The 104,488-nt window shown below is 31.0% G+C and carries 117 protein-coding genes, 8 tRNA genes, 3 rRNA genes, 3 pseudogenes and 1 riboswitch; of the genes and pseudogenes, 90 read left to right on the top strand and 41 right to left on the bottom strand.

Annotated elements, in window-relative coordinates; genetic code table 11:
• The first annotated feature begins 530 nt into the window (after positions 1-530).
• From AJ885_RS05250 to rrf, 5 genes are all read left to right on the top strand, one after another.
• Positions 531-2,043 (top strand): 16S ribosomal RNA (locus AJ885_RS05250).
• A gap of 102 nt (positions 2,044-2,145) precedes the next feature.
• Positions 2,146-2,221: transfer RNA gene (locus AJ885_RS05245), tRNA-Ala, on the top strand.
• An 8-nt stretch (positions 2,222-2,229) separates the two neighbouring features.
• Positions 2,230-2,306, top strand: a tRNA-Ile gene (locus AJ885_RS05240).
• 725 nt (positions 2,307-3,031) lie between these two features.
• Positions 3,032-6,091 (top strand): 23S ribosomal RNA (locus tag AJ885_RS05235).
• Positions 6,092-6,365: 274 nt separating this feature from the next.
• Positions 6,366-6,482, top strand: a 5S ribosomal RNA gene (gene rrf, locus AJ885_RS05230).
• Together the 16S, 23S and 5S rRNA genes with 2 tRNA genes alongside form the textbook arrangement of a ribosomal RNA operon.
• A gap of 180 nt (positions 6,483-6,662) precedes the next feature.
• Here rrf and murD read toward each other — a convergent pair.
• A complete protein-coding gene (gene murD, locus AJ885_RS05225; RefSeq protein WP_070280859.1) occupies positions 6,663-7,871 on the bottom strand; it encodes a UDP-N-acetylmuramoyl-L-alanine--D-glutamate ligase in 1,209 nt (402 codons plus the stop codon).
• Positions 7,871-8,932 (bottom strand): phospho-N-acetylmuramoyl-pentapeptide-transferase, encoded by a 1,062-nt coding sequence (mraY, locus tag AJ885_RS05220; protein WP_002859004.1) that lies wholly within the window; start codon positions 8,930-8,932, stop codon positions 7,871-7,873. The genes murD and mraY overlap by 1 nt, the downstream gene beginning before the upstream one ends.
• 79 nt (positions 8,933-9,011) lie before the next feature.
• Here mraY and gpmI point away from each other — a divergent pair, with 79 nt between their 5' ends.
• The 7 genes from gpmI to sdhE all read left to right on the top strand — a co-directional run bounded on the left by gpmI (position 9,012) and on the right by sdhE (position 15,720).
• Positions 9,012-10,490: a 2,3-bisphosphoglycerate-independent phosphoglycerate mutase gene (gene gpmI, locus AJ885_RS05215; RefSeq protein WP_070280857.1), complete on the top strand. Its 1,479-nt coding sequence runs from the start codon at positions 9,012-9,014 to the stop codon at positions 10,488-10,490.
• Positions 10,474-10,572, top strand: coding sequence for a hypothetical protein (locus tag AJ885_RS10895; RefSeq protein WP_002869268.1), 99 nt, complete (start codon positions 10,474-10,476; stop codon positions 10,570-10,572). The genes gpmI and AJ885_RS10895 overlap by 17 nt, the downstream gene beginning before the upstream one ends.
• Positions 10,562-11,305: a 3-oxoacyl-ACP reductase FabG gene (gene fabG, locus AJ885_RS05205; protein WP_002861187.1), complete on the top strand. Its 744-nt coding sequence runs from the start codon at positions 10,562-10,564 to the stop codon at positions 11,303-11,305. The genes AJ885_RS10895 and fabG overlap by 11 nt, the downstream gene beginning before the upstream one ends.
• Before the next feature lie 6 nt (positions 11,306-11,311).
• Positions 11,312-11,722 (top strand): pyridoxamine 5'-phosphate oxidase family protein, encoded by a 411-nt coding sequence (locus AJ885_RS05200; protein WP_079728974.1) that lies wholly within the window; start codon positions 11,312-11,314, stop codon positions 11,720-11,722.
• Between the two features lie 339 nt (positions 11,723-12,061).
• Positions 12,062-13,897: an 8-methylmenaquinol:fumarate reductase flavoprotein subunit gene (sdhA, locus tag AJ885_RS05195; RefSeq protein ID WP_053872495.1), complete on the top strand. Its 1,836-nt coding sequence runs from the start codon at positions 12,062-12,064 to the stop codon at positions 13,895-13,897.
• Positions 13,894-14,859, top strand: coding sequence for an 8-methylmenaquinol:fumarate reductase iron-sulfur subunit (gene sdhB / locus AJ885_RS05190; protein WP_004305991.1), 966 nt, complete (start codon positions 13,894-13,896; stop codon positions 14,857-14,859). The genes sdhA and sdhB overlap by 4 nt, the downstream gene beginning before the upstream one ends.
• Positions 14,860-14,862: 3 nt before the next feature.
• Positions 14,863-15,720, top strand: a complete 858-nt coding sequence (gene sdhE, locus AJ885_RS05185; RefSeq protein WP_002933084.1) for an 8-methylmenaquinol:fumarate reductase membrane anchor subunit — start codon at positions 14,863-14,865, stop codon at positions 15,718-15,720.
• Between the two features lie 23 nt (positions 15,721-15,743).
• Here the strand turns inward: sdhE and tenA are convergent, their stop codons facing one another.
• Positions 15,744-16,409, bottom strand: coding sequence for a thiaminase II (gene tenA, locus AJ885_RS05180; RefSeq protein ID WP_004305994.1), 666 nt, complete (start codon positions 16,407-16,409; stop codon positions 15,744-15,746).
• A gap of 112 nt (positions 16,410-16,521) precedes the next feature.
• Here tenA and acpP point away from each other — a divergent pair, with 112 nt between their 5' ends.
• The 5 genes from acpP (at position 16,522) to AJ885_RS05155 (ending at position 21,821) form a co-directional block, all read left to right on the top strand.
• A complete protein-coding gene (acpP, locus tag AJ885_RS05175; protein WP_002854831.1) occupies positions 16,522-16,755 on the top strand; it encodes an acyl carrier protein in 234 nt (77 codons plus the stop codon).
• Between the two features lie 25 nt (positions 16,756-16,780).
• A complete protein-coding gene (locus AJ885_RS05170) occupies positions 16,781-17,995 on the top strand; it encodes a beta-ketoacyl-ACP synthase II (RefSeq protein ID WP_044778827.1) in 1,215 nt (404 codons plus the stop codon).
• Between the two features lies 1 nt (position 17,996).
• Positions 17,997-18,935 (top strand): acetyl-CoA carboxylase carboxyltransferase subunit alpha, encoded by a 939-nt coding sequence (locus tag AJ885_RS05165; protein ID WP_044261650.1) that lies wholly within the window; start codon positions 17,997-17,999, stop codon positions 18,933-18,935.
• A 135-nt stretch (positions 18,936-19,070) separates the two neighbouring features.
• Positions 19,071-21,143 carry a TonB-dependent receptor domain-containing protein gene (locus AJ885_RS05160; RefSeq protein WP_053872261.1) on the top strand — a complete coding sequence of 691 codons (2,073 nt, stop codon included), beginning with the start codon at positions 19,071-19,073 and terminating at the stop codon, positions 21,141-21,143.
• Positions 21,144-21,224: 81 nt separating this feature from the next.
• Positions 21,225-21,821, top strand: coding sequence for an NUDIX domain-containing protein (locus AJ885_RS05155; protein ID WP_002920998.1), 597 nt, complete (start codon positions 21,225-21,227; stop codon positions 21,819-21,821).
• 30 nt (positions 21,822-21,851) lie between these two features.
• Here the strand turns inward: AJ885_RS05155 and AJ885_RS10970 are convergent, their stop codons facing one another.
• The 4 genes and pseudogenes from AJ885_RS10970 to rpmB all read right to left on the bottom strand — a co-directional run bounded on the left by AJ885_RS10970 (position 21,852) and on the right by rpmB (position 23,553).
• Positions 21,852-22,286 (bottom strand): CZB domain-containing protein, encoded by a 435-nt coding sequence (locus tag AJ885_RS10970; RefSeq protein ID WP_370651196.1) that lies wholly within the window; start codon positions 22,284-22,286, stop codon positions 21,852-21,854.
• A 3-nt stretch (positions 22,287-22,289) separates the two neighbouring features.
• Positions 22,290-22,538 (bottom strand): annotated as a pseudogene (locus AJ885_RS10965) (methyl-accepting chemotaxis protein); the annotation flags it as partial.
• A gap of 420 nt (positions 22,539-22,958) precedes the next feature.
• Positions 22,959-23,174, bottom strand: coding sequence for a YdcH family protein (locus AJ885_RS05145; protein ID WP_070210020.1), 216 nt, complete (start codon positions 23,172-23,174; stop codon positions 22,959-22,961).
• 184 nt (positions 23,175-23,358) lie between these two features.
• Entirely contained in the window at positions 23,359-23,553 is a 195-nt protein-coding gene (rpmB, locus tag AJ885_RS05140) for a 50S ribosomal protein L28 (protein ID WP_002854974.1), read from the bottom strand.
• A gap of 139 nt (positions 23,554-23,692) precedes the next feature.
• On the opposite strand from rpmB, the gene rpe reads away from it, so the two are divergent.
• The 3 genes from rpe to thiC all read left to right on the top strand — a co-directional run bounded on the left by rpe (position 23,693) and on the right by thiC (position 26,573).
• Positions 23,693-24,340, top strand: coding sequence for a ribulose-phosphate 3-epimerase (gene rpe / locus AJ885_RS05135; protein WP_002857466.1), 648 nt, complete (start codon positions 23,693-23,695; stop codon positions 24,338-24,340).
• Entirely contained in the window at positions 24,337-25,098 is a 762-nt protein-coding gene (locus AJ885_RS05130) for a 3'-5' exonuclease (protein ID WP_002938030.1), read from the top strand. The genes rpe and AJ885_RS05130 overlap by 4 nt, the downstream gene beginning before the upstream one ends.
• 21 nt (positions 25,099-25,119) lie before the next feature.
• Positions 25,120-25,224: riboswitch (TPP riboswitch) on the top strand.
• 56 nt (positions 25,225-25,280) lie between these two features.
• Positions 25,281-26,573 carry a phosphomethylpyrimidine synthase ThiC gene (gene thiC, locus AJ885_RS05125; protein ID WP_070210021.1) on the top strand — a complete coding sequence of 431 codons (1,293 nt, stop codon included), beginning with the start codon at positions 25,281-25,283 and terminating at the stop codon, positions 26,571-26,573.
• On the opposite strand, the gene AJ885_RS05120 is transcribed toward thiC, so the two are convergent.
• Genes AJ885_RS05120 through AJ885_RS05095 form a run of 6 tightly spaced genes read right to left on the bottom strand, consistent with a single transcriptional unit; the run spans position 26,565 to position 30,711 of the window.
• Positions 26,565-27,083: a hypothetical protein gene (locus AJ885_RS05120; RefSeq protein WP_002868197.1), complete on the bottom strand. Its 519-nt coding sequence runs from the start codon at positions 27,081-27,083 to the stop codon at positions 26,565-26,567. The two genes, thiC and AJ885_RS05120, sit on opposite strands and share 9 nt — an antisense overlap.
• Positions 27,073-27,600 carry a hypothetical protein gene (locus tag AJ885_RS05115; protein ID WP_002858498.1) on the bottom strand — a complete coding sequence of 176 codons (528 nt, stop codon included), beginning with the start codon at positions 27,598-27,600 and terminating at the stop codon, positions 27,073-27,075. The genes AJ885_RS05120 and AJ885_RS05115 overlap by 11 nt, the downstream gene beginning before the upstream one ends.
• Positions 27,597-28,556, bottom strand: a complete 960-nt coding sequence (locus AJ885_RS05110; RefSeq protein ID WP_070210022.1) for a clan AA aspartic protease — start codon at positions 28,554-28,556, stop codon at positions 27,597-27,599. Before AJ885_RS05110 ends, AJ885_RS05115 begins: the two co-directional genes overlap by 4 nt.
• A 1-nt stretch (position 28,557) precedes the next feature.
• Positions 28,558-29,187: a lysophospholipid acyltransferase family protein gene (locus tag AJ885_RS05105; RefSeq protein ID WP_002891782.1), complete on the bottom strand. Its 630-nt coding sequence runs from the start codon at positions 29,185-29,187 to the stop codon at positions 28,558-28,560.
• Positions 29,171-30,472, bottom strand: a complete 1,302-nt coding sequence (miaB, locus tag AJ885_RS05100; protein ID WP_070280855.1) for a tRNA (N6-isopentenyl adenosine(37)-C2)-methylthiotransferase MiaB — start codon at positions 30,470-30,472, stop codon at positions 29,171-29,173. The genes AJ885_RS05105 and miaB overlap by 17 nt, the downstream gene beginning before the upstream one ends.
• A complete protein-coding gene (locus AJ885_RS05095; protein WP_002851103.1) occupies positions 30,469-30,711 on the bottom strand; it encodes an HP0268 family nuclease in 243 nt (80 codons plus the stop codon). Before AJ885_RS05095 ends, miaB begins: the two co-directional genes overlap by 4 nt.
• A gap of 126 nt (positions 30,712-30,837) precedes the next feature.
• Here AJ885_RS05095 and nusA point away from each other — a divergent pair, with 126 nt between their 5' ends.
• On the top strand, positions 30,838-31,926 hold the full coding sequence (nusA, locus tag AJ885_RS05090) for a transcription termination factor NusA (protein WP_052795745.1): 1,089 nt from the start codon (positions 30,838-30,840) through the stop codon (positions 31,924-31,926).
• Between the two features lie 15 nt (positions 31,927-31,941).
• Here nusA and AJ885_RS05085 read toward each other — a convergent pair whose 3' ends face one another.
• Positions 31,942-33,129: an MFS transporter gene (locus tag AJ885_RS05085; protein WP_002861201.1), complete on the bottom strand. Its 1,188-nt coding sequence runs from the start codon at positions 33,127-33,129 to the stop codon at positions 31,942-31,944.
• Positions 33,130-33,203: 74 nt separating this feature from the next.
• Between AJ885_RS05085 and AJ885_RS05080 the strand changes: the two genes are divergently transcribed.
• Genes AJ885_RS05080 through recG form a run of 3 tightly spaced genes read left to right on the top strand, consistent with a single transcriptional unit; the run spans position 33,204 to position 37,283 of the window.
• Complete coding sequence (locus AJ885_RS05080) at positions 33,204-34,250, top strand: dehypoxanthine futalosine cyclase (RefSeq protein ID WP_002861202.1); 1,047 nt, start codon at positions 33,204-33,206, stop codon at positions 34,248-34,250.
• Positions 34,250-35,470 carry a M16 family metallopeptidase gene (locus AJ885_RS05075; RefSeq protein ID WP_070210023.1) on the top strand — a complete coding sequence of 407 codons (1,221 nt, stop codon included), beginning with the start codon at positions 34,250-34,252 and terminating at the stop codon, positions 35,468-35,470. The genes AJ885_RS05080 and AJ885_RS05075 overlap by 1 nt, the downstream gene beginning before the upstream one ends.
• Positions 35,460-37,283 carry an ATP-dependent DNA helicase RecG gene (gene recG / locus AJ885_RS05070; RefSeq protein ID WP_070210024.1) on the top strand — a complete coding sequence of 608 codons (1,824 nt, stop codon included), beginning with the start codon at positions 35,460-35,462 and terminating at the stop codon, positions 37,281-37,283. Before AJ885_RS05075 ends, recG begins: the two co-directional genes overlap by 11 nt.
• Here recG and ctb read toward each other — a convergent pair.
• On the bottom strand, positions 37,280-37,663 hold the full coding sequence (gene ctb, locus AJ885_RS05065; protein WP_002858471.1) for a truncated hemoglobin Ctb: 384 nt from the start codon (positions 37,661-37,663) through the stop codon (positions 37,280-37,282). The genes recG and ctb overlap by 4 nt on opposite strands.
• 94 nt (positions 37,664-37,757) lie before the next feature.
• Here ctb and nssR point away from each other — a divergent pair, with 94 nt between their 5' ends.
• The 24 genes and pseudogenes from nssR to AJ885_RS04945 all read left to right on the top strand — a co-directional run bounded on the left by nssR (position 37,758) and on the right by AJ885_RS04945 (position 59,007).
• On the top strand, positions 37,758-38,354 hold the full coding sequence (nssR, locus tag AJ885_RS05060) for a nitrosative stress-sensitive transcriptional regulator NssR (RefSeq protein ID WP_053872345.1): 597 nt from the start codon (positions 37,758-37,760) through the stop codon (positions 38,352-38,354).
• A 15-nt stretch (positions 38,355-38,369) separates the two neighbouring features.
• Positions 38,370-39,071 (top strand): amino acid ABC transporter permease, encoded by a 702-nt coding sequence (locus AJ885_RS05055; protein WP_002871192.1) that lies wholly within the window; start codon positions 38,370-38,372, stop codon positions 39,069-39,071.
• Positions 39,064-39,720, top strand: coding sequence for an amino acid ABC transporter permease (locus AJ885_RS05050; protein WP_053872861.1), 657 nt, complete (start codon positions 39,064-39,066; stop codon positions 39,718-39,720). Before AJ885_RS05055 ends, AJ885_RS05050 begins: the two co-directional genes overlap by 8 nt.
• A gap of 1 nt (position 39,721) precedes the next feature.
• Positions 39,722-40,482 (top strand): annotated as a pseudogene (locus AJ885_RS05045) (amino acid ABC transporter ATP-binding protein).
• A gap of 91 nt (positions 40,483-40,573) precedes the next feature.
• A tRNA-Thr gene (locus AJ885_RS05040) sits at positions 40,574-40,649 on the top strand.
• A 49-nt stretch (positions 40,650-40,698) separates the two neighbouring features.
• Positions 40,699-40,784 (top strand) — tRNA-Tyr (locus AJ885_RS05035).
• 6 nt (positions 40,785-40,790) lie between these two features.
• A tRNA-Gly gene (locus AJ885_RS05030) sits at positions 40,791-40,867 on the top strand.
• Between the two features lie 104 nt (positions 40,868-40,971).
• Positions 40,972-41,046 (top strand) — tRNA-Thr (locus AJ885_RS05025).
• A 68-nt stretch (positions 41,047-41,114) separates the two neighbouring features.
• Positions 41,115-42,314: an elongation factor Tu gene (tuf, locus tag AJ885_RS05020; RefSeq protein ID WP_002855271.1), complete on the top strand. Its 1,200-nt coding sequence runs from the start codon at positions 41,115-41,117 to the stop codon at positions 42,312-42,314.
• A gap of 52 nt (positions 42,315-42,366) precedes the next feature.
• Positions 42,367-42,525: a 50S ribosomal protein L33 gene (rpmG, locus tag AJ885_RS05015; protein WP_002793551.1), complete on the top strand. Its 159-nt coding sequence runs from the start codon at positions 42,367-42,369 to the stop codon at positions 42,523-42,525.
• Between the two features lie 12 nt (positions 42,526-42,537).
• Positions 42,538-42,613: transfer RNA gene (locus AJ885_RS05010), tRNA-Trp, on the top strand.
• An 18-nt stretch (positions 42,614-42,631) separates the two neighbouring features.
• Positions 42,632-42,811 carry a preprotein translocase subunit SecE gene (gene secE, locus AJ885_RS05005; protein WP_002854985.1) on the top strand — a complete coding sequence of 60 codons (180 nt, stop codon included), beginning with the start codon at positions 42,632-42,634 and terminating at the stop codon, positions 42,809-42,811.
• Positions 42,812-42,820: 9 nt separating this feature from the next.
• Entirely contained in the window at positions 42,821-43,354 is a 534-nt protein-coding gene (nusG, locus tag AJ885_RS05000; RefSeq protein WP_002851098.1) for a transcription termination/antitermination protein NusG, read from the top strand.
• A gap of 25 nt (positions 43,355-43,379) precedes the next feature.
• Positions 43,380-43,805, top strand: coding sequence for a 50S ribosomal protein L11 (rplK, locus tag AJ885_RS04995; RefSeq protein WP_070210025.1), 426 nt, complete (start codon positions 43,380-43,382; stop codon positions 43,803-43,805).
• Positions 43,806-43,859: 54 nt separating this feature from the next.
• The gene (gene rplA / locus AJ885_RS04990) at positions 43,860-44,561 is read left to right on the top strand and encodes a 50S ribosomal protein L1 (RefSeq protein ID WP_002854928.1); all 702 of its coding nucleotides are present in this window, start codon (positions 43,860-43,862) and stop codon (positions 44,559-44,561) included.
• A 151-nt stretch (positions 44,562-44,712) separates the two neighbouring features.
• Positions 44,713-45,192 carry a 50S ribosomal protein L10 gene (gene rplJ, locus AJ885_RS04985; protein ID WP_002866976.1) on the top strand — a complete coding sequence of 160 codons (480 nt, stop codon included), beginning with the start codon at positions 44,713-44,715 and terminating at the stop codon, positions 45,190-45,192.
• A 20-nt stretch (positions 45,193-45,212) separates the two neighbouring features.
• The gene (gene rplL, locus AJ885_RS04980) at positions 45,213-45,590 is read left to right on the top strand and encodes a 50S ribosomal protein L7/L12 (RefSeq protein ID WP_002854820.1); all 378 of its coding nucleotides are present in this window, start codon (positions 45,213-45,215) and stop codon (positions 45,588-45,590) included.
• 109 nt (positions 45,591-45,699) lie between these two features.
• Positions 45,700-49,836, top strand: a complete 4,137-nt coding sequence (rpoB, locus tag AJ885_RS04975) for a DNA-directed RNA polymerase subunit beta (RefSeq protein ID WP_072223748.1) — start codon at positions 45,700-45,702, stop codon at positions 49,834-49,836.
• On the top strand, positions 49,829-54,382 hold the full coding sequence (gene rpoC, locus AJ885_RS04970) for a DNA-directed RNA polymerase subunit beta' (RefSeq protein WP_002891814.1): 4,554 nt from the start codon (positions 49,829-49,831) through the stop codon (positions 54,380-54,382). Before rpoB ends, rpoC begins: the two co-directional genes overlap by 8 nt.
• A gap of 121 nt (positions 54,383-54,503) precedes the next feature.
• A complete protein-coding gene (gene rpsL / locus AJ885_RS04965) occupies positions 54,504-54,890 on the top strand; it encodes a 30S ribosomal protein S12 (protein ID WP_002782934.1) in 387 nt (128 codons plus the stop codon).
• A gap of 69 nt (positions 54,891-54,959) precedes the next feature.
• Positions 54,960-55,430: a 30S ribosomal protein S7 gene (rpsG, locus tag AJ885_RS04960; RefSeq protein ID WP_002779471.1), complete on the top strand. Its 471-nt coding sequence runs from the start codon at positions 54,960-54,962 to the stop codon at positions 55,428-55,430.
• A gap of 12 nt (positions 55,431-55,442) precedes the next feature.
• Positions 55,443-57,518, top strand: a complete 2,076-nt coding sequence (fusA, locus tag AJ885_RS04955; protein WP_053872511.1) for an elongation factor G — start codon at positions 55,443-55,445, stop codon at positions 57,516-57,518.
• 28 nt (positions 57,519-57,546) lie between these two features.
• Positions 57,547-57,623: transfer RNA gene (locus AJ885_RS04950), tRNA-Arg, on the top strand.
• Positions 57,624-57,804: 181 nt separating this feature from the next.
• Positions 57,805-59,007 carry a tyrosine-type recombinase/integrase gene (locus tag AJ885_RS04945; RefSeq protein ID WP_044778815.1) on the top strand — a complete coding sequence of 401 codons (1,203 nt, stop codon included), beginning with the start codon at positions 57,805-57,807 and terminating at the stop codon, positions 59,005-59,007.
• Here the strand turns inward: AJ885_RS04945 and AJ885_RS04940 are convergent.
• From AJ885_RS04940 to AJ885_RS04875, 14 genes are all read right to left on the bottom strand, one after another.
• The gene (locus tag AJ885_RS04940; RefSeq protein WP_002864902.1) at positions 59,004-59,174 is read right to left on the bottom strand and encodes a helix-turn-helix transcriptional regulator; all 171 of its coding nucleotides are present in this window, start codon (positions 59,172-59,174) and stop codon (positions 59,004-59,006) included. The two genes, AJ885_RS04945 and AJ885_RS04940, sit on opposite strands and share 4 nt — an antisense overlap.
• The gene (locus AJ885_RS04935; RefSeq protein WP_070280853.1) at positions 59,167-59,709 is read right to left on the bottom strand and encodes a pentapeptide repeat-containing protein; all 543 of its coding nucleotides are present in this window, start codon (positions 59,707-59,709) and stop codon (positions 59,167-59,169) included. The genes AJ885_RS04940 and AJ885_RS04935 overlap by 8 nt, the downstream gene beginning before the upstream one ends.
• A gap of 1 nt (position 59,710) precedes the next feature.
• Positions 59,711-60,388: an antA/AntB antirepressor family protein gene (locus tag AJ885_RS04930; protein ID WP_070280851.1), complete on the bottom strand. Its 678-nt coding sequence runs from the start codon at positions 60,386-60,388 to the stop codon at positions 59,711-59,713.
• A gap of 143 nt (positions 60,389-60,531) precedes the next feature.
• Entirely contained in the window at positions 60,532-61,161 is a 630-nt protein-coding gene (locus AJ885_RS10660; RefSeq protein WP_079860278.1) for a hypothetical protein, read from the bottom strand.
• 10 nt (positions 61,162-61,171) lie between these two features.
• Positions 61,172-62,011 carry a hypothetical protein gene (locus tag AJ885_RS04920; RefSeq protein ID WP_002861640.1) on the bottom strand — a complete coding sequence of 280 codons (840 nt, stop codon included), beginning with the start codon at positions 62,009-62,011 and terminating at the stop codon, positions 61,172-61,174.
• 53 nt (positions 62,012-62,064) lie between these two features.
• The gene (locus tag AJ885_RS04915; protein WP_052819867.1) at positions 62,065-62,817 is read right to left on the bottom strand and encodes a DNA-methyltransferase; all 753 of its coding nucleotides are present in this window, start codon (positions 62,815-62,817) and stop codon (positions 62,065-62,067) included.
• A 2-nt stretch (positions 62,818-62,819) separates the two neighbouring features.
• Positions 62,820-63,155 carry a hypothetical protein gene (locus AJ885_RS04910; protein WP_070280850.1) on the bottom strand — a complete coding sequence of 112 codons (336 nt, stop codon included), beginning with the start codon at positions 63,153-63,155 and terminating at the stop codon, positions 62,820-62,822.
• Positions 63,156-63,157: 2 nt separating this feature from the next.
• Positions 63,158-63,598 carry a YopX family protein gene (locus tag AJ885_RS04905; protein WP_002801610.1) on the bottom strand — a complete coding sequence of 147 codons (441 nt, stop codon included), beginning with the start codon at positions 63,596-63,598 and terminating at the stop codon, positions 63,158-63,160.
• Positions 63,579-63,857: a hypothetical protein gene (locus AJ885_RS04900; protein WP_002874351.1), complete on the bottom strand. Its 279-nt coding sequence runs from the start codon at positions 63,855-63,857 to the stop codon at positions 63,579-63,581. Before AJ885_RS04900 ends, AJ885_RS04905 begins: the two co-directional genes overlap by 20 nt.
• A complete protein-coding gene (locus AJ885_RS04895; protein WP_052773603.1) occupies positions 63,838-64,536 on the bottom strand; it encodes a hypothetical protein in 699 nt (232 codons plus the stop codon). The genes AJ885_RS04900 and AJ885_RS04895 overlap by 20 nt, the downstream gene beginning before the upstream one ends.
• Positions 64,536-65,273, bottom strand: coding sequence for a hypothetical protein (locus AJ885_RS04890; protein WP_002873576.1), 738 nt, complete (start codon positions 65,271-65,273; stop codon positions 64,536-64,538). Before AJ885_RS04890 ends, AJ885_RS04895 begins: the two co-directional genes overlap by 1 nt.
• 1 nt (position 65,274) lies before the next feature.
• Positions 65,275-66,129: a lambda-exonuclease family protein gene (locus AJ885_RS04885; protein WP_070280848.1), complete on the bottom strand. Its 855-nt coding sequence runs from the start codon at positions 66,127-66,129 to the stop codon at positions 65,275-65,277.
• Positions 66,119-66,862, bottom strand: a complete 744-nt coding sequence (locus AJ885_RS04880; RefSeq protein WP_070280846.1) for a phage regulatory protein/antirepressor Ant — start codon at positions 66,860-66,862, stop codon at positions 66,119-66,121. The genes AJ885_RS04885 and AJ885_RS04880 overlap by 11 nt, the downstream gene beginning before the upstream one ends.
• Positions 66,859-67,041, bottom strand: a complete 183-nt coding sequence (locus AJ885_RS04875) for a hypothetical protein (protein ID WP_002900944.1) — start codon at positions 67,039-67,041, stop codon at positions 66,859-66,861. The genes AJ885_RS04880 and AJ885_RS04875 overlap by 4 nt, the downstream gene beginning before the upstream one ends.
• A gap of 145 nt (positions 67,042-67,186) precedes the next feature.
• Here AJ885_RS04875 and AJ885_RS04870 point away from each other — a divergent pair, with 145 nt between their 5' ends.
• Positions 67,187-67,396 carry a hypothetical protein gene (locus tag AJ885_RS04870; RefSeq protein WP_002861647.1) on the top strand — a complete coding sequence of 70 codons (210 nt, stop codon included), beginning with the start codon at positions 67,187-67,189 and terminating at the stop codon, positions 67,394-67,396.
• Here AJ885_RS04870 and AJ885_RS10480 read toward each other — a convergent pair.
• The 5 genes from AJ885_RS10480 to AJ885_RS04855 all read right to left on the bottom strand — a co-directional run bounded on the left by AJ885_RS10480 (position 67,372) and on the right by AJ885_RS04855 (position 69,210).
• Entirely contained in the window at positions 67,372-67,530 is a 159-nt protein-coding gene (locus tag AJ885_RS10480; RefSeq protein WP_002900946.1) for a hypothetical protein, read from the bottom strand. The two genes, AJ885_RS04870 and AJ885_RS10480, sit on opposite strands and share 25 nt — an antisense overlap.
• Positions 67,527-67,781 carry a hypothetical protein gene (locus AJ885_RS04865; RefSeq protein ID WP_002795984.1) on the bottom strand — a complete coding sequence of 85 codons (255 nt, stop codon included), beginning with the start codon at positions 67,779-67,781 and terminating at the stop codon, positions 67,527-67,529. The genes AJ885_RS10480 and AJ885_RS04865 overlap by 4 nt, the downstream gene beginning before the upstream one ends.
• Positions 67,772-68,041 carry a hypothetical protein gene (locus tag AJ885_RS04860; protein ID WP_070280844.1) on the bottom strand — a complete coding sequence of 90 codons (270 nt, stop codon included), beginning with the start codon at positions 68,039-68,041 and terminating at the stop codon, positions 67,772-67,774. The genes AJ885_RS04865 and AJ885_RS04860 overlap by 10 nt, the downstream gene beginning before the upstream one ends.
• A gap of 229 nt (positions 68,042-68,270) precedes the next feature.
• A complete protein-coding gene (locus tag AJ885_RS10475; RefSeq protein WP_002786775.1) occupies positions 68,271-68,441 on the bottom strand; it encodes a hypothetical protein in 171 nt (56 codons plus the stop codon).
• 496 nt (positions 68,442-68,937) lie between these two features.
• Complete coding sequence (locus tag AJ885_RS04855; RefSeq protein WP_070280842.1) at positions 68,938-69,210, bottom strand: hypothetical protein; 273 nt, start codon at positions 69,208-69,210, stop codon at positions 68,938-68,940.
• 51 nt (positions 69,211-69,261) lie between these two features.
• On the opposite strand from AJ885_RS04855, the gene AJ885_RS10470 reads away from it, so the two are divergent.
• Complete coding sequence (locus AJ885_RS10470; protein ID WP_002881938.1) at positions 69,262-69,402, top strand: hypothetical protein; 141 nt, start codon at positions 69,262-69,264, stop codon at positions 69,400-69,402.
• On the opposite strand, the gene AJ885_RS04850 is transcribed toward AJ885_RS10470, so the two are convergent.
• Positions 69,392-69,583 (bottom strand): hypothetical protein, encoded by a 192-nt coding sequence (locus AJ885_RS04850; RefSeq protein ID WP_070275116.1) that lies wholly within the window; start codon positions 69,581-69,583, stop codon positions 69,392-69,394. The two genes, AJ885_RS10470 and AJ885_RS04850, sit on opposite strands and share 11 nt — an antisense overlap.
• Positions 69,584-69,763: 180 nt before the next feature.
• Here AJ885_RS04850 and AJ885_RS04845 point away from each other — a divergent pair, with 180 nt between their 5' ends.
• Complete coding sequence (locus AJ885_RS04845) at positions 69,764-70,534, top strand: SEL1-like repeat protein (protein WP_070280840.1); 771 nt, start codon at positions 69,764-69,766, stop codon at positions 70,532-70,534.
• A gap of 53 nt (positions 70,535-70,587) precedes the next feature.
• Here AJ885_RS04845 and AJ885_RS04840 read toward each other — a convergent pair whose 3' ends face one another.
• The 3 genes from AJ885_RS04840 to AJ885_RS04830 form a co-directional block, all read right to left on the bottom strand.
• Positions 70,588-70,929: a hypothetical protein gene (locus AJ885_RS04840; protein WP_038401091.1), complete on the bottom strand. Its 342-nt coding sequence runs from the start codon at positions 70,927-70,929 to the stop codon at positions 70,588-70,590.
• Positions 70,911-71,504: a hypothetical protein gene (locus AJ885_RS04835; protein ID WP_070280838.1), complete on the bottom strand. Its 594-nt coding sequence runs from the start codon at positions 71,502-71,504 to the stop codon at positions 70,911-70,913. The genes AJ885_RS04840 and AJ885_RS04835 overlap by 19 nt, the downstream gene beginning before the upstream one ends.
• A 111-nt stretch (positions 71,505-71,615) precedes the next feature.
• Positions 71,616-72,347, bottom strand: coding sequence for a helix-turn-helix transcriptional regulator (locus AJ885_RS04830; protein ID WP_070280836.1), 732 nt, complete (start codon positions 72,345-72,347; stop codon positions 71,616-71,618).
• 140 nt (positions 72,348-72,487) lie between these two features.
• Between AJ885_RS04830 and AJ885_RS04825 the strand changes: the two genes are divergently transcribed.
• Together AJ885_RS04825 and AJ885_RS04820 are read left to right on the top strand one after the other, a co-directional pair.
• The gene (locus AJ885_RS04825) at positions 72,488-72,703 is read left to right on the top strand and encodes a hypothetical protein (protein ID WP_002795974.1); all 216 of its coding nucleotides are present in this window, start codon (positions 72,488-72,490) and stop codon (positions 72,701-72,703) included.
• A complete protein-coding gene (locus AJ885_RS04820; RefSeq protein WP_002784000.1) occupies positions 72,690-72,878 on the top strand; it encodes a hypothetical protein in 189 nt (62 codons plus the stop codon). The genes AJ885_RS04825 and AJ885_RS04820 overlap by 14 nt, the downstream gene beginning before the upstream one ends.
• Here the strand turns inward: AJ885_RS04820 and AJ885_RS10465 are convergent.
• Together AJ885_RS10465 and AJ885_RS10140 are read right to left on the bottom strand one after the other, a co-directional pair.
• Positions 72,875-73,024: a hypothetical protein gene (locus AJ885_RS10465; RefSeq protein ID WP_002785586.1), complete on the bottom strand. Its 150-nt coding sequence runs from the start codon at positions 73,022-73,024 to the stop codon at positions 72,875-72,877. The two genes, AJ885_RS04820 and AJ885_RS10465, sit on opposite strands and share 4 nt — an antisense overlap.
• A gap of 135 nt (positions 73,025-73,159) precedes the next feature.
• A complete protein-coding gene (locus tag AJ885_RS10140; RefSeq protein WP_002784008.1) occupies positions 73,160-73,525 on the bottom strand; it encodes a hypothetical protein in 366 nt (121 codons plus the stop codon).
• Between the two features lie 42 nt (positions 73,526-73,567).
• Between AJ885_RS10140 and AJ885_RS04810 the strand changes: the two genes are divergently transcribed.
• The 14 genes from AJ885_RS04810 to AJ885_RS04745 all read left to right on the top strand — a co-directional run bounded on the left by AJ885_RS04810 (position 73,568) and on the right by AJ885_RS04745 (position 86,625).
• Positions 73,568-74,569: a hypothetical protein gene (locus tag AJ885_RS04810; RefSeq protein WP_070280834.1), complete on the top strand. Its 1,002-nt coding sequence runs from the start codon at positions 73,568-73,570 to the stop codon at positions 74,567-74,569.
• A gap of 10 nt (positions 74,570-74,579) precedes the next feature.
• Positions 74,580-75,230 carry a hypothetical protein gene (locus AJ885_RS04805; protein ID WP_070210050.1) on the top strand — a complete coding sequence of 217 codons (651 nt, stop codon included), beginning with the start codon at positions 74,580-74,582 and terminating at the stop codon, positions 75,228-75,230.
• 17 nt (positions 75,231-75,247) lie between these two features.
• On the top strand, positions 75,248-75,628 hold the full coding sequence (locus AJ885_RS04800; protein WP_002788333.1) for a hypothetical protein: 381 nt from the start codon (positions 75,248-75,250) through the stop codon (positions 75,626-75,628).
• On the top strand, positions 75,628-76,014 hold the full coding sequence (locus AJ885_RS04795) for a terminase small subunit (protein WP_002861661.1): 387 nt from the start codon (positions 75,628-75,630) through the stop codon (positions 76,012-76,014). The genes AJ885_RS04800 and AJ885_RS04795 overlap by 1 nt, the downstream gene beginning before the upstream one ends.
• Positions 76,011-77,303: a terminase gene (locus tag AJ885_RS04790; protein ID WP_002873346.1), complete on the top strand. Its 1,293-nt coding sequence runs from the start codon at positions 76,011-76,013 to the stop codon at positions 77,301-77,303. The genes AJ885_RS04795 and AJ885_RS04790 overlap by 4 nt, the downstream gene beginning before the upstream one ends.
• Positions 77,293-77,565: a hypothetical protein gene (locus AJ885_RS04785; protein ID WP_002781524.1), complete on the top strand. Its 273-nt coding sequence runs from the start codon at positions 77,293-77,295 to the stop codon at positions 77,563-77,565. Before AJ885_RS04790 ends, AJ885_RS04785 begins: the two co-directional genes overlap by 11 nt.
• The gene (locus AJ885_RS04780) at positions 77,546-79,084 is read left to right on the top strand and encodes a hypothetical protein (RefSeq protein ID WP_002826750.1); all 1,539 of its coding nucleotides are present in this window, start codon (positions 77,546-77,548) and stop codon (positions 79,082-79,084) included. Before AJ885_RS04785 ends, AJ885_RS04780 begins: the two co-directional genes overlap by 20 nt.
• Positions 79,077-79,280 (top strand): hypothetical protein, encoded by a 204-nt coding sequence (locus AJ885_RS04775; RefSeq protein ID WP_000931940.1) that lies wholly within the window; start codon positions 79,077-79,079, stop codon positions 79,278-79,280. Before AJ885_RS04780 ends, AJ885_RS04775 begins: the two co-directional genes overlap by 8 nt.
• Positions 79,270-79,917 (top strand): hypothetical protein, encoded by a 648-nt coding sequence (locus AJ885_RS04770; protein WP_070280832.1) that lies wholly within the window; start codon positions 79,270-79,272, stop codon positions 79,915-79,917. The genes AJ885_RS04775 and AJ885_RS04770 overlap by 11 nt, the downstream gene beginning before the upstream one ends.
• A 10-nt stretch (positions 79,918-79,927) precedes the next feature.
• Positions 79,928-80,308: a hypothetical protein gene (locus tag AJ885_RS04765; protein WP_070280830.1), complete on the top strand. Its 381-nt coding sequence runs from the start codon at positions 79,928-79,930 to the stop codon at positions 80,306-80,308.
• A 259-nt stretch (positions 80,309-80,567) separates the two neighbouring features.
• Complete coding sequence (locus tag AJ885_RS10655) at positions 80,568-81,611, top strand: hypothetical protein (RefSeq protein ID WP_070280827.1); 1,044 nt, start codon at positions 80,568-80,570, stop codon at positions 81,609-81,611.
• Positions 81,612-81,623: 12 nt separating this feature from the next.
• Positions 81,624-85,445 (top strand): PBECR2 nuclease fold domain-containing protein, encoded by a 3,822-nt coding sequence (locus AJ885_RS04755; RefSeq protein WP_070280826.1) that lies wholly within the window; start codon positions 81,624-81,626, stop codon positions 85,443-85,445.
• Positions 85,446-85,934: 489 nt separating this feature from the next.
• On the top strand, positions 85,935-86,162 hold the full coding sequence (locus tag AJ885_RS04750; RefSeq protein ID WP_002865775.1) for a hypothetical protein: 228 nt from the start codon (positions 85,935-85,937) through the stop codon (positions 86,160-86,162).
• Positions 86,155-86,625 carry a hypothetical protein gene (locus AJ885_RS04745; protein ID WP_002865774.1) on the top strand — a complete coding sequence of 157 codons (471 nt, stop codon included), beginning with the start codon at positions 86,155-86,157 and terminating at the stop codon, positions 86,623-86,625. The genes AJ885_RS04750 and AJ885_RS04745 overlap by 8 nt, the downstream gene beginning before the upstream one ends.
• A 227-nt stretch (positions 86,626-86,852) precedes the next feature.
• Here the strand turns inward: AJ885_RS04745 and AJ885_RS04740 are convergent, their stop codons facing one another.
• A complete protein-coding gene (locus AJ885_RS04740) occupies positions 86,853-87,644 on the bottom strand; it encodes a hypothetical protein (RefSeq protein ID WP_002924533.1) in 792 nt (263 codons plus the stop codon).
• 149 nt (positions 87,645-87,793) lie between these two features.
• Here AJ885_RS04740 and AJ885_RS04735 point away from each other — a divergent pair, with 149 nt between their 5' ends.
• The 23 genes and pseudogenes from AJ885_RS04735 (at position 87,794) to AJ885_RS10650 (ending at position 104,422) form a co-directional block, all read left to right on the top strand.
• Positions 87,794-88,462, top strand: a complete 669-nt coding sequence (locus AJ885_RS04735) for a Rha family transcriptional regulator (RefSeq protein WP_002865349.1) — start codon at positions 87,794-87,796, stop codon at positions 88,460-88,462.
• Between the two features lie 77 nt (positions 88,463-88,539).
• Entirely contained in the window at positions 88,540-89,574 is a 1,035-nt protein-coding gene (locus AJ885_RS04730; protein WP_002875076.1) for a DUF5309 family protein, read from the top strand.
• Entirely contained in the window at positions 89,574-89,978 is a 405-nt protein-coding gene (locus tag AJ885_RS04725) for a hypothetical protein (protein ID WP_002875078.1), read from the top strand. The genes AJ885_RS04730 and AJ885_RS04725 overlap by 1 nt, the downstream gene beginning before the upstream one ends.
• The gene (locus tag AJ885_RS04720; protein ID WP_002874379.1) at positions 89,959-90,153 is read left to right on the top strand and encodes a hypothetical protein; all 195 of its coding nucleotides are present in this window, start codon (positions 89,959-89,961) and stop codon (positions 90,151-90,153) included. The genes AJ885_RS04725 and AJ885_RS04720 overlap by 20 nt, the downstream gene beginning before the upstream one ends.
• A 2-nt stretch (positions 90,154-90,155) precedes the next feature.
• Complete coding sequence (locus tag AJ885_RS04715) at positions 90,156-91,817, top strand: hypothetical protein (RefSeq protein ID WP_070280823.1); 1,662 nt, start codon at positions 90,156-90,158, stop codon at positions 91,815-91,817.
• Positions 91,818-91,820: 3 nt separating this feature from the next.
• Positions 91,821-92,915, top strand: coding sequence for a hypothetical protein (locus AJ885_RS04710; RefSeq protein WP_070280821.1), 1,095 nt, complete (start codon positions 91,821-91,823; stop codon positions 92,913-92,915).
• Between the two features lies 1 nt (position 92,916).
• On the top strand, positions 92,917-93,366 hold the full coding sequence (locus tag AJ885_RS04705) for a hypothetical protein (RefSeq protein WP_070280819.1): 450 nt from the start codon (positions 92,917-92,919) through the stop codon (positions 93,364-93,366).
• 12 nt (positions 93,367-93,378) lie between these two features.
• A complete protein-coding gene (locus AJ885_RS04700) occupies positions 93,379-94,014 on the top strand; it encodes a DUF4376 domain-containing protein (protein WP_070280817.1) in 636 nt (211 codons plus the stop codon).
• A gap of 1 nt (position 94,015) precedes the next feature.
• Positions 94,016-94,513, top strand: a complete 498-nt coding sequence (locus tag AJ885_RS04695; RefSeq protein ID WP_070280816.1) for a hypothetical protein — start codon at positions 94,016-94,018, stop codon at positions 94,511-94,513.
• Entirely contained in the window at positions 94,494-94,868 is a 375-nt protein-coding gene (locus AJ885_RS04690) for a DUF1353 domain-containing protein (RefSeq protein WP_039625782.1), read from the top strand. Before AJ885_RS04695 ends, AJ885_RS04690 begins: the two co-directional genes overlap by 20 nt.
• On the top strand, positions 94,865-95,326 hold the full coding sequence (locus AJ885_RS04685; RefSeq protein WP_070280815.1) for a DUF5675 family protein: 462 nt from the start codon (positions 94,865-94,867) through the stop codon (positions 95,324-95,326). The genes AJ885_RS04690 and AJ885_RS04685 overlap by 4 nt, the downstream gene beginning before the upstream one ends.
• Positions 95,323-95,751, top strand: a complete 429-nt coding sequence (locus AJ885_RS04680; RefSeq protein ID WP_306428649.1) for a hypothetical protein — start codon at positions 95,323-95,325, stop codon at positions 95,749-95,751. The genes AJ885_RS04685 and AJ885_RS04680 overlap by 4 nt, the downstream gene beginning before the upstream one ends.
• Complete coding sequence (locus tag AJ885_RS10135) at positions 95,669-95,866, top strand: hypothetical protein (RefSeq protein ID WP_002796174.1); 198 nt, start codon at positions 95,669-95,671, stop codon at positions 95,864-95,866. Before AJ885_RS04680 ends, AJ885_RS10135 begins: the two co-directional genes overlap by 83 nt.
• Positions 95,859-96,350: a hypothetical protein gene (locus tag AJ885_RS04675; protein ID WP_002861686.1), complete on the top strand. Its 492-nt coding sequence runs from the start codon at positions 95,859-95,861 to the stop codon at positions 96,348-96,350. Before AJ885_RS10135 ends, AJ885_RS04675 begins: the two co-directional genes overlap by 8 nt.
• The gene (locus tag AJ885_RS04670; protein ID WP_070280813.1) at positions 96,350-98,074 is read left to right on the top strand and encodes a hypothetical protein; all 1,725 of its coding nucleotides are present in this window, start codon (positions 96,350-96,352) and stop codon (positions 98,072-98,074) included. Before AJ885_RS04675 ends, AJ885_RS04670 begins: the two co-directional genes overlap by 1 nt.
• A 116-nt stretch (positions 98,075-98,190) precedes the next feature.
• Positions 98,191-98,340 (top strand): hypothetical protein, encoded by a 150-nt coding sequence (locus AJ885_RS04665; protein ID WP_002857548.1) that lies wholly within the window; start codon positions 98,191-98,193, stop codon positions 98,338-98,340.
• A gap of 5 nt (positions 98,341-98,345) precedes the next feature.
• A complete protein-coding gene (locus tag AJ885_RS04660) occupies positions 98,346-99,047 on the top strand; it encodes a tRNA1(Val) (adenine(37)-N6)-methyltransferase (protein WP_002861225.1) in 702 nt (233 codons plus the stop codon).
• Positions 99,037-99,411 (top strand): YkgJ family cysteine cluster protein, encoded by a 375-nt coding sequence (locus AJ885_RS04655; RefSeq protein WP_002881237.1) that lies wholly within the window; start codon positions 99,037-99,039, stop codon positions 99,409-99,411. The genes AJ885_RS04660 and AJ885_RS04655 overlap by 11 nt, the downstream gene beginning before the upstream one ends.
• Positions 99,384-100,661: a tetratricopeptide repeat protein gene (locus AJ885_RS04650; RefSeq protein ID WP_070209756.1), complete on the top strand. Its 1,278-nt coding sequence runs from the start codon at positions 99,384-99,386 to the stop codon at positions 100,659-100,661. Before AJ885_RS04655 ends, AJ885_RS04650 begins: the two co-directional genes overlap by 28 nt.
• Entirely contained in the window at positions 100,658-101,434 is a 777-nt protein-coding gene (gene trpC / locus AJ885_RS04645) for an indole-3-glycerol phosphate synthase TrpC (RefSeq protein WP_070209757.1), read from the top strand. Before AJ885_RS04650 ends, trpC begins: the two co-directional genes overlap by 4 nt.
• 9 nt (positions 101,435-101,443) lie before the next feature.
• Positions 101,444-101,929, top strand: coding sequence for an HIT family protein (locus AJ885_RS04640; protein WP_002861229.1), 486 nt, complete (start codon positions 101,444-101,446; stop codon positions 101,927-101,929).
• Entirely contained in the window at positions 101,919-102,917 is a 999-nt protein-coding gene (gene mnmH / locus AJ885_RS04635; protein ID WP_002861230.1) for a tRNA 2-selenouridine(34) synthase MnmH, read from the top strand. The genes AJ885_RS04640 and mnmH overlap by 11 nt, the downstream gene beginning before the upstream one ends.
• Before the next feature lie 337 nt (positions 102,918-103,254).
• Positions 103,255-104,422 (top strand): annotated as a pseudogene (locus AJ885_RS10650) (ammonium transporter).
• Positions 104,423-104,488: the final 66 nt, after the last annotated feature.

Here is a 104,488-nt window from a genome sequence, read left to right as displayed (position 1 = left end):
TAAAATATAGCCCCCATTTTTTAACCCACCAAATACTTATATAAATACTTACACAAATATTTATATTATTTAATCCTTTATTTAATCCCCTTTTAAGTTTAATTGGTTATACTTTCATTTCCTTTTTTGAAAAAAAGGACTTAAAATCTTTTAAATTATAAAGTTTCACTAACTGAGTAGATTTTATAAATTAACTTTATTTTAGATTTTTTAAGTTTTTAAATTATTTGAGTTTTTAACTTTCTTAATTTTTTAATTTAAAACTAAAAAGCTTTTTTATAAATCTTGTTTTTAATTTAAAAACTTTTCTTTTAAAAATGATTTTTTGTTTTGTTCTTTTAACTTAGTATTGTTATTCAAATCTTATTAGTCAATCTTTGAAATCTAAATAAGTGATCGATTGAGCCAGAAAGATTTAGGCATAAGTAATTATGTAAAATCTATTCAATCTAATTTAAAAAGATTAAAAGCTTTTCTTTTGATCTTTTATAACTTTTTCTTTGAAGAAAAAGATTAAACTATCTATAATTTTTATGGAGAGTTTGATCCTGGCTCAGAGTGAACGCTGGCGGCGTGCCTAATACATGCAAGTCGAACGATGAAGCTTCTAGCTTGCTAGAAGTGGATTAGTGGCGCACGGGTGAGTAAGGTATAGTTAATCTGCCCTACACAAGAGGACAACAGTTGGAAACGACTGCTAATACTCTATACTCCTGCTTAACACAAGTTGAGTAGGGAAAGTTTTTCGGTGTAGGATGAGACTATATAGTATCAGCTAGTTGGTAAGGTAATGGCTTACCAAGGCTATGACGCTTAACTGGTCTGAGAGGATGATCAGTCACACTGGAACTGAGACACGGTCCAGACTCCTACGGGAGGCAGCAGTAGGGAATATTGCGCAATGGGGGAAACCCTGACGCAGCAACGCCGCGTGGAGGATGACACTTTTCGGAGCGTAAACTCCTTTTCTTAGGGAAGAATTCTGACGGTACCTAAGGAATAAGCACCGGCTAACTCCGTGCCAGCAGCCGCGGTAATACGGAGGGTGCAAGCGTTACTCGGAATCACTGGGCGTAAAGGGCGCGTAGGCGGATTATCAAGTCTCTTGTGAAATCTAATGGCTTAACCATTAAACTGCTTGGGAAACTGATAGTCTAGAGTGAGGGAGAGGCAGATGGAATTGGTGGTGTAGGGGTAAAATCCGTAGATATCACCAAGAATACCCATTGCGAAGGCGATCTGCTGGAACTCAACTGACGCTAAGGCGCGAAAGCGTGGGGAGCAAACAGGATTAGATACCCTGGTAGTCCACGCCCTAAACGATGTACACTAGTTGTTGGGATGCTAGTCATCTCAGTAATGCAGCTAACGCATTAAGTGTACCGCCTGGGGAGTACGGTCGCAAGATTAAAACTCAAAGGAATAGACGGGGACCCGCACAAGCGGTGGAGCATGTGGTTTAATTCGAAGATACGCGAAGAACCTTACCTGGGCTTGATATCCTAAGAACCTTATAGAGATATGAGGGTGCTAGCTTGCTAGAACTTAGAGACAGGTGCTGCACGGCTGTCGTCAGCTCGTGTCGTGAGATGTTGGGTTAAGTCCCGCAACGAGCGCAACCCACGTATTTAGTTGCTAACGGTTCGGCCGAGCACTCTAAATAGACTGCCTTCGTAAGGAGGAGGAAGGTGTGGACGACGTCAAGTCATCATGGCCCTTATGCCCAGGGCGACACACGTGCTACAATGGCATATACAATGAGACGCAATACCGCGAGGTGGAGCAAATCTATAAAATATGTCCCAGTTCGGATTGTTCTCTGCAACTCGAGAGCATGAAGCCGGAATCGCTAGTAATCGTAGATCAGCCATGCTACGGTGAATACGTTCCCGGGTCTTGTACTCACCGCCCGTCACACCATGGGAGTTGATTTCACTCGAAGCCGGAATACTAAACTAGTTACTGTCCACAGTGGAATCAGCGACTGGGGTGAAGTCGTAACAAGGTAACCGTAGGAGAACCTGCGGTTGGATCACCTCCTTTCTAGAGTACAAAGTAATAAGTCTCACAACTATTACTTCAATATATAAACTCAATTGATTCTTGTTTAGATTTCAAAGATTGATGATAAAGCTAATTGTTTATGGGGAATTAGCTCAGCTGGGAGAGCGCCTGCTTTGCACGCAGGAGGTCAGCGGTTCGATCCCGCTATTCTCCACCATTTATTAAGGGCCTATAGCTCAGCTGGTTAGAGTGCACCCCTGATAAGGGTGAGGTCACAAGTTCAAGTCTTGTTAGGCCCACCATAAAAAAGATTTGAATAAAGAAGCTTTAAAATCTAAAGCAAGTATATAAAGTAGATTAAATATAAAATATAAACTCTAAATACTTAGATTTATTTTTATCTTTAGCTATAAAAGAATATACTTTAGATAGATATAAATAACATATACATTATGTATTTATATTTATAATGATTATATTAATATATATACTTCCTTTAGGTTTTAAACCTAATGTTCTTTTTAATTATCATTGTTAAGAGTCACAAGCAAGTTTTAATAAAAACAATTTTACAGGACTTGTTAAAGGATAAAACCTATTTATCTTTTCTTTAGTTTAACTTAACTTTTAGCTGTCTTTATTTCTATGAATAAAGAGAATATTAGATTTAAGGATTATAAATTAAAGACAAGTTTCAAACTCACAGCTTAGTTAAGACTAAATCATTTAGTTTTATATTAAGTGTTTGAATGCTTTCCGTCTTAAGATAAAGAAGTCTTATCATAAAAACTTTAACAAGGAAGTGATGCGTTTTAGAATCAATAAAAAAGGTAGAAGTTAGGTTATATCTAACTTTTATGCAAATTGTTTTTTTAGCGATTAAGAATTGAAGCTTTATCTACATTAATTTTTTAATGAATGTTTAGTTTATTTCGTTTTAAGCCTAATATCTTTTAGGTTGGCGGGGTAGGCCTTTAGCTTTGGTTCTTTAGGATGAGCTTTGCTCATCTGCTAAAAGAACATCAAAAGGTAAGCTACTAAGAGCGAATGGTGGATGCCTTGACTGGTAAAGGCGATGAAGGACGTACTAGACTGCGATAAGCTACGGGGAGTTGTCAAGAAGCTTTGATCCGTAGATTTCCGAATGGGGCAACCCAATGTATAGAGATATACATTACCTATATAGGAGCGAACGAGGGGAATTGAAACATCTTAGTACCCTCAGGAAAAGAAATCAATAGAGATTGCGTCAGTAGCGGCGAGCGAAAGCGCAAGAGGGCAAACCCAGTGCTTGCACTGGGGGTTGTAGGACTGCAATGTGCAAGAGCTGAGTTTAGCAGAACATTCTGGAAAGTATAGCCATAGAGGGTGATAGTCCCGTATGCGAAAAACAAAGCTTAGCTAGCAGTATCCTGAGTAGGGCGGGACACGAGGAATCCTGTCTGAATCCGGGTCGACCACGATCCAACCCTAAATACTAATACCAGATCGATAGTGCACAAGTACCGTGAGGGAAAGGTGAAAAGAACTGAGGTGATCAGAGTGAAATAGAACCTGAAACCATTTGCTTACAATCATTCAGAGCACTATGTAGCAATACAGTGTGATGGACTGCCTTTTGCATAATGAGCCTGCGAGTTGTGGTGTCTGGCAAGGTTAAGCAAACGCGAAGCCGTAGCGAAAGCGAGTCTGAATAGGGCGCTTAGTCAGATGCTGCAGACCCGAAACGAAGTGATCTATCCATGAGCAAGTTGAAGCTAGTGTAAGAACTAGTGGAGGACTGAACCCATAGGCGTTGAAAAGCCCCGGGATGACTTGTGGATAGGGGTGAAAGGCCAATCAAACTTCGTGATAGCTGGTTCTCTCCGAAATATATTTAGGTATAGCGTTGTGTCGTAATATAAGGGGGTAGAGCACTGAATGGGCTAGGGCATACACCAATGTACCAAACCCTATCAAACTCCGAATACCTTATATGTAATCACAGCAGTCAGGCGGCGAGTGATAAAATCCGTCGTCAAGAGGGAAACAACCCAGACTACCAGCTAAGGTCCCTAAATCTTACTTAAGTGGAAAACGATGTGAAGTTACTTAAACAACCAGGAGGTTGGCTTAGAAGCAGCCATCCTTTAAAGAAAGCGTAATAGCTCACTGGTCTAGTGATTTTGCGCGGAAAATATAACGGGGCTAAAGTAAGTACCGAAGCTGTAGACTTGCACACAACTTAGATTATTTAAGTTTAGAATATAAAAAAACTAAGTTATATGTTTTAAGTTATATTTTTACTGATTTTTATAGAGTAAAGATAGAAATAAAGCTTAGTAAAATCAGTAAAAATATTCTTGGTTTAAAGTTTAAGTAGTTTAAGTTGTGTGCAAGTGGTAGGAGAGCGTTCTATTTGCGTCGAAGGTATACCGGTAAGGAGTGCTGGAGCGAATAGAAGTGAGCATGCAGGCATGAGTAGCGATAATTAATGTGAGAATCATTAACGCCGTAAACCCAAGGTTTCCTACGCGATGCTCGTCATCGTAGGGTTAGTCGGGTCCTAAGTCGAGTCCGAAAGGGGTAGACGATGGCAAATTGGTTAATATTCCAATACCAACATTAGTGTGCGATGGAAGGACGCTTAGGGCTAAGGGGGCTAGCGGATGGAAGTGCTAGTCTAAGGTCGTAGGAGGTTATACAGGCAAATCCGTATAACAATACTCCGAGAACTGAAAGGCTTTTTGAAGTCTTCGGATGGATAGAAGAACCCCTGATGCCGTCGAGCCAAGAAAAGTTTCTAAGTTTAGCTAATGTTGCCCGTACCGTAAACCGACACAGGTGGGTGGGATGAGTATTCTAAGGCGCGTGGAAGAACTCTCTTTAAGGAACTCTGCAAAATAGCACCGTATCTTCGGTATAAGGTGTGGTTAGCTTTGTATTAGGATTTACTCCGAAAGCAAGGAAACTTACAACAAAGAGTCCCTCCCGACTGTTTACCAAAAACACAGCACTCTGCTAACTCGTAAGAGGATGTATAGGGTGTGACGCCTGCCCGGTGCTCGAAGGTTAATTGATGGGGTTAGCATTAGCGAAGCTCTTGATCGAAGCCCGAGTAAACGGCGGCCGTAACTATAACGGTCCTAAGGTAGCGAAATTCCTTGTCGGTTAAATACCGACCTGCATGAATGGCGTAACGAGATGGGAGCTGTCTCAAAGAGGGATCCAGTGAAATTGTAGTGGAGGTGAAAATTCCTCCTACCCGCGGCAAGACGGAAAGACCCCGTGGACCTTTACTACAGCTTGACACTGCTACTTGGATAAGAATGTGCAGGATAGGTGGGAGGCTTTGAGTATATGACGCCAGTTGTATATGAGCCGTTGTTGAGATACCACTCTTTCTTATTTGGGTAGCTAACCAGCTTGAGTTATCCTCAAGTGGGACAATGTCTGGTGGGTAGTTTGACTGGGGCGGTCGCCTCCCAAATAATAACGGAGGCTTACAAAGGTTGGCTCAGAACGGTTGGAAATCGTTCGTAGAGTATAAAGGTATAAGCCAGCTTAACTGCAAGACATACAAGTCAAGCAGAGACGAAAGTCGGTCTTAGTGATCCGGTGGTTCTGTGTGGAAGGGCCATCGCTCAAAGGATAAAAGGTACCCCGGGGATAACAGGCTGATCTCCCCCAAGAGCTCACATCGACGGGGAGGTTTGGCACCTCGATGTCGGCTCATCGCATCCTGGGGCTGGAGCAGGTCCCAAGGGTATGGCTGTTCGCCATTTAAAGCGGTACGCGAGCTGGGTTCAGAACGTCGTGAGACAGTTCGGTCCCTATCTGCCGTGGGCGTAAGAAGATTGAAGAGATTTGACCCTAGTACGAGAGGACCGGGTTGAACAAACCACTGGTGTAGCTGTTGTTCTGCCAAGAGCATCGCAGCGTAGCTAAGTTTGGAAAGGATAAACGCTGAAAGCATCTAAGCGTGAAGCCAACTCTAAGATGAATCTTCTCTAAGCTCTCTAGAAGACTACTAGTTTGATAGGCTGGGTGTGTAATGGATGAAAGTCCTTTAGCTGACCAGTACTAATAGAGCGTTTGGCTTATCTTTAATAAAGCATCACTTCCTTGTTAAGGTTTTTAAGAAAGCTTTGAATATAGATAATATTTAGAGTTTAGTAGAAATCTTTCAAGTAAAGTTTGTATTAGAACTTGCTCTTAACATTGTTTTTTAAGTATTCTATATAAAAACTTATCAAAGATAAAAGATAAGTAAAGAAGAAAGAAAAACAAAAGAAGAAAGAGAATAAAGAAAAAAGTAAAGAAATAAAAGATTAATCTTTATTTTTTAAATTCAATCTTTCAAAGAATATTTAAATAACAATGTCCGTGATTATACAGATGTGGAAACGCCTTGCTCCATCCCGAACCAAGAAGCTAAGCACATCGTGGGTGATGATACTACGCCTTACTGGCAGGGGGAAAGTAGCTCATTGCGGACTTGTTAAATGTCTTCATTGCTTACTTTATATATAAATCCTATGTTTATTTTTATTGTTGTTTTAGATGATGCTTAGAATTGTGTTTAAAAAAGAGTTTGTTGCTGTTTAGGGTTTTTAAGAGAATAGGGTGTTTTTAGGAGTTTGGAAAGTTTAATATATTTGTATGGATTGTATAATAAATTAAATTTTATTCACACATTCTTTAAAGACTTTTCCACGCTCTACGTAAGAGTTGAACTGATCTAAACTTGCACAAGCGGGACTTAAAAGAGCCACTTCATTGTCTTTTAAGTGATTTGAAATTTCATTTACAGCTTTAGATAAAACTTCACATTTATAGGCTTTCAAATTCGCTTTTTTTGCATAATCAAGCATTTTTTCGGTACTAATACCTATAGCATAGAGTTCTATATCAAATCCTTTCATAAAATCAAATAAATTGCTAAGATCTACACCCTTATCATCTCCCCCTATGATGAGATGAATTTTTTTATCTTTATAGCGACTAAGTGCAGCCATTACCGCACTTTCATTTGTAGCTTTAGTGTCATTTACCCAAAGCCTATTTTGACTGTCTTTAAGCTCTTCGAGTTTATTTTTTTCCATTACAAAGCTATTTAAAAGCTCATAGCTTAAAGTATCAAGTAGAATTTTTTCTATAGCTAAAGCCATGATAGCATCGAGTAAAAAAGGACTTTTAAAGGAAATTTTTTCCGTATCAATGCCAAATTTAACAGCTAGATCTTTTTCATCTTCATAGCTTATTTTATGAGCTTTTGTTGGAGTATTTGCATAAATTTTAGGCAGTATTGCTACATCACATTCATTCATTCTTTTTAAAACGCTTAGCTTATCTTGAACATAATTATCAAAACTTCCATGCCAAGAAAGATGATCAGGACTTATAGGTAAAAGTGCATAAATTTCAGGTTTAGCTTTATGAGTGTAGTGTAGGGTGAAAGATGAAGTTTCAAGTATCCAAAGTTTTGCATAAGGATCAAGCTCTGCTAAAGGAGTTCCAACATTTCCACCCATAACAGCACTAATGTGTGATAATAAATGTGTAGCCATTTGAGTGGTAGTAGTTTTGCCATTGGTTCCGCTTATCCAAACGGATTTTGGCATGATATCATAAAAAAAGTCATATTCGCTTTGTAAATTTTTTGCTTTTTGAATGAGTTTGTGCTTTGGTGGAAAACCTGGACTAGGAATTTCAATATCGCTTAAATTATCATCAAAATCATTAGGATTTAAAAGTAAATTTCCTAGTGTATCTTTTTTTGTTTCTGTAAAATGATCATCATAGATATCAAAAGGCCCAAATTTATCTACCAAATTTTCAGCAATAGCACGTGTGGTTTTTCCGTATCCAAAAAGTGAAATTTTCATTATCTTAGCTTTATTGATGCAAGTGCAAGTAAATTTGAAAGTAGGGCTATCATCCAAAAACGCACTATAATTTTATTTTCTACCCAGCCAACTTTTTCAAAATGATGATGAATAGGTGCCATTTTAAAGACTCTTTTATTAAAAATTTTAAAACTTCCAACTTGTAAAATTACAGAAACAGTTTCAAGAACAAAAACAAAACCTATGAGTAAAAGTAAAATTTCATTTTTGCTAATGATAGCTAAAAATCCTATGAATCCACCTAAAGCTAAACTTCCGCTATCCCCCATAAAAACCTGCGCAGGATAACAGTTGTACCATAAAAATCCCATTAAAGCACCGATTAATGCAGCGCAAATAATCACCACTTCACCAAGTCCTTGAATTTTTGGCAAAAGTAAATATTCACTATAATTTAAATTTCCGCTCAAATATAAGAATATCCCTAAAGTGGATAAAGAAAAAATACTTGGAACTGTAGCTAAGCCATCAAGTCCATCGGTTAAATTTACAGCATTAGAGCTAGAAATTAAAACCAAAATCCAAAAAGCAATGGCAAAAATTTCCATATCAAAAAGAGGGTGTTTATAAAAAGGTATAAAAAGTTCCGTGCTAAGCTCTGAACTAAAATATAAAGGTAAGATGCAAATAAGTCCAGCGATGATTTGTGCTAAAAGCTTCATTCTTGGACTAAGTCCTGAATGATTATCTTTTTTTAGAACTTTGCCTAAATCATCTATGAGACCTATCAAACAAAAAAGTATCAAACAAAGTAAAGCACTTATAGCAAAAATATTATCAAATTTGATACAAAATAAACTTGCAATTACTGCAGAACTGATGAAAATAAGCCCACCCATGGTTGGAGTATGGCATTTGGTTTTATGAGTTTCTGGGGCGTATTCGTAAATAGGTTGACTAGCATTTTTAGCTTTTGCCCAAGTAATAAATTTAGGCATTAAAAATAAAGACAAACATAAAGCGATAAAAAATGCAAATCCTGCACGCACACTAATATAAGTAAAAAAAGCATAATGACTTAAATCTGAAAGATAATACAAAACCTAGCCTTCTTTTTGGTTTTTAAAAGTTTAATTTTAGTAAAATCTAACCAAAAAAATTCTTATAAAAGAGAGAAAAATGAAGCAAAAATGCGTTTTAATTATTACAGATGGAATAGGGTATAATAAGAATAGTAAGTTTAATGCTTTTGAAGCAGCTAAAAAACCAAGTTATGAAAAGCTTTTTAAGGAAGTCCCAAATTCTTTACTAAAAACGAGTGGTTTAGCTGTAGGTTTGCCAGAAGGGCAGATGGGAAATAGTGAAGTAGGGCATATGTGTATAGGAAGTGGGCGTGTTATTTATCAAAATTTAGTGCGTATTAATAAAACCATTGAAAACAAAGAACTTGAAAAAAATGAGAATTTACAAAAACTTTTAGCAAAATGTAAAAGAGTGCATATTATAGGGCTTTATAGCGATGGCGGGGTGCATTCTATGGATACGCATTTTAAAGCCATGCTTGAAATTTGTGCGAAAAATGGCAATGAAGTTTTTGCTCACGCAATCACTGATGGGCGTGATGTAAGTCCAAAAAGTGGCTTAAACTTCATAAAAGATTTAAAAGAATTTTGTGAAAATTTAGGCGTGCATTTTGCTACGCTTTGTGGGCGTTTTTATGCTATGGATAGAGATAAGCGTTGGGATAGGGTGAAAGAATATTATGAGTGCTTGTTAGGTAAGGCTTATAAAGTGCCAAATTTATTAGAATACCTACAAAAATCTTACGATGAAAATATTACTGATGAGTTTATTAAAGCAGCTCAAAATGAGAATTACAAGGGCATGAGAGAAGAAGATGGCATTATCTTTATCAACTTTAGAAATGATAGAATGAAACAACTTGTTGAAGTGTTAAATTCCAAGGATTTTAAAGAGTTTGAACGCGAAAAAATCTTTGAAAATTTACTTACTATGAGTGTTTATGATGATAAATTTAAACTCCCTGTGCTTTTTGAAAAAGAAAAAATTGAAAATACTTTAGCTCAAGTGATTTCTAAAGCAGGGCTTAGTCAGCTTCATACCGCAGAAACCGAAAAATATGCCCATGTAACTTTCTTTTTTAATGGCGGAAAAGAAGAGCTTTTAGAAAATGAAACAAGGGTTTTAATCCCAAGTCCTAAGGTAAAAACTTATGATGAAAAACCCCAAATGAGCGCTTTTGAAGTGTGTGATGCAGTGAAAAAAGGTATAGAAAAGGGCGAAGACTTTATAGTGGTAAATTTTGCAAATGGAGATATGGTTGGACATACAGGCGATTTTAATGCTGCTATAAAGGCTGTTGAAGCGGTGGATACTTGTTTGGGCGAGATTGTAGAATGTGCAAAAAAGCATGATTATGCTTTTATCATTACAAGTGATCATGGAAATTGCGAGGCTATGCAAGATGAAAAAGGAAATTTGCTTACCAATCACACTATTTTTGATGTTTTTGTTTTTGTGCAAGCAAAGGGAGTTTCAAAGATTAAAGATAATATGGGGCTTAGTAATATCGCTGCAAGCGTGCTTAAAATTTTAGACTTAGAAATTCCAAAAGAAATGAATGAGGCTTTATTTTAGTTTGTTTGCCTTTTTTATAAGAAATTTGTTAAGATTGCAATTTTTAAAATTAAACTTATTAAGGATAGATAATGAAATTTAGTGGAAAAAATGTTTTAATTACCGGAGCAAGTAAGGGAATAGGTGCTTCTATTGCAAAAACTTTGGCAGGTTTTGGGCTTAAAGTTTGGATCAATTATCGTTCAAAACCTGAACTTGCGGATGCTTTAAAAGATGAAATTATTGCAAGTGGTGGTGTTGCTGCTGTGATTAAATTTGATGCAAGTAAAGAAGATGAGTTTGAAAACGGTGTAAAAACCATAGTGGAGAGCGATGGAGAACTAAGTTATCTTGTAAATAATGCAGGCATTACAAATGATAAACTTGCTTTAAGAATGAAATTAGAGGACTTTAGTGGCGTTGTGGATACGAATTTAAGCTCAGCTTTTTTAGGTTGTAGAGAAGCTTTAAAAACCATGAGTAAAAAACGTTTTGGTGCTGTTGTAAATATCGCTTCTATTGTCGGAGAAATGGGCAATGCTGGACAAGTAAATTATTCTGCTAGTAAAGGTGGAATGATAGCTATGACTAAATCTTTTGCTAAAGAAGGAGCAAGTAGAAATTTACGCTTTAACTGTGTAACTCCAGGTTTCATAAAAAGCGATATGACTGAAGTTTTAAGTGATGAAATCAAACAAGCTTATCAAGATAATATTCCTTTAAAACGCTTTGCAGAACCTGAAGAAGTGGCTAATTGTGTAGCGTTTTTACTCAGTGATTATGCCTCTTATGTGACAGGCGATGTGCTTAAGATCAATGGTGGTTTATATATGTAAGGAAAAATGATGGATTTAAAAGAAATAGCACAATTTTTAGATGATAATGTACCGGCATTTTTAGCCACTTTAGGAACTTGTGGAAATCCTAGAGTGCGTCCTATACAAAGTCCATTGCTTGTGGGAGATAAAATTTATTTTTGCACAGCAAACACAAAAGGACTTTTTAAGCATATAAAAAATTATAATGGTATTGAATTTTGTTCTTGTGCAAAAGATGGGACTTTTTTAAGACTTAGGGCTAATGCGGTTTTTGAATCAAATTTAGAAGTTAAAAAAATGATGTTTGAAAAATATCCTTATCTTGTAAATCTTTATGAAACTCCGCAAAATCCAAAATTTGAAGTTTTTTATCTCGAACATTTAAGCGCTAGAATGCAATTTATGAATGGAGAATTTAAGCTTTTTAAGGCTTAATGATTTGATAATTTTATTAACTATATATTAATTAAGATAAATATTATCTTAATTAATATTAACTTTTTGTTATTTTTTTAAGGTATAATCATTCCGTTTAATTTGCAAGGAATAGATTATGATATATTGCAAAAACTTTTTAATATTTATTTTATTATATTCATCTATCTTCTTTGATTACTTATCTTATGCTTTTTTATATTTACTAAATTATAAATTTGTTTTTAATCCATTTTATATTGAAAGGAGAGTTTGTTTTTGGATTTTTGGCATGCGGTTATGTAAGATTGACTTACATTAAAAAATTATTATTAATTTTTTTTAAATAAGGAGAATGATATGGGTGAATTTTCTAGAAGAGATTTTATAAAAACAGCCTGTATTAGTGTAGGAGCTTTAGCTGCAAGTTCAAGTGGAGTTTATGCCTTAGATGATTCATCTAAGATGGATAAAGATACAAATTTACCTTCTTGCGATGTTTTGGTAATTGGATCAGGTGGAGCAGGTTTGCGTGCTGCAACCGCAGTGAGAAAAGAAAATCCAAAATTAAGCGTTGTAGTAGCTACAAAGATGATGCCATCGCGTAACGCAACTTGTATGGCAGAGGGTGGAATTAATGGAGTTACTGATTTTTCTAATGGAGATTCCTATAAATTACATGCTTATGATACTATTAAAGGCGGAGCTTATTTGGTAGATCAAGATGCGGCTTTAAAATTTTGTGAATTAGCTGGAAAGGCTATTTTTAATATGGATTTTATAGGAACCTTGTTTTCAAGAAATGAGCAAGGTGGAGTAGCTCAGCGTTTAATGGGAGGAGCTTCTAAGAAACGCTGTAATTATTCTGCAGATAAAACAGGTCATATTTTAATGCATTCTTGTTTAGATGATGCTATTAGTAGTGGTGTGAAATTTTTAATGGATCATGAACTTTTGGATATAGGTGTTGTGGATGGAAAATGCGAGGGTGTCGTTTTAAGAGATATACAAAGCGGTGGAATTTATCCTGTATTATGCAAAGCTTTGGTGATTGCTACAGGGGGATACACAAGGATATTTTATAATAGAACTTCAACTCCTTTTATTGCCACAGGAGATGGCGTGGCAGCTGCTCTTAGAGCAGGACTTGGTTTTGAAGATCCTGAGATGATACAATTTCACCCAACAGGAGTTGCAAATGGTGGAACTCTTATTACAGAAGCGGCACGCGGTGAAGGGGGATATCTTTTAAATAATCGTGGTGAGCGTTTTATGAAAAATTACCATGAAAAAATGGAGCTTGCACCGCGAGATGTGGTTGCGCGTGCTATAGAAACAGAAATTCGCGAAGGTAGAGGTTATGGCGAGGGACTTGGAGCTTATGTTTTGTGCGATGTACGCCACTTAGGAAAAGAAAAAATTTTAAAAGATTTACCAAAAATTCGTCATACTGCAATGCTTTTTGAGAATATTGATTTAGTGGATACTCCTGTACCTATCCGTCCAACGGCGCATTATTCTATGGGTGGAATTGAAGTGGCTAAATTTGAAGATATGAGTACTAAAATTGCTGGAATTTATGTAGGTGGAGAAGCTTCTTGTATTTCTATACATGGAGCTAATAGACTAGGGGGAAATTCTTTAGCCGATGCAGTTGTAACGGGGCATTTAGCAGGCATTGGTGCGACAAATTATGCCAAAGATGCAAGTTTTGGAAAAGGGGCAAAAACTCATGAACTTGCGCAAAAATGGCAGGCTAGATTTAAAGAAATTACAAATAATGGCGGAAATGGTCAAGAAATGTATGAATTGCGAGAAGAGCTAGGAAGTCAAAATTGGGATAATATGGGGATTTTTAGAACTCAAGAAAAACTCGATCTTCTAGCAAAAAATTTAGAAGATATACAAGCAAGATATGAAAAAATTCGTATTCCAAATCCTAATGAAGTGATGAATACTGCTTTTACAGATTATGTAGAGCTTGGTAATTTGATTTTACTTTCTCGCTGTGCTTGTTTAGCAGCTAGAAATAGACTTGAAAGCCGTGGAGCTCATACTAGAGAAGATTATCCAAAGCGAGATGATAAAAATTTCTTAAAACATAGCATTGTAAATTTAGAAAATGATGAATTAAAACTTAGTTATAAAGATGTCGTGGTAACTGAGTTTTCACTTGATGGAAGGAGAGTACAATGAAAATCATCATAGATCGTTTTAATGGCAAGGAAAAATATGAACAAAGTTATGATATTGATGATAAGGATATACAAGGAAAAACTCTGCTCTCTCTTTTGCTTTTTATTAAAAAAACAAAAGATATTACTTTAAATTTTACCGCCTCTTGTCAATCTGCAATTTGTGGGGCTTGTGCAGTGTGTGTGAATGGGCATTCTTATCTTGCTTGTGATACTAAGATGCAAGATTTGTTAAAAGAATATGATAATCCTTCAAGTATACGCATTTCTCCGCTTGGAAATTTTAGAGTAATTTCTGATTTAATTGTGGATTGGGAGCCTTCTATAGAAAATTTAAGAAAAATTCGTCCTGCCATGGTGGCAAAAAATGAATTTTCAGCGGAAAAGGGCTGTAAACAAAGTCAAGAAGAATTTGATCGTATTAGCAAGCAATGGGATTGTATTTTATGTGGTAGCTGTGCCTCAGAGTGTAATAAATTAGAAGCAGATAGTAGCGATTATATGCAACCTTTTGTTTTTACTCATGCTTGGCGTGCAGCGGCAGACTCTCGAGGTAAGGATCCTATGTTGCATGTAAAACCTAGTGTAATGAATGGACTTTGGCTTTGTGTTCATTGTCAAGAGTGCGCTGATCGTTGTCCAAAGGGTATAAGTTCAGTAAGTGATATAGCAAATTTAAGAGTGATGGCGATTAAAAAAGGTTTAAATGAAGGCTTAGGGCCTGATCATGCTGAAGCTTTTTATAAAGATTTAGTTGAAGGTTCAGGACGCTTGAATGAAATTTATCTTGCTTTGCGTTCTGAGGGTGTTATAGGTTCTATGGGCAAAACAGATATAGCTTTTAAACTTATGCGTGCAGGAAAAATGAATCCTATGCATGTTTTTGGCGAGGATGAAATAGAAGGACATAAAGATTTGGTTAAAATGATAAAGGCGGCACAAGAAGCTGCTGTTAAGGAGTAAAATATGCAAAAAGAATACGCTTTTTTTCCAGGTTGTGTTTTATCTCAAGCTGCAAAAGAATCTAAAATTTCACTTGAAGCTATTGCACCTATTTTGGGTTGGAAGTTGAATGAAATTAAGGGGTGGAGTTGTTGCGGGGCTTCTCAAGCGCAGTGCGTTGATCCTATTGCGACTTTGGTGGCTAATGCAAGAAATATTGCTTTAGCAGAAGAGATGAAAATGCCAATGCTTACAACTTGTAGTACTTGTATGCTAACTTTAACTAAAGCAAAAAATACTCTTGATAAGGGTGCAAAAGAACGCATCAATACTTTTTTAGCACAAGGTGGAATGAAATATCAAGGTTCAACGCCTATTACAAGTCTTTTGTGGGAGCTTTATGAGGATTTGGATAATTTAAAAAGCAAGGTAAAAAAGCCGCTTTCAAATTTAAAAGTAGCTTTATTTTATGGTTGTCATAGTTTAAGACCTGAAGATACTTTCGGTAAAAAAGAAAGTTCAACCAATCCAAAAAGTTTTGAAAGTGTAGTAGAAGTTTTAGGGGCTAAAATAGTTCCTTTTGAAAAACGCCTTGATTGTTGTGGTTTTCATGCTTCTTATCCTGCAGAAAAATCTGTGAAAAAAATGTCTAGTCAAATTGTTAATAATGCAAGTGAAAATCAAGCTGATTGTGTTGTAACACCTTGTCCACTTTGTCAAATGCAGCTTGATATCTATCAAGAAAGATTTCAAGATTATACTAATTCTAAAGCAAGATTGCCTATTATTCATTTATCACAATTAGTAGGACTTGCATTAGGACTTTCTAAAGAAATGGTTGGTTTAGATTATAATATTATTGATGCAAGTAAAATTGCATAAAAACATGGGCAAAAAGCCCATGTTTAAAGATTTAATTCCATTCTTAAAGAATGTTCCCAAAAAGCCACTTCCAAGCGTGTTGCAGTATGAAAAATTTCGCTGAGTTTTTGGAATTTTTGTGCACTAACACTTGAAGTATAAGAATTAACAAAATCTTCAAATTCTTTAGCTTCATTTTGAAAATTTTCACTTCCATAGGTCAAAATCCATTCCTTGTAAGGATGATCTTTTAAATTTTCATTTTTTAAACGATTTATAATTTCAGCACCTATTTTTGCATAGCCTATAGCGCAAGCACTAAGAGCAACTAACATATCTAAAAAATCTCCATTTTCACCTACGCTTAACATATAACGCGAATAGGCTATATTGACTAAACTTTCATCTTTTGTATCGAGTTCATCTGCATTAATGCCAAGAGATAAAATTGCACGATGAAGTTCCATTTCTCCTTCAACTATATAATTTTGAAATTTCATAGCAAAACGAAGTTCTTTTGCAGTATTTGAGTTAAGTGCTAATCTTGCATAACATTTTGCGTAATTAAGCAAATAAATATAATCTTGCTTGAGATAAAAAAGAAAATTTTCTTGCTTTAGGCTTTTATCTTCTAATTTTTTAACAAAATCATGATGTAGATAAGCATCCCAAATTTTTTGATTTTCTTTGATTAAATTAGAGAAAAGCATCGTTTTTCCTTTATGTTTTAATATTTTATTTTCAAGTATAATGAAAAACTATAAATATTTTAAGCTTTTTATAGTAAAATACGCTTTATTTTAATTTTTTGAAGGAGAACAAATGGCAACATTTGATGATGTAAAAGCAGTAGTAGTAGAGCAATTAAGCATTGATGCAGATGCAGTTAAAATGGAATCAAAAATTATTGAAGATTTAGGTGCTGATTCTTTAGATGTTGTAGAGCTTATTATGGCTTTAGAAGAAAAATTTGAAGTAGAAATTCCAGATAGTGATGCTGAAAAATTAATTAAAATTGAAGATGTTGTAAATTATATTGATAATCTAAAAAAATAATTTTTTTCTTGCAAGGAGCTTATTCTTGAAAAGAGTTGTAGTTACAGGTATTGGTATGATCAATGCCCTTGGTTTAGATAAGGAAAGTTCGTTTAAGGCAATTTGCAATGGAGAAAGTGGGGTAAACAAAATTACTCTTTTTGATACTACAGATTTTCCTGTTCAAATTGCAGCTGAAGTTAAGAATTTTGATCCATTAGAGGTTGTTGATGGCAAAGAAGTAAAAAAGATTGACCGTTTCATACAGCTTGGAATTAAAGCAGCAAGAGAAGCAATGCAGGATGCTGGATTTAGCGAAGAATTAGACAAAGAAGAATTTGGTATTGTTTCGGCTGCTGGTATCGGAGGTTTGCCTAACATAGAAAAAAATTCCATTATTTGTTCCGAGCGAGGTCCGCGTAAAATTTCCCCTTTTTTCATACCTTCAGCACTTGTAAATATGTTAGGAGGTTTGATTTCTATAGAGCATGGACTTAAAGGGCCAAATATTTCTTGTGTTACAGCTTGTGCAGCAGGAACCCATGCTATAGGAGAAGCTTACAAAAGTATAGCTTTAGGAAATGCCAAAAAAATGTTAGTTATAGGTGCAGAAGCCGCTATTTGTCCTGTGGGTATAGGTGGTTTTGCTTCAATGAAAGCTTTATCAACCAGAAATGAAGATCCACAGCATGCTTCAAGACCATTTGACAAAGAAAGAGATGGTTTTGTTATGGGAGAAGGTGCTGGAGCTTTAGTTTTTGAGGAATATGAAGAGGCTAAAAAACGTGGTGCTACGATTTATGCTGAATTAATTGGATTTGGAGAAAGTGCAGATGCACATCATATTACTTCACCAACTTTAGATGGACCTTTAAGAGCTATGAAAAAAGCTTTAAATATGGCAGGGAATCCAAAGGTAGATTATATCAATGCACATGGAACTTCAACTCCTGTAAATGATAAAAATGAAACAGCAGCAATTAAAGAGCTTTTTGGTAATAATATCCCACTTGTAAGTTCCACAAAAGGACAAACAGGTCATTGCTTAGGCGCTGCAGGTGCAATTGAAGCAGTTATCAGTGTTATGGCTTTAAGAGATGGGGTAGTTCCACCTACAATCAATCAGCTTGTAAAAGATGAGGAATGTGATCTTGATTATGTTCCAAATATATCAAGAAAATCAGATTTAAAAGTGGCAATGAGTAATTCTTTTGGTTTTGGTGGCACAAATGGCTGTGTTGTATTTAAAAAAGTAGATTAATATGGCTTCTTATTTAGATTTTGAAAAAAATATTCAGCAAATTGATGAGGATATTATCAACGCTCAGATTAAAGGAGATACTGAAGCTGTATCGATTTTAAAGAAAAATCTTGAAAAAGAAATTTCTAAAACTTATAAAAATTTAAGCGATTTTCAACGTTTGCAATTAGCACGCCATCCAGATCGTCCTTACGCTCTTGATTATATTGAACTTATTTTAAACGATGCTCACGAAATACATGGTGACCGTGCTTTTAGAGATGATCCTGCTATTGTTTGTTTTATGGGTTATTTAGGAGAGAAAAAAATAATTGTAATTGGCGAGCAAAAAGGGCGTGGAACAAAAGATAAAATCGCTAGAAATTTTGGTATGCCACATCCTGAAGGTTATCGTAAAGCTTTAAGGGTAGCAAGACTTGCAGAGAAGTTCCAAATTCCTATCTTATTTTTAATAGATACTCCGGGTGCTTATCCTGGTGTAGGTGCTGAAGAAAGAGGGCAAAGTGAAGCTATCGCTAGAAATTTATATGAATTAAGTGATTTGAAAATACCGACCATTGCTATAGTTATTGGAGAAGGCGGTAGCGGTGGGGCGCTAGCTATAGGGGTTGCAGATAGACTTGCAATGATGAAAAATTCTGTTTTTTCAGTAATTTCTCCTGAAGGTTGTGCTGCAATACTTTGGAATGATCCTGCAAAAAGTGAAGCTGCAACCAAGGCTATGAAGGTAACGGCTGATGATTTAAAATCTCAAGGTTTAATTGATGATGTTATAGATGAGCCTACAAATGGTGCACATCGTAATAAAGAAGCTGCAGCAGTAGCTATTGCTGATTATGTAAAAAAATCTCTAAATGAACTTGAAAATATTGATACGCGAGAACTTTCTGCAAATCGTATGCAGAAAATTTTAAAGCTTGGAGCCTACCAAGAGGCTTAAGCTTTTACTTCACTTTTTTTAAATAATTTTATTATCTATAATTATTATCAAAATTAAGTTAATTAAAAGTATTCTTTTTTTATACTTCAAAAATGATTTTAAATATCAAAATAATTATTTTTTAAAGGAATTAATTTGACTCAAATCAAAAATATAAAATTTAAAAAAAGTTTACTGTGTTTTTTAATTTTATCTGGAGCTTTGTTAAAAGCAGAAGAAAAATATCAACTTAATGATGTTGTGGTTAGTGCTAGTGGTTTTGAACAAGATTTGGTTGATGCGCCTGCTAGTATTTCTATCATTACAAAAGAAGAGCTTGAAAAAAAGCCAATTAAGGATATAGGGGAGGCTATAGGAGATATTCCAGGTGTAGATGTGACTATGAATAAAACAGGCACTTATGATTTTAGCATACGAGGTTTTGGTAGTTCTTATACTCTAGTTTTAATTGATGGAAAACGTCAAAGTGTTGCAAATGGGTTTTATGATAATGGTTTTAGTGGCAGTGAATCAGGATATCTACCACCTTTGTCTATGATAGAGCGTATTGAGGTTATACGTGGTCCAGCTTCTACACTTTATGGCAGTGATGCTGTAGGCGGTGTGATAAATATTATCACTAAGAAAAATCCTGATAAGACTGAGGCAAATATAGAATTTAACACTCTTTTGCAACAGCACTCTAATCACTATGGCAATGCTGGGGGATTTAACGCTTATGTGGCAACTCCTTTGATTGAAGATGCATTATCAATTTCTGTAAGGTTGAAGTATTATGATAAGGCAGCTTCTGATTTAAAATGGCCTACACCGGTTTGGAATAGTAGTCAACAAAGACCTGATAATTATCAAATTGCTAGCCATAGTCCAGGTGCTTTTACTAGTTTAGGTTTTGGTTCTAGGCTTAATTGGACAGTAGATGATAAAAATAATATATATTTTGATATAGAACGATATATTAATGAAATTTCAGTGAATTCTACAAGTAGTAGGGCTATTAAAAGTGAAAGACAACTTTTTAAGGATAATATTGTTTTAAATCATGATGGTAACTATGATTTTGGTTCAACTAACTCATATTTACAATATGGTAGCACTAAGGATAAGGAGCTACATAGCCAAATTTGGGTAGGAGAAGGTAAGGTTGTTTTACCTTGGAATTTAGGTCAGTACGGTAATTTAGTAAATACCTTTGGTGCAAGGATTGATTATGAGATGTTAAAAAATGATCAAGCAAGCGCAGGTAGTCAAATAAGAGGTAAAAATCTTGATCAAACCACGGTTGCGCTTTATGGGGAAAATGAGTATTTTATAACAGATGATTTGATTTTTACTACAGGTTTGCGTTATATTTATAGCGATTTGTTTGATTCTGAATTTACGCCTAGGGTTTATTTGGTTTATCACTTAAATGATAATATAGCCTTGAAAGGAGGTGTTTCAAAAGGCTATAAAACTCCTGCTGCCAAGCAGTTGACAAATGGATATTATAATTATGCCAATAATAATGCTTATTTTGGAAACCCTAACTTAAAACCAGAAGAAAGTATAAATTATGAATTGGGTGTTGATTTTAGGGTATTTGATTTTGCACATTATTCTATTACAGGATTTATTACTGATTTTACAAATCAAATCAGTAGTGAAGATTTAACAGGCTCATTAAATGGTATTAATTGCGATAATAATACTGTTTGTACTCGTCCTATTAATCTTGGAAAAACACAGACTAAAGGTATAGAATTTGCATTTAATACTAAAACTTACAATGGTTTTAGCCTAAATTCAAGTTATACTTTTATGGATAATCGCTACAAAGATGGTCAAAAAAATTGGTTTGGCGGTGATAGAATAGAAAATTTACCAAGACATATAGCAATGTTAAAATTAAACTATGAGCGAGGTAAATTTAGTTCCTATATAAAAACACGAGCAAGACTTGATACTATAGCTAAAGCAAAAGGTGGCGGTAATGGTAGTTTGCCATGGCAAAAATATAAGCCTTTTTATATAGTGGATTTAGGGATAAATTATAAAATTAATAAGCAATCTAGCTTAAGTTTTGCAGTGCAAAATCTTTTTGATAAAAATTTCTTCGATCCTCAAGTTACTAAATGGGATGGGGCTAATCCTGCTGGATATGCAAATCGTTATCAAGACTATACAGAAGGAAGGAGTTTTTGGTTGAGTTATAAATATGATTTTTAATTTTTTAAGGCTTTAATCACCTTTATATTTTCAAAAAAGCAAAAATAAAGTACAATGTGAAAAATAAATAAAGGTTTTATTATGGCGTTTAAAAATTTAAAAGAACTTTCTTTTGAAAAATCAAATTATATTAAGCCTAAGAGATTTGCTTATGAAAGTAATGGTAAGTTTTGTACTTGGGATTTTATAGAATCTAAAGATAGTGTTTCAGTGCTTTTATATCATAAAGAATTAGAAAGTTTTATTTTTGTACGCCAATTTCGTATACCACTTTGGTATCATCAAATGCATGATAAAGATTATGTAAAAGATGATAATATGGGCTATACTATAGAGCTTTGTTCTGGGCTTGTGGATAAAAAATTATCTTTAGAGGAAATAGCAAAAGAAGAATGTATAGAAGAACTAGGATATGCTCCTAAAAATTTAGAAAAAATAGGAGATTTTTATACAGGGTTTGGTTCAGGTGTAAGCAAGCAAAGCTTTTATTTCGCAGAAGTTGATGAAAAAGATAAAATTTCTTCTGGAGGTGGAGTTGATGATGAAGAGATTGAAGCTGTTTATGTTAAGGTGCAGGATTTTGAAAAAAAATGTAAAAATATGATAAGAACGCCTTTGCTTGATTTTGCTTATATGTGGTTTTTAAAGGAGAAGTGGGGAAAATTAAAGATTATTTAGGTTAAACCTTAAAAAGGTTCAACCTAGGATTTAATGATCTGACTCATCAAGCATTTCTTTAAATACATTGAAAAGATCAAGCGATGCATTTTCAGCAACTTCGCATTTATTAATTATGCTGTGTTGAGTAATATCTTTGCTAATATCTTCTGTATTTGCTATTGTTATAGCATTATTCATATTTTCATGAACTTTTTCATGTGGCTCGTTAATTTTTAAGAAGCTTTTATTTTGCCCAAATCTTTCTTTTCCTGTGCTAGCAAGCCATTTTCCTAAGCGACAAGATGTATGATCGGCTAATTGCTTTCCTGATTTGGAAAAAATTTCTTTATAACCATTTAATTTAAAAGCTATATGATCTAGTTTTGCTAAAGATACGAAAGCTTCTGAAGCGATACCAACTGCATTTGAATTAGTAGAATGCGCTTCATTTACTAAGTGGGTAAATTTTTCGGAAAAACTCATAATATGAGCATTAGAATCTATAGAAATTTTTTCAACTTGCTCACTTTGAGTATACATTTCATTTGCATTTTGCTTTAGAAGGTTGATATTCATTTCAACTTCTGTGGTTGCTTTTTGTGTTTTTTCAGCTAGTTTTCTTACTTCATCGGCAACAACAGCAAAACCACGCCCATGTTCACCTGCGCGTGCAGCTTCTATGGCAGCGTTAAGAGCTAAAAGATTGGTTTGATCGGAAACATCTTTAATTAGATTAATTACATTAGTAATTTCATCTACACTTCTATGCAATGTTCCTGCAACATCTCTTGTTTTATTGGCTGATTCTGTAATATCCCCTAAGGAAGCATTGATAGAATTAGCAATATGGTTAAGTTCATCCATTTCAGCAAGAGAAGTTTTAGAATAACTAGAGATAACTTCTGCTTTATTTACATTTTCTAACATGTCGCCTTGCACAATAGTGATATTTTTTAATACCCCAGTTAATAAAACATTTAAAAGATCTGTTTTAAGTTTAGATTCCAAAGCCGCTTGTTCTAATGATGCAATTTTATTTTTTAATTCTAAATTTTCCGATTGAAATTTTTCAATTTTATGTGTAAGATTTTTATTTTCTTCTTCAAGTTTTTGAAGATCAGAATGGTTTATTTTACTTCCAAACATTGTTTTGCCTTATTTTTTATAATTTGCTAGATATTGGCTAAGTTCATCTTTTACATGAAGCTTTTCTTTTTTTAAGGTTGAAATTTCCATGCTGCTAAGAGAAGTTCTACCTTCTTCTGCATCTTTAATCATGTCATCAAGTTTATTATGACGATCAAATAGTTTATCAAAATGAGCATCTTTACCTTTTAGCTCTGACATTAATTCTCTATATTCATGTAGCATAAACTCTCCTTGTATTAGTGAAATTTAAAATTCATTTAACAAGGTATTTTACACTATTAAAAGATATTTTTGGCTTAAAAAATAATAAAATTAATAATAATTTTTAAATGTGTGTTATATAAGTGATTTATTAAAGTTTATTTTTAAATTGGAAATTTTAAAATTGAGGAATAAATCCTCAAAATTATTTAGAATTTTGTTTTTTTAGAGTTCTTAGAGTAGAAGCTGCAATTCTCATTTTTCTCGTGGTGCCATCTTCTAAAGTTACACGAACTGTTCTGAGATTAGGTAAAAAGCGTCTTTTTGTTTTATTGTTAGCATGGCTGACATTATTACCCACCATTGGACCCTTGCCTGTGATTTGACATACTCTTGCCATTTTCTTGTCCTTATGAAAATTTTTAAATGAAGATTCTATCAAAATTAAGCTTAAAATATTCCATAATTTATAGTTTTTTTAATATATAAGTCGATAAAATATTATTTATCACATTTATATATAGTTTAAGGTTTTGATCATGTATGTAGCTCCAAGTTTATTGTCTGCAAATTTTTTGAAATTAGAAGAAGAAGTTAAAGCTATTGAAGCTGCAGGTGCGGATCTTTTACATATTGATGTAATGGATGGACACTTTGTTCCAAATTTGACTTTTGGACCTTGCGTGATCGAAAAAATTTCAACTATTAGTAAGTTGCCATTAGATGTGCATTTGATGGTTAAAGATGTAAGTAAATTTATAGATCTTTTTATCCCTTTGAAACCAAAATTTATTTCTTTTCATATAGAAAGCGAAGTTCATCCTATAAGACTTTGTGAATATATAAGAAGTCAAGGAATCCATCCTGCTATTGTTTTAAATCCACACACTTCTATTGATTCTATTAAACACATGCTAGAATTTGTAGATATGGTACTTTTAATGAGTGTTAATCCTGGATTTGGTGGACAAAAATTTTTACCTTTGGTACATGAAAAAATCAAAGAATTGCGCCAAATGATTGATAAAAAAAATGCTAAAGTTTTTATAGAGGTTGATGGTGGTGTTAATGGTTTAAATGCTAGCGATTTAGAGGAATCCGGAGCTGATATTTTGGTGGCTGGAAGTTATATTTTTTCTTCTAATGATTATAAAACTGCAATTTCATCTTTAAAGCTTGAATTTTGAGTTTACAGCAAATTGATCAGATTATTTCTATATTAAACAAGCAAAGCAAGCCTTATGATTGGGTGATGCAAGAGTTTGCCAAAGTTGAAGAATTAAAAAATTTTGATTTAGATTTGGAAACTTTTGAGCTTTTGGGTTTGGGCTTAACTTTGAATAAAGATAATATTTTTATCCTTAAAACACGCACAACAAAAATTAAAGATGAAATTTTTTGCATAGTAGATATAGAAAGTACTGGCGGCGTAAGTAAGGGGGAAATTTTAGAAATTGGAGCAGTAAAAATTCAAAATTCTAAAGAAATTGGACGCTTTCAAAGTTTTGTTAAAGTAAAAGAAATTCCAGAAAATATAACCGAACTTACGGGTATTACTTATGAGATGGTGGAAAATGCTCCAAGTTTAGCAAAGGTTTTAAGTGATTTTAGGCTTTTTTTAAAAGACAGTATTTTTGTAGCGCATAATGTGCGTTTTGATTATAGTTTTATTTCTAAGGCTTTAAATGAGTGTGGTTTTGGCATTTTGCTTAATCGTCGTATTTGCACTATAGAATTTGCACAATGTTGTATAGAAAGTCCAAAATATAAACTAGAGGTTTTGAAAGAATTTCTGGGCGTGGAAAATACGCATCATAGGGCCTTAGATGATGCTTTAGCAGCTGCTGAAATTTTTAAATATTGCCTTGGAAAACTTCCTTATCATATAAAAACTACAGAAGAACTTATAAATTTTACAAAGACTGCACGCATAAAGCAAAAATAAATATTTAAAGTGTATAATTAAAACATAAATGACGGGAGCTTGTGTAACAGGCTGAGAGTAAGCTAAAAGCTTAGACCGAACCGGATCTGGATAATGCCAGCGTCGGGAAGATTTATAAATTTCAATACTTTAAAAATTTATACTCACCCTTCATTTATCCAAATTTTTTAAAGGATAAATTTATGAAAACTCAAATGAATTATGCCAAACAAGGTGTTTTTACTAAAGAAATGCAGATTGTTGCACAAAAAGAAAATTTAAGTAAAGATTTTTTGCTTGAAAATATTGCTTGCGGTAAAATTATTATCCCTGCAAATATTAATCATAAAAGTCTTGATCCAAATGGTATAGGTTTTGGACTGCGTACTAAGGTTAATGTAAATTTAGGAGTTTCAAATGATTGCGTTGATTATAGCGAGGAAATGAAAAAAGTAGAGCTCGCTCATAAATTTGATATAGAAGCGATTATGGACTTAAGCAATTATGGCAAAACAAGTCGTTTTAGAGACGAGCTTGTTAATGTTTCAAAAGCTATGATAGGAACAGTTCCTGTATATGATGCGGTAGGATTTTTAGAAAAAGATTTAAAACAAATTGGTGCTAAAGACTTTTTAGATGTTGTATATCATCATGCTAAAAGTGGGGTTGATTTTATGACAATTCATGCAGGTATTAATTCTCGCGCAGCGCATATTTTTAAACAAAGTAAAAGACTTACAAATATAGTTTCAAGAGGAGGCTCTGTGCTTTATGCTTGGATGATGATGAAGGATGCTGAAAATCCTTTTTTTGAGTATTATGATGATTTGCTTGACATTTGTTTAAAATACGATGTAACTTTATCTTTGGGCGATGCTTTGCGTCCTGGCTCTACTCACGATGCAAGTGATGGGGCGCAAATTTCAGAGCTTATAGAATTATCGCTTCTTACCCAAAGGGCTTGGGATGTTGGGGTTCAAGTAATGATAGAAGGTCCAGGGCATATGGCTATTAATGAAATAGAGGCAAATATGCAATTAGAAAAGCGTTTATGCAAAGGAGCGCCTTTTTATGTCTTAGGACCTTTGGTAACAGATATTGGCGCAGGGTATGATCATATTAGTGGTGCTATTGGAGGAGCTGTGGCTGCAGCTAGCGGTGCTGATATGCTGTGCTATGTAACACCTGCTGAACACTTAAGACTTCCAAATTTAGAAGATGTTAGAGAGGGTATAGTTGCGACTAAAATTGCAGCTCATGCAGGAGATATAGCTAAACTTCCAAAAGAAAGATCAAGAGATAATGAGATGAGTAAGGCTAGACAAGAGATAGATTGGGAGAAAATGTTTAAACTTGCTATTGATGGAGAAAAGGCCAAAAAAATGTTTAATGAGCGTCGCCCTGATGATTTAAACTCATGTTCCATGTGTGGAAAAATGTGTGCAATGAATACTATGAATCAAATTTTAAAAGGCGAGGATGTGAGTTTAGCTTGAATAAACTTTGAGAGTAAGATCTATAGAGATACCTTGCTCTCCTGCTTTAAGATTAAGTGGATAATCAAGCTTGATTAAGTTATTATAGTTTTTTAGAGCATCAATAAAATCATAAAGTCTTCTAGGATTGTTCATTGTCGCTTTAATGGCTAAGCGGTTTTTTAGATATTTTTCTTGTTTTTCGGGCTTAGTTTCTTGAATTTTTACGTTTTGAAAATATTTTTGTAAAAAAATATCAAAATTTCCTATATTAAAATTTTGCTCAAATTGCTCTAAACTTTTGTTGTTTTCGCTTCTTAGAGTTGATATTTTATCTTCACTAAAGTCAAATTTTGATTTAGCGGCTTTTAAGATAGCAAGTTGTGAGTTTTCTCTAAGATTTGCTTGTTTGTAGTTTTTTAATGTCGGTAAAAGTAAAAATAAGATCAAGGCTGTGCAAACGCTTATAAAACTTAACGCGCAAATGATAAGCTTTAATAAATCAATTTCTTCTAGACTTTTATCTTTCATCTGCAACTCCTGGAATTTGTTTACTAATACTAACAAAACGATACCACCCATTATCTAAGCGATAATAGGTTGTATAGCTTTGATCAAAGATGCTTTTTAAAGGGGTTTCTAAAAGTAGAGTAAACATTTCTCTTGTAGGAGTGACTCCGATAAGTTTTAAGGAATATTCGTCTTGTTCAACACTTTCAAGAGTAATATTATCAGTTTTTACAATAATATCAAATAGATTTCTTAAGCTTTCTTTAACAATTTGATTTTGAGTGTTAAAATTTTTCGCTATTTGGCTTTGATCAAATAAAATTTCATAAAGCATTTCATTTTGCTTAGTTTGATTTTGAAGCACTATAACTTGTTGTTTTTCATCATCGATAGAGCTATTGATTAATGCAATTTTTATTGTATATGTAAAATATACTAGCAAGATAAATAATATACTAAAACCAAAAAGTCCTAGCCAAATTTTATCAAAGAGTGTGAAAATAGGTTTTTTTCTTGGCTGTATGAAGCTATAAGTCATTTAAGCTCCTTTCGCATCAACTCTATCATAAGATCTAAGGTGTTGATTTGTTTCGTTTTTATCTCTAAAAAAGTTTCACTTTCTAAAAAATCAATAGCACTTATGTTAATATCTGATTCGCTATATAATAAAATACCATTGATAAATACCCCAGCATATTTATCATCATTATAAAATTTTTCAATGCTCGTAATAATATAACGACAAAGTTCCATATCATTGCTAAATTGATTTAATTCATCAAGATTAAAATTATCATTATTATCCAAAGTTTCAAGATTATTTTCTTGATCAAGTAGATCAAATTTATTATTTAAGGCTTTATTGAAGTTATCTAAGGTAACTTCAGTATCATCGTTGTTGTTTTCAATTTCTTGATTATCTTCTGATGGAAGTTCAAGCTCTAAACCTAATTCTTGCTCAAATATTTTAAAATCACCGTATAAAATAGTATTGCCTTTAGCAACAATAATTGCCAAAAGATGTCCTTGTTTAAATCCATAAAGTAAAATTTGATCATCAGGCTGTTTTTCTTTTTGTGTATTGTAGTAAAGAAGGGCAAAAGGGGAATATAAAAAATCTAAACCTCTATATTCTTCAAAAAGCTCGCTATAATATTCCACATGTTCGGTAGCCGTATAAACAAGGGCATTATTAAATAAAATATGCTGTAAGCTGATTTTTCCTATATTAAAGTGCTCACAATCTTGAATATTTGTACTAGGTATTAATCCTTGTTCTTTGGCGTCTAAAAATAAAGCAGTGTGGTAAAATAAGAAATGCTTGCTTAAATTTTTTATGTATTCTAATAAATTTTCACTTTTATCAAAAGTTTTTTCATTGCTACTGATTAGTTTATTTCCTCTGTAAATAGAAGCTTTTACAATATTTTTTTTATCTTCTAAAATAATACTAATAAAAAGTTGTGGAAATATTTTTTTAAGTAAAAATAACATTTCATTCCTTAAATTGATCAGCTAAGCTAATTTTATCAAATTGTTCCATTAGAAATTCTTTAGCTTTTTCTTTATCTAAAGATAAAATATCCAAAGGTTCACTTAGACTATAAGTAATCTTACTAAAAGGTTTTGGCAAGATCATCTTATCCCAACTTTTAAATTCCCAAAAACGATTTGCTTCATAGTTTAAAATTCTTATCTTTAGTTCTTTTTTTTGAGCCAAAATGATAGAACCATCTGAAATACTATGATAAGGCCCACGTGGACCATCAGGCGTGATAACTATATCGTCATTTTGTTCTAAAACTTTAAATGCAGCTCTAAGTGCACTGCTAGCACCCCTTGAAGTGCTTCCTCTTACAGTATCAAGACCGAAAAGCTTGATGATTTTTGCAATTTGTTCTCCATCTTTATGGTGGGAGATCATGACATAGGCTTTTTTATTTTTTTGTCTATAATGTCTAAACGCAAAAGGCATGAGTGCTAATTTTCCATGCCAAAAAAGTATCACACTAGCTTTACGGTCAACTTTTTCACCTTTATAGTGCTTTTTACAGCTTAAAAAAATAAGCCATTGCAAGATGAAAATTATATATGTTAAGCAATGGATTTTAAACGATTTCCCCATATAAAACCATACGCTTTGCATTAGTGATTTTTACTTCTTTAAATTGCCCTAAAAGTTCTTCGCTACCTTCAACTTGAACTAAAAAATTATTATCTGTTCTTCCAGCAATGCTATTGCCTGCTCTTAATTCTTCAAATAAAACTTTAAAAGTTTTATTTTCTTGTTTTTTTACAATTTCATCTAAAATTTCACTATGACGATTTTGTAAGGTGCTAAGTCTTCTTGAAGCTGTTTCTTCATCGATTTGATTAGGCATGGTTGCGGCTTTTGTTAAAGGGCGTTTGGAGTATTTAAAAGAAAAAATTTGTTCAAAACGCACTTTTTCCAAAACATCCATAGTTTCTTCAAAATCTTTTTCACTTTCCCCTGGAAAAGCTACAATAATGTCTGTAGAAATGCTAACATTTGGACAAAGTTCTCTAAGTTTTAAGGCTCTATTTAAATACCATTCTTTAGTATAGCCACGCTTCATAGCTTTTAAAATTTCACTTGAGCCGCTTTGTAAAGGCATGTGCATGGATTTGCAAACTTTTGGATTATTGGCAAAAACTTCTAAAAATTTATCATCCATATGCAAAGGATGTGGACTTGTAAAGCGAATGCGTTCCAAGCCTTCTATAGTGCTAAGTTCTTCTAAAAGATCTGAAAAGTCTATTTTTTTATGTTCGTTTCTAAATCTTTTGCCGTAGTTATTGACATTTTGTCCTAGCAAGAAAATCTCTTTAGCGCCTTTTTCAACGGCTTTTTGAGCTTCTTTATAGATAATATTAAAAGGCATGGAAATTTCATCTCCTCTAGTATGTGGCACTATACAATAAGTGCAGTGTTTATCACAACCTATGGAGATATTAATATAGGATTTATAAATACTATTTCTAAAATCTGCAAAAGCAAATTCACTTTCATCATAGTCTATGTCCACCCCCATAAATTTTGGAGTTTTTATAGCTTGAGTGATTTTGGAAATATTTCTTGCCCCTAGAACAAAATCCACATAAGGAGCACGTTTGAAAATTTCATTTCCCAAATGTGATGCAGTGCATCCACAAACTCCTATTTTAGCACCTTCTTTTTTAACTTTTTCAAAGCCACCCACTTCTGAGAAAAGTTTATGCACAGGTTTTTCACGCACTGAACAGGTATTGATAAGAATAAGATCTGCTTCTTTGATATCTTCTGTTAGTACGTAATTTTCTTTTTGTGTTAATTCTGCGATCATATGCTCAGAATCTCTAACATTCATCGCACAACCTAAAGTTTGGATAAAAAGTTTTTTAGCACTCAAAGAATATGTACCTCATACATAAAATCATTATCATCAAGTCCGTATTTTACGGTTCTATGATAAATGCTTACTCCTTTTTTTTCAAAATGATTTACAAGGGCAATGAGTTGTTTGTGTGTATTATCTTTATCAAAATAAAAAAACTTTTGTCCTTCTTTTTCTATAGCCTCTTCGATTTTTTCTAGGCTAATATTTTTAGGTTTTTCATTAATCAAAGTTCTTGCCAATTTTAATTCCATAGCTAAATCCTTAAGAATTTTCATTTTAATCTATAATTTTAGCAAATTTTACTTTTAATTAAACTTATTAAGGATATAATTTTTATCTACATTTTTAAATTTCCCACAAAAAAGGTTTTATAAAATATGGAAAAGATAGCAGATATTATCGAATCTATTGCTAATGAAAAAAATTTAAACTTAGAGAATGTAAGAGAAAAGGTAGCTACCGCTTTAATCAATACTGCAAAAAGAATTTATGGACAAGAATATGAGTTTTTTGTGGATCCTAAAAATTTAAATCTTTATCAAAAAATTACCATAGTAGCAGACAATGACGAGAGATTGCAAAATAAAAGTGAGAGTTTTATCGCGTTAAGTAAGGCAAAATCAGAAGCTCCAGATGTTGAAATAGGAGATGAATTAACCTATGAATGTTCTTTGGAAAATTTAGGAAGAACTGCGGTAAATACCTTGCATAAAGAACTTGAATATCATATACAAAAATTATTAGAACAAACTATTTTTGAAAAATATAAAAACAAAGTAGGGCAAATGGTTTTTGGTACAGTTGTTAGAGTGGATAATGAAGAAAATACTTTTATTGAAATAGATGAATTAAGAGCTTTTTTACCGAGAAAAAATCGCATTAAAGGGGAAAAGTTTAAAATAGGCGATGTGGTAAAAGCTGTGATACGCCGTGTTTATACAGATAAGGGTATTAAAATCGAGCTTAGTCGTACAAGTCCTAAATTTTTAGAATGTTTACTTGAAGCTGAGGTTCCAGAAATCAAAGATGGTTATGTCAATATTATAGGATGTGCTAGAATTCCAGGTGAAAGAGCAAAAATCATTCTTCAGGCTAATGGAGCAAATATCGATCCTGTAGGTGCTACAGTAGGTGTTAAAGGTGTAAGAATTAATGCAGTAAGCAAAGAGCTTCATAATGAAAATATTGATTGTATAGAATTTGCAAATGAGAGTGAAATTTTAATTTCTCGTGCCTTAGCTCCTGCTATTGTAAATTCTGTAAAAATTGAAGATAAAAAAGCTATTGTAAGTTTAAATAGCGAACAAAAAAGTAAAGCTATAGGAAAAAATGGTATTAATATTCGCCTTGCTTCTATGTTAAGTGGTTATGAAATAGAGCTCAATGAATTAAGCTCATCGCAGCTAAATAATGCCATCAGCAATGAAGAAGCAATGAAAAATCTTCAAGATTTATTTAAAATTTAAAATATTTGTGAATTTTCACAAATATTTTTTATAAAACCACTTCCAATAAAATGCCGCAAAGATAAAAATCATACCCAATAAACCTGTAATCAGTTCTAAACTCAAGCCTATTTCAAATAAAAAGCCCATAAGCATTGAAATAATAGCGCTAAAACTAAGATAAATCATATCTGTATAAGCGATCACTCTACCATGATATTCTTTGTCAGCATTTTTTTGTATCATGGTGTAGGTATAAGCCCAAAGTGCTGAGGTAAAAAAACCTGCACCAATTAAACCTAAAAAAGAAATATAAAAATTAAATTGAGTTAAAGCCCAAAGTATAATACCTAAGCCTTGCCCAAGATACATGTAAAATAAATTTTTATCATTAATAAATTTGCTTAAAACCATAGGTCCTATAGCTAAAGAACAAGCACGTACTGCATTTAAAAACCCTATTACTAAAGCAGCGGATAAAACTTCTTTGTATTGATGTTGTGCTAAAAGCGTAACCAAGGTTTCATAAGCAGTTAAACCTATAAAAGCATGAAGCAAGATAAGATGAAAAATTATCTTATTGTTTAAAACATAGAAAAATCCTTCTTTTATCATGGTAAAAAAGCGATTTTGTGTTTTTTGATGAAAATCAGGAATACTTAATCTTACTAAAAAAGAAATGCCTATGAGTATAAGCACACAGTCAAATAAAAAAGCGGTTTTAACTCCTAGAAAATAAATAAAAATTCCCGCACTTGCCATACCTGCTGTATAAGAAATCGCCCAAATGACACTGTGCATTTCATTAGCGAGTTTAAGTTCTTGAGGGGTTAAAATTTTAGCCAATAAACTCATTTCAGCTTGAAAATAAATCGAAGCAACGCAAAGTCTTATGAAGATTAAAATAAACAAAAGCCAAAGCATGCTAAGACTTGTGACAAAAATAAGACAAAAAATAGAAATTAATTCTATGCTAATCATACTGAGTAAAAGTTTTTTAGGTTTATTTTTCTCTACTATGACGCCATTAATAGGAGCAAGCAAAACTCCAGGTAAAAAAGCAAGCATAGCACTTGTAGCTGTTGCCCAAGTAGGAGCATTAAGCTCGACTAAAAGGGTAAAAACTCCAGTTTGAGAAAACCATGCTCCAAAATATACTATAAACTGAACCGAAGCTAATATTCTGATATTTTTATTATTTTTTAATAGTTCAATGTAATTCATAAGCGAAACTATAGCATAATTTATATTTTAAATGCTATAATTATTTTAATTATGTAAAAAAACAAGGAAAAATTTTGAAAAGACTGGATAAAAAAGAAGCTTTAGATTTATTATATCATGCGAGTTTAACGGAACTTGGAGAAATGGCTTATAAAAGAAAATTAGAACTTCATCCTGAAAAAATCACCACTTTTGTTGTAGATAGAAATATTAATTATACCAATGTTTGTTGTATTGATTGTTCTTTTTGCGCTTTTTATCGCCATCATAAAGAAGATGATGCTTATATTTTAAGCTTTGAAGAGATAGGCAAAAAGATAGAAGAGCTTGAAGCTATCGGGGGTACACAAATTCTTTTTCAAGGCGGGGTGCACCCAAAATTAAAAATAGAATGGTATGAAGAATTAGTTTCTTGGATAAAAGAACATTATCCAAATATCACTGTGCATGGTTTTTCAGCAGTTGAGATCGCTTATATTGCAAAAGCATCTAAAATTTCAATCACTGAAGTGTTAAAAAGATTACAAGCTAAGGGTTTATTTTCTATACCAGGAGCGGGAGCTGAGGTGCTAAGCGATAGGGTGCGTGATATTATCGCACCAAATAAATGTGATACAGCTACTTGGTTAGAAGTACATCGCCAAGCTCATAAAATCGGCATGAAAAGTACAGCTACCATGATGTTTGGAACGGTTGAAAATGATGAAGAAATCATCGATCATTTTGAGCATTTGAGAAAATTACAAGATGAAACAGGTGGTTTTAGAGCTTTTATTTTATGGAGCTTTCAAAGTGATAATACTGCTTTAATCCAAAAACATCCAGAGATTATGAAACAAAGTTCTAACAAGTATTTAAGACTTTTAGCTTTAGCAAGACTTTATTTAGATAATTTTAAAAATTTACAAAGTTCTTGGGTAACTCAAGGCTCGCTTATAGGTCAACTTGCTTTAAAATTTGGGGCTAATGATTTAGGCTCAACCATGATGGAAGAAAATGTAGTAAGCGCTGCAGGAGCAAGTTATAGAATGAATCAAGATGAGATGATAAGGCTGATTAGAAGTTTAGGCGAAAATCCAGCTAAACGCAATACCGCTTATGAAATTTTAGAAAGGTTTTAATGCAGTATTTAGAGAGTAGGGGTGTTAAAATCCCTTTTATTTTTGAAAAAAATTCCGATTTTCCTATTGTTGTTTTAAAGCTTGTTTTTAGAAATTGCGCTAGAAGTTATGATGAAATAGCAGGCTTAGCTAAGATGTTTTCACGTATTTTAAATGAAGGCGTGGATGATAAATTTTTTAAGGATTTAGAATTTAGAGCGATAAATTTAGAGGCAAGTAGTGGTTTTGAAAGCTTGGAAATCAATCTTTCTTGCTTGAAAGAAAATTTTGATTTTGCTTTAAAGAGTTTAGAAAAATTGCTTTTAAAACCAAGAATGGAAGAAAAAATTTTGCAAAAATTAAAAATCAATGCCTTAGGTGAACTTGCGAGTAAAAATAGTGATTTTGATTATTTAGCAAAAAATTTACTCAATGCTCAAATTTTTAAATGTAAAGAATTTCAAAGTCCAAACGATGGAGATGAAAAAAGTATAGAAACTTTGTCTTTAAAAGATCTGAAAAATTTTTATAAAAATTTTATCCATCTTAGTGATTTGGTTGTGATTTTAGGAGGAGATTTAGAAGAAAAACAAGCCAAGGAAGATCTTTTAAAACTCTTATCAAAACTTCAAATAGGTAAGAAAAATACTCCAAAAAAATATGAGTTAAGTAAAAACATCAAAGATGAAATTTTGCTACGCCCAGAAAGTGAACAAGCTTATATTTATTTTGCTACGCCTTTTTTTGCCGATTTTAAAGATAAGGATTTATATCTTGCAAAAATTGCATTATTTGTTCTAGGGCAAGGAGGATTTGGTTCAAGGATTATGGAAGAAATTCGTGTTAAAAGAGGTCTTGCATACTCAGCTTATGCTATGCTTGATATGAATATATCTTTTTCTAGAGTTTTTGGATATTTACAAACTAAAAATGAAAGCGCTAAAGAAGCTAAAAAAATCGTAAAAGAGCTTTTTGAAGATTTTATAAAAAATGGTATTACTCAAAACGAACTTGATCAAGCTAAAAATTTTCTCATAGGATCAACTCCTTTGCGTTATGAAAGCTTAAGCAAGCGTTTATCTATGTCTTTTAACGAATTTTATCAAGGTTTAAAATTAGGATATTATAAAGAAGAGTTAAAACTTATGGAAAAGGTTAAACTTGAAACCATAAATGCTTATATTAAAAAACATCAAGAGCTTTTAAATATAAGTTTTGCAAGCATACAAAATGAAAATTAAAGAAAGTGATTATGAATTTTTTAAAAAATTAAAAATTAGAAGTGCTATTGATTTAGCGCTTCTTTTACCTAAAAAAATTGAAAATTTAAATCCAAGTAAAAATCCTAAAGAAAATGAAATTTGTACCCAAAAAATCACTATAAAAAGCGTTAGTTCAAGAAAAAATCAACTTTTTGGTTTGGGTTTTTGTGAAGAATGGCAAGAAAATATCTCTTTTGTGTTTTTTCATCCTAGAGCTTGGCATTTTGGGATTTGTAAGGTAGGAAAAGAGCTTATTTTTAATGCTAAACTCTCACGTTTTAATCACACTTGGCAATTTAACAATCCTAAAATTTTAACTTCTTTTGAGGGTTTTAGTCCAAAGTATCAAATTTTAGGCTTAAAAGATACAAAAATTGCTGCTTTTATACATAAATATCTTAACTATGAAAATTTAAAAGAAAGTGGCATAGAGGATAAATATATACATTTTCTTTTAAATTTACATGCCTATGATGAAAAAAGTTTTTTTATGTTTGAAAATTTGCAAAATTTTAGCAAAGATTTAAAATATATAGAAATATATAATTTTTTAAAGCGTTTAAAAGCTAAAAAAACACATTTTAAAGCTCATCAAATCAATGTTTTTAATATAGCCAATTGGCTTAAAGATTTGCCTTTTTCTCTTACTAAAGATCAGCTTAATGCCTTAAAAGATATAGAAAAAGATTTGCATTCAAAAGAAGCTAAAAGGCGTGTGATTATGGGTGATGTAGGGTGTGGTAAAACCTTGGTTTTGCTTGGTGCGGCTTTGATGGTTTATCCTAAGCAGGCTATTTTAATGGCACCTACTAGTATTTTAGCGTATCAGCTTTATGAAGAGGCTAGGAAATTTTTACCTGATTTTATGAATATTTTGTTTATTAAAGGGGGTAAAAAAGAAAAAGATTTAGAACAAAATATCCAAAAAGCAAATCTTATCATAGGCACTCATGCTTTAATTCATTTAGAAAGTCATAATGCCGTACTTGTAATGATAGATGAACAACATCGTTTTGGGTCAGCTCAGCGTGAAAAAATTCATTCTTTAAATAAGCAAGAATTTACCCCTCATTTTATACAGTTTTCGGCTACGCCTATTCCAAGAACTTTAAGCATGATACAATCTGAACTTTTAAATTTTAGTTTTATTAAGCAAATGCCTTTTAAGAAGGATATTGCAACTTATTGTATACAAAATGAAGGTTTTTCTAAGCTTAGCGAGAAGATCAAGGAAGAAATTGCTAAAAATCATCAAATTATCATTATTTATCCCTTAGTGAGTGCTAGTGATAATATTCCTTATCTTTCTTTGGAGCAGGCTAGGGAGTATTGGCAGAGTCATTATGAAAAAGTTTTTGTAACTCATGGAAAAGATAAACAAAAAGATGAAATTTTAGAGCGTTTTAGGGATGAGGGAAATATTTTATTAAGCACTACAGTGGTGGAAGTGGGCATTTCTTTGCCAAGATTGAGTATGATAGTGATTGTGGGAGCGGAACGTTTAGGACTTGCTACCTTGCATCAACTTCGTGGTCGTGTAGGTCGTGTAGGGCTTAAAAGCACTTGTTATCTTTATACTAAACTTAAAGAAATTCCAAGTCGTTTAAAAGAATTTGCTAGCACTTTAGATGGGTTTAAAATAGCAGAGCTTGATCTTAAAAATCGTTTGAGTGGAGATTTGCTCGATGGTTTTATGCAGCATGGAAATGAGTTTAAATTTTTTGATTTTTCTAAGGATGAGGAGATTTTAGAAAAGGTGAAAAAAGATTTGGCAAAAAAATTGCCAAATTAATGTCCACCGTACTTATAAAGCATATTTTGAAAATGTGAGGCTATCATTTGTGCACGCTGTAAAATGACATTTTTCATTTCCTCATTATAAACTATATTTAAACTTTCTTCAAAAAGTTTTAGCCAAATTTCAAAAAACTCTTGAGGAAAAGGAGGTAGATCTAAGTGCTTTTTTAAGGGTTGCCCATTATAATCACCTTCGCCTAGAAGCATACCTGCCCAAAAATTTCCTATTTTTGCTTTATGTTCTTTCCATTCTTCATCGCTTGTTCCAATAGCATTGTTAAAAATAGGACCTAAATCTTTATCTTTTCTAACTTTTTCATAAAATATTTCCATGAGTTTTGCTATGCTTTCTTGATTAATTGTTTCAAATTTCATATAAGCCTTTCTTAAATGTTAATTTTATGGCGTTAATATAGCAAAAATAAGATAAATTAAATTTAACATAAGTTAAGAATGGAAAATGTATATAATGAAAGATTATTTAGAACTTTTATCTAGTGTAGGAAAATTAAAAAAATTTCAAAAAAATAGTATTTTATTTTATGAAGGCGAAGAGGCTAAAAAATTTTTTATTTTAATCAAGGGAAAAATACGCATTTATAAAAGTACAGCAAGTGATAAAGAAATTACTTTGCATTATTTTAATCCTCCAAATTTTATAGCAGAAATGCCTGCTTTTAAAAAATTAAATTATCCTGCTAATGCTATATTTGAGGAAGATGGAGAAATTTTGGAAATTGATTTTATTAATTTTCAAAATTTATGCAGTGAAAATAAAGAATTCAATTTTTTACTTATCAGTTCACTTTTTGATAAAATTAAAATTTTAGAAAAGAAATTATCTCAAAATGCATTAGATTTAAGGACGAGATTATTAAAGTATCTTTTGGAAAATGAAAAAAAATTAGATACAATTTCACAAAAACAAATTGCAATTGATTTAAATGTTAGAGCACAATCTTTATCTCGAGTGTTAAAAGAACTTAAAATTTCAGAACTTATTGATACAAAAAAAGGTAGAATTGAAATTTTAAATAAAGATATGATCATGAAAGAACTTTGGTAAAATTTAAGGTAGAGAATGGATTTTGATTTTATATTAGCTCAAGCTCCTGCTTTTTTAACGGCTGCTTGGCTTACGATAAAACTAAGCTTTTTTGGAATTATTTTTTCTTTGATAATAGGCTTGTTTTGTATTTTAATGAGTTATTTTAAAATAAAAATTTTAGAAAATATTTGCAAGCTTTATATAGAGTTTTCAAGAAATACGCCTTTATTAATTCAACTTTTTTTCTTATATTATGCTTTACCTAAATTTAATATACATTTAGAACAAATTCCACCGCTTAGTGTGATTTGTTTAAGCGTAGAAGAAACTTTAAGACCTTCTTTTGCTTGTGCTATAGTAGGACTTAGTTTTTTAGGGGGTTCTTATATGGCTGAGAGTTTAAGGGCGGGATTTGAAGCCATAAGAAAACAGCAGTTTGAAGCCGGACTTTCTTTGGGTTTTTCAAAATTTGGAAATTTGCGTTATGTGATTTTGCCGCAAGCTTTAGCTATTTCTATGCCAAGTATTAGTGCTAATATTATATTTTTAATCAAAGAAACTTCAGTGGTTAGTATTATTGCCTTGCCAGATTTGGTGAATTTAATGAAGAGTTTAAATTCCTTAACCTATAAGACAGATGAGCTATTGTTTTTGTTGTTTATGGGATATTTGTGCATTATTTTGCCTTTGTCTTTTATTTTGCTAAAGTTTGAAAAAAGGTTGATTCATGCTTGAACTTTTAAATACCGATACGCTTTTAAGACTCTGGCAAGGGCTTTTTGTCACTCTTGAAATTTCATTTATCAGCATTATTATTACTTCGATAGGTGGGTTGTTTTTGGGAATTTTAATGAGTTTTAAAAATACCTATATCTATGCTTTTTGTCGTTTAGGTTTAGAATTTGTGCGTGTTATGCCACTTTTGGTATGGCTTTTTGTGGTGTATTTTGGTTTTCCTAGATGGTTTGAGTGGGATTTGAGTTCTGTAAGTGCAGCTATTATTGTCTTTAGCATTTGGGGTTGTTTTGAGATGATGGATTTAGTGCGTGTTTCCTTGCAGAGTATTCCAAAACATCAGTATGAAAGTGCATCATCTTTAGGTTTAAATACGGTGCAAAGTTTTGTTTATATTATTATTCCACAAGCTATGCGTCGTTTAACTCCTATGAGCATGAATTTACTTACTCGCATGATTAAAAGTACAACCTTTGCTTATTTAATCGGTGCGGTAGAGCTTGTAAAAGTAGGGCAACAAATTATAGAATTTCATAATAGAAATGATTTTGCACCTTTTATTATTTATGGTTTGATTTTTTTTATCTTTTTTATACTTTGTTATCCCATCACTTTATATTCAAGAAAATTAGAGAAAAAATGGAGCTAAAATGAGCATACTAAAAATAGAAAATTTACAAAAGTATTATGGTTCGCATCACGCCTTAAAAGATATTAATTTAGAAGTTAAGGCTAAAGAAGTTGTGGTGATTTTAGGTCCTAGCGGATGTGGAAAATCTACGCTTTTGCGTTGTATTAATGGGCTTGAAGAGATTGCAAGTGGTAATATTTATATTGATAATGAGAAAATAGATAAAGATTTTAAAGAATGGCCAAGAATGCGTCAAAAAGTTGGTATGGTTTTTCAATCTTATGAGCTTTTTGAGCATTTAAGTGTTGAAGAAAATATACTTTTAGGGCCTATGAAAGTGCAAAAAAGAAAGAAAGATGAGGTTTTAAAAGAGGCTAAAATTTGGCTTGAAAAGGTGGGGCTTTTGCATAAAATTCATGCTTATCCAAGAGAACTTAGCGGAGGACAAAAGCAAAGAATTGCCATAGTAAGAAGTTTATGTATGAATCCTGAGTTAATGCTTTTTGATGAGGTTACAGCAGCGTTGGATCCTGAGATTGTTAGAGAAGTTTTAGAAGTGATGTTAAATCTTGCAAAAGAGGGTATGACTATGCTTATTGTTACTCATGAAATGGGTTTTGCTAAAGCTGTAGCAGATAAAATTATTTTTATGGATGAAGGAAAAATCATCGAAGAAAATGATCCTAAAAGTTTTTTTGAAAATCCAAAAAGCGAAAGAGCAAAGAAATTTTTAAATTTGTTTGATTATCATAAATAGATAAAAATAATATTGGTTTATGATAATAAACTTTACAAGACTAAAATTTTATAGAAAAACTAAAAAAGTCTTGACAAAAATTTTTTTTTGAGTTATAATCTCACTTTTATTTTTGCTGGTTTAGCTCAGTTGGTAGAGCAGCTGCCTTGTAAGCAGCAGGTCGGGGGTTCAAGTCCCTTAACCAGCTCCATTTATTTTAGCAGTGTTTGACCAGAATATTGAAAAAGCAATATTTTTATGGTGAGTTACTCAAGTGGCCAACGAGGGCAGACTGTAAATCTGCTGGCTTTCGCCTTCCGTGGTTCGAATCCACGACTCACCACCATGCTTTGCGGGAGTAGCTCAGTTGGCTAGAGCATCAGCCTTCCAAGCTGAGGGTCGCGGGTTCGAGTCCCGTTTCCCGCTCCAACAATTTAAAAGAACTGGGAGCTGTATTTTAAAACCTTTAACTTACAGTATATATCCCATTTAAGAGTTTTTGTTGTCTGTTATTGTGTATAATTTTTCTGAGCGCTCGTATGGCTCAGAGGTAGAGCACTCCCTTGGTAAGGGAGAGGTCGCGGGTTCAATTCCCGCTATGAGCTCCATGAATTGAAAAAATTATATAGATATAAGACTTGCTTTGCTCAATTTATTTTTTATACGGAGGAAAAAAATGGCTAAAGAAAAATTTTCACGTAATAAGCCACACGTAAATATTGGTACTATTGGTCACGTTGACCATGGTAAAACTACTTTAACAGCTGCTATTTCTGCTGTTCTTTCTAGAAGAGGTTTAGCAGAGCTTAAAGATTATGATAATATCGATAATGCTCCAGAAGAAAAAGAGCGTGGTATTACTATTGCTACTTCTCATATTGAATATGAAACAGACAATCGTCACTATGCACACGTTGACTGCCCAGGTCACGCAGATTATGTTAAAAACATGATTACAGGTGCTGCACAAATGGATGGAGCGATCTTGGTTGTTTCTGCTGCAGATGGCCCTATGCCACAAACTAGAGAACATATTCTTCTTTCTCGTCAAGTAGGCGTTCCATATATTGTTGTTTTTATGAATAAAGCAGATATGGTTGATGATGCTGAACTTTTAGAGTTAGTTGAAATGGAAATTAGAGAATTATTAAGCTCTTATGATTTCCCAGGCGATGATACACCTATTATTTCTGGTTCTGCTTTAAAAGCTCTTGAAGAAGCTAAAGCTGGACAAGATGGTGAATGGTCGGCAAAAATTATGGATCTTATGGCTGCAGTTGATAGTTATATTCCAACTCCAACTCGTGATACTGAAAAAGACTTCTTGATGCCAATTGAAGACGTTTTCTCAATTTCAGGTCGTGGTACTGTTGTTACAGGTAGAATTGAAAAAGGTGTTGTAAAAGTAGGTGATACTATCGAAATCGTTGGTATTAAAGATACTCAAACAACAACTGTAACAGGTGTTGAAATGTTCAGAAAAGAAATGGATCAAGGGGAAGCAGGAGATAACGTAGGTGTTCTTCTTCGTGGTACTAAAAAAGAAGAAGTTATCCGTGGTATGGTTCTTGCTAAACCAAAATCAATTACTCCACACACTGACTTCGAAGCTGAAGTTTATATCTTAAATAAAGATGAAGGTGGTAGACATACTCCATTCTTTAACAACTATAGACCACAGTTTTATGTAAGAACAACTGATGTTACAGGTTCGATTAAATTAGCTGATGGTGTTGAAATGGTTATGCCAGGTGAAAATGTGAGAATTACTGTAAGCTTGATCGCTCCAGTAGCACTTGAAGAAGGAACTCGTTTTGCTATTCGTGAAGGTGGTAAAACTGTTGGTTCAGGTGTTGTTTCTAAAATTATTAAATAATTTAATAAAGCCAAGTTAAAAGCTTGGCTTTAATTTTTTAAGGAAAATTGAAATGAGAATTAAAGTTGGTTTAAAGTGTGAAGAATGTGGTGATATTAATTATAGCACCTATAAAAATAGTAAAAATACTACTGAAAAATTAGAATTAAAAAAATATTGCCCAAGATTAAAAAAACATACACTTCACAAAGAAGTTAAGCTAAAAAGTTAAGCTTGCGCCCTTAGGGCAATAGCTCCAACGGTAGAGCGCCGGATTCCAAATCCGATGGTTGGGGGTTCGAATCCCTCTTGCCCTGCCATAATTAAGGTTTAAATAAATGGAAAAATTAATAACTTATTTTAAATTATCAAAAGCCGAATTAAGGAAAGTAATTTTTCCTTTAAAAGAACAGGTAAGAAATGCCTATATTACAGTTTTTGTGGTTGTTGCGGTGATTTCTTTGTTTTTGGCGTTAGTGGATTGGCTTATGTCCTCTATTGTTTCTGCGATCGTATAAGGAGAGTAAATGAGTACTCATAAATGGTATGCAATTCAAACTTATGCTGGCAGTGAAATGGCAGTTAAAAGAGCCATTGAAAATTTAGTAAAAGATAACGGAATTGAAGAACAACTTAAAGAAATTGTTGTTCCAACTGAAGATGTTATTGAATTTAAGAATGGAAAAGAAAAGATTAGCGAAAGAAGTTTGTATTCAGGATACGTTTTTGCACTTCTTGATTTAAATACAGAGCTTTGGCATCGCATTCAATCTCTTCCAAAGGTTGGTCGTTTTATTGGAGAATCTAAAAAGCCAACCCCTTTAACAGAAAAAGATATTAATTTGATTTTGGAAAAAGTTCACAATCGTGCAGCGCCTAAACCAAAGATTTCTTTTGAAGAAGGGGAAAATGTGAGAATCACAGAAGGGCCATTTGCAAACTTTACTGCAATTGTAGAAGAGTATGATATGGTTCGTGGTTTATTAAAATTAAATGTTTCTATTTTTGGACGTTCAACTCCAGTGGAGATCTTATATTCTCAAGTTGAGAAAATAATTTAATTTATATCAAGTAAGGAGATTTGTTATGGCTAAAAAAGTCGTAGGCGAAATTAAATTGCAAATTGCTGCCACAAAAGCAAACCCATCACCACCTGTTGGTCCTGCTTTGGGTCAGCAAGGTGTTAATATTATGGAGTTTTGTAAGGCTTTTAATGAAAGAACAAAAGATATGGCAGGTTTTAATATCCCTGTTGTTATCACTGTTTATGCAGATAAAAGTTTTACTTTTATTACAAAACAACCGCCAGCTACGGATTTGATCAAAAAAGCAGCTGGAATTTCTAAAGGTACGGATAATCCACTTAAAAATAAGGTGGGTAAGTTAACTCGTGCTCAAGTTTTAGAAATAGTAGATAAGAAAATTGCAGATTTAAATACTAAAGATAGAGATCAAGCTGTTAAAATTATTGCAGGTTCAGCTCGTTCTATGGGTGTTGAAATCGTAGATTAATCCTTTCACCGCCAAGGTAAAAGGCGGTAGCACTTTAAAATGCGGAGAAAATAAATGGCTAAGATAGCAAAAAGATTAAAAGAATTATCACAAAAAATTGATTCAAATAAAGAGTATGCTTTAAGCGATGCAATTGATACAATAAAGACTTTAAAGTCTGCTAAATTTGATGAGACTGTAGAAATTGCTTTAAAACTTAATGTTGATCCAAGACATGCAGATCAAATGGTAAGAGGATCTGTTGTTTTACCTGCTGGAACGGGTAAAAAAGTTCGTGTTGCTGTAATTGCAAAAGACGCAAAAGCTGATGAAGCGAAAAATGCTGGTGCAGATATTGTGGGTAGCGATGATTTAGTAGAAGAAATTCAAAAAGGTAATATGAATTTTGATGTTTTGATTGCTACTCCAAATTTAATGGGACTTGTTGGTAAAGTTGGTAGAATTTTAGGGCCAAAAGGTTTAATGCCAAATCCTAAAACCGGAACAGTTACTATGGATGTTGCTCAAGCAGTTAATAATGCAAAAAGTGGTCAGGTAAATTTCCGTGTTGATAAGCAAGGAAATATCCATGCAGGTCTTGGTAAAGTAAGTTTTTCCAAAGAACAATTATGGGACAATGTTAGCACTTTTGTAAAGGCAATTAACAAACACAAACCTGCCGCAGCTAAAGGTAGATATATTAAAAATGCGGCTTTATCTTTGACAATGAGCCCTTCTGTAAAGCTTGAAACACAAGAATTGCTTGATATGAAATAAGAGTTGCTTTTTTGCAACTCTTTTGTTTTAAAATAAACATTTGAAAAAATTTTTGATTTTTTGAGATGTTTATTTTAGATTGAAGATAGTCGAGGCATAAGCTTAATTGGATTTCCACTCTACTTGAAATCTCAATCGGAAAGGAGAAAATGTGACTAGAAGCGAAAAAGTTGAGATTATTGCTAAACTTGAAGAAGGTTTTAAAGCTAGTGAAGCTATTGTAGTTTGTAATTACAGAGGTCTTAGCACAAAAAAACTAGAAGAGCTTAGAAATAATGCAAGAGAAAACAATGTAAAAGTTCAAATTGTTAAAAATACTTTGGCTAACATTGCTCTTAACAATTCCGGTAAAACAGGTCTAGTTCTTAAAGATACAAATATTTATCTTTGGGGCGAAGATCAGCTAAGTGTTTCAAAAGTAGCTGCTAAATTTGAAGAAAATAACGATAAATTTGAAATCAAAACAGCTTATATTGAAGGCGAAGTTGCAGATGTTGCTAAGGTTAAAGCTCTTGCTAAAATGCCTTCACGCAATGAGTTGCTTGCTATGCTTTTGCAAGTTTGGAATGCGCCAATTACCAATTTCACAATAGGTTTAAATGCGCTTAAAAATAAAAAAGAATCTGAATAAATTAAATAAAAGGATAAAAAATGGCAATTTCTAAAGAAGATGTATTAGAATATATTTCAAATTTAAGTGTTCTTGAGTTATCAGAACTTGTAAAAGAATTTGAAGAAAAATTTGGTGTGTCTGCTGCTCCTGTAATGGTAGCTGGTGGTGCTGCAGCTGGTGGTGCTGCAGCTGCTGCTGAAGAAAAAACTGAATTTGATATCGTTTTAACTGATGGCGGTGCTAAAAAGATTGAAGTTATTAAAATCGTTCGTGCTCTTACAGGCCTTGGTCTTAAAGAAGCAAAAGATGCAGTTGAGCAAACTCCTTCAACTCTAAAAGAGGGTGTGGCTAAAGCTGAAGCTGAGGAAGCTAAAAAACAACTTGAAGAAGCTGGTGCTAAAGTAGAACTTAAGTAATTTTAAGCTTTAAAGTTTAGAAGAAGATTTGCCAAGGCAAGTCTTCTTTTTTTATTTTTACCTAATTTTTAGGTCTTCTTTTTTAAATTTACAAAATTTACCATGAGGTATGTGCGATATGTTAGATAATAAATTAGGAAATCGTTTAAGAGTAGACTTCTCAAACATTTCAAAACAAATAGAAATCCCAAATCTTCTACAATTACAAAAAAAGAGTTTTGATTATTTTTTAAATCTTGATAATGGTGAAAGTGGTATAGAAAAAGTTTTTAAATCAATTTTTCCTATTCATGATCCGCAAAATAGATTGAGTCTTGAATATGTTAGTAGTGAAATAGGCAAGCCAAAATATACCATTCGCGAATGCATGGAAAGAGGTTTGACTTATTCTGTAAATTTAAAAATGAAAATCCGTCTTACTCTGCATGAAAAAGATGAAAAAACAGGGGAAAAAGTTGGCGTAAAAGATATTAAAGAACAAGAAATTTATATCCGCGAAATTCCTTTAATGACAGATCGTGTATCTTTTATCATTAATGGGGTTGAGAGGGTGGTTGTAAATCAATTACATAGAAGCCCTGGTGTTATTTTTAAAGAAGAAGAAAGCTCAACGGTTGCAAATAAGCTTGTTTATACAGCACAAATTATTCCTGATCGTGGTTCGTGGCTTTATTTTGAATACGATGCCAAAGATGTTTTGTATGTAAGAATCAACAAGCGTAGAAAAGTTCCTGTAACTATGCTTTTTAGAGCTTTAGGGTATAAAAAACAAGATATTATTAAGTTGTTTTATCCTATTCAGACTATACATGTGAAAAAAGATAAATTTTTAACAGAATTTAATCCAAATGATTTTATGGATAGAATAGAATATGATATTAAAGATGAAAAAGGAAAAATCGTTCATCAAGCTGGAAAAAGACTTACAAAGAAAAAAGCAGAACAGCTTATTAAAGACGGTTTAAAATGGATAGAATATCCTGTAGAAATTTTACTTAATCGTTATTTAGCAAATCCTATTATTGATAAAGAAAGTGGAGAGGTTTTATTTGATTCTTTAACTTTGTTAGATGAGAGTAAGCTTGCTAAGATTAAAGAGCAAAAAAGTTTTGATATAGCAAATGATTTGGCTAATGGCGTTGATGCAGCGATTATTAACTCCTTTGCTCAAGATGGAGAAACTCTAAAACTTCTTAAACAAAGTGAAAATATTGATGATGAAAATGATTTAGCTGCGATTAGAATTTACAAAGTTATGCGCCCAGGTGAACCTGTGGTAAAAGATGCAGCGAAGGCTTTTGTAAATGATTTATTTTTCAATCCTGAAAGATACGATCTTACCAAGGTGGGTCGTATGAAAATGAACCATAAGTTAGGTCTTGAAGTGCCTGAGTATGTTACTGTTTTGACTAATGAAGATATTATTAAAACTGCAAAATATTTAATTAAAGTAAAAAATGGTAAAGGACATATTGATGATAGAGATCATTTAGGAAATCGTCGTATCCGTTCTATAGGTGAACTTTTAGCCAATGAGCTTCATTTAGGTCTTGCAAAAATGCAAAAGGCGATCAGAGATAAATTTACTTCTTTAAATGCGGATCTTGATAAAGTAATGCCTTATGATTTAATCAATCCTAAAATGATTACTACAACTATCATTGAATTTTTTACAGGAGGTCAGCTTTCGCAATTTATGGATCAAACCAACCCTTTAAGTGAGGTTACTCATAAGCGTCGTTTGTCAGCGCTTGGTGAAGGTGGGCTTGTAAAAGAAAGAGCAGGTTTTGAAGTGCGTGATGTTCACGCGACACATTATGGTAGAATTTGTCCAGTTGAAACACCTGAAGGTCAAAATATTGGTTTGATTAACACTCTTTCTACTTATGCAAAAGTAAATGAACTTGGCTTTGTTGAAGCACCATATAGAAAAGTTGTAAATGGTAAAGTGACTAATGAAGTTGTTTATCTTACAGCAACACAAGAAGAAGGCTTATTTATCGCACCAGCTTCAACTAAGGTTGATGCTAAAGGCAATATAGTAGAAGAATTTGTTGAGGCTAGACAAGATGGTGAAACTATACTTGCAAGACGCGAAGAAGTGCAATTAATCGATCTTTGCTCAGGTATGGTTGTTGGGGTTGCGGCTTCTTTGATTCCGTTTTTAGAGCACGATGATGCAAACAGAGCACTAATGGGTTCAAACATGCAACGTCAAGCTGTGCCACTTCTTACTGCTTCAGCTCCGATAGTAGGAACAGGTATGGAACAAATTATTGCGCGTGATGCTTGGGAAGCTGTTAAAGCAAAGCGTGGCGGTGTGGTTGAGAAAGTGGATAATAAAAGTATTTTCATTTTAGGTGAAGATGATAAAGGTCCATTTATTGACCATTATACTATGGAGAAAAATTTAAGAACCAATCAAAATACAAATTATATTCAACATCCTATTGTTAAAAAAGGTGATATAGTAAAAGCAGGACAAATTATCGCAGATGGTCCTTCTATGGATCAAGGCGAACTTGCTATAGGTAAAAATGCTTTAATCGCTTTTATGCCTTGGAATGGTTATAACTATGAGGATGCTATAGTTGTAAGTGAGAGAATTATTCGTGAAGATACCTTTACAAGCGTGCACATTTATGAAAAAGAAATTGAAGCAAGAGAACTAAAAGACGGCATAGAAGAAATTACCAAAGATATCCCAAATGTAAAAGAAGAAGATGTTGCACATCTTGATGAGAGCGGTATTGCAAAAATTGGTACCCATATCAAACCAGGTATGATTTTGGTGGGTAAGGTTTCTCCAAAAGGTGAGGTTAAACCAACTCCTGAAGAAAGACTTTTAAGAGCTATTTTTGGGGAAAAAGCAGGACATGTTGTGAATAAATCACTTTATGCAACCGCTTCTTTAGAGGGTGTTGTTGTGGATGTTAAAATTTTCACTAAAAAAGGCTATGAAAAAGATGATCGCGCAATAAAATCTTATGATAAAGAAAAAATGGCTTTAGAAAAAGAACATCATGATAGACTTTTGATGATGGATAGAGAAGAAATGCTTCGTGTTTGTGCTCTTCTTTCCAAAGCCCCTTTAAATAGTGATCAAAAAATTGGAGATAAAAATTATAAAAAAGGACAAACTGCAGATATTAGCGAACTTGAAAAAATCAATCGTTTTACTTTAACAACTTTGATTAAAGCTTATTCTAAAGAGATTCAAAAAGAATACGATGATTTAAAAAATCATTTCCAAAATGAGAAGAAAAAATTAAAAGCAGAACACGATGAAAAGCTTGAAATTTTAGAAAAAGATGATATTTTACCAAGTGGGGTAATTAAGCTTGTTAAAGTTTATATTGCTACAAAGAGAAAGCTTAAAGTCGGTGATAAAATGGCAGGACGCCACGGAAACAAAGGTATAGTTTCAACTATAGTTCCTGAAGTGGATATGCCTTATTTACCAAATGGCAAAAGCGTGGATATTGCGCTTAATCCACTTGGCGTTCCAAGTCGTATGAATATAGGCCAAATTTTAGAAAGCCATTTGGGTTTAATTGGACTTAGACTCGGAGATCAGATTCAAGAAATTTTTGACAGAAAGCAAAAAGATTTTCTTAAAGAATTAAGAGCAAAAATGCTTGAAATTTGTTCTATTCCAAGACTTGCAAGCGAAAAAGAATTTATTAAAAGCTTAAGCAATGAAGAGCTTTTAAACTATGCTAGAGACTGGAGTAAAGGAGTTAAATTTGCTACTCCTGTTTTTGAAGGTGTAAATATAGAAGAATTTAGCAAGCTTTTTGAAATGGCCAAGATAGATATGGACGGCAAAACAGAACTTTATGATGGACGCACGGGTGAGAAAATCGCAGAGCGTGTTCATGTAGGATGTATGTATATGCTAAAACTCCACCACTTAGTTGATGAGAAAGTTCACGCAAGAAGTACAGGACCTTACAGCTTAGTTACCCAACAACCTGTGGGTGGTAAAGCACTCTTTGGGGGACAAAGATTTGGAGAAATGGAAGTTTGGGCACTTGAAGCTTATGGAGCGGCTCATACTTTAAGAGAAATGTTAACCATAAAATCAGATGATGTAGAAGGTAGATTTAGTGCTTATAAAGCATTGACAAAAGGTGAAAATGTTCCAGCAACAGGAATTCCTGAAACATTTTTTGTATTAACCAATGAGCTTAAATCTCTTGCTTTAGATGTTGAGATTTTTGATAAGGATGAAGATAATGAGTAAATTTAAAGTAATAGAAATCAAAGAAGATGCAAGACCTAGAGATTTTGAAGCGTTTCAACTAAGACTTGCAAGTCCTGAAAAAATCAAATCATGGTCTTATGGAGAAGTAAAAAAACCAGAAACTATCAATTATAGAACCTTAAAGCCTGAAAGAGATGGGCTTTTTTGTGCAAAGATTTTTGGACCTATAAGAGATTATGAGTGTCTTTGTGGTAAATACAAAAAAATGCGTTTTAAAGGCGTTAAGTGTGAAAAATGTGGTGTTGAAGTAGCAAATTCAAAAGTGCGTCGTTCTAGAATGGGGCATATTGAGCTTGTAACTCCTGTGGCTCATATTTGGTATGTTAATTCTCTTCCAAGCCGTATAGGGACGCTTTTGGGTGTTAAGATGAAAGATCTTGAGCGCGTGCTTTATTATGAAGCTTATATCGTTGAAAACCCAGGAGATGCTTTCTATGATAATGAAAGTACTAAAAAAGTGGAATATTGCGATGTTTTAAACGAGGAGCAATATCAAAATTTAATGCAACGCTATGAAAATAGTGGCTTTAAAGCAAGAATGGGTGGAGAAGTTGTTCGTGATTTACTTGCAAATTTAGATCTTGTAGCGCTTTTAAATCAGCTTAAAGAAGAAATGGCGGCTACAAATTCAGAGGCTAAGAAAAAAACCATCATTAAACGCTTAAAAGTTGTAGAAAATTTCTTAAATTCAAATTTAAACGCCAATACCGATAGCGATGAAGCCGTACCAAATCGTCCTGAATGGATGATGATTACAAATCTTCCAGTTTTACCGCCAGATTTGCGTCCTTTAGTGGCTTTAGATGGTGGGAAATTTGCAGTTTCTGATGTGAATGACTTATATCGTCGTGTTATTAATAGAAATACACGTCTTAAAAAACTTATGGAACTTGATGCACCTGAAATCATTATAAGAAATGAAAAAAGAATGCTCCAAGAGGCTGTTGATGCACTTTTTGACAACGGTCGTCGTGCTAATGCTGTAAAAGGAGCAAATAAACGCCCATTAAAATCTTTAAGTGAAATTATTAAAGGCAAACAAGGACGTTTTAGACAAAACCTACTAGGTAAGAGGGTTGATTTTTCAGGTCGTAGCGTTATTGTTGTAGGTCCAAAACTTAGAATGGATCAATGCGGTTTACCTAAAAAAATGGCTTTAGAGCTTTTTAAGCCACATCTTTTAGCTAAGCTTGAAGAAAAAGGTTATGCAACCACAGTAAAACAAGCTAAAAAAATGATAGAAAACAAAACTAATGAAGTTTGGGAATGTTTAGAAGAGGTGGTAAAAGGGCATCCTGTTATGTTAAACCGTGCGCCTACTTTGCATAAACTTTCTATCCAAGCTTTTCATCCTGTTTTAGTGGAAGGTAAGGCTATACAACTTCATCCTTTGGTTTGTGCAGCATTTAACGCGGACTTTGACGGGGATCAAATGGCAGTGCATGTACCGCTTTCTCAAGAGGCCATTGCAGAATGCAAAGTGCTTATGCTTTCATCAATGAATATTCTTTTGCCGGCAAGCGGTAAGTCTGTAACCGTTCCATCTCAAGATATGGTTTTAGGGATTTATTATCTTTCACTAGAAAAAGCTGGTGCTAAAGGTTCGCATAAAATTTGTACAGGTATTGATGAAGTGATGATGGCGCTTGAAAGCAAGTGTTTGGATATTCATGCGAGTATACAAACTATGGTAGATGGTAGAAAGATTACCACTACAGCAGGAAGATTGATTATTAAATCCATTTTACCTGATTTTGTGCCTGAAAATAGTTGGAATAAAGTCTTAAAGAAAAAAGACATTGCCGCGCTTGTGGATTATGTTTATAAACAAGGTGGTTTAGAGATTACAGCAAGTTTCTTGGATAGACTTAAAAATTTAGGTTTTGAGTATGCAACTAAAGCAGGTATTTCAATTTCGATTGCAGATATTATTGTTCCTAATGACAAGCAAAAAGCTATCGATGAAGCAAAAAAACAAGTAAGAGAAATTCAAAATTCTTATAATCTTGGTTTGATTACTTCAGGGGAAAGATACAATAAAATCATTGATATTTGGAAAAGTACAAATAATGTCCTTTCAAAAGAGATGATGAAGCTTGTAGAAAAAGATAAAGAAGGTTTTAACTCTATTTATATGATGGCAGATTCTGGTGCTAGGGGTAGTGCGGCTCAAATTTCTCAGCTTGCTGCGATGAGAGGACTTATGACTAAACCTGATGGTTCTATTATCGAAACTCCTATTATTTCGAATTTCCGTGAAGGGCTAAATGTTCTTGAATACTTTATTTCAACTCACGGTGCTAGAAAAGGTCTTGCAGATACCGCTCTTAAAACAGCAAATGCGGGTTATTTGACAAGAAAACTTATCGATGTTGCACAAAATGTAAAAATTACTATTGAAGATTGTGGAACGCATGAAGGTGTTGAAATCAATGAAATTACCGCAGATAGTTCTATTATAGAAACTTTAGAAGAAAGAATTTTAGGCAGGGTTTTAGCTGAAGATGTGATCGATCCTATTACAAATTCTGTGCTTTTTGCAGAAGGTACTTTAATGGATGAGGAAAAAGCAAAAATTCTTGGAGAAAGCGGTATAAAAAGTGTCAATATCCGCACTCCTATTACTTGCAAAGCTAAAAAAGGAATTTGTGCAAAATGTTATGGTATCAATCTTGGCGAAGGTAAATTAGTAAAACCAGGTGAAGCAGTAGGAATTATTTCCGCTCAATCTATCGGCGAGCCAGGGACGCAGCTAACTCTAAGAACTTTCCACAGCGGGGGGACTGCAAGTACGGATTTACAAGATAGACAAGTAAGCGCACAAAAAGAAGGTTTTATAAGATTTTATAATCTTAAAACTTATAAAAATAAAGAAGGTAAAAATATCGTAGCAAATCGTAGAAATGCGGCGATTTTACTTGTGGAGCCAAAAATCAAAACTCCATTTAAAGGTGTGATTAATATAGAAAATATTCATGAAGATGTGATTGTTTCTATTAAAGATAAAAAACAAGAAGTAAAATACATACTAAGAAAATACGATCTTGCTAAACCAAATGAATTAGCAGGCGTAAGTGGTAGTATAGATGGAAAACTTTATTTGCCATATCAAAGTGGTATGCAAGTAGAAGAAAATGAAAGTATCGTGGAAGTGATTAAAGAGGGTTGGAACGTTCCTAATCGTATTCCTTTTGCGAGTGAAATTTTAGTAGAAGATGGCGAGCCCGTGGTACAAAATATCAAAGCAGGAGAAAAGGGAACGCTTAAATTTTATATCCTTAAAGGCGATGGTTTAGATAGAGTAAAAAATGTTAAAAAAGGCGATATTGTTAAAGAAAAAGGATTCTTTGTGGTGATTGCTGATGAAAATGATAGAGAAGCAAAAAGACACTATATCCCAAGAGAATCTAAGATAGAATTTAATGATAGTGAAAAAATCGATGATGCAAATACCATCATTGCAAGTGCTCCTAAAAAAGAAAGAAAAGTGATTGCAGAATGGGATGCTTATAATAATACTATCATTGCAGAAATTGATGGTGTTATAAGCTTTGAGGATATTGAAGCAGGTTATAGTGCTGATGAGCAAATTGATGAAGCTACAGGTAAGCGTTCTTTAGTGATTAATGAGTATTTGCCAAGCGGAGTTAGACCAACTTTGGTAATTGCAGGAAAAGGTGATAAGGCTGTGCGTTATCAGCTTGAACCAAAAACCGTTATTTTTGTTCATGATGGTGATAAAATCGCTCAAGCAGATATTTTAGCAAAAACTCCAAAAGCTGCAGCTAAATCAAAAGATATTACAGGAGGTCTTCCAAGAGTTTCTGAACTTTTTGAAGCAAGAAAACCAAAAAATGCGGCTGTGATTGCAGAAATTGATGGTGTTGTTCGTTTTGATAAACCTTTGCGTTCTAAAGAAAGAATTATTATCCAAGCAGAAGATGGTACAAGTGCTGAGTATTTAATAGATAAATCAAAACACATTCAAGTAAGAGATGGCGAGTTTATCCATGCAGGTGAAAAACTTACAGATGGAGTTGTTTCAAGTCATGATGTGCTTAAAATTTTAGGTGAAAAAGCCTTGCATTATTATTTGATTTCTGAAATTCAACAAGTTTATCGCGGACAAGGTGTTGTGATTTCTGATAAACATATAGAAGTTATCGTTTCTCAAATGCTAAGACAAGTAAAAGTTGTAGATAGTGGACATACGAAATTTATCGAGGGTGATTTGGTTTCAAGACGTAAATTCCGTGAAGAAAACGAAAGAATCATTAGAATGGGTGGAGAACCTGCTATTGCTGAGCCTGTGCTTTTAGGTGTAACAAGAGCAGCGATTGGAAGTGATAGTGTGATTTCTGCAGCTTCATTCCAAGAAACTACTAAAGTTCTAACCGAAGCAAGTATAGCGGGTAAATTTGACTACTTAGAAGATTTAAAAGAAAATGTTATTCTAGGTAGAATGATACCTGTTGGAACAGGGCTTTATGGTGAACAAAATTTAAAACTTAAAGAACAAGAATAACTTTTTATCAATAGCCCTTTTTTAGGGCTATATTTCCTCATTTAAATATTTTTTAACTAAATTATAAGCAAAAATTAGATATCATCCAAAGTTTATTACATTTTTAAAGAAAGGAATTATTGTGCCTACCATAAATCAATTGGTTAGAAAAGAGCGCAAAAAAGTTTTAGAAAAATCTAAATCTCCAGCGCTTAAAAATTGTCCACAAAGAAGGGGAGTTTGCACTAGGGTTTATACTACAACACCTAAAAAACCAAACTCAGCGTTAAGAAAAGTTGCCAAAGTAAGACTTACTAGTGGCTTTGAAGTGATCAGCTATATCGGCGGTGAAGGTCATAACTTGCAAGAACACAGCATTGTTTTAGTGCGTGGCGGTAGGGTAAAAGACTTACCAGGGGTTAAATATCACATCGTTCGTGGTGCTCTTGATACAGCAGGTGTTGCAAAAAGAACAGTTTCTCGTTCTAAATATGGTGCTAAACGCCCTAAAGCAGGCGCTGCAAAATAATCATTCATACAGACAAATCCGTTAGATTTGATTTTGTTTGAGTAAAATTTAAAATTTGAAGGAAAAATAATGAGAAGAAGAAAAGCTCCGGTAAGAGAAGTCTTGCCTGATCCGATTTATGGTAATAAAGTAATCACAAAATTTATTAATTCTTTAATGTATGATGGTAAAAAAAGCACAGCTACAACAATTATGTATGGTGCTTTAGAAGCTATTGATAAAAAAGGTGGCGAGAAAAAAGGTATTGATATTTTTAATGATGCGATTGAAAATATCAAGCCTTTATTAGAAGTGAAATCTCGTCGTGTAGGTGGTGCAACCTATCAAGTTCCAGTAGAAGTTCGCCCTGCTAGACAACAAGCTTTGGCGATTCGTTGGATTATTTCTTTTGCAAGAAAAAGAAGTGAAAGAACTATGATTGATAAACTTGCAGCTGAGCTTTTAGATGCTGCTAATAGCAAAGGTGCTTCATTTAAGAAGAAAGAAGATACTTATAAAATGGCTGAAGCAAATAAAGCATTTGCTCACTATCGTTGGTAAGAAGGAGTGTGTATGTCAAGAAGTACTCCTTTAAAAAAAGTTAGAAATATCGGTATTGCTGCTCACATCGATGCGGGTAAAACGACTACATCTGAAAGAATTCTTTTCTTTACAGGCATGAGTCATAAAATCGGTGAAGTTCATGATGGTGCTGCAACTATGGACTGGATGGAACAAGAGAAAGAGCGTGGGATTACTATCACTTCTGCGGCTACAACTTGTTTTTGGAAAGACCATCAAATCAACCTTATTGACACTCCAGGCCACGTTGATTTTACAATTGAAGTTGAAAGATCTATGCGTGTTCTTGATGGTGCTGTTGCGGTATTTTGTTCAGTGGGTGGGGTGCAACCTCAAAGTGAAACAGTTTGGAGACAAGCAAATAAATACGGTGTTCCAAGAATAGTATTTGTAAACAAAATGGATAGAATCGGTGCAAATTTTTACAATGTAGAAGATCAAATTCGCAACCGTTTAAAAGCTAATCCAGTTCCACTTCAAATTCCAATTGGTGCTGAGGATAATTTTAAAGGCGTAATCGATCTTGTAACTATGAAAGCTTTAGTTTGGGAAGATGATACTAAGCCAACTGATTATGTAGAAAAAGAAATTCCAGCTGAACTTAAAGAAAAGGCAGAAGAATATCGTACAAAAATGATAGAAGCAGTTTCTGAAACTTCAGATGAGTTGATGGAAAAATATTTAGGCGGAGAAGAATTAAGCCTTGAAGAGATTAAAACAGGGATTAAAGCAGGATGTTTAAGTCTTTCTATCGTTCCTATGCTTTGCGGTACAGCGTTTAAAAATAAAGGGGTTCAGCCTTTACTTGATGCTGTTGTGGCTTATTTACCAGCTCCTGATGAAGTGGCAAATATCAAGGGTGAATATGAAGATGGCACAGAAGTTTCTGTAAAATCAACCGATGATGGCGAGTTTGCAGGACTTGCATTTAAAATCATGACAGATCCATTTGTAGGACAACTTACTTTCGTGCGTGTTTATCGCGGTTGTTTAGAAAGCGGTTCTTATGCTTATAACTCAACTAAAGATAAAAAAGAAAGAATTGGTCGTTTGTTAAAAATGCACTCTAACAAAAGAGAAGAGATTAAAGTGCTTTACGCAGGAGAAATTGGTGCTGTTGTAGGACTTAAAGATACTTTAACAGGGGATACTCTTGCAAGTGAAAAAGATAAGGTAATCCTTGAAAGAATGGATTTTCCAGATCCAGTTATTTCTGTTGCAGTTGAGCCAAAAACTAAAGCTGATCAAGAAAAAATGTCTATTGCTTTAAATAAATTAGCACAAGAAGATCCAAGTTTTAGAGTTTCTACAGATGAAGAAAGTGGTCAAACTATTATTTCAGGTATGGGTGAGTTACACCTTGAAATTATCGTTGATAGAATGCTTCGTGAATTTAAAGTTGAAGCTGAAGTAGGTCAACCACAAGTTGCTTATCGTGAAACTATTAGAAAAGCTGTTGAACAAGAATACAAATACGCTAAACAATCAGGTGGTCGTGGTCAGTATGGACATGTATTCTTACGCCTTGAACCACTTGAGCCAGGTAGTGGATATGAATTTGTTAATGATATCAAAGGTGGGGTGATTCCAAAAGAATACATTCCTGCAGTTGATAAAGGTGTTCAAGAAGCATTACAAAATGGTGTTTTAGCAGGTTATCCTGTAGAAGATGTTAAAGTAACTGTTTATGATGGAAGTTATCACGAAGTGGATTCATCTGAGATGGCGTTTAAACTTGCTGCTTCTATGGGCTTTAAAGAAGGTGCTAGAAAAGCAGGCGCTGTGATCTTAGAGCCTATGATGAAAGTCGAAGTAGAAACTCCTGAAGATTACATGGGTGATGTTATTGGCGATCTTAACAAACGTCGTGGTCAAGTAAATAGCATGGATGAGCGTGGTGGAAATAAAATCATCACAGCATTTTGTCCTTTGGCTGAAATGTTTGGTTATTCAACTGATCTTAGAAGTCAAACTCAAGGTCGTGCGACTTATTCTATGGAATTTGATCACTATGATGAAGTTCCTAAAAATGTTGCGGATGAAATCATCAAAAAAAGAAACGGTTAAATTTTTAGCGGGATTTTTCCCGCTTTCTGTCCTCGTAGCTCAGCAGGATAGAGCGCAAAATTCCTAATTTTGAGGCCGTGAGTTCGAATCTCGCCGTGGACACCAAGTAGTAATTCATTAAGTAATATTAAGATGCAAAATACACTATTTTAACAACTTTTCTACATTAAAATTTTTCATTATGATTGAAATTTTTTCTATTTTTTCTTATAATTTTGTAGCCATTTATGTAGCCAAAGTAAAAAAGCTAATTCTGGCTACAAAAATACTAAAAAAGGTTTTTTTAATGCTAACTCAAAAAGATATAGACAATTTAGAAATAAAAGATAAAAGGTATATGATTAGCGTAGGAGAACCAAAAGAATTATATGTCCGAGTTAATCCAACAGGTAAAAAAGTTTTTTATTTAAGAGCTTCAAAATTTAAAAATTTTATAACAATAGGGGAATGCCAAAAAGGTGTTTTAAATGTTACAAATGCAAGAGAAAAAGCAAAAGATCTTTTAAAATCAATGTATGATGGAAAATTTATCGGCAAAAATGATAAGGTTATGACACTTGAAAAAGCAAATTTTCTTTATGTTGATATAAAATCTAAAAAATTAAATTCAGCTACAATCAAAAAAGAACAGTCAATTTTTAAAAAATATATTATTCCAACTTTGGGACAAAAAGATATAAATGAATTGAAAAAAGATGATTTTCTACCTATTTATGATTTAATGCAGAAAAAAGGAATATACGAAACAATAAATAAAAATATATCTTTGCTATGTAGGATATTTGAGATTAGTAGACAAAGAGGTGACTTAAAAACAGATATAATACTTCAATTGAAAGATTTAAAGAAATTTTACAATGAAGCAAATCACAATAAAGTTAAACATTTTAAAGCTATAGTAGAAGAACAAGAAATAAAAAATATGTTAGAATGTATGAAAGAATATAAAAATCATCCACGGACAAATACAACTATAATTAATGCAATTTATTTTACGCTTTTAACAGCACAAAGAAGTAAAAATATTCGATTTGCTAAATGGAGTGATATTGACTTTGAAAACAATCTTTGGATTATAAAAGCAGATGAAATGAAAGTAAGAACTAATGGTGATAATATTATTCCTTTAAATAAATATGCTTTAAAGATACTAGATATACAAAGAATTTTAAATGGAGATAAAAAGTATATTTTCGCTAATAATAATGGAACTATTAGCGAGAATTTTGCTGTAAGATTTTTTAAATTTTATAATTTAGAGCACACTATACATGGATATCGTTCTACTTTTAGAAGTGTTTATACTAATAAAAGCAATGAGTTAATTCAGCAAGGTATTAGTAAAGATATAGCAGAAATGATATTACATCATATAAGCGGTAATGAAATAGAAAGGGCTTACAACAGAGCCAAGGCAATTGATTTAAGAGTAAAACTTATGCAATGGTATGGAAATTACTTAAACTCTCTTTGTGAGTTTTGCTTTTAATGTCTTTTAGCTTTAAGCCATTTTTCTATTTCTTTTATTTCATATCTTATGGATTTTCCTATGCGAATGTAAGGTATTTTACCATCTTGTCTTAACTTAAATAATGATGTTATACTAACTCCTAAATATTCGCTCAATTCTTTTTCTCTAAAATATTTTTTAACCATTTTCAACTCCTAATCTTTTATCTATAATTTCAAAAATAGTATCCTTGTAATAATTCCAAAGCCATTTCTGTTCTTCATCTTCTAAATCATCAACGCTTAAATTACGCCATTCTTTTATTGTTTTAGTATCACACCCTAAATTCATCATAGTTTTTGTAAAAGTCATAACATATGTATCAACGACAACACTAAAGATATTTTTCATATCGCCTACACAATCCCTAAGATCTACATTTTCAAATATACAATTTTCAAATTCTGTTCTTAAGAAATTACAAAAATTAAAACTTGCACCGCTGAAATCACAATCTATAAAAGATGTATTTTTGCTTGAAATATCATTTAAATTAGAATTTTTAAAACTAGCTCCATTTATAAATGCATTATTAAAATCTAATCCACTTAAATTTATATTTTCCAAGTTTGCATTATTTAAAGAAATCCCTTCTAAAATACAATACTCAACTAATTCTTTTTCACTTTTCCTATCATCTTCGATAATGATAGTTTCATCAAGTCTTTTTAAAATTCCCATTTTAACTCCTTAGCATCTTTCTCCATTTTTCTTCGTATTCATCATAATTTTTCCAATAAATAAGCTCTTTTTCAAGCTTATTTAAAACAGCTTCAAACACTAAATTTTTGCCTATTTTTTCTGCAACTAAACTCATTTCCCACTCTTTTATGCAAAGCATATCATAATCCTTGGCTAAGATTTTTCTAAGTTCTAGTAATTCTTCCTTGCTAAGTTTTCTTTTAAAGCTTAGCTCCTTTTTATTTTCTAAGTCGTATTTAAGGGCTTTAATTTTGTTTTCATAATGTTCCTTTTGTTGTTTAAGCTGTGATTTATAACCTAAGCTCTGTCTAAAAGCTAGTTTTTGCATCTGTTCAGCTTCAAGGTTTTTAAGGCGTTTTTCGCAGTCTATAAAATAACGCCTCGCTTGTCTTCCCTTTTCGTTATTCTCAACCATGCAAAGCTCTTTTGCCATATTTAAGGTTACATAGTATTCTTTGCGAGGGCGACCTTTTGTATAAACAAGTTCTATTATATAGTCTTGGTTTTCAATGAAGTCGTAGTGACTTATACGATTTTTAATCCAGTTCGCATATTCTTGCTCTGAATTTAAAAATTGGAATATTTCTCTTGCATTAGCCGAATTTATTTCAGCACCTATTGTTTTATCATTGTAGATTTGAATTTTCTGTATTTGCATTTGATATACTCCTGTATTGTTTTAATCTACAAAAGTATAATAAATTAATATTTATAAATTGCTTAAATATTTTAAAGTATTTATATAAAGTATTATAATATTAAAATAAAATACTTTTTGATAAATTTATCAAAAAGTCTATTTTAAATTTTCTCTATCCTTTCTATCAATAAATGATAAATATATGTTGTAAGTGGAACACCTACTTCATCTGCTTTTTTTTGCAATTCATTTTTTAATTTGTCACTAACCTTTAATTGTATAAGATTGCTACCTCTGCTTTCTTTTTCTACTGAAGAAAAATGTAAATCAAATATATATTTATAGCTATCTTTAAACCATTCTATCCACATACCTACAGATTTTCGATTAAAAAACAAATTATCATTATCTTCTAATTGCCATTCTTTATATATACTATATATTTTTTCATAAGGGTTTGTTTCCTGTATATGGATTTTTAAGCCATAGTCCAATAAAAATTCGTCAATTTCTTTTTTGAATTCTTTTTCTGACACAATCAATGTTGGTCTTAGATACTTTATAATCTTAGAAGATAATTCATTTACTATATTATCCGATGGTTCTTTTTTTGTTCTTCCTAAAAAACTATCTTTTATACTATATAAAAAGTTAAGGGCTTGTAGCATTTGTTCTTGATTGAGTCCAAACTTATCATTTACTATATCTATACTTTCTGCTATAACACCTTCATCACCTGCTGAAGTTTCATTTTTAAATATTTCTTTTCTATATTTTTCTAAGTTTTGCATTAATTCTCCTTTATTTAAATAAACTTTTTTCTTGTGTATAACTTGGCTCAATAATGCCTTTGATATCTTCTAAAAAATATTCATTTTCTAAAACTTCCAAATCTTTGCTAATATAGGTTTTAGAAATTAAAACGCCTTTTATCTTATCCCCGTAAGATAGTTTTATACTTCTGTCTTTGAGTTTGTTTTTAAAATTTTCATCATTGATTTTAACTTTTATAACCTTGTCGTTAATAATTTCCCATTTACTTTCTCCGGTTAAATCTGGCTTTTTTATTATAAACGCACCTTGCATTTTACTTATTTGCTCCTTAACTCCATCAGCTGTTTTTGGGTTATAATCAAATGTTTCACTTATTCCATATACTTTTTCTTCAAATATTATCATAGGTTTATGTTTAAACTCCTTTGCTTTATGTGTTAGATCTGATACACAGGTTAATAGATTGGTTTCATTATTGTTGTATCCAAAATCTTTTAAGTCGCTTTTTTCTATAATGTTTTTATATTCTTTTGGAATATCTTGGCATTTTTTATCTTGTATTTTCTCTAAAATCATTTTTTTAGATTTTATAAGCAAATCAGCAAGTAATTCTCTCGGATTGCTAATATAATGTTTTATATCATCATCGCTTATTTTGTTAAGTTTTTCAGCAATCCATATTCTTATAGAGCCTTTTTCTATAGATTTAATTTGAATATTTATATCAATTTCTATACCAAAAACAGATACTAATGAATTATTCAACTTATCAATACTTAGTAAAAAATCTGTAATTTTTTGGAAAAATAATGTAGCATTTTCTTCATTAAAATATTCAAATCTTAACTCATAAGTTTGTTCTGACATGTATTTCTTTCTTTATTAATAATTATTCTTTTATTATTTTATCAAAATTTTACTTAAGCAAATAGACTTCTTTCTATATGTTTAAACATAATTTCATTAGCACTTTTAAAAAAGTCTTTTTTAATCTCAAAGCCATAAGCTTTGCGGTTTAAATTTGTAGCTGCTAAAAGAGTGCTTCCGCTTCCAGCGCATGGATCTATAACAACATCACCTGCATCTGTAAAAATAGTGATTAATCTTTCTAGCAATTTAATAGGCTTTTGTGTGGGATGTACTTTAGGAATACCTTCATCTTTTTGCCAATCCATGCAGTTATAAATCATCTTTCCATCATTGTTAAATTTTGGAAGTTTTTCACGATATAAGATTAAAGCATATTCACAATTTCCAACTATTTTCATATTTGCTTTTAAAACTTGAGATGAGCTTTGTTTTCTAAAAACCAAATTTATATAATGATTAAAGCCATATTTTTTAGCTACTTCAATTAACATTACTTGTTGTTCAAAAGAGCAAAAAACAATCATGCAAGGACTTTTACCGCATTCTTTAGGTTCTTTTATAAGCATTTTTGAGCAAAAGTGCATAAATTCGCTAACTCTAAAATCATTATCTGTATCAAAAAATGCCTTGTTTGCTTTTTTGCTTTCTCCATTTTTATTATCCCCATTTATATACCATTCAGGAGATGAAGCATAAGCATTGTTTCTTAGATTATAAGGAATATCAGCTATTACAAGCTGTGCTTTTGGTATATTATATCTTTTAAAATTTTGAAAATGGTCGTTATATAAATTTAGTTTCATTTTTACTCCTCAGCTCCCTCGCATTCAGTGTTTATTTCTTTTAAAGTTTTCCCAGATTTGTCTTCATATATTATTGTTATCCTATAACTATACTCTCCATTTTGTTCCGAGTAACAAGGAATAAAGAATGTTCTGTTTTTATCTCCAAATCTGAAACCATAATCATTTGGCACCAGTTGAAAACTTTCTTCATCAAAGTCATAATTTAACGCTGATGGTTCTAATTGATCCCACTTTGCGTAATTGTATTCACAACAACTTTGACTATAAGTGTCCCACAATGAGTTGCCATTGTCGAACACAATTCCTTCATCATTTCCATATTTAATTATTTTCATCTTCATCCTTTCAATAATTCTTTATTTTCGTGTATATTGCCTACGACATATACATCTTCAATTGTTTTATTATTTTTATGTCTACGAAGGTCAAATAAGTACCCACCATCTCCATTAGATAATTTAGAACACAATCCCAACTCCATATCAAAACAAATAATTTCATAAAATATTTCTGAATTTTTTTCATTAGTAAATACTAAGCATTCTATAATATCTCCTATATAGATTTTATTACCTTTGTAATCATAGTAGCCTGTAAATAACTCTATCTCTAAATCATTCTTATTCTTTACAAACTCTACTTCATTAATTCTGTCAGTTTCAGTAAATGTGGCTCCTGCTTCTACAGGAGATTTGTCATATTTATGAAGTTCTATTTCATTAAGATATCTCTTTTCAGTATTATCCCAAATTCTAAAATCAAAGTCTTTTAGTTTCATTTTTATTCCTTAAAAATTTTTCAACATCTTCAAAAGCTTTAATAATAAGCTTTTTTTCATGAAAGTAATTTCTTCCGCTTGGCTTACTTTTGTAAATTTTGTAAGCCTTTCTGAGTTCTTTTTTACTTATGTGATTTTTATAATTTATTTTTTCAATTGCAATCCCATTGCTTCTTAAAAAATGACAAAAGCAACTTCTCCTCTCGCTAAATGGAACGATTTTTACAATTTCAAGATAATTAGAACGGCAAACTTTCATCATCATCATCTCCTATTTCGATATATTTTTCATTGTTATTGTTTTTTACTTCATTTCCATAAGGATTATAGCTTTGATTTTCTTTTGGAATAAATGATTTATTATTGTCGTTATTTAAAGATTTATGCCTTGCTTTAAAAGATTTTATAGATAAAGGCTCTTTATTATTTTGAAACTCATCCATGCTTTGCATTTTTTCATTAAAAATTCTATCAAGAAAGATTTTGTTAGCAAGTTCTCCATTTTTACTTAAATATTCTTCTGTTCCAAAACCTAAAACTAAAAGTTTATTAACTAAAGAATTTAGATAAATAACTTCAGTCTGCACCCCAAAAACATTCTCATTTCCCTTTTCGCTAAAATCAAGTTCATCAATTCCAAAGAATTTCATAATAGCATTTAATTGTCTAAATCCTAAATAATTTTCTTTTTCTCCATTTTTATTGATATAGCTAAAATCGTTATTTTTAGCTACAAAAAGATTAAAAATAGCTAGTTTTTGCTCTTTTCTGGTTAAAAATTCAAAACAAATAAAAGTATTATTGCTTCCATCGCTTGCCAATTTATCATATAAAAAGGCTTTGCGGAAAACTCCGCTATAAAGCCCACCTTCACTTAAATACTCTACGCTTGGCGAATAATTTGCCACTTCAAAACTTGCCTTAAATGCTGGTAACATTATAATCCTCCTTTTAATTGTGTTAAAAATTCATCTTTATTACTTAGAACTTCTTGTATTTTTTCACTTGTAAATAAAGAATGTTTTTTTATAAAATTGTTTTGCTCTTGGGTGTTTAAACCATTATCACTCATAAATTTTCTAAGTTCAGCACCTAAAGCTTTTATCTCTTTTGCTTTATTTTCTAAAGCTATTTTTTCATCACTACCCCAAACTTTTAAATCTTCATTTGGATTTAAAAATCGCTTTTCCTTTATTGTTTCTAATTCACTTTCATCAAGCATTCCAAGTCCGCAAATACTTAAGGTTACACGCCTTTTTGCTTTTGTGATAGCTTTCATTATTGCGTTTGCTAAATTATCGCCACCTAAATTTTTAATATTTAAAGCACCTGTATCGCAATCAGTTCTTCCATCTGGTGTTGCTGCGTAGGCTGTAACCATATAAATATCGCCAACTTGTGCCACTTCTGTTTTTGTAATACTTACTTTTCTTATTTGTCTTAGCTGATCTGTTGCTGATTTATTTGCATATAAAGTAAGTTTGCCATTTAATACTATATATTCAAAAGGCTTTGTAAGCATGTTTAAGCTTAAACTTTCACAAAGATTTTTAACATAACTCGCTCGTTCTACATCACTAAGTTTTGATAAATCACCTTTTACCAAAGCCAACTCATAAGGATTAAAATTTATTTCTAATTTATTTTCTTCTTTTAATACAACTTCATTACTCATTTTATGCTCCTTTTTTGATTTTTAAACACATTGAAATACTTTCTTTATAAAACTCTTTAGGCACAGTAATATTTTTTTGCTCTAAAAAGCCCTTATAATCAATTGTAGTTCTACTTTGCGGATAAATTGTAATATCCAAACATCTTGCTTTTTCTCCATTTGCTAAGGCTATGAGTTCTTTTTTAAGACTTTCTAGCTTTTCTTTAATAGGTTTAATCGTGTTTTCAAGCCTTATAATTTCAATCGTTAGATTTTTTGCTTTAGTATCTTCAAGCTCTTTATATTCACTTTTTTGATCTATGATATAATCTAATATAAATTGCTTTATATTTTTAACCAACCATTCTTGATAAGCTTCATCTTTTGAAACTTCGCACTCTACAATCTCTTCTTCTTTATTCATGGCTACAAAAATGCATTTTTCTTTACCACTGATATAGAGTTGAAATTGCACTTGAGCGTAGTATTTATCACTTGGCTTTTTATTTCTTTTGATAAAATCATACTCATCTTGCGAATATTTAAACTCATAAACAACCCCATTTTCATCAATACCATCTAAACTTGCTATAAACATTTCATTTTCTAGACTTTGCAAAACTACAGGAGTGATACTCACAGAATGTAAAAACTCAACTCTAGCTCTAATCAAAGCTTCATAGTTATTGCCTTTTTTCATAGTTTCATTTTGATAAACTTCTTTAAGTCCCAAGATGATATCTTTTGCTTCTTCTTTGGAATTAAAAGCACCTTTGATACCTACGCAAGATGCTACCATCGATGCACCTATTTTTCCTTTTCTAAAATTTAACCATTCATGGCTACCTTGTTCTAAGTCGATTATTTTATACTGCATGATTAATTCCTTCTAATAATAAATTTGCGATTTTAATTTGTCCTTTGCCTGTGATTTTCGTTGTGCTTACTAATCTATCTCCATTTATTGTGCTGATAGTTGTTTCACTTACTTTAAAAAGCCCTTGCTCTATGCATTTTTGATAAGGTTTGTTATCACTCATTAAAAAGCCATTATCCCTTAAAAAAGCAAAAAGTCTTTTTTCTCCGATTTCAATTTTATTTTTTTCATAAAGTATTTTTGCGAAATCTCTTATTAAAATAGCATCATTAGTATCTTTTATACGATTTGCAAAGTGAATAAGTGGTGCGTTTTCTTTGGCTTCATTTTTTAAATTTACATTTTCAATTTGAAGCTTTTCATTTCTCTCTAAAAGTTCTAATTGCATTTGCAAACTTTCTTTTAATGAAAGCGGTTTATAACTTTGTTTTTTAAGCTCATTTTCTAAGTATTCTAATCTATCGATTATCTTTGCTCTTAGCTCAACACTATATCCACTCACTAAAATCAATACTTCTCTTTTTGGTAAGCGGTAACACTTGTAAGATTGTTTATTTTGTGTGTTTTGGTAGGTGTCTCCAAATTTGGATATACCCCCTTCAACCACTTTTTCTAAGTAAGTTTCTATATCTCTTATAACATGAAAATGTTCTTTTCCTGTAAGTTCTGCTATTTCCAAAGAAGTTAAGCTTATTTCTTTATTTTCATCTTTTTTAAAAAGTTCTAAATTCATTTTTCATCTCCTTTTAATAATTTTAAAATTTTTTTATCTCTAGCCTTGTTATTTTGAATATAATTATCAAGGCAACAAAATATACTGAAAGCAAATTCCAATACTTCAAAATTAGTCAAATCTTTTTTACCTTTAGTTGCTTTTGTTAAACATTCTAAAAACTTTTCTTCTTGACTCATTGGTATCCTTTTGTAATTTTTTGTATTCTTAAGAATTACAAAATTATATAAAATTATTTTTGTATTGTCAAGTAATACAATGTATGCTTTACAAAAAAAACTTTTTTTTGTAAAATTACAATAAATTACAAAAAAAGGTAAATTAATGGAAGAAAATCAAAAAAATAATAAATCCGAAATAATATCAGTAAGACTTGATACCTTGACAAAAGAAAAGCTTGCTTTTATATGCGAACTTGAGTATCGCCCTATGGCCCTGCAAATAAGAAAAATCATTGAAGATTATATAAAAGATTATGAACGAAAATTCAATCTTACAAATAGAGAAGATTACCCTGGATATTTTCCTTGGTAGTTTTTAACATAATCGCTTAAAATTTTAACTATTTGAGTTGCTAAAGGGCGGTATTCTTTATCTGCTATTTTTTGCAACTCTTCTTTTAATTCTAATGGAATTCTTATACTTAGCGGTTTTGTTTGTCTTTTCATAATTCTTTATCCTTTAATCTTTTTACTTCTTTAATAGCTTTATCATCATTTTTAAAAACGCCTATAAGCCCTAAAGCATCAAGTATTTTTATACGAAAATTACTAAGTTTTACATTGATTTTAATTTCTTCTTCTAGCTTCAATGAAATTTCATTTATAGCAGTATCTTTTAATGCTATTACACCTTTTAGCCTTTGAATTTCTTTTTCTAAATATCTTATTTTTTCATTTTTTTTACTATTTAAGAACATAGTTTCGACCTTTCTTTTGCATAAAGAAGCTCATAAATTTTATTTTGCAAAGAGCTAATTTCTTTTATATTTTTCATATTTGCTTCTATTTGGTCTTTTAACTCTTTTAAAAGTTCTATTTTTTCATTTTCAAGATTAGAAATTTTAGTTTTTAAAGATTTATTTTCATCTTTTAAATACTTATTTAATTTCATTTCTTTTCTATATTCATCTTTACTTAGTTTTATGATGACTTGTTCTTTCGTGTGATAAGCTTTCATTTTTTCTCCTTTTAGATTAATGCTTAAAAGGGACAACTGAGTTCTTTAAAATAGTAGAAATAAAACAAAAAGGTAAATTCTCAAGTAGTAAAGTTGCCCCATTTAAGCATTAAAGGAGCTTAAGAAAAGCCAAGAGCCTTGCTCTCTTGGCGTGAGTATTGTTTAAGTATAGGCTAAGCAAGGCTATTCTATAATTTTAGTGGTTTTTTAGTTTAGTTGATTGATTATTTCAATCAACTTTTTTACTATTTCTAACAATAAAAAAGCAATTTTTAAAAACTTCTCTATCATCAAAAACAGCTCCTTCCCCACCAAGAGAAATTAGCCACTTAAACAATGTTATTTTATCAAATTTATTTTTATTTTTGATAAAGCCGAGTAAATCCGCAAGTCTCGGCATTGTATAATCGTTTAAGTTTATGCTAAGCGGATTTGGTTAAAATTTGTCTGTGTTTTATAAAAGTGTGGCTATTTAATTGTAAAGTCTTAATAGCTCTAAAACTAATTGTAAAATTAGAATTAAAATAGTTATTAATTTTTCAATCATTTTAGCCTCCTTTCTCAACACCGAGACAAGTTAGCAACTTAAACTTTATAATTATACAAAATATTTCTTAAACTCTTGATTTTCTGTCGTTTTTAAAGTGCAAGAAAACCTTAAAAATAGCACTATAAACAATAATAACGAGCCAAGTTTATGGATAACTTGCTAACCCTTCCGCTATGTTATTGCTATTGTTTTATCCGAAATAAATTCGTTTAAAACCGCTTTGCTAAAGCCCCCGTCCCACTTCGTGGGTAAGAGTAAAGCAAAGAAAAGAACATTAGCAATTAAGCTTAATTTCCAAGCGGTCAAAAGCTTAAGAAAGCCCTTTTTTAAAGGACTTGTTAAACTTTTAAAAAAGCTTTTTGCAGTGTTTTTCGAATTTTCTAACTCTATCTAAAAGCTCATAAGCATTTCTTATAAATTCATCTCCATAAGCCTGTAAGGATATTGCTATTTCTTCATCATCTTCTAAGCTTATTTCCAAAGAGTTTTTAAAATCTTGCAAGTTTGCAAATATATTTTCTAAATTCTCTTTGCTTTCAAACTCATTTGTAACTAATTCTTTTGTTTGGTTAGAAATTCTTTTTTCTTCTCTATCAAAGTAAAAATCTGTAAAACTCATTTTTTATCCTTTTTTTAATTATAATCACTTTCACTCTAGGAAGGTGATGTAATGGACGAAATACAAAGCTTAAAAGCTCAACTTAATAATCTTCTTTTAAGAGTTAGCGAGCTAGAAAGTAAAGTCGCAACTCTTGAAAAAAGACTAGATGACAAAGATTTTCAAGTTTTAAACGAAACTCCTAATCTTTGAGAGAAATAACAAATCCTTTGTTTTCAAACGCTTCTTTGGTGATTAAGTTTTTAACTGCATTATGAAGAACATTAGCTAAAAACTCTTCCAAAGAAGCGTAACTTTTTGAATAATTTCTTTCAAAGGCTATTTCTAGCATTTTTTTTAAATCAGGTCTTAAATCTAATTTAATCTCTAGCATTTTTTATCCTTTTTGTTTTGTTGAAATAATTGTAGTATTACTACACTTAAACTATGCTTAAATAATAGTAGTATTCCTACATTTTTTAAAAATATTTTTTTGGTATAATTTCTTAATAGGAAGATGAAAAATCAAAAAAAATCTTTAAAAATATTTTTAGAAAATTGGAAGGATTAAAATTTGAGAATAATACTAGCTTTATTTATATATATTTACGCCTTTGGGATAGATGTATGCAAAGAAAAAGAAATCGAAATGTCTATATATATAAATAAATATACAAATGCGTATGAAAATAAAAATTTAGGTTATTCAGAAGAAAAACTATACAAAAAATCTTTTAGTGATTGCTATGATAAAAAGAATAAAGAAGCTTGTTTGTATATTTATAATAATTTTGCTATAGATGGAAATTTTAAAATTGAGAGCAATATATTTAATTTGATTACAATAATGACTTATGTTGGTTTAACTCTTGATATAGACAAAGATAAAAAGTATAAAGAAATTAATCGCTTGATAGCTTTAGATAGTTGGAAAAAAGCGTCAGAATTGATAGATTTTGTTTTGAGTGAAACCAATGATACAAAAACTATAGAGGGGCTAAAACTACTAAAAGAGATGAGTGATTTTGAAATTAATCGGGCTTATGCGTGTCCTTTGTATTATAATGATAAATTACAATCTGATGCAATAGACATGCCTTGTGCCTGTAAAAAAAATACTGCACTTTTAATAAAACCAGATACTATAAAACGAGCTTTTTTAAATTTAAAACTTTTATGTGATAAATACAAAGATAGCGTGAGTTGTGGAGTTGTTGGTGGACTTTATGAGAATGGAAAAGGTGTAAGGATAAATTTTAAACAAGCAAAAAAATATTATGGTTTAGCTTGTGATGGTGGTTATCAACTTGGTTGCGATGGATATAAAAGGCTGATGGGGTATTGAGAGGTTGTAGTTTAAATATTTATCCGCATATTTCTTTAGTGTTTTTTTATAATTCAATTTCTATTGTAGTTGGTTTTGTGGTATTCTAAAAAAGCTTTCATTTCATTTTCTGTTATATTAACTTCTTGGCATATGAGTTTAAAAATTCTACTTTTTATGCTTTTTGGAAATTTAGTAGAGTCTTCTTGTGGTTTAACGACTGCATACAAATCATTTAGTTTATTCTTGTCAATACTTCCTACAATGTCGCATATATCTTCAATGCTTGAGTTTTCATCTAAGCTTGAGAGATGTTTTTTAAGATAAATGCCAAAAACTCCATAAATATATGTTTCATTTTTATAAGTATCCTTTAAAAATCTAATTATTTTACTATTTAAATCTGGAATAGGCACTCATACTCCTTAGCTCTTTCTCTAATAAGTGCAAATTTTTGTTTTTCTCCATCGGTAATATTTTTATATACCGCTTCTATACCTTTTCCATATTCAATAATATCAAAATCTTCTTTAAATAATGAAGTGTCAAAACCACCTGTAACTTTTATAAAATCTTCATCTAATATGGTTTCTAATATATTTTTTGTTGCTAAAGATGAATAGTACACTTTTAAATCAGCATCTTCAAATCTTGTAAAATTTTTATCATTCATTCTTTTTTTAGAAGTTGCAATTGTTTTATTTAATTGTTTAATAATTTTTCTTATTTTTTGCTTTTCTTGTATTTTATTTTTTCCTTCAAGTGTTAAAAAATAATTTTGATTATATAAACTAGCATAAAAAGCAAACTCATTTAACTCTATAACTTCATTGCATAATTTAGTATAATTTCCCATTTTAATAGCTTTTGAAGGTTGGATATTTTCTTTTACTTCCATAGGTAATTTTGCATTATAATCAGCATTTAATGTATTTGCTGACATAAGTATAGTCATAGCACATATAGAAGTTTTTAAAACTTTATTAAGCATACTCTACCTCCTAAAAAATATTTAATATTATACTAATTATTTTTTAAATATAATCTTTAAGTAAAATGAAAATTAAAATTTATCACAAACAAGCTTATGATTTTATATTCATCATCCCACCACTTCTATAAAATTTTTAAAGGTTTCAATCGCCATTTTTGATACTACAGCACCTAAGATCTCACATTGTTCAAATTCGCTATTATCTACTTTTTTATCTTCATATTTTTTATTTTCAGAAACTAAAAAAATATAATCTGCAAAAGGTTCTTTTTTAATTTTTTTACAAAATAAATCATCGTTTTTTCTAAAAATAACAATATCTGCATTTGAAATAGTTTGAAGTGAATTTTTGCTTCTATCTATAATAATAAAATCTCCATTAGATAAAATAGGTTCCATGCTATCGCCATTAATTTTTATAATATCATAACTCTTCTTTATAGGTATATCTAAAATTTCTTTTAGAAAATTTTCATCAACGGAAACTATTTTAACTTCTTCACTTTGAGATGAGGTTCCAAGTCCTGCACTTGCATAAATATCTGGAAAATATCTGAAATTTATTTGATTATCATCTTGTAAAAAAGATTTTATACTATCATTTACTGGAGCAAGTTTACTAACTGGTACTTCTAAAACTTTTGCCATAGTTATAATATTTTTGTAATCTTCAGGTTGATTGTTTTCACTTCTATACCAATAAGTTATTCCATCTAAAGTGATTTCATATCCATTTTCTGAAAGCATCTGTGCAAATTTTGCTCTGCTTATTTTTTTTTCTTTTAAAATTTGTGATAAATATTCTTTATCAAGCTTATAAAATGTTTTATTTTTTTCCATTTTTTATCCACCTTATTAATTGTAGTAATTATACATCGACTATTTAAAAAAATATATGTAGTATATTTACATATTTTTTAAACTTAATTTTATAGTAGTTATGCTACATTTTTAAAAATATTTTTAGGAATTGTAAGAATATGAATAGAAAAAAATTGAAAAAAATACTACTCTCTTATTATAGTAAAGATGGTGTTGGAAGTATTTTGAGCTCTAGAATAGGAATTAAAGTTCAAATAGCTGGGGAACTTTGGGAAAAACATCAAATACCTCCAAATATTTGGGGTAAAAATAATAGGAATAAATTGCTTAAATTTTTAGGAGAAAAAGAAAGGATAGAGAATGAAAATGATTGAGCTAAAGGTTAAGATGCCTGATGAGTATTTTGAACTTTTACAAAGTGTGGCAAATGATGGCGGATTTAATAGTATTAATGAGCTTATTACGGATAGGATTGCTCATTTTTTAAAATTTGAAAAATACTATAGAGAACTAGGTAAAAAGGATATTCTAAGCCTTGATAAGACTTAGATTTCTCCTAAGTAATTTGGAGTTTGGGTAGAGTATGGTTTAGGTTGTGCAGCTTGTTCTAGTTGTTTTATCCTGTTTTCTAACTCTTCGATTTTTTCCATAAGATAAGGGATGTTTTTTAACAAGTTTAAATCTTTGTCATCCATTTTGATAAGTCCTTTCTTGATTTGGTGTAAAAAAATTATAGCAAAGGACTTTTTAAAACGGATTAAGGAATGAAATGCTTGAGAGATTGATTGAGATTATAGGATTATTTATTTTTACTTTGATGATGTTGCATTTTAGACTGTTTCTAGTGGCTGGTATTTCGGCTGGGATTTTAATATCTTGCATTTATCATTATCTAAAACGCATTTTTTATCACGGTAGTAAGGACAAATAATGTATTTAAATTTATCTTTTTTAAAAACCATTTCAAAAGGAGTTTTTTTTGTAACTAATTTATATCCTAAGTTAGGATATAGTCTTTTTGTCAAATCGTTTTCTAGCTTCATATCTTTAATACAAACTCTTTTTAGTTTTTGTTTTTTAGTCAAATATAGAAACAAAGGACGGATACTTAAACCAAATAAAACACCTATCAAAAAATATACTAAATTTTCTAAAGTGGCGGTTTTTAGCATTTCGGATAAGAAAGAATTAAACATAAAAAACCTTTTTAATTTAAATTATAACATAAAGGAGGGTTGGTGATACCAAGTTTTATAGCTAGCTTTGATGTGGCTATCGGGCGAAAAAGATTGAGAGAAAGAAAAGGCTATTTGAAATTATCAAACACTATAGCTTATGGTGGGCTTAGTGTTGATGCTCTGGCATTGTATATTCAATTAGCAAAGCTTAGTGAAAAAACGATTGTAAGTGAAATCTATCTAAGAGAGTTTATAAAAGTTAAAAATAATCAAAGAATGAGTTTAAATAGATTAAGAATTGCCAAAAAAGAATTAATCGAGCTTAGGCTTTTAGAAATTAAAAAGGTTAGAAATGGATCTTTAAATTTTTATGAGTGGATTTTAAAAGATGAAAATTATCAAGTCAAAAAGCATTTTAACAAATCTTTATCTTTGCTTAAAAACAGTGATGAAAAGCTAAGCAAAACTCTTAAAAATAATGCTTCATCAATCGACAGAAAATTAACCACTGAAAACGAAAAAAATCAAAAATCCCTATATATAGAAACACACACGCACGCACGCGATAATAAATTTATAAATAATATAAATATTAATAATAATAAATTTATAAAAAAAGAGAATTTAGAAAATTTAAAAAATAATCAAGAAAAGAAAGAACGCGTTTTTAATCAAAACGCCTCTTTTGTAGTGAGCTTTTTAAAACTTGATGAAAAGGAATGTGAAAAAATGGCAAAAAAAGAATTTAAAGTCCCAAATGCTAATGAGCTTATGGGGCAAATAATAGCTTTTAATGAGAAAAATGGCACAAACTTTGGCGAAGAGTTGGCTAATGATTTTATAGGTTATTGGGATGCTAGAGAGTGGAAAAGAAATGGAAAAAGAATGTCAAGTGTGGCAGGAAGTCTTTATACTTGGCTTAAATATGCTAAAGAAAATGAAGCAAGAAAAAATCAGCGTTTTAACAGAAAAAAAGAAGCCAATCCTAGTGTGGTTGATAGCTTGATGGAGTATTACGGAATGAAAGATGAAAACAAAGACAAGATCTTAGGATGCTTTTAAGGAGTAAAAAATGCAAGAAAAAATACAAATTTTAATGGACTTATTGGAAATTAATAAGGCTCAGGCAACTGATATTGTAGGTAGATATCTCAAAAGCGTTAAGGATATTCATGCTTTCTTAGATTTTTATTTCGAAACTTTAGAAAGAGAGAATATCGTAGGGACAACCTATGAGAAATTAAGAAGAGTTTGCAAAAGAGCTGAAATCGAGTTTAAAAAGCGTTTTGAAGACAAAGAAATTTTTTTAGAATGGTTAAAAAATAAATATAAAAATAGTCCATTTTTTAGATTGCTTGAAAGTGATTTTAAATACTCATATGTTTGTTATGATGGACAGGGCAACCTTTTTAAACGATTAGCAGAATCAATTAATATGTTGGTTTGTCTAAATAATTTTGGAGAATTAACCTACGAAGATGGAGAAATGCTAAAAAATAACGAATTTAAACACGCTTTAATAGATTTTATATTTAAAAATCAAGAGCGCATAGGAAAAGATATATATATAAATACTTCTTATAAGATAAAAGGATATACATCTTTAAGCCATGAAGAAGAATATAATAACTTTAAGAAGGTGCAGAAAAAATTTTTTAAGGAGAATCAAGAAGAATTTCAAAAGAAAGTAAAAGTCAAAATGGCTTTTAAAAATATAAGCTAAATTTAAGAAAGTCTGAAATGGAAAAGTATATTTTAAAAATTGATTTAAAAAGCAACCCAGTTCCTTATAAAAGAACCACGCAAAGATCTAAATTTGCATGTAAAGATTATCTTAAATATTTAGATTTTAAAAAACTCTTGCAAATGGAGTTTAGAAGACAAAATAATATTAGCTGTTTTCAAGCCTTTGATAAGCAAAAGAAATATGAGTTTTCTTTAAAAATAGGATTTAACAGCAAAAGGCATGGCGATGGGGACAATATCGTAAAATGCGTGTTAGATGCGTTATTTGAAAACGATAAGAATGTTTTAAAAGGCGATTATGAGATTATTAGTTTTAAAAAATCTTTTTTAGACTTAGAAATCAAAGAATTTAATTTTAAAGAAGGGGTGGCTTGATGGCTAGAATGATGACAAATGGCAAAAGTATGACAAAAGAAGAGCTTGTTTCAAAAATAGAGAGTTATTTTAATGAAAGAGTTGTCTTAAAAGAAACTAAGGAGAGTATTATTTTTGCACCTAAAACAAAAGTGGGATTAGCTGTGTATTTAGGAATTACAATACAAACTTTAGGCGAGTGGGAGAAGGATAAGGATTTTGGAGAAATTGTATCTCAAGCTAAGCAAAAATGTGAAATGGATATTTTAAACCATTCCTTAATCGGCACTTATACTCCTAGCGTTAGTATGTTCTTGCTAAAAAATCAACATGGATATGTGGATAAACAAGAAGTTGTCAGCGATAACGTTCAAAAAATTGAAATTATAAGAAGTGAAATCAAATGAAATTAAAAATCGATTTTTCTTACACTCCGGCACAACTTAAAGTTTTTGATGATAAAAATCCACGCTTTATAACTGTAGCAAAGGGCAGAAGACTTGGTTTTACAAGGGGAAGTGCTAAGTTTGTTATCGAAAACTTGCTTTTAGGACAAAATGTTTTATGGGTGGATACCATACAAGCAAATTTACAAAATTATTACGAGTTATATTTTACACCTGAGTTAAAAAACTTGCCAAAAGATTTTTACTCATGGAGTGTGCAAGATAAGAAACTAATTATTAATGGAGCAGTGCTTCATATGAGAAGTGCTGAAAGAAGTGAAAATATCGAAGGTTTTGGATATGACCTTGTTATTTTAAACGAAGCAGGAATTATTTTAAAAGGCAGCAAAGGAGAATATCTTTGGTATAACGCCATACGCCCTATGTTGCTTGATAATCCTAAATCAAGAGCGATTATCGGTGGAGTTCCTAAAGGAAAAAATCTATTTTATGAACTTTGCAGAAAAGAACTCAGCGATAAAAATTGGAAACATTTTCAATTCTCAAGTTATGATAATCCATTTTTAAAAGAAGAGCAAATTAAAGAATTAATTGAAGAAGTAGGCGGAGAAGGTAGTGAAGTTGTCAAGCAAGAAATTTATGGCGAGTTTATAGATAGCTCGAGTGCTGAATTATTTTCTCTAAGTGAAATTGAAAATGCGATGAGCAAGAACTCTTTTAGCATTGAAAAAATGCAAGGCGAGAATATTTGGGGGCTTGATGTAGCAAGATATGGAGATGATAAGAGTGCTTTAGCAAAAAGAAAAGGTTTTGTAATTTATGAGATTAAAAAATACTCACAACTTGGAACTATAGAATTAGCAAACAAAATACTAGCCGAATACAATCAAAGCGAAGATAAACCAAAAGGTATTTTTATAGATACTTGCGGTCTTGGCGTTGGCGTATACGATGTCTTGTTAAATTATGGTTTGCCTGTATTTGAGGCAAATTCTGCAAATTCTGCAACCAGTAATGAATACTTAAATAAAAGAGCGCAAATGTATTTTACATTTGCTAAAAACTTAAAACACATGGAGCTTGTTAAAGATGAAGAATTAAAAAAAGATATGAGAATGATTGAATATGAGTATAGCGACAAGGGGCTTTTAAAGATAGTTTCAAAAGAACAATTAAAAAAGAACTATGATAAAAGTCCTGATGTTAGCGATGCGGTGGCATTAACTTTTTTTGAAAAACTATACAGCAGAAACAATACTAATGAAGATTGGAGTTATGATGGCTGGTGAGTTTTTAATGATCTATGATGCAATTGATGTAAACAAAATAAAAAAGCTTTCAAATTTAAGCGATGAGGCTATAAAGTCAAGTCTTGCAAATGAATTTTTAGAGCTTGTATCAGGGTTTAATAATATTTCTAAAAAGAAATTTAAAAGAGAATTTGCGGAGTTTTTATTTGAAAAAGGAGTGAATGAAAAAGATATTTTAAAAATAACAAATTTAAGCAAAACAACAATATGGAGAATTATGAATGAAAACAAAAAGAACTAATGATGAGAGAGTGTCGTTTTTAACACAACTCATTAGCGAAAGTAAAAGTGGATATGAAAATTACAAACCACACTTTAAAGAGTTGCAAGATGCTTATTTGCTTGAAAATAAGGTAATGCAAAAATTGAGAAAAAGAAATAAATCAAGTATTTACATACCAAAAATAAACGCTAAGGTAAAGTATTTAATCACTAGCTTAAATGATGTATATTTTAATAGTGAGAGAATGGCAGATATTGAAACTTACATTAATAGCGATGATACGATTATAGAGCTATGGCAGAATGCAATTGATTTTTATAGTGGTAAAATCAATATGTTTAAGATTTTTCAACCGCTTTTCTTAGATGTTTTACTTGTGGGAACAAGTATAGCTAAGGTTACTTGGCATAAGGGAATGCCACGCATTGAAAGAGTAGATATTGATAGTATATTCTTTGATCCAAATGCGTTAAATAGCGAGGATGTAGGATATATAGTCAATGAAATTTACCTAACCTATAATCAAATCCATGAAAGACAAAAGCTAGGTTTTTATAAAAAAATTGAAATTAAAAAGCTTTTTGATGAAGATGATGAGTATAAAAAAGTAAAGCTTTATGATATTTATGAAAGAAAAAACGATGATGAGTGGGTGGTTTCTACCTTATTTGAAAATAATTTACTTAGAAATGAAGTTACTTTGCAAGATGGACAGCCTTTTATCTGGGGTTCAATGCTACCACAACTTAAAAAGATAGATAACGAAAACTATGTAAGTGCTTATGGCGAGCCTATAATGGCTTCTGCTATGCCTTTGCAAGATGAAATTAATATAACTAGAAATCTTTTAATAGATGCAGTAAGAACTCATATCATGCCTAAAATAATGATGCCAAAATCAATGGGAGTAAGCAGAGAAGATATAGAAACCTTAGGAAAACCAATATATACAGACGATCCAAAGGGTGTGCAAATATTACCACCACCAAATGTAAATAGTGCGGGAATGAATTTACAGCTTTTAGAAAGCGAACTCACAGAAGTTACAGGAGTTAGTCCACAAAACAATGGAGCTCAAACTGCACAAAATGAAACAGCAACAGAAATTAGCATAAAAGCACAAGAAGGCGGAAGAAGAAGTGCTGACTATATAAGACAGTATAACGAAACTTTTATAGAGCCTTTATTTGATAGATTTGCAATGCTTGTTTTTAAGTATGGAGAAGATAGTTTTTTTAATGGTTTTCAAAGAGAGGATATACCTAGTTTTAGATTTAAAATTCAAACCGGCACAGGTGCCATGAATAAAGAAATTAGACGCGCAGGAATTCAAGCTAGTATGCAAGTTTTTTCACAATTATATCAAATGTATATGAGCATAGGCGATGCAAATTCTGCTTATGGGATTATAAATGCTAGCAAAGAACTTACTAAAGAATTATTACCAATTTTAGGTGTAAAGAATGTAAATAGTTTATTTGCTTTTGAAAACAATGAAGATATTAATCCACAAATGCAAGGAGAAGCTAATGCTTAATATTGAAATTAAAAGCGATATATCTAAAACCAAAGGAGGAAAGAAATTAATAGATTTTATCAAAGCAAAATATAGTGAATGTTTTTATATAGCAAAAAATAATGATGAGAAAGAGTTAAGGTTAAAAGCTTTAGATACTATGGCTTTTTTAGACATAATAATCAATAAAATAAAGGATGAAGAAGATGGAAAATGATGCTTTAAAAGATTTAATAAATGTCATAACAGATGATGATAAAGGACAAGTTGCTAATAATGGCGATGAACCTACGCAAGTAGAAGATAATGAACCTATGCAGGTTGATAATGAGAACGAGCCTGATTATAAGGCGATGTTTGAAGCTTATAAAAGTGAAAATGACAACAAATTAAATGCTTTAATGAGTGAGCTTGAAGTTTTAAAAAATCCAAAAAAAGAGCCAAGCGAACAAGAATTACAAAGAGAGCAGTATTTAAAAGAATTAGGACTTGATGGACTTGATGAGAAATTAAAAAGGCTTGAAGAGCTTGATAAAAAGCAAAAAGACAAAGAAGAGCAAGATGCACTAATCGCTAAATACGCACAAGTAGAAAGCGAGTTAAGAAAAGCCTATCCTGATGCGGATTTAAAGGCTATGGCAGAACTTGCAACAAAATTAAATGGTTTAGGCGAAGGTAATATTGACAGCTGGAAAACCTTGCTTAATTTGGTCGGAAAATCAAATAATGCCAAAAAAGCTGAAGATTTATCAAGTGCAAATAATAATGTAAGAACTAGTGATTTTAACGATAAGTTAAAAAAAGGCGAAGTTAGCGAGATAGATCTAGGCAAAGAATTATTAAGTTTAGTATAAAGGAGAAATTATGGATTTTATAACAGCTTTAAAAGGTGGTACAGGACTAGGCTCTAGCTTTGCAGATACTTTGATGAAAACAAGCAATTTTACTCCAAATTTAGCAAGTAGCAGCAGTGGTTTTTTAAATGGATTAAAAAATTCTTTTAGTAATTTTGGAGATTGGTTATTTAAAAGTTCTGATGCAAATAAAGTAACTAATTTTGATAGATTAGGAAATGTTTTAGGCGGTGCTGGTGCTTTATATGGTGCTTATAATCAGCAAAAGATGGCACAAAAGAATTATGAGTTACAAAAAGATGCTTATAACTTCAATAAGTATCTAGCTAATGAAGAATTAAATAGAAGAAAGAATATGGAAAATAAACTTCAAAGTGTTTGGAGTAATTAAATAGATTTGGATTTAAGGAAGCCAAAGGGAAATTATAGCTCCCCTTAAAAAAGGGGAAATCAAGTATTAATAAGCCTTGACTATAATTATACAAAGTAGTATAATTATAACTATAATTTTGGTTAGCAATTTAATCACCTCCCAACTGGGCGGTAAATTAACGCTAAAGGGTGGCGACCCTTTGGCGTTGCACCCTTTTAAAATTATACACAAACTTCCTTAAATCCTTTATTTTAAAAGAAAGAATAAAGGAAACAAAATGGCATTTTATAACCCACAAAGAGTAGTATTTAATCCTGATACAGGCGTTATACAAAACGCAGGAAAAGTCGGTGGTGTCTTATATGACATCATGAGCAAAAGTTTTGATGATAAAGTTAAAGCTAATGAGTTTCAGCAAGAGCAAGATTTAAGAAAGCAACAAATGGAATTTAATCAGGCTATGCAAAATAATCAGCTTTTGCAAAATGAATTTAATAATGCTTTAGCCTTGCAAAAATTTGACCTTGAAAGACAAAGACAAGTTCAAGATAATGCTTTAAATTGGGCTAAATATAAAGAAGATAAAGATTATAATCAAAAATATTTAGATTATTTAACTGGTAAAAATAGTAATATAGTTACTAATAAAACTAATAATAATTCAGGCTTTAGTATAGATGCTAATGGTAATTTAAGTGAACCGCAAACAATGAGAGATGTTTTTAGCAAAGAAAGTAATGGCGGGGATTTGTATCATTTTGCAAAAACCACTAAAACGCAAAATATAAATTTAAATGATATTTATGGATTTGGAGATACCGTAAATCAAAAATTAAGAAATACTCCTTTTAGTAATAGTAAAAACTTAAAACAAGAATTCGCAGATAAGCTAAAAGCTGAAATAAATTTAGCACTAGTTAATATCACAAGTGGCAGGATGAGCAATGAAGATAGGCATAGATTAGAAGAATTGGTTAAAACAGATAGTTTTTACTTCTTTGATAAGTATGCTAAACATGATATTGAAAAAGCAGTAGAAATACTATATAGAGTAAAAAATGATGCCTTAAAAAAAGAATATATGGATATTTGGAAAACAGAAAGGTATTTAAAGGATAGAGATAATATAGAAAAATATTATAGTAATATGCATAAAAAACTAGAAAATGAAAAAGCTATGATAAAAGATTTTATAAATGGTGGAAATATTTTAGCTTCTCAAGAGCAAAGAGTGCCATTAAATAAGATTCTATCACAACAACCGCAACAACAATTAAACCAAGATTTTTTACAACAAAACAATATGATTACATTTAGATAATAAGGATAAAAGATGACAATACAAATACCACAAGGTGCAAAAACAATGCAACTTTTTGATATGAATATAGATATACCAGAAGGAAAAACTTATATAGATATTGATGATAATTTTTTGCAGAATAAATATAATCAATTTATGCAAAATAATCAGCAACAAAACAATTTTAATTCACAAGAAGAATTAGCTTTAGATGGTAAGCCTATGAGTATGTATCAAGCACCACAAGTAAGCCAAAATGAGCCACAAGAACAAGGAGTATGGAGTAAAATAAATAAGGGTCTAGAAGATTTTAATAACCTTATAGATCCAAAAAGAATGATATCTGAAGGATTGGATTATCTTTCTCCAAAAGTTACAAGTGGTGAAGAAGGGGCAAGGCAAAAAATAGAAGATGCTACAAATCAGATATCAGGCGGGTTGTTGGCTAGAAATTTTACTAGCCTTGATAATGAAGAGCAAAAACAAATTTTTCAAATCGCATACGATGAAATAAAAAAATTAGGATATGAGCCATTTTTAGAAATAAATAATGGAGACTATAAATATATAGGCGTTGATAAAAATGGAAAAGAAGTTGATTTTACTCCTAGTTTTAGAAATACACTTGCTAGTACTAAAAACGAGTTAGCATTTTCTGTAGCTGGTGGATATGCCGGAAGTTTAGCAAAAACAGCAGGACAAACAATAGCCAAAAAAGCTTTAAATTATTTCGCACCATCTGCAATTGGTGCTGGAAGCGGTGCCGTATCGGATCTTCATTCACAAAGTAACAATACAGGAATTGAAGCAAGTTATATGGACTATGCTAAAAGGTTTGGAAGTGCAGCCGCAGAAGATGCCTTAGCAGGTGCTGTAGTTGGATCAGCTATAAAGGGAATAGGAAAAACATATAAAAGTGTTGGTGATTTAATAAGCAGTGTTAAAACAGGAGCACAAGCCGGTAAAGATATGATAGATGGCATGGCAGTAAAAGGTGGTAATTTAGGTAATAGGGTTATAGATAAAATCACCCAAAAAGATATCCCTGTGATAGGAAAATTTACAGATGGTGGCTTACAAAATGCAGAAACAATTTTTAATAATCTTACAAAAAATGTAGAGAATAAAAAACAAATAGATGAACTTATAGCAAAAGAAAATCCAACATACCTAGAAAATGGAAAACCTACAATAGAAATATTAAAAAACATTGTCGAGCAAGGACTTAATAAAAATAATCCACAATTTATACAAGATAGCGCTAAAAGAACAAGTGCTATTTTAAAAAATATTTCAAATGCTTTACAAGGAGTTCCCACTACTCAAAGAAGAGAAGTATTATTAAAAGCAGCACAAGCTTATCCAGAAATAGGAAGTTTTTTAGATGATGTTTTAAAGGCTGATAAGGATGCTAGTATTTCTTTTTTAAATATGATTAAAGGACAAGATGAAGTATTTAAAAATAAAACAGGTTTAAATGGTGAGTTTGATTATAAGGCTTGGCAAAAAGATAATCACGCTTATGAGAATAGAATAAAACAGGAGTATGGCAGTGCTATAAGTAAATTAGATGAGCTTAATAATGGAAAAATAGTATTAACTAGTGAAGATTTAGCAAAGCTTGAAAATTTTAAAAATAATAATTTTTTAGAGCAAGATGTAAAAAATAACATACAAAGCTATTTAGATGAAATAAAAGGAAAAGAAGTAAGTGCGGATCAAATCTTTGGATTAAGAACAGCTATAAATAAGCAATTAAACACAGGAAATAAAACATATAATACAAAACAAGCTTATGGAATAGTAAAAGAAATTTTAGATGATGCGTTGATAAGAAATGCTAGTGACAAAGTATTGGCAAAAGAAATCCTAGATAATGCAAATAAAAATTTTGCTTTAAAGGAAAATTTTAAAGAAAGTTATTTAGGTATGATGAAGCCTCAAGAAACAAAAGAAGGGCTTACCGATAGATTGGTTAAAGGGCTTAGAAATATAAATGAAGATAAGAATTTAGAAAATGCTTTTAAAGGAATGAATGAACAAGAAAGATTGGCTAATGAAACTCATGCGATGAATTCTTTATTGGAAAAACATAGGATTGAAGGTGTGGGGTATGATTTTAAATCATTAGCAAAAGATTTAGAAGATGTCAATTTTTCAAGCAAAAAAATAAAAGATGCTAAAGATGTTATTAATGCATACGCTTTGATATATAATAATAATAGAGATTTGATAATGACAGCCTTAGCAAGTAGTGGAAAAAAGACAAACTCTTCAATGGCTACAACAATACAGGGCGTTTTTGATAGAATATTAATAAGTGGTATTTTTGCTAGATTACATGCTTTAGCTCCTTTTTTAAAAAGTGCTAAAGAACAAGCATTAAGAAATCAAATATTAGATGCATTAAGACTTGCTAAAACCAATAAAGAAGTTATATCTAATCTTAAAAACATAAAAATAGCGGATAAAGAACAAAGTAGAATTTTTAAAGATGCTTTAGATAATTATATTAAAGTAGACAAAGAACAAAATAAGATATTAAAAGATGCACTAATAAAAGAAGGTGTCATTAAAGGCGACAACTTCTTCATGGATAAAGCTGATCCTAAAGACAATTCTTTAAGATTTATAGGCAAAAATGGCAAAGAGTATACTATAAATAAAGATGTTAGAAATGAATGGATGAAAACTTTCAATCTTAAAAATATCGATGATGAATATATCCCTAATATACCAAAAGAAGCAAAGATAGCTCTAAAAGATAGAGAAATAAAACTTACAAAAGGAAGTTTACTAAAGCTGATTGAAAAAGATAGAATTAAATACATACCACATATCAAAGAAACTTTAGAAAGCCCACAGGCAATCTTAAAAGATAAAGATGATTTTATTTTTATTAAAAATATAGATAATCAAACTTATTTTACAAGTATAGGTAAAGACTATGAAACGCACTTGACTATAATTAGCAATTCACCAAAGAAACAAAATAATATAAAAAATAAAATGAAAAATGCTGAAGTAGTGTATTATAATAATGCGAGAGCCTTACCGACATCTAGGGCATCTTCAGAGACAAAGCAAGTGTCGTTCTCTAACGAAAATTCTACCCAAGCTAAGCCTAAAAAAAACTTAATGGATGATATAAAAGATAATATTAAGAATAAAGAAATAGAGAAAAAGAATAAAAAAAGCGTAAAACAAAGACTTGATGAAAAAATACAAAATGATAAAAAGGCTAGTGAAGATATTCTAAAAAGATATGATAATTTTCTAAAAGAGAATAAAGATTATAATTTTGATTTTTTAGATAATATGAATTTAAATACTGTTGAATACAACTTAACTAGACAGATGATAATCAATGCCAAAGAAAGCACAAATAAAGGTGTAAAAAAAGATATTCCAAGTGCTTTAAGGGGTAAAATCGAACAAGAATTAAACATACAACCTTTAAAAGAATTTGGCGAAAATTATACAGAATATTATCACGATGGAAAAGGTGCTTTACAAAAACTACTTATTGAAAAACAAGGACAGGTAGCAGGTGCTTTTCATAGAAAAGATTTAGGGGATATTGATTTGGTTTGGGGAGATGGAAACTTTGGATTAAGTCATATTGTCAATCGAAGAGAAGAAGATTTCATTAAACAAGGGTTAAATAAAATAGAAGCAAAAAATAAAGCTTTAAATTTTATAAAAGAAATAGAAAATATTATAAATAATGGAAATGTAAAAAAAGGTAATAATAGAGCTTTTATTGATGTTAAGAATAGTAGAGTTATGGTAGCACTTGATTATAAAGGTAAAGATAAAAAGTGGATTATAACTGCATATAATTTTTATTAATATTATCGCCCCTAGCTTAGCCGATACGCACTAAAGCTAGGCTTAATACTGACACTTTAAGCGTGAGTAGTGTCAATGGCGATTATTAATTATAACATAAATTTATGTAATATTTTTTTAAAACATAAAAGATAATTTGGAATTGGGAGGAAAATAAAAATTATTGGATAATAACATCTTATAGCAAAAGATGAGCCTAACAAGGGTATCGACTCTGCTAGGAGCATTATAGCTTTTCAAGGAGATCTATTCTCTTGTAGCTCATCTTATGAAATTATAACATAAATCCATATAATATTTTTTAAATTTAAAAGATGTTGGAGATAGAAGAAAGGCTACAAGAAAATATTTGTGAAAAAATATCAAAAATACGATGTGATATTTATGCTAATTTTTAAAGTATGTTTGTTAATTTTATTTTGTTATGATTGTATTCTTAAACTTTATCTATTTTAATAGATAAATATTCAAGGCTAAAGGGGTGTGAAAATGGACTTAGAAAAGGATATCTTTGAGCTTGATATAAGTGCTTTAGTTAGAGATAGTATAGAAGAGGCTTTAGAATATGAAGAATCCAATAATATAGGAGAAAATAGTAATCACTGTGATGAGGAAACAAAAAAATATTATTTAGGTTTAGCTAATAATGATAAAGAAGCATTATTAAAAAAGAAATTTTTAATAGATGAATTTATAAAGGATAATGCGTTTGAGTGATAAAATTACGAAAAAAGATGCTTTTTTAACAAAAGAAAATATTGATCTTATAGTACAACAGATAAAAGAGTTTTGTGAATTACATAAGGAAAAGTATAAAACTAGTTATATTAAAGGTAAATATGTGAAGGATGCTCTAATTAAAACTATTAGACATTATAATAGTTTTTTAAAAGAGTTTAATTTTATATTAGGAACTGTAGATTTTTATCGTACTTATGCTTGGTTTGGTTATTTTCTAGCTTTAGAATTTCCTTATTATCAAACACGCTTTAAAATTGCAAGAACTGCAATATTCCGTATAATCAAAGAGCTTGAAGAAAAAAAAGGTATTGTTTTTACTGATGTTACTAAAATAGAGATTATAAAATTTTTACAATATGAGTTAGAAGGAAAGGGAGAGCTTGGTGTTGGAAAGAATGGACTATATCTTTTAGGTAGGATAGTTTCAACTCTTGATTGATGAATAATATTAAAATTTTTTATGATTAATCTTGTTTAGTTTGTAAAATTATAGATTGTTTAATTTTTATTTCTACCTATAGATTTAATTTTAAATTCTTTTGTATCCATGAAGCTACCTTTTTTATCTTATAAAAGGTTTTATAGATTTTAAATTTTCATCCAAAAATAGATCTTTTAAACTAATGCTATATGGTATATAGGCTTTTTCTCAAAAATGAGAAAAAACTAAAGCTTTATACTACTTTCATTTAAAATCAAAGTAAGAGATTTTCTTTCTGAAAAATTTGCAGTAGTTACTATAGTATACCCTTTTGCTTTTATTCTTTGCAAAATATATTTTGAAATATTAAATTGAGTATTTAAGAAATTTAAATGGTTTTCTGACATGGGTATTTTTCTTAAATGAGATAAAAATGGATTTTTATCATTATTTTTATTAGACTTTAAACCATTTTTAAATTCATAATCCTCATAATTGCTTTTTTGAACATCATCATGTATCATATGTTCTCTCATATTGTCATAGAAATCTTTTAAACTGCCATTATCCAATATTTGTCCTAATATTTCTTTTGGAATATCATTTAAATAAGGATTTTTTACTATTAAATTATCAATATTAAGCGGCGTGAAATAATAAGATTTTTCATAATTTAACACAAGAAATAAATTAAAAGTATTTTCGTAATAGTCAAAATAAGTATTAACTTTTACTTGATGATATTGATAACTTAGCTTTAAACAATCTTGAGGTTTTCTTAAATTTAACATTAAGTATTTTTGTTTCAAAAGTTCTCTTGTATTTTCCATCGTTGTTTTATTTATAGTTATTTTGCCTTTTACATTAGAAAATGTTTTTTCTTCTTCATATTTCTCAAGCCAAGTATCAACCCAGATGGGAATTTCTTTTGATTTCCAATTTGCAACAGAGTTATAGTTCATGCCTACCAATTTTGAAAAATCTTCCCTAGTAAGATCTAGCTGTTTTAGTCTGTTTGAAAAATCTTCATAAGTCATCTTAAATCCTATTTTAATTATAAATGTATTTTATCATATTATTTTTAATAAAAATTAAAATAATTATTGACTTATTTTAATTTTTAGTGTAAAATTAAAATAAGTTTTTAATCTATAATTAAAAACTAATCAAAACAATAAGGAAAAAAATGGAAAGGTTAGCTGTAATTAACGGCGTGGATGTAGAGTTGGAAGTGGTAGATAATGCAGTATATACCACTTCTTTAAGCGTGGCTGAAGTATTCAATAAAAACCACAAAAATATTATACGAAAAATAAATGAATTTCCAAAGGATAATTTTACTAAGCTCAATTTTGAGCCGAGTAAATATATTGATAGCACGGGTAGAGTTTTACCTTGCTACAAAATCACTCGTGATGGTTTTTCTTTGCTTGTTATGGGTTTTACAGGCGAAAAAGCTTATAAATGGAAAATCGAGTTTATTAAAGCTTTTAATGAAATGGAAAAAAGACTAAGAAATATTGAATATGAGAAGCACGATAAGTTAGCTTTTCATCAAAGCTTAGGTTATAAATCTCAATTAAAACAGCAAAAGCAAAAATACGAAAATGAGATTAAAGCTTTAAAGTATGATTTAGAACAGAGTAAAAACAATTTTAAAGATAAATTAAATTGTATATTGGCTAAAAATGGTTTATATGCCTTTGATTTTAAAACTTTTAAAAATTATGCCTTAAAGCTAGAAAAAATGTTAAAAGATTTAAAAGATGATGAAAACAAAGAGAATAAACTACTTTTAAGAATGCAAAATGATTTCTTAGAATGTTTAGAACTTTATAAAAGTGTAAATATCTAATTTATTTCAAAACACACTATTTTTGAAATAGCTATTTTTGGAAAAATCCTTAAAACTAAACTAAGGAGAATTCAAAAATGGCTTTACCTTCAATGGGACATACCTCACCCGCAACGGAAAATGTTAAGTTAAAACAATCAATATACGAAACGATTATTAAAATCGGAGCTACTGAAACACCAATTTTAAATAAAATAGGTACTTCAAAGGTTACAAATCCTTTAACTCATAGTTGGATTACTGATACTTTTGAAGAACCAAAAAAGAATGCGAATTTAGAGTTAAGCAAATTTGTAGGTGAAACAAAAAACACAGCTCAAAAAACTACAAATGCTACTCAAATATTCATTACCGAAGCCATGGTATCAAAAGCTTTATTAAAAGCAAATCAATATGGTGGTAATGAAATGGAGTATCAAATAGGCAAAAAAACCAAAGAACATAAAATGGATATGGAATATGCTTTATTTGGTCTAGGCAGAGATAGTGATGTAAAAAAATCAGTTTTCAAAGATTATGTTCAAGCACAAGAAGCAACAAGTGGAGAAATGGCTGGACTTTTTCATTATATCGCTAAAGGAAAAGATAGCTTTGCTGATGGAAAGCGTGGAAATGTATTAGCTTTTGATGAAACAGGAGATTGGAGCGGAACTGCAACAGAACTAACAGAAGATAAACTTAATCAAATTTTGCAAACCATTTGGAATAGCGGAGTTACGCCTAAAGATGTCTTTTTAGGAGCTGACTTAAAAGGAGCTATTAACAAATTTGCTACAAGAATTTTAGGCAATGAAACAAAACTAGCAGGACAAGTAGTAAGCCTTGAAACAGATTTTGGAACGGTAAATTTCCATATGCATAGATTATTAAGCCCTAAATATGGTTTGGGTGATGTTTTAATTGCTGGAGATTTTGAGTATATGAAACATGGGCTTTATATTCCTACTATGATTGAAGATGTTCCAACTGATATTACTGCAAAAGCAAAAAGATTTTATACGCAAAGCACTTTAGAAGTAAGAAATGCTGATGCTTTTGCTATAGGAGTGGGATTAACTAGTGGAAATAATGCAAAGGCTAAAGCGGTTTTAAAAGCAGCAAAAGGTGCATAATGCTTTGTGCTACGGCTAAAAAACTCATTATCGCTAAAGTTAAAAATTCTTACAAAATGATAGAAGATGATGAAGTTTTGAAAGCCTATTTTATGGAAGCATTTTATTATATTTCATCAAAATGTGTTCCTAGCGTTCTTTTAAAAAATGTAGAGCAAGGCGAAAAAGTTTTTAGGCAAGTTAGAAATAATCATTTTTTGATTATTCCTGATGAGCCTGATTTTGACAATGAAAAAGAACATTTAATGATAGATGAAACACTTAGTTTTGCTGTGATTAATTATGTTTGTTATTTGATTACAAGATGCGAAGAAAAAGACTTTCTGGCATTATGTGACAAGATAATTTATGAGTATATAGCTAATGATGGCAAGGAGCTTGATGATGAAAGAACATGGTTGTAATTGTAATTTCACAAAAAAAATTAATAGAGCTTTGAGTTATAAAGACTATGTGCAAAGTATAAATAGTGCTGATTTTATAGCTTATTTAGATGATAAAAAATGGCTTTTAGCCATGGATGATCTGCTTTTCTTTTGTGAAAAGAGAATTAAAGATAGTGATTATTATGAAGGTTAAAAATGGGAACAAGCTTAAATGAATTAAAAACAGGTAGAGAAAAACTTGAAATCATAAATCAAGTTTTAGCTAGAATTTCAAATGTTGCTACTGCTTTGGATAATACTAGAATAGAAGAAATTGTAGGACTAAAAGAACAAGTTAATAATTTTTATAATCAAATTTTAGAGCTTAAAAATTTAGTTGTAGAAAATAGCGAGCTTACTCAAAGCAATACTGATTTTACTAAAAACAAAAGAAATGAAATTGAAAAAATAAGCAATGAAATAAAAAATACTTTAAATATTATAGAAGAAATCTACAACAACATTATAGAATCAGAAAAAGATATAAGCAATGGAGTTAATTTTGTTAAAGACAAATATCCTGAACTTAATGAGTTTAATAAAAATTTTGAAATTATAAAAATAAAACTTGAAGAATATTACAACATAGCTGTTGATTTTAATGCAGGTCTTAAAAAAATAGAGGAAAACAAAAATCTTACCAAATCCTATTTAGATTTATCCATAGAACTTAAGCAACAAATCTTACAAGAACTAGAACACGCACAAAGTATTAAAGAAGATTTGCATTCTAATATAGAGCTTGTAAATAAACTTGTTTCAAATATCGTGGCAACAAAAAATGAAATTATATCCATAACAAATGATTTTAAAAATGTAAAATCAGAAGTTCAAAATATAGTTAATGATGCTGAAGCAACAATAAAGCTTAAAATAAACACTATTCTTTTTGAAAATCAAAGATTAAATCAAAATATGATTGATCTGCTAAAGCGTTGCGAGAAGCTAGAGGATGAAATAGTAGCAAAATATGAAGATATTTTAAAAATAGAAGATCTTATAAACTCATCAACTGAAATTATAAATGATTTAAGAGAAGCAGTAAAACAAAGCGAACAAATAAGCGAAGATATGAGAAGTTTTACAGCTATTATCAACGATTTCAAAACAGAAATTTCTAATCTAAAAGCAGATTTAGAAAGCTATGGCGAAAGATTAAAAGGGCAACTTGATTTAAAATTAGCACAAGCAAACTCAAGTGTAGATGCTAAGATTTCAAGCATTGAGACTCTAAAAAATCAAATTGAAGCATATGTAGAAGCTAATAAAAATACCGTAGATACAGCTTTAGCTAACTTTATAGAAAGATCTAAAATAGCTAATGAAGATTTAGGAAGATTGGCTGAAGTAGCAAGAACAGAACTCGCTAATGATAAAACAGCTATTGAAAGTTATTTGCTAGAACTTAAAAAAAGTATCGTTGATGAAATGAAAGAAGTGTCAAATAGCGTTACAGATGAAACAAGTGGAATATTAGCTAAAAAAAACCAAATAGATCTTATCATAGCACGAGGAAAATCAGATTTAGATACTTTAATCAACAACTTTAATTCAAATTATCAAAACAAACTTAACGAATTTAATTCTAATACTAATGAGAAATTAGCTTCTATTAATTCACTCAGTGAAGAAAGTATAGCAAATATACAAAATAAAACAGATGAAAATATAAGCAGATTAGATACAGCCAGCGAAGAAAAACTAGCTAAATTTGATGAAATTATAAAAGATAATTTGGGTGGAATTTATTCTCACATTTTTTCAATCGAAAATGTTTTATTTGATAAAAAAATAATTAAATTAAGTTATAAGGAGTAAAGAATGGCGGACTTAGAGCAAGTTGTAAATGATTTAAATTTGGCATCACAAAGCTTACAAGAGTTAAGAGAAAAATATGATGGTGCTTTAGATTTACTAGATAATAAAAATACAGAAATAACAGGTGCGCTAGATAGTGCAAAATCTGATGCGCTACAAGAAATACAAACTATAAGCGATACAGCTACAAGTCAAATTTCGCAGTTAAAAGACACATCCTTAAATTTGGTCAACGAAGCTAAAAATACAGCTACAACTGAAATATCAAATAAAAAGGAAGAGCATAAACAAGAGTTAGAAACTAAGAAGAATGAATATATTAATGAAATTGATGCAAAAGCTAATGAGTATGATATTGCCAATATTAATGCGCAAGTTCAAGCTATGGATACCAAAATAACCGAGCAGATCAATGGTGCAAAAACGGAATTAAATTCGAAAATAGACAATAAGGTAACAAAAACTGGAGATGAAACTATAGCAGGCGTTAAGACATTCTCTAGTTCAATAGTAATACCAAATGCAACTGCTAATAACCATGCGACAAATTTAGGTCAATTAAATAGCAAAGTATCCCTAAACGGAGATGAAACTATAGCAGGTGTAAAAACATTCTCAGTACCACCTGTATCAGCAACTAATCCTACTGCTAACAATCAAGTAGCAAACAAATCATATGTAGATACCGCTTTAAATACAAAAGCAAATTTAAATGGAGATAATATATTTAATGGCACAAATACTTTTAATCAGGCATTAACTTCTGGGGCCGATCCAACAAATGATAATCACTTAACTAGAAAATCGTATGTAGATTATGGTGGTGGAATTAGAAATCTTGGCACAACTGGTAGTATAAATCTAGATTTAAGACAAGCTCAGCATTTTATCTTAACAATGACAGCCAGAGGAGCTATTGGTATAGCAAATTGGGGTGGAGCAGGTAAAAGTGGAACTATCACTGTCAATAATGCTGAAAATATCACTGCTTTTTCGGCACCTTTTAAATTTAGAGTAGCACAAAGTGGTTTTAGTGGAACTGAGACCTTTGCTTATTTTTGCATAGCACCAAATAATGTAAGATTAGTAAGGACTTAATATGAACTGTCTCCTTCTTTCTAATAATGGCATAGCACTCAATTTACCTCCATCTTTAGGAGGCTCGGTTGCAAATTATAATCATATGTTAAAGCTAAACATGATTTATAAACAAGCAGTGGTATTGCCATCAAATATTAATAATAAAGAAGTGGTTATGTTAGGCGAAGTTTGGACGACTGGAAATATGTCTAATAAAACTTCTGCAAATACTTTGCATATCACATGGAACAATTTTAACTCTAGTGTAGAGTTGCATGCTTTAAGTAAACATTACACTGCCAATGCAAAAATCAAAGTAGAGAAAAAATTCAATTTTGGAAATATAAATAACTTACAAATAATGCTAAGTTCTTATCAAAGTGGTAGTTCAAATGCAAGGGCTGGTTGGAACTTAAGTGATGGGAATAGATTAAACCCAAGAGCAAATTTAACATTATACTGGAATTAAGAAAGGATAAATATGTTTTATGATTTAAAAAATAAAAGTTTAAAATATGATGATATTTTTTTAAAAGATGTAAAAATACAAAACGAAGAAGGTGAAATTGATGCACAAGATACTTATTTCTTAAGTGCTTGCGATGATGAGCTTTTAAAAGAGCTTGGTTTTGCTAGAGTGAGTGAGCAAGAATTGCCAAGTTTTGATGAAAAAAGCCAAGAGCTTGTTAGAAAAGAAGAATTTGATGAGCTAAGTAATATCTTTCATATAAAATACGAAGTACGCCAAAAAAGTTTAGAAGAACTAAAAACAATTAAGCTTGATGAAATAAGAGCTAAAAGAGATGAGGCTTTAGAAAGCGGACTTATTTATAATGAGCATACTTTCCAAACAAGAGAAAAAGACAAACTCAACATCAATGGAGCTGTAACTAATTTAATGCTTGATATGCAAAGTAAAGCTAACTCAATTTCTGAAGTCATTTGGATTGATATAAATGATGAAAAAGTAACTTTTACACCACAAGATTTTTTAAAATTTGCTTCAATAGTGGCTTTTCATACCCAAGAAATTACCTTTAAAGCAAACATCTTAAAAGAAAGAATAGAGCAAGCTAAATCTGAGCAAGATTTAGAAGCTATTGTTTGGGAAGATTAATATGTTGCATTTAGAAAATTCAGCCAATATAGCTTTATTTGGAGGTTCTCTTATCTTAGCTTTTTTCTTTCAGTTTTTAGCATATACTGGCATTAAGGAAGCTCAAGCTTTTACTTTGTTTATTATTTTTATATTTTCAGCAATAGTAGGTTTTTGCAGAACTTTAGCCTTAAATGAAAGTGTTAAGGCTTATACCTTTTCTGATCTTTTGTCAAAGTTTTTAATGCTAGGAATGCCTTTTATGTTTGCTTTGGGTGCAAAGCAAATAAATGCTTTATATTATTTTGTAGATTATAGTTTTAGCTTTTTGATTTTAGGAGAAATCCTTTCTGTGATGATTAACATCCAATCTATAAAAACAAGAAAAGCAATAGCTGAAGTAGATATTTACAATATTGCAGTTGAGAAAATAAAGAATTTTTCAAGTGGTTTTTTAAAAACAAATACTTATATAAAAGAAGAAGAAAAGAGTAGGCAAGATGATAAGAAAAACACTTAAAAGGGTTATAGTTAAACCTTTTGGCAAAGATAGATTTGAAGTTGTAAAAGAATTTGAAGTTAGTTTGTGTGGTTTAAATTTTATCGTACCAAAAGGCTTTATTAGTGATGGTGCTTCAGTGCCACGCATTTTTTGGAGTATTTATCCTCCATATAAAAGTGAGTATTTTAGTGCAGCAATTGTGCATGATTATTTATGCCAAAAAGCATATTCAAAAGATGATTATAAGCTAGCAGATAAAGTTTTAAAAGAAGCTATGAGTGAGCTTGGTTGTTCTAAAGTAAAGACTTTTATTTTTTATCATGCGTGCAATACATTCCATGTGGTTAAATGTTTTTTGAAAGGAATAAAATGAAAATAACAATTAATAGAAGATACACAGGTAAAACTTGTGTTATTGGTAAATTTAAGGTTTTAGATGATAAAGAAAAAATTCTTTTTGAATGTTTTTGTTTGGAAGAAGACAAAGAAGGTTTAGAAAGTGGCAAAGATTTAAGAATACCTGAAGGAAATTATAATTTAAGAAGACACACACCTTCACGATTTGAAAATACTTTAAGAAGCATTACAAAAAAAGATGATGATACAATGATAAATGTTTATAATGATGAAGTTCCAGCAAGTCGTGCAATTTTAATACACTGGGGAAACACTGACAAAGACACAAAAGGTTGTATCTTGCTGGGGCTTACTAAAGATAATAATAATGAAAGTGTCGGTCAAAGCAGACAAGCTTGTAAAGAATTTTATGATTTGATGTATGGTAAAAATCTTGAAGACATTAAATTAGAAATAACAAATGAGTTAGCATGAGTTCTATATTTTCATATATCCTAGGAGATAAAAAGCTTTATATCGCTTTAGTATTAATGGCAATCTTAGCAGGATATTTTTATCTAAGACTTGATAGCACAAAGGCCAAATTAGAAAAAAGTCAAAGTGATTTAGCTTTGGCTTTAAAAGTCAATGAAAATAATCAAGAAAAATTAAAAGAATTAAATCAAATTCATAAAACAGAATTAAAGGCTTTAAATGAAGCAAACAATCAAAAAAATCAAGTACAAGAAAGGGTGCAATATGTTAAAGAATACATTTATAAAAGCAATGAAAATAATATTACCAAGCTTTTTAACGATGTCGTTGATAGGTTGTGGGATGCAAACTCAACAAGTAGTAACCAAAATCGAAATTCAAAAAGTAAGAATTCCGCAAGAGTTATTAACACTAAGCCCCCTTGAAAAGCCAAAGGCAAAAAATGAACTAGATATTTTAAATGCTTATTCTATGCTTTTTTACAAATACAAACAGTGTGAAATTCAGATAAGCAAAATAAAGGAGCTAAATAATGAGTAATACAAATGTTGATTACAACAAAAGACTTGAAGCATTTAAAGAAATTTATCCGCAAATTTTAGAAATGAGTTTAGCAGAAAAATCTCCATTTGGAGAATTTAAAAAGCTTTTAGAACAATTTGGAAACGATAATGTTATAAGAAATGACCAACAATTTCAAAGCTTGGCACAAGCGTTGGTAAGTGTTGGACAAACCATAGTGGCTCAAAGTCAAAATACAGCTTTATCCATGATTTTACAAGGCGATGAAAACGAGCTTAACGCTGAAAAAGCTTTACTTTTAAGAGCTCAAACAGAAACAGAAAAAGCAAAACCTGCATTAATAGCTAGACAAACTTCACAGATAGATGATAATTTAAGAATAGAAGCTGCAAAAGTTACACAGAGTGTTCAATTTGGATATTGTACCGGTGGTCTTGATATACCACAAGAAATTATGAAGCTTGTTAAAGAAAAGATAGAAAATATAGAAAAGTCTTCATAATGCTTATAGATGAAAAAAGGCTTATGAGAAATTATACTCTTAAGCCTGCTTATCCATCAAACATAGGAGAATTAGATACACAAGAAGTATATAAACAATGGTTTACCTATGCTATGATAGGGGTAAATAAATATGTTGAGCTTTTACATAAACAACTTGTAAGAAAAGGTAGAAGTCAAATTCAAAATATAAACCATCCGCTATTTAAAAATTCGTATATAGTGAAAAAATATAACATTAAAAGTTCTAGCACTGCACCTTATAATAAGGAAAACTATAATGATTTAGGACTTAACCAATTTTTCGTAGGGCAAGATCCATACAAACCTTATCAGGGAGATCCTAGTAGTGAAAATGGAATATATCATGATATTTGCGAAATAAGAACTAATTATAATTTAGGAAGTATGCAGTATTATTATGGTTTTCCAAATAATTTAGCCCTTTTATTTGAAAAAGAAAAAGCTTGGAAATATAATGGAAAAGGATTTTTTTATATTGATGAAAAAATAAATTTCAAAGATATATTAAATAAGGCATTGGAAAATATAAATTATGAAATGCTTATAAATGATATAGAAGTAGTTATTTTTTCTCAAACCATCCAAAAAAATAATGAATGGATATATCCTAGTATTGATGATATTAAAATACCAGAAATTAAAGTAGAAAATGTTGAATTTAAACCAACTTTTGGAAAACCTTATAAAAAATTATGCATTGATGTTGAAAAATTTTATAATGATTTTAAAGAATTAAATAAAAATATATTTAGAATCGAAAAAGTAGAAATAGTCTATAATGTATATGAGAAAGCACAAAAAACTAGAGAGAGTGATCCGAGTAAAATATATTATACTTTAACAAGCAAAAAGATATCTTTTTTTGAAGTATTTAACTCAATAAAAGAAAATTATAAATGCAAATATGCAACTCCTTTATGTTTTTATAATGGGTTTAATTTAGTTTGTTATGAAGAGCCTTATGTTGCTTATTCTTACCTCAATAATCAAAGCTTTGGAAAAAAAGATACAAGTGTTACGCCAAGCGTATATCCGTTATATAGAAAAAGTTCAAATTTACCTTATGGGCGTAGAGATAGATGGTTTGCATTATGGGATAGTTTTTATTATCTTTATGTATACGAAAAATCAAGCAAAGGAATTTTAAGCTTTTTGGCACCTATTGTTACTATTATTTTGGCTGTAGCTACTTGGTGGATTGGCGGACAAGGTGCATGGCTAGGAACATTGATAGGAGTGAGTGAGAATGTAGCTGCGGGTATCACACTAGGAATTAGCTTAGGTTTAGTCGTGGGTTCACTTACTGGAAATAAATTATTTTCAATTCTTAATGCTGTTTGGGGTTTGGTTAATTTTTTAGGTGCTTGGGGTGCTAATAATTGGAATTTAGCTGCAGATTTTACAAAAAATACAGCACAAGCAGCACAAGAAATGACAACTTTTGAATCAACTTTAAATATTGTTGGAAATTTACTAAGCGGAGCTAGTAAGATTTTTGATGTTGTTCAAAGCATTACAGCAGAAACTCCTGATATGATAAATGAGCAAAGCGATGATTCTGATAATGAAGGTGGAAATGGAAGTGAAGCTGAAGAATTAGCAAAAGATGCAATTAATCCAACTTTATGGTATAATTTTGAAACTGCAGATATATTAAATGAAAAAATAGAAAAGAAAGAAAAACCTATTTTTATATTTTAATTTTTGTAGCCATTTTGTAGCCAAATTAAATTTGAAATATTTAAAATTTATATTTTATGGTATTTTATAGTTATTGTTAGGTGTTCGCCGTGGACACCATTTTATGAGGTGTTATTATGATAAAAATTGCTTTTTTTATAACTTTTGTAATTTCTTTTTTGACAGCACAAAGCCCAGTAAATTTTAAAGAAGATAATAATATAACAAAAGAACAAAATATATTTAAAGAACAACCTCCAAAACGCATTAAAATTCCAACGCATTAAAATATATGTCAGATTTGATTACGCTAGCACAATTATCACAAGGGTATCGTTACAATAGTGATTCTTTAATTTTAGCTGATTTTATTTTAAAACAAGGAATTAAAGGCGCTGTTTTTGATGTAGGTGCAGGCTGTGGTATCATAGGTATTTTACTTAAAAAAAATATTGCAAATTTAAGTTTATCTTTGATTGATATTCAAAAAGAAAATATAAAATTGATTGAAAAAAATTTAAAATCCAACCAAATACAAGGCGATATTTTTCATGATGATTTCAATCAATTTCAAAGCATAAAAAAATTTGACTTCATAGTTTGCAATCCTCCATTTTATAGACAAGGAGCTTACAAGAGTGAAGATCAGCATAAAGCTATAAGTAAATTTCAGGAATTTTTACCCTTGCATAGCTTTTTAACTAAAGCAAATTCTATGCTTAAGCCAAATGGTACTTTGTATTTTTGCTATGAAGCTTTAGCTTTAGATGAAATTTGTTTTATTTTAAAAGATATGAAAATAAAAATAACAAAGCTTTGCTTTGTACATACACATCAAAATAAAAAAGCAAGACTTGTTTTGATACAGGTAAAAAAAGGTTCAAAATCGCCTTGTGAGATTTTACCTCCTTTTTTTGTATATGAAAATGAAATTTTAAGCAAACAAATGCAAGAAATTCACTTAAGATTTAGGTTAAAAAGTTATGATATTTGATAAAAATTTTTCTTATGCTTTTGATGAAAATGCTTGTGAGAAATGCGGTGGAAAGTGTTGCACTGGAGAAAGTGGCAATATTTTTGCGAGCATGGAAGAATTAGAAGCATTAAGAAAGCATTTAAATTTAGAAAGCAAAGAATTTGCTGAAAAATACTTGAGAAAAGTGGGCTTTAAAATGAGTTTTAAGGAAGTCGAATTTGAAGATGGCTTTGCTTGCATTTTTTTTGATACTCAAAAAAGAAATTGCAGTATCTACGATTTTCGTCCAAAACAATGCAGAACTTTTCCATTTTGGGAATATTTTAAAACACATCAAAAGGAATTAGAAAAAGAATGTATAGGTATTTGTTATTTGTCTTAGTAGCCTTTTTTTTGGCAGCTTGTGGAAGTTCAAAAATCAATGTTGTTTATCCTGATTATACAAAATATAAAAGCAATGATTTTGATTTAAGGGTTGTGAAGGCTTATAATTATGAGTATTATAAACAATACAAAGAAGCCAGAGATGAATTTTTAAGTCTTTATCAAGATTATAATAATGCTAATTTTTTAGAAAATGCATTTTTACTTACTTTGGCAAACAATCTTGACAAGCAAGCAGAGTTAAATAATCTAGCAAAGCCTTATTTAAATCAAAATGACAATCTTAAGCGACTTAGTGCTCTTTATGCTTTAAATTCAAATGATATCAATAATGCTCAAAAACTTATGAAAGAGCTTTTAACAAAAAAGGATAGTGATCCTAGAAATTTAGAGCTTTACGGAGATATTTTGGTTAAAAAAAATGATTTAAAAAATGCCACAAAGTACTATAGATCTGCTTATAATCAAGTGCAAAACGAAGAAATTTTATTTAAACTCATAGGAATTTATGCGATTTTAAATGATACTTTAAATATTAAAAATGTTTTAGAATTTTCAAGAAAAACCAATGGTTGCACTCTCAAAACTTGCGTCTTGCTTGCTAAAATTTATTTTGATGAAAAAAATATCGAAGCTTTAAAAAGTATATATAAAGAGCTTTATCAACTTACCAAAAATAAAAGTTTTGCATTGGCTTTGGTTGAGCTTTTAAATTCTCAAGGCAAAACAGAAGAAGCTTTAAAAATTTCTTTGAAGTATGATTTAGATGATGATATTAAACTTGCTTTGTATCAGAATTTAAAACGCTTTGATGATGCTAAAAAAATGAGTTTAGCTCTTTATCATAAAACAAAAAATAAAGAATATCTTCTACGAGCGGCAGTTTTTGAATTTGAAGCTGCAAATGAAGCTAAAAAAATCACTCCAAAAGTAATTGATTCTGTAAAAGAAAAATTCGAACAGGCTATCGATAAAGATAGCAATGCTTTGTATTTAAACTACTATGGATATTTGCTTATAGATTATGATTTAGATGTTAAAAAAGGTATAGAGCTTGTGAAACTTGCCTTAGAAAAAGATCCACAGAATTTGTATTATTTAGATTCTTTAGCTTGGGGGTATTATAAACTAGGCAATTGTAAGCAAGCATGGGAAATTTTAAAACAAACATTAGATGATAAAGAATTTGCAAATTCTGATGAGAGTAAAGCTCATATAAAAGCGATAAAGGCGTGTGTAAAACCATGATATTGGATAAAATTTTTGAAAAAACAAAAGAAGATTTAAAAGAACGCAAACTAAAACTTCCTTATGATATGTTAGGGCGTTCTTTAGCTTCAAATCCTTTCTTTCCAAAAGATGTGATTAAAGCTTTAAAAAGAGTAGAAAAAGAAGTTAAAATCATAGCAGAAGTAAAAAAAGCAAGTCCTAGCAAGGGAGTCATTAGAGAAAACTTTGATCCTTTGAGTATCGCTTTAAATTATGAGAAGAACAAAGCTGCGGCGATTTCTGTTTTGACTGAGCCACATTTTTTTAAAGGTTCTTTAGAATACTTAAGTCTTATACGCCGTTATACACAAATTCCTTTACTTAGAAAAGATTTTATCTTTGATGAGTATCAAATTTTAGAAGCTTTGGTTTATGGGGCAGATTTTGTATTGTTAATCGCTAAAATGCTAAGCATGAAAGAGCTTAAAAAACTGCTTGAGTTTGCAAGACATTTAGGTCTTGAGGCTTTGGTTGAAATTCATGATAAAGAGGATTTGAGTAAGGCTATTTTTGCTGGAGCGGATATTATCGGTATCAATCATCGTAATTTAGAGGATTTTACTATGGATATGAGTTTGTGCGAAAAACTTATCCCACAAATCCCAAATTCAAAAATCATCATCGCAGAAAGTGGTTTAGAAAATAAAGAATTTTTAGAGCATTTACAAAATTTAGGCGTTGATGCTTTTTTAATCGGCGAATATTTTATGCGTGAGGAAGATGAAGGAAAGGCTTTAAAAGCTTTGCTTTAAGGAGGGAAAATGCAATATTTGTATGCACCATGGCGGAGTGAGTATTTTGAAAAAGAAAAAACTGTTTGTCCATTTTGTGATTGTACTAATAAGATCAAAAGTGATAAAGAATTAGGTGTGATTTTTAGAGCAAAGCATTGTTTTGGAGTGATGAACCGCTATCCTTATTCTGCGGGGCATTTTATGGTGATTCCTTATGTACATGAAGAGCATATAGAAAATTTAAGCGATGAAATTTGGCAAGAAATGAGCCATTTTGTGCGTTTGGGAGTGAAAATTTTAAAAGAGCAAATTCATGCAAATGGGGTGAATATCGGTATGAATTTAAGCAAAGATGCAGGAGCTGGCATAGCTTTTCACTGTCATTATCATCTAGTGCCACGCTGGGCAGGAGATACAAATTTTATCACAACCATAGGAGAAACTAGGGTTTGTGGCACTAATATCGAGCAAGTTTATCAAAAACTTGTTTTGGCTTTTAAAAATGCTCAGTGAAGTTGAATTTACAGAATTTCAAAAAGAAAATTTCTCTCTTTTAATCGATGCAAGAAGCCCTAGAGAATTTTTGCATTCTCATTTGATAGGAGCTTTAAATTTTTATGCACTCAATGATGAAGAATATCAGGAAATAGGAACGATTTATAAGAAAAATCAAGCTTTAGCCAAGGCTAGGGGTGCGAGTTATATTTGTCAAAATACCGCTAAACATATATTAGAAATCACTCAAAATTTTCGCATAGGAGAAAAGGTGGGGATTTATTGTTCTCGTGGGGGTTTGCGTTCAAAATCTATCGCAGTGATTTTAAGTGAGCTTGGTTTTAGAGTGGTGCGTTTAAAAGGTGGCTTTAAAGCTTATAGAACTTTTGTAACGCGTTATTTTGAAAATGAAATAAATTTTGATTTTTTTGCTCTTTGCGGCAATACAGGCTGTGGAAAAACAGAGCTTTTAGAACAACTCCCACAAGCTATAAATTTAGAAAAAATGGCAAATCATTTAGGCTCATCTTTTGGTGATATTTTAGGAAAACAACCTACGCAAAAAGCTTTTGAAGCAGAACTTTTTCACAATATGCAAAATTTAGAAAATTTTGCTTTCATAGAAAGTGAAAGTCGCAAAATAGGGGATATCATCTTACCTTTGAAATTTTATGAAAAAATGCAAAAGGCTTTTAAAATTTATTGTTTTTGTTCTTTGGAAAATCGCGTTAAAAGAATACAAAAAATTTATCAAGAAAAAATGACTCCTTTAAAATTTCAACAATGTGTGCAAAAAATCAGCCCTTATATCAGCTTAAATTTACGCCAAGAATTGCTTCAAAGTTATGAGAAAAAAGAATGGCAAAAGCTTATTGTTATGCTTTTGGAGTATTATGATAAAACTTATAAAAAACCAGACAAGATTGATTTTGAGTTAAATACCGATGATATTTTAAAAGCTCAAGAAGAGCTTTTAGATCATTTTAAAGCGCAATTACTTTTTTAATATTAGATAATTTTATTAAATAATCAAATTTTTTCTTCATCATCTTACAATAATCCTTTTTTATCTTTGTTGTTTTTTAGCTTGGCCCAAATTTGTATTTTAATGCTAGTAAATTTGAATCATAGAGAAGTAAAATATTTTTTAAATCCCTATTTATAGTAATTTAAAATAAAAAAATAAACTTTTATAAAAAAATATATAAAATATTTCTTAAATTTATATTTTTTAAATCATTTTAAATATAATTATCTTGTAATTATATTTTGTAAGAAAGGGTAGGTAAGCGAATGCGGTAAATTCAAGTTTTATTGTATTGTGTACTCTGCTAGTTTTGCTTATGACTCCAGCTTTAGCAATGTTTTATTTGGGTATGGTAAGAAGTAAAAATACATTCAATACCATAATGAATTGCTTTATTGTTTTTAGTGTCATTGCTTTACAATGGGTAGTGCTTGGATTTAGCCTTTCTTTTGGTAAAGATGAAGGACTTTGGCTTGTAGGAAATTTCGAGAATTTTCTCTTAGAGGGTATTAGCGGATACAATGCTTCAGGTGTTCTAAATATTCTTTTTGTGATTTTTTAAATGATGTTTGCACTTATTGCATCTGACATCATAACAGGCTCTTTGGTAGGAAGAATTAAACTGGGTGTTTTGGTGATATTTTTGCTTTTTTGGAGTACTTTATTTTATGATGTGTTAGTGCATATGATTCGGAGTAGCGAGGGGTTTTTGCTTAAAAGAGGAAGTCTTGATTTTACTGGGGATGGTGTTGTGCATATTGGCTCTGGGGTTGCTGGACTTGTAGGAGCTTTGATGGTGGGTGCTGGAAAAAGCGATGATGAGGATAAAAACGCGCATTCTATTCTTATGCTTTCTTAGGTGCGATTTTGCTTTTTATAGGATGGCTGGGTTTTAATGCTGGAAGCGTTGGTGAAATGAATGGTAATACTATCAATGCTTTTATAGTTAAGTATTATATCAGCAGCTTGTGGCTTTTTATCTTAGGTAGTGCTTGAGTGGCTCATCCATGAAAAAACCAACTATTTTAGGTGGACTTAGCGGGCTTGTAGGGATTACTCCAGCTTGCGGTTATGTAGATATTTATGCTTCTCTTGTTATAGGAGCTTTGTCTTTCTGTATTTTGTTATTTTGGTTTGAGTTTTATTAAATACAAACTCAAATGGGATGATTCTTTAGATACTTTTTCTTTACACGGAATCGGAGGTGTTTGGGGAGGAATTGCTACAGGGCTTTTTGCAAGTGCTAAAGTAAATCCTAATGTGATTGCTTAAAATGCGCTTGGCGAGATTTTTTATCAGTGGAAGTTTAGAGCTTTTAAAAGAGCAAATTCTTGCTATTATGATTTGTATGTTTTTCAGCTCTCATAAGCTTTATTATTTTTAAGATCATTTCTTATTTTGTAGACTTAAGAGCGAAAGAAGAAGTAGAACAAAAAGGCTTAGATGTGAGTTTGCGCGGAGAAAAAGCTTATACTTTGGCTTAGTCAACTAAATTTTTACCAAAAAGTCCTTGTTAATCTTTAAAAAAATGATAGACAAGGGTCTCAAAT

This window comes from Campylobacter sp. BCW_6464 (assembly GCF_001762775.1).
GTDB lineage: Bacteria > Campylobacterota > Campylobacteria > Campylobacterales > Campylobacteraceae > Campylobacter_D > Campylobacter_D jejuni.
Note: the sequence above shows the minus strand (reverse complement) of the source record. Positions and strands in the feature narration are given on the sequence as shown.

What these genes read in the sequence shown, in the direction of transcription:
- AJ885_RS04910 (WP_070280850.1), bottom strand. Translation starts at nt 63,155, where the DNA reads ATGAAAATAATTAAATATGGAAATGATGAAGGAATTGTGTTCGACAAT.
- AJ885_RS04935 (WP_070280853.1), bottom strand. Translation starts at nt 59,709, where the DNA reads ATGGGAATTTTAAAAAGACTTGATGAAACTATCATTATCGAAGATGAT.
- AJ885_RS05165 (WP_044261650.1), top strand. Translation starts at nt 17,997, where the DNA reads ATGGCTTCTTATTTAGATTTTGAAAAAAATATTCAGCAAATTGATGAG.
- AJ885_RS10470 (WP_002881938.1), top strand. Translation starts at nt 69,262, where the DNA reads ATGGACGAAATACAAAGCTTAAAAGCTCAACTTAATAATCTTCTTTTA.
- gpmI (WP_070280857.1), top strand. Translation starts at nt 9,012, where the DNA reads ATGAAGCAAAAATGCGTTTTAATTATTACAGATGGAATAGGGTATAAT.
- AJ885_RS04685 (WP_070280815.1), top strand. Translation starts at nt 94,865, where the DNA reads ATGAAAATAACAATTAATAGAAGATACACAGGTAAAACTTGTGTTATT.
- rplL (WP_002854820.1), top strand. Translation starts at nt 45,213, where the DNA reads ATGGCAATTTCTAAAGAAGATGTATTAGAATATATTTCAAATTTAAGT.
- AJ885_RS05145 (WP_070210020.1), bottom strand. Translation starts at nt 23,174, where the DNA reads ATGCTACATGAATATAGAGAATTAATGTCAGAGCTAAAAGGTAAAGAT.
- acpP (WP_002854831.1), top strand. Translation starts at nt 16,522, where the DNA reads ATGGCAACATTTGATGATGTAAAAGCAGTAGTAGTAGAGCAATTAAGC.
- AJ885_RS05105 (WP_002891782.1), bottom strand. Translation starts at nt 29,187, where the DNA reads ATGGGGAAATCGTTTAAAATCCATTGCTTAACATATATAATTTTCATC.
- AJ885_RS05110 (WP_070210022.1), bottom strand. Translation starts at nt 28,556, where the DNA reads ATGTTATTTTTACTTAAAAAAATATTTCCACAACTTTTTATTAGTATT.
- AJ885_RS05055 (WP_002871192.1), top strand. Translation starts at nt 38,370, where the DNA reads ATGGATTTTGATTTTATATTAGCTCAAGCTCCTGCTTTTTTAACGGCT.
- sdhA (WP_053872495.1), top strand. Translation starts at nt 12,062, where the DNA reads ATGGGTGAATTTTCTAGAAGAGATTTTATAAAAACAGCCTGTATTAGT.
- AJ885_RS05075 (WP_070210023.1), top strand. Translation starts at nt 34,250, where the DNA reads ATGCAGTATTTAGAGAGTAGGGGTGTTAAAATCCCTTTTATTTTTGAA.
- AJ885_RS04710 (WP_070280821.1), top strand. Translation starts at nt 91,821, where the DNA reads ATGGCGGACTTAGAGCAAGTTGTAAATGATTTAAATTTGGCATCACAA.
- rplA (WP_002854928.1), top strand. Translation starts at nt 43,860, where the DNA reads ATGGCTAAGATAGCAAAAAGATTAAAAGAATTATCACAAAAAATTGAT.
- rpoB (WP_072223748.1), top strand. Translation starts at nt 45,700, where the DNA reads ATGTGCGATATGTTAGATAATAAATTAGGAAATCGTTTAAGAGTAGAC.
- AJ885_RS04820 (WP_002784000.1), top strand. Translation starts at nt 72,690, where the DNA reads ATGAAAATGATTGAGCTAAAGGTTAAGATGCCTGATGAGTATTTTGAA.
- AJ885_RS04730 (WP_002875076.1), top strand. Translation starts at nt 88,540, where the DNA reads ATGGCTTTACCTTCAATGGGACATACCTCACCCGCAACGGAAAATGTT.
- rpsG (WP_002779471.1), top strand. Translation starts at nt 54,960, where the DNA reads ATGAGAAGAAGAAAAGCTCCGGTAAGAGAAGTCTTGCCTGATCCGATT.
- tenA (WP_004305994.1), bottom strand. Translation starts at nt 16,409, where the DNA reads ATGCTTTTCTCTAATTTAATCAAAGAAAATCAAAAAATTTGGGATGCT.
- AJ885_RS04750 (WP_002865775.1), top strand. Translation starts at nt 85,935, where the DNA reads ATGGACTTAGAAAAGGATATCTTTGAGCTTGATATAAGTGCTTTAGTT.
- AJ885_RS04755 (WP_070280826.1), top strand. Translation starts at nt 81,624, where the DNA reads ATGACAATACAAATACCACAAGGTGCAAAAACAATGCAACTTTTTGAT.
- mnmH (WP_002861230.1), top strand. Translation starts at nt 101,919, where the DNA reads ATGCTCAGTGAAGTTGAATTTACAGAATTTCAAAAAGAAAATTTCTCT.
- rpoC (WP_002891814.1), top strand. Translation starts at nt 49,829, where the DNA reads ATGAGTAAATTTAAAGTAATAGAAATCAAAGAAGATGCAAGACCTAGA.
- secE (WP_002854985.1), top strand. Translation starts at nt 42,632, where the DNA reads ATGGAAAAATTAATAACTTATTTTAAATTATCAAAAGCCGAATTAAGG.
- AJ885_RS05120 (WP_002868197.1), bottom strand. Translation starts at nt 27,083, where the DNA reads ATGAAAGATAAAAGTCTAGAAGAAATTGATTTATTAAAGCTTATCATT.
- rpe (WP_002857466.1), top strand. Translation starts at nt 23,693, where the DNA reads ATGTATGTAGCTCCAAGTTTATTGTCTGCAAATTTTTTGAAATTAGAA.
- recG (WP_070210024.1), top strand. Translation starts at nt 35,460, where the DNA reads ATGAAAATTAAAGAAAGTGATTATGAATTTTTTAAAAAATTAAAAATT.
- thiC (WP_070210021.1), top strand. Translation starts at nt 25,281, where the DNA reads ATGAAAACTCAAATGAATTATGCCAAACAAGGTGTTTTTACTAAAGAA.
- AJ885_RS05085 (WP_002861201.1), bottom strand. Translation starts at nt 33,129, where the DNA reads ATGAATTACATTGAACTATTAAAAAATAATAAAAATATCAGAATATTA.
- AJ885_RS04805 (WP_070210050.1), top strand. Translation starts at nt 74,580, where the DNA reads ATGCAAGAAAAAATACAAATTTTAATGGACTTATTGGAAATTAATAAG.
- AJ885_RS04720 (WP_002874379.1), top strand. Translation starts at nt 89,959, where the DNA reads ATGAAAGAACATGGTTGTAATTGTAATTTCACAAAAAAAATTAATAGA.
- AJ885_RS04655 (WP_002881237.1), top strand. Translation starts at nt 99,037, where the DNA reads ATGATATTTGATAAAAATTTTTCTTATGCTTTTGATGAAAATGCTTGT.
- ctb (WP_002858471.1), bottom strand. Translation starts at nt 37,663, where the DNA reads ATGAAATTTGAAACAATTAATCAAGAAAGCATAGCAAAACTCATGGAA.
- nusG (WP_002851098.1), top strand. Translation starts at nt 42,821, where the DNA reads ATGAGTACTCATAAATGGTATGCAATTCAAACTTATGCTGGCAGTGAA.
- AJ885_RS05095 (WP_002851103.1), bottom strand. Translation starts at nt 30,711, where the DNA reads ATGGAATTAAAATTGGCAAGAACTTTGATTAATGAAAAACCTAAAAAT.
- AJ885_RS04825 (WP_002795974.1), top strand. Translation starts at nt 72,488, where the DNA reads ATGAATAGAAAAAAATTGAAAAAAATACTACTCTCTTATTATAGTAAA.
- nusA (WP_052795745.1), top strand. Translation starts at nt 30,838, where the DNA reads ATGGAAAAGATAGCAGATATTATCGAATCTATTGCTAATGAAAAAAAT.
- AJ885_RS04830 (WP_070280836.1), bottom strand. Translation starts at nt 72,347, where the DNA reads ATGGAAAAAAATAAAACATTTTATAAGCTTGATAAAGAATATTTATCA.
- rpmG (WP_002793551.1), top strand. Translation starts at nt 42,367, where the DNA reads ATGAGAATTAAAGTTGGTTTAAAGTGTGAAGAATGTGGTGATATTAAT.
- AJ885_RS04785 (WP_002781524.1), top strand. Translation starts at nt 77,293, where the DNA reads ATGGCTGGTGAGTTTTTAATGATCTATGATGCAATTGATGTAAACAAA.
- AJ885_RS04900 (WP_002874351.1), bottom strand. Translation starts at nt 63,857, where the DNA reads ATGAAAGTTTGCCGTTCTAATTATCTTGAAATTGTAAAAATCGTTCCA.
- AJ885_RS04905 (WP_002801610.1), bottom strand. Translation starts at nt 63,598, where the DNA reads ATGAAACTAAAAGACTTTGATTTTAGAATTTGGGATAATACTGAAAAG.
- AJ885_RS04680 (WP_306428649.1), top strand. Translation starts at nt 95,323, where the DNA reads ATGAGTTCTATATTTTCATATATCCTAGGAGATAAAAAGCTTTATATC.
- AJ885_RS04930 (WP_070280851.1), bottom strand. Translation starts at nt 60,388, where the DNA reads ATGCAAATACAGAAAATTCAAATCTACAATGATAAAACAATAGGTGCT.
- AJ885_RS04670 (WP_070280813.1), top strand. Translation starts at nt 96,350, where the DNA reads ATGCTTATAGATGAAAAAAGGCTTATGAGAAATTATACTCTTAAGCCT.
- AJ885_RS04860 (WP_070280844.1), bottom strand. Translation starts at nt 68,041, where the DNA reads ATGAAAGCTTATCACACGAAAGAACAAGTCATCATAAAACTAAGTAAA.
- AJ885_RS10135 (WP_002796174.1), top strand. Translation starts at nt 95,669, where the DNA reads ATGCAAACTCAACAAGTAGTAACCAAAATCGAAATTCAAAAAGTAAGA.
- AJ885_RS04885 (WP_070280848.1), bottom strand. Translation starts at nt 66,129, where the DNA reads ATGCAGTATAAAATAATCGACTTAGAACAAGGTAGCCATGAATGGTTA.
- AJ885_RS04875 (WP_002900944.1), bottom strand. Translation starts at nt 67,041, where the DNA reads ATGAGTCAAGAAGAAAAGTTTTTAGAATGTTTAACAAAAGCAACTAAA.
- AJ885_RS10475 (WP_002786775.1), bottom strand. Translation starts at nt 68,441, where the DNA reads ATGCCGAGACTTGCGGATTTACTCGGCTTTATCAAAAATAAAAATAAA.
- AJ885_RS04895 (WP_052773603.1), bottom strand. Translation starts at nt 64,536, where the DNA reads ATGTTACCAGCATTTAAGGCAAGTTTTGAAGTGGCAAATTATTCGCCA.
- AJ885_RS04700 (WP_070280817.1), top strand. Translation starts at nt 93,379, where the DNA reads ATGTTTTATGATTTAAAAAATAAAAGTTTAAAATATGATGATATTTTT.
- fusA (WP_053872511.1), top strand. Translation starts at nt 55,443, where the DNA reads ATGTCAAGAAGTACTCCTTTAAAAAAAGTTAGAAATATCGGTATTGCT.
- AJ885_RS04870 (WP_002861647.1), top strand. Translation starts at nt 67,187, where the DNA reads ATGGAAGAAAATCAAAAAAATAATAAATCCGAAATAATATCAGTAAGA.
- AJ885_RS05200 (WP_079728974.1), top strand. Translation starts at nt 11,312, where the DNA reads ATGATGGATTTAAAAGAAATAGCACAATTTTTAGATGATAATGTACCG.
- AJ885_RS04775 (WP_000931940.1), top strand. Translation starts at nt 79,077, where the DNA reads ATGCTTAATATTGAAATTAAAAGCGATATATCTAAAACCAAAGGAGGA.
- murD (WP_070280859.1), bottom strand. Translation starts at nt 7,871, where the DNA reads ATGAAAATTTCACTTTTTGGATACGGAAAAACCACACGTGCTATTGCT.
- AJ885_RS04915 (WP_052819867.1), bottom strand. Translation starts at nt 62,817, where the DNA reads ATGAAACTAAATTTATATAACGACCATTTTCAAAATTTTAAAAGATAT.
- AJ885_RS04665 (WP_002857548.1), top strand. Translation starts at nt 98,191, where the DNA reads ATGATAAAAATTGCTTTTTTTATAACTTTTGTAATTTCTTTTTTGACA.
- AJ885_RS04945 (WP_044778815.1), top strand. Translation starts at nt 57,805, where the DNA reads ATGCTAACTCAAAAAGATATAGACAATTTAGAAATAAAAGATAAAAGG.
- sdhB (WP_004305991.1), top strand. Translation starts at nt 13,894, where the DNA reads ATGAAAATCATCATAGATCGTTTTAATGGCAAGGAAAAATATGAACAA.
- AJ885_RS04780 (WP_002826750.1), top strand. Translation starts at nt 77,546, where the DNA reads ATGAAAACAAAAAGAACTAATGATGAGAGAGTGTCGTTTTTAACACAA.
- AJ885_RS04715 (WP_070280823.1), top strand. Translation starts at nt 90,156, where the DNA reads ATGGGAACAAGCTTAAATGAATTAAAAACAGGTAGAGAAAAACTTGAA.
- AJ885_RS04640 (WP_002861229.1), top strand. Translation starts at nt 101,444, where the DNA reads ATGCAATATTTGTATGCACCATGGCGGAGTGAGTATTTTGAAAAAGAA.
- AJ885_RS04865 (WP_002795984.1), bottom strand. Translation starts at nt 67,781, where the DNA reads ATGTTCTTAAATAGTAAAAAAAATGAAAAAATAAGATATTTAGAAAAA.
- AJ885_RS04690 (WP_039625782.1), top strand. Translation starts at nt 94,494, where the DNA reads ATGATAAGAAAAACACTTAAAAGGGTTATAGTTAAACCTTTTGGCAAA.
- AJ885_RS04725 (WP_002875078.1), top strand. Translation starts at nt 89,574, where the DNA reads ATGCTTTGTGCTACGGCTAAAAAACTCATTATCGCTAAAGTTAAAAAT.
- tuf (WP_002855271.1), top strand. Translation starts at nt 41,115, where the DNA reads ATGGCTAAAGAAAAATTTTCACGTAATAAGCCACACGTAAATATTGGT.
- AJ885_RS04835 (WP_070280838.1), bottom strand. Translation starts at nt 71,504, where the DNA reads ATGCTTAATAAAGTTTTAAAAACTTCTATATGTGCTATGACTATACTT.
- AJ885_RS04920 (WP_002861640.1), bottom strand. Translation starts at nt 62,011, where the DNA reads ATGTCAGAACAAACTTATGAGTTAAGATTTGAATATTTTAATGAAGAA.
- AJ885_RS04855 (WP_070280842.1), bottom strand. Translation starts at nt 69,210, where the DNA reads ATGAGTTTTACAGATTTTTACTTTGATAGAGAAGAAAAAAGAATTTCT.
- AJ885_RS05050 (WP_053872861.1), top strand. Translation starts at nt 39,064, where the DNA reads ATGCTTGAACTTTTAAATACCGATACGCTTTTAAGACTCTGGCAAGGG.
- rplK (WP_070210025.1), top strand. Translation starts at nt 43,380, where the DNA reads ATGGCTAAAAAAGTCGTAGGCGAAATTAAATTGCAAATTGCTGCCACA.
- AJ885_RS04890 (WP_002873576.1), bottom strand. Translation starts at nt 65,273, where the DNA reads ATGAGTAATGAAGTTGTATTAAAAGAAGAAAATAAATTAGAAATAAAT.
- AJ885_RS04740 (WP_002924533.1), bottom strand. Translation starts at nt 87,644, where the DNA reads ATGACTTATGAAGATTTTTCAAACAGACTAAAACAGCTAGATCTTACT.
- AJ885_RS04770 (WP_070280832.1), top strand. Translation starts at nt 79,270, where the DNA reads ATGGAAAATGATGCTTTAAAAGATTTAATAAATGTCATAACAGATGAT.
- AJ885_RS10465 (WP_002785586.1), bottom strand. Translation starts at nt 73,024, where the DNA reads ATGGATGACAAAGATTTAAACTTGTTAAAAAACATCCCTTATCTTATG.
- AJ885_RS04800 (WP_002788333.1), top strand. Translation starts at nt 75,248, where the DNA reads ATGGAAAAGTATATTTTAAAAATTGATTTAAAAAGCAACCCAGTTCCT.
- AJ885_RS04880 (WP_070280846.1), bottom strand. Translation starts at nt 66,862, where the DNA reads ATGAATTTAGAACTTTTTAAAAAAGATGAAAATAAAGAAATAAGCTTA.
- AJ885_RS04765 (WP_070280830.1), top strand. Translation starts at nt 79,928, where the DNA reads ATGGATTTTATAACAGCTTTAAAAGGTGGTACAGGACTAGGCTCTAGC.
- AJ885_RS05115 (WP_002858498.1), bottom strand. Translation starts at nt 27,600, where the DNA reads ATGACTTATAGCTTCATACAGCCAAGAAAAAAACCTATTTTCACACTC.
- AJ885_RS04660 (WP_002861225.1), top strand. Translation starts at nt 98,346, where the DNA reads ATGTCAGATTTGATTACGCTAGCACAATTATCACAAGGGTATCGTTAC.
- rpmB (WP_002854974.1), bottom strand. Translation starts at nt 23,553, where the DNA reads ATGGCAAGAGTATGTCAAATCACAGGCAAGGGTCCAATGGTGGGTAAT.
- AJ885_RS05155 (WP_002920998.1), top strand. Translation starts at nt 21,225, where the DNA reads ATGGCGTTTAAAAATTTAAAAGAACTTTCTTTTGAAAAATCAAATTAT.
- AJ885_RS04695 (WP_070280816.1), top strand. Translation starts at nt 94,016, where the DNA reads ATGTTGCATTTAGAAAATTCAGCCAATATAGCTTTATTTGGAGGTTCT.
- AJ885_RS04940 (WP_002864902.1), bottom strand. Translation starts at nt 59,174, where the DNA reads ATGGTTAAAAAATATTTTAGAGAAAAAGAATTGAGCGAATATTTAGGA.
- AJ885_RS10895 (WP_002869268.1), top strand. Translation starts at nt 10,474, where the DNA reads ATGAGGCTTTATTTTAGTTTGTTTGCCTTTTTTATAAGAAATTTGTTA.
- AJ885_RS04675 (WP_002861686.1), top strand. Translation starts at nt 95,859, where the DNA reads ATGAGTAATACAAATGTTGATTACAACAAAAGACTTGAAGCATTTAAA.
- AJ885_RS04790 (WP_002873346.1), top strand. Translation starts at nt 76,011, where the DNA reads ATGAAATTAAAAATCGATTTTTCTTACACTCCGGCACAACTTAAAGTT.
- AJ885_RS04705 (WP_070280819.1), top strand. Translation starts at nt 92,917, where the DNA reads ATGAACTGTCTCCTTCTTTCTAATAATGGCATAGCACTCAATTTACCT.
- AJ885_RS10655 (WP_070280827.1), top strand. Translation starts at nt 80,568, where the DNA reads ATGGCATTTTATAACCCACAAAGAGTAGTATTTAATCCTGATACAGGC.
- AJ885_RS10140 (WP_002784008.1), bottom strand. Translation starts at nt 73,525, where the DNA reads ATGTTTAATTCTTTCTTATCCGAAATGCTAAAAACCGCCACTTTAGAA.
- fabG (WP_002861187.1), top strand. Translation starts at nt 10,562, where the DNA reads ATGAAATTTAGTGGAAAAAATGTTTTAATTACCGGAGCAAGTAAGGGA.
- AJ885_RS10480 (WP_002900946.1), bottom strand. Translation starts at nt 67,530, where the DNA reads ATGAAAAGACAAACAAAACCGCTAAGTATAAGAATTCCATTAGAATTA.
- AJ885_RS04650 (WP_070209756.1), top strand. Translation starts at nt 99,384, where the DNA reads ATGTATAGGTATTTGTTATTTGTCTTAGTAGCCTTTTTTTTGGCAGCT.
- AJ885_RS04795 (WP_002861661.1), top strand. Translation starts at nt 75,628, where the DNA reads ATGGCTAGAATGATGACAAATGGCAAAAGTATGACAAAAGAAGAGCTT.
- trpC (WP_070209757.1), top strand. Translation starts at nt 100,658, where the DNA reads ATGATATTGGATAAAATTTTTGAAAAAACAAAAGAAGATTTAAAAGAA.
- AJ885_RS04735 (WP_002865349.1), top strand. Translation starts at nt 87,794, where the DNA reads ATGGAAAGGTTAGCTGTAATTAACGGCGTGGATGTAGAGTTGGAAGTG.
- AJ885_RS10970 (WP_370651196.1), bottom strand. Translation starts at nt 22,286, where the DNA reads ATGAGTTTTTCCGAAAAATTTACCCACTTAGTAAATGAAGCGCATTCT.
- sdhE (WP_002933084.1), top strand. Translation starts at nt 14,863, where the DNA reads ATGCAAAAAGAATACGCTTTTTTTCCAGGTTGTGTTTTATCTCAAGCT.
- AJ885_RS04850 (WP_070275116.1), bottom strand. Translation starts at nt 69,583, where the DNA reads ATGCTAGAGATTAAATTAGATTTAAGACCTGATTTAAAAAAAATGCTA.
- AJ885_RS10660 (WP_079860278.1), bottom strand. Translation starts at nt 61,161, where the DNA reads ATGCAAAACTTAGAAAAATATAGAAAAGAAATATTTAAAAATGAAACT.
- nssR (WP_053872345.1), top strand. Translation starts at nt 37,758, where the DNA reads ATGAAAGATTATTTAGAACTTTTATCTAGTGTAGGAAAATTAAAAAAA.